The sequence below is a fragment of the Vibrio sp. 10N.247.311.51 genome (assembly GCF_041467855.1).
Classification (GTDB): Bacteria; Pseudomonadota; Gammaproteobacteria; order Enterobacterales; family Vibrionaceae; genus Vibrio; species Vibrio coralliirubri.
Map to the genome: position 1 here is coordinate 287,448 of NZ_JBFSVK010000001.1, position 115,343 is coordinate 402,790.

At 45.5% G+C, this 115,343-nt stretch carries 108 protein-coding genes and 1 pseudogene (2 of these 109 cut by a window edge); 30 read left to right on the forward strand and 79 right to left on the reverse strand.

Translation table 11 applies throughout. The features are described from left to right. Together AB6E85_RS01255 and AB6E85_RS01260 are read left to right on the forward strand one after the other, a co-directional pair. A protein-coding gene (locus tag AB6E85_RS01255) for a sugar kinase (protein WP_372141100.1) crosses the window boundary here: on the forward strand, positions 1 to 326 show its 3' portion. Its footprint begins 643 nt before the window's first position; 326 of the gene's 969 nt are visible here — the last part of the coding sequence; the start codon falls outside the window, past its left edge; its stop codon occupies positions 324 to 326. A gap of 15 nt (positions 327 to 341) precedes the next feature. Beyond that, positions 342 to 971 (forward strand): bifunctional 4-hydroxy-2-oxoglutarate aldolase/2-dehydro-3-deoxy-phosphogluconate aldolase, encoded by a 630-nt coding sequence (locus AB6E85_RS01260; RefSeq protein WP_372141101.1) that lies wholly within the window; start codon positions 342 to 344, stop codon positions 969 to 971. A gap of 98 nt (positions 972 to 1,069) precedes the next feature. Here AB6E85_RS01260 and melR read toward each other — a convergent pair whose 3' ends face one another. Beyond that, complete coding sequence (gene melR, locus AB6E85_RS01265; RefSeq protein WP_372141102.1) at positions 1,070 to 2,074, reverse strand: transcriptional regulator MelR; 1,005 nt, start codon at positions 2,072 to 2,074, stop codon at positions 1,070 to 1,072. Positions 2,075 to 2,401: 327 nt separating this feature from the next. On the opposite strand from melR, the gene AB6E85_RS01270 reads away from it, so the two are divergent. Together AB6E85_RS01270 and melB are read left to right on the forward strand one after the other, a co-directional pair. Then, positions 2,402 to 3,754, forward strand: a complete 1,353-nt coding sequence (locus tag AB6E85_RS01270; protein WP_372141103.1) for an alpha-glucosidase/alpha-galactosidase — start codon at positions 2,402 to 2,404, stop codon at positions 3,752 to 3,754. 70 nt (positions 3,755 to 3,824) lie between these two features. Beyond that, complete coding sequence (gene melB / locus AB6E85_RS01275; protein WP_248382784.1) at positions 3,825 to 5,252, forward strand: melibiose:sodium transporter MelB; 1,428 nt, start codon at positions 3,825 to 3,827, stop codon at positions 5,250 to 5,252. Between the two features lie 200 nt (positions 5,253 to 5,452). Here melB and AB6E85_RS01280 read toward each other — a convergent pair whose 3' ends face one another. The 9 genes from AB6E85_RS01280 to AB6E85_RS01320 all read right to left on the reverse strand — a co-directional run bounded on the left by AB6E85_RS01280 (position 5,453) and on the right by AB6E85_RS01320 (position 12,927). Beyond that, on the reverse strand, positions 5,453 to 5,713 hold the full coding sequence (locus tag AB6E85_RS01280; protein ID WP_017061084.1) for a DUF5062 family protein: 261 nt from the start codon (positions 5,711 to 5,713) through the stop codon (positions 5,453 to 5,455). Positions 5,714 to 5,893: 180 nt separating this feature from the next. Beyond that, entirely contained in the window at positions 5,894 to 6,640 is a 747-nt protein-coding gene (locus tag AB6E85_RS01285) for a phosphatase (RefSeq protein WP_372141105.1), read from the reverse strand. Positions 6,641 to 6,658: 18 nt separating this feature from the next. Then, complete coding sequence (locus AB6E85_RS01290; RefSeq protein WP_372141107.1) at positions 6,659 to 7,393, reverse strand: nucleoside/nucleotide kinase family protein; 735 nt, start codon at positions 7,391 to 7,393, stop codon at positions 6,659 to 6,661. Between the two features lie 8 nt (positions 7,394 to 7,401). Beyond that, the gene (locus AB6E85_RS01295; protein WP_372141239.1) at positions 7,402 to 7,920 is read right to left on the reverse strand and encodes an MltR family transcriptional regulator; all 519 of its coding nucleotides are present in this window, start codon (positions 7,918 to 7,920) and stop codon (positions 7,402 to 7,404) included. A gap of 56 nt (positions 7,921 to 7,976) precedes the next feature. Next, positions 7,977 to 9,248, reverse strand: a complete 1,272-nt coding sequence (locus tag AB6E85_RS01300) for a zinc-binding dehydrogenase (RefSeq protein WP_372141109.1) — start codon at positions 9,246 to 9,248, stop codon at positions 7,977 to 7,979. A 47-nt stretch (positions 9,249 to 9,295) separates the two neighbouring features. Continuing rightward, complete coding sequence (locus tag AB6E85_RS01305; protein ID WP_372141110.1) at positions 9,296 to 10,708, reverse strand: PTS mannitol transporter subunit IICB; 1,413 nt, start codon at positions 10,706 to 10,708, stop codon at positions 9,296 to 9,298. A 29-nt stretch (positions 10,709 to 10,737) separates the two neighbouring features. Next, positions 10,738 to 11,181, reverse strand: coding sequence for a PTS sugar transporter subunit IIA (locus AB6E85_RS01310; RefSeq protein WP_372141111.1), 444 nt, complete (start codon positions 11,179 to 11,181; stop codon positions 10,738 to 10,740). 539 nt (positions 11,182 to 11,720) lie between these two features. Further along, complete coding sequence (locus AB6E85_RS01315; protein ID WP_048610000.1) at positions 11,721 to 12,152, reverse strand: GNAT family N-acetyltransferase; 432 nt, start codon at positions 12,150 to 12,152, stop codon at positions 11,721 to 11,723. Positions 12,153 to 12,270: 118 nt separating this feature from the next. Then, positions 12,271 to 12,927, reverse strand: coding sequence for a QnrS family quinolone resistance pentapeptide repeat protein (locus AB6E85_RS01320; RefSeq protein WP_017061081.1), 657 nt, complete (start codon positions 12,925 to 12,927; stop codon positions 12,271 to 12,273). A gap of 319 nt (positions 12,928 to 13,246) precedes the next feature. Here AB6E85_RS01320 and AB6E85_RS01325 point away from each other — a divergent pair, with 319 nt between their 5' ends. Then, on the forward strand, positions 13,247 to 13,837 hold the full coding sequence (locus AB6E85_RS01325) for a TetR/AcrR family transcriptional regulator (RefSeq protein ID WP_372126350.1): 591 nt from the start codon (positions 13,247 to 13,249) through the stop codon (positions 13,835 to 13,837). Here AB6E85_RS01325 and AB6E85_RS01330 read toward each other — a convergent pair. The 22 genes from AB6E85_RS01330 to AB6E85_RS01435 form a co-directional block, all read right to left on the reverse strand. Further along, positions 13,834 to 13,968, reverse strand: a complete 135-nt coding sequence (locus AB6E85_RS01330; protein WP_372141113.1) for a hypothetical protein — start codon at positions 13,966 to 13,968, stop codon at positions 13,834 to 13,836. The genes AB6E85_RS01325 and AB6E85_RS01330 overlap by 4 nt on opposite strands. 10 nt (positions 13,969 to 13,978) lie before the next feature. Continuing rightward, positions 13,979 to 15,226, reverse strand: a complete 1,248-nt coding sequence (locus tag AB6E85_RS01335) for an anaerobic sulfatase maturase (protein WP_372141115.1) — start codon at positions 15,224 to 15,226, stop codon at positions 13,979 to 13,981. Between the two features lie 117 nt (positions 15,227 to 15,343). Further along, positions 15,344 to 17,089: an arylsulfatase gene (locus AB6E85_RS01340; protein ID WP_372141116.1), complete on the reverse strand. Its 1,746-nt coding sequence runs from the start codon at positions 17,087 to 17,089 to the stop codon at positions 15,344 to 15,346. A gap of 76 nt (positions 17,090 to 17,165) precedes the next feature. Beyond that, on the reverse strand, positions 17,166 to 17,597 hold the full coding sequence (locus tag AB6E85_RS01345) for a tetratricopeptide repeat protein (RefSeq protein ID WP_372141118.1): 432 nt from the start codon (positions 17,595 to 17,597) through the stop codon (positions 17,166 to 17,168). Positions 17,598 to 17,791: 194 nt separating this feature from the next. Beyond that, entirely contained in the window at positions 17,792 to 18,997 is a 1,206-nt protein-coding gene (locus AB6E85_RS01350; protein WP_372141120.1) for an iron-containing alcohol dehydrogenase, read from the reverse strand. 215 nt (positions 18,998 to 19,212) lie between these two features. Beyond that, the gene (locus AB6E85_RS01355; RefSeq protein ID WP_017070129.1) at positions 19,213 to 19,656 is read right to left on the reverse strand and encodes a hypothetical protein; all 444 of its coding nucleotides are present in this window, start codon (positions 19,654 to 19,656) and stop codon (positions 19,213 to 19,215) included. A gap of 72 nt (positions 19,657 to 19,728) precedes the next feature. Then, the gene (locus tag AB6E85_RS01360) at positions 19,729 to 21,144 is read right to left on the reverse strand and encodes a coniferyl aldehyde dehydrogenase (RefSeq protein ID WP_372141121.1); all 1,416 of its coding nucleotides are present in this window, start codon (positions 21,142 to 21,144) and stop codon (positions 19,729 to 19,731) included. A 273-nt stretch (positions 21,145 to 21,417) separates the two neighbouring features. Then, complete coding sequence (locus tag AB6E85_RS01365) at positions 21,418 to 21,900, reverse strand: MarR family winged helix-turn-helix transcriptional regulator (protein ID WP_017061075.1); 483 nt, start codon at positions 21,898 to 21,900, stop codon at positions 21,418 to 21,420. Between the two features lie 361 nt (positions 21,901 to 22,261). Then, on the reverse strand, positions 22,262 to 23,473 hold the full coding sequence (gene choV / locus AB6E85_RS01370; RefSeq protein WP_372141122.1) for a choline ABC transporter ATP-binding protein: 1,212 nt from the start codon (positions 23,471 to 23,473) through the stop codon (positions 22,262 to 22,264). Positions 23,474 to 23,475: 2 nt separating this feature from the next. Next, positions 23,476 to 24,318 (reverse strand): choline ABC transporter permease subunit, encoded by an 843-nt coding sequence (choW, locus tag AB6E85_RS01375; RefSeq protein ID WP_019824535.1) that lies wholly within the window; start codon positions 24,316 to 24,318, stop codon positions 23,476 to 23,478. A 95-nt stretch (positions 24,319 to 24,413) separates the two neighbouring features. Continuing rightward, positions 24,414 to 25,385 (reverse strand): choline ABC transporter substrate-binding protein, encoded by a 972-nt coding sequence (locus AB6E85_RS01380; protein WP_017070132.1) that lies wholly within the window; start codon positions 25,383 to 25,385, stop codon positions 24,414 to 24,416. A gap of 119 nt (positions 25,386 to 25,504) precedes the next feature. Next, positions 25,505 to 27,217: a choline dehydrogenase gene (gene betA / locus AB6E85_RS01385; protein WP_372141124.1), complete on the reverse strand. Its 1,713-nt coding sequence runs from the start codon at positions 27,215 to 27,217 to the stop codon at positions 25,505 to 25,507. Positions 27,218 to 27,289: 72 nt separating this feature from the next. Beyond that, positions 27,290 to 28,750: a betaine-aldehyde dehydrogenase gene (gene betB / locus AB6E85_RS01390; protein WP_372141125.1), complete on the reverse strand. Its 1,461-nt coding sequence runs from the start codon at positions 28,748 to 28,750 to the stop codon at positions 27,290 to 27,292. 112 nt (positions 28,751 to 28,862) lie between these two features. Further along, the gene (gene betI, locus AB6E85_RS01395; protein WP_004732441.1) at positions 28,863 to 29,465 is read right to left on the reverse strand and encodes a transcriptional regulator BetI; all 603 of its coding nucleotides are present in this window, start codon (positions 29,463 to 29,465) and stop codon (positions 28,863 to 28,865) included. 429 nt (positions 29,466 to 29,894) lie between these two features. Continuing rightward, complete coding sequence (locus AB6E85_RS01400) at positions 29,895 to 30,401, reverse strand: hypothetical protein (RefSeq protein ID WP_048614283.1); 507 nt, start codon at positions 30,399 to 30,401, stop codon at positions 29,895 to 29,897. Between the two features lie 9 nt (positions 30,402 to 30,410). Next, positions 30,411 to 32,093 (reverse strand): LruC domain-containing protein, encoded by a 1,683-nt coding sequence (locus tag AB6E85_RS01405; protein ID WP_050647627.1) that lies wholly within the window; start codon positions 32,091 to 32,093, stop codon positions 30,411 to 30,413. 208 nt (positions 32,094 to 32,301) lie between these two features. After that, positions 32,302 to 33,486: a M24 family metallopeptidase gene (locus AB6E85_RS01410; RefSeq protein WP_372141127.1), complete on the reverse strand. Its 1,185-nt coding sequence runs from the start codon at positions 33,484 to 33,486 to the stop codon at positions 32,302 to 32,304. 37 nt (positions 33,487 to 33,523) lie between these two features. Further along, positions 33,524 to 34,867 carry a TRAP transporter large permease gene (locus AB6E85_RS01415; protein ID WP_048610030.1) on the reverse strand — a complete coding sequence of 448 codons (1,344 nt, stop codon included), beginning with the start codon at positions 34,865 to 34,867 and terminating at the stop codon, positions 33,524 to 33,526. After that, positions 34,864 to 35,406, reverse strand: coding sequence for a TRAP transporter small permease (locus AB6E85_RS01420; RefSeq protein ID WP_048610032.1), 543 nt, complete (start codon positions 35,404 to 35,406; stop codon positions 34,864 to 34,866). The genes AB6E85_RS01415 and AB6E85_RS01420 overlap by 4 nt, the downstream gene beginning before the upstream one ends. Before the next feature lie 121 nt (positions 35,407 to 35,527). Beyond that, on the reverse strand, positions 35,528 to 36,571 hold the full coding sequence (dctP, locus tag AB6E85_RS01425) for a TRAP transporter substrate-binding protein DctP (RefSeq protein ID WP_050643501.1): 1,044 nt from the start codon (positions 36,569 to 36,571) through the stop codon (positions 35,528 to 35,530). Positions 36,572 to 36,741: 170 nt separating this feature from the next. Continuing rightward, positions 36,742 to 37,938 carry a M20 aminoacylase family protein gene (locus AB6E85_RS01430; protein ID WP_048610035.1) on the reverse strand — a complete coding sequence of 399 codons (1,197 nt, stop codon included), beginning with the start codon at positions 37,936 to 37,938 and terminating at the stop codon, positions 36,742 to 36,744. A 101-nt stretch (positions 37,939 to 38,039) separates the two neighbouring features. After that, a complete protein-coding gene (locus AB6E85_RS01435; protein ID WP_372141130.1) occupies positions 38,040 to 38,834 on the reverse strand; it encodes an Asp/Glu racemase in 795 nt (264 codons plus the stop codon). 311 nt (positions 38,835 to 39,145) lie between these two features. Between AB6E85_RS01435 and AB6E85_RS01440 the strand changes: the two genes are divergently transcribed. Beyond that, on the forward strand, positions 39,146 to 39,637 hold the full coding sequence (locus tag AB6E85_RS01440; protein WP_372141132.1) for an Lrp/AsnC family transcriptional regulator: 492 nt from the start codon (positions 39,146 to 39,148) through the stop codon (positions 39,635 to 39,637). Positions 39,638 to 39,797: 160 nt separating this feature from the next. On the opposite strand, the gene AB6E85_RS01445 is transcribed toward AB6E85_RS01440, so the two are convergent. Together AB6E85_RS01445 and AB6E85_RS01450 are read right to left on the reverse strand one after the other, a co-directional pair. Continuing rightward, the gene (locus AB6E85_RS01445) at positions 39,798 to 40,997 is read right to left on the reverse strand and encodes a diaminopropionate ammonia-lyase (protein ID WP_372141133.1); all 1,200 of its coding nucleotides are present in this window, start codon (positions 40,995 to 40,997) and stop codon (positions 39,798 to 39,800) included. Between the two features lie 315 nt (positions 40,998 to 41,312). After that, entirely contained in the window at positions 41,313 to 42,410 is a 1,098-nt protein-coding gene (locus tag AB6E85_RS01450; RefSeq protein WP_372141135.1) for an alpha/beta hydrolase, read from the reverse strand. A gap of 278 nt (positions 42,411 to 42,688) precedes the next feature. On the opposite strand from AB6E85_RS01450, the gene AB6E85_RS01455 reads away from it, so the two are divergent. From AB6E85_RS01455 to AB6E85_RS01475, 5 genes are all read left to right on the forward strand, one after another. After that, entirely contained in the window at positions 42,689 to 43,393 is a 705-nt protein-coding gene (locus AB6E85_RS01455) for a response regulator (protein WP_048610257.1), read from the forward strand. A 36-nt stretch (positions 43,394 to 43,429) separates the two neighbouring features. After that, positions 43,430 to 44,749: a sensor histidine kinase gene (locus tag AB6E85_RS01460; protein ID WP_372141136.1), complete on the forward strand. Its 1,320-nt coding sequence runs from the start codon at positions 43,430 to 43,432 to the stop codon at positions 44,747 to 44,749. Positions 44,750 to 44,849: 100 nt separating this feature from the next. Next, positions 44,850 to 45,125 carry a hypothetical protein gene (locus tag AB6E85_RS01465; protein WP_017065177.1) on the forward strand — a complete coding sequence of 92 codons (276 nt, stop codon included), beginning with the start codon at positions 44,850 to 44,852 and terminating at the stop codon, positions 45,123 to 45,125. 573 nt (positions 45,126 to 45,698) lie between these two features. Next, on the forward strand, positions 45,699 to 48,068 hold the full coding sequence (locus AB6E85_RS01470; protein ID WP_372141137.1) for a M4 family metallopeptidase: 2,370 nt from the start codon (positions 45,699 to 45,701) through the stop codon (positions 48,066 to 48,068). A gap of 184 nt (positions 48,069 to 48,252) precedes the next feature. Further along, positions 48,253 to 49,809: a M28 family metallopeptidase gene (locus AB6E85_RS01475; RefSeq protein ID WP_372141138.1), complete on the forward strand. Its 1,557-nt coding sequence runs from the start codon at positions 48,253 to 48,255 to the stop codon at positions 49,807 to 49,809. Between the two features lie 154 nt (positions 49,810 to 49,963). On the opposite strand, the gene lhgO is transcribed toward AB6E85_RS01475, so the two are convergent. The 4 genes and pseudogenes from lhgO to AB6E85_RS01495 form a co-directional block, all read right to left on the reverse strand. Next, a complete protein-coding gene (gene lhgO / locus AB6E85_RS01480; protein WP_372141139.1) occupies positions 49,964 to 51,178 on the reverse strand; it encodes an L-2-hydroxyglutarate oxidase in 1,215 nt (404 codons plus the stop codon). A 26-nt stretch (positions 51,179 to 51,204) separates the two neighbouring features. After that, positions 51,205 to 53,382, reverse strand: a complete 2,178-nt coding sequence (locus tag AB6E85_RS01485) for a TRAP transporter permease (RefSeq protein ID WP_372141140.1) — start codon at positions 53,380 to 53,382, stop codon at positions 51,205 to 51,207. Positions 53,383 to 53,533: 151 nt separating this feature from the next. After that, on the reverse strand, positions 53,534 to 54,547 hold the full coding sequence (locus tag AB6E85_RS01490; protein WP_372141141.1) for a TAXI family TRAP transporter solute-binding subunit: 1,014 nt from the start codon (positions 54,545 to 54,547) through the stop codon (positions 53,534 to 53,536). 321 nt (positions 54,548 to 54,868) lie between these two features. Next, positions 54,869 to 56,209, reverse strand: a pseudogene (locus tag AB6E85_RS01495) (sigma-54-dependent transcriptional regulator). A 228-nt stretch (positions 56,210 to 56,437) separates the two neighbouring features. Between AB6E85_RS01495 and AB6E85_RS01500 the strand changes: the two are divergent. Next, a complete protein-coding gene (locus tag AB6E85_RS01500) occupies positions 56,438 to 58,501 on the forward strand; it encodes an ATP-binding protein (RefSeq protein WP_372141143.1) in 2,064 nt (687 codons plus the stop codon). Positions 58,502 to 58,621: 120 nt separating this feature from the next. On the opposite strand, the gene AB6E85_RS01505 is transcribed toward AB6E85_RS01500, so the two are convergent. The 6 genes from AB6E85_RS01505 to AB6E85_RS01530 all read right to left on the reverse strand — a co-directional run bounded on the left by AB6E85_RS01505 (position 58,622) and on the right by AB6E85_RS01530 (position 66,539). Continuing rightward, on the reverse strand, positions 58,622 to 61,072 hold the full coding sequence (locus AB6E85_RS01505; RefSeq protein ID WP_372141144.1) for a family 20 glycosylhydrolase: 2,451 nt from the start codon (positions 61,070 to 61,072) through the stop codon (positions 58,622 to 58,624). Positions 61,073 to 61,180: 108 nt separating this feature from the next. Beyond that, positions 61,181 to 61,810 carry a bifunctional 4-hydroxy-2-oxoglutarate aldolase/2-dehydro-3-deoxy-phosphogluconate aldolase gene (locus AB6E85_RS01510; protein WP_372141146.1) on the reverse strand — a complete coding sequence of 210 codons (630 nt, stop codon included), beginning with the start codon at positions 61,808 to 61,810 and terminating at the stop codon, positions 61,181 to 61,183. A gap of 20 nt (positions 61,811 to 61,830) precedes the next feature. Continuing rightward, a complete protein-coding gene (locus tag AB6E85_RS01515) occupies positions 61,831 to 62,778 on the reverse strand; it encodes a sugar kinase (RefSeq protein WP_372141147.1) in 948 nt (315 codons plus the stop codon). A gap of 91 nt (positions 62,779 to 62,869) precedes the next feature. Continuing rightward, entirely contained in the window at positions 62,870 to 64,384 is a 1,515-nt protein-coding gene (locus AB6E85_RS01520) for a sodium:solute symporter family protein (protein WP_048610233.1), read from the reverse strand. 207 nt (positions 64,385 to 64,591) lie between these two features. After that, the gene (locus tag AB6E85_RS01525) at positions 64,592 to 64,984 is read right to left on the reverse strand and encodes a RidA family protein (RefSeq protein ID WP_017065166.1); all 393 of its coding nucleotides are present in this window, start codon (positions 64,982 to 64,984) and stop codon (positions 64,592 to 64,594) included. Between the two features lie 121 nt (positions 64,985 to 65,105). Then, entirely contained in the window at positions 65,106 to 66,539 is a 1,434-nt protein-coding gene (locus tag AB6E85_RS01530; protein WP_372141149.1) for an amidohydrolase family protein, read from the reverse strand. A 176-nt stretch (positions 66,540 to 66,715) separates the two neighbouring features. Between AB6E85_RS01530 and AB6E85_RS01535 the strand changes: the two genes are divergently transcribed. Together AB6E85_RS01535 and AB6E85_RS01540 are read left to right on the forward strand one after the other, a co-directional pair. Beyond that, the gene (locus AB6E85_RS01535) at positions 66,716 to 67,990 is read left to right on the forward strand and encodes an amino acid deaminase (RefSeq protein WP_372141150.1); all 1,275 of its coding nucleotides are present in this window, start codon (positions 66,716 to 66,718) and stop codon (positions 67,988 to 67,990) included. Between the two features lie 186 nt (positions 67,991 to 68,176). After that, entirely contained in the window at positions 68,177 to 69,040 is an 864-nt protein-coding gene (locus tag AB6E85_RS01540; protein ID WP_017062019.1) for a MurR/RpiR family transcriptional regulator, read from the forward strand. 109 nt (positions 69,041 to 69,149) lie between these two features. Here AB6E85_RS01540 and AB6E85_RS01545 read toward each other — a convergent pair whose 3' ends face one another. Together AB6E85_RS01545 and AB6E85_RS01550 are read right to left on the reverse strand one after the other, a co-directional pair. Further along, entirely contained in the window at positions 69,150 to 69,692 is a 543-nt protein-coding gene (locus AB6E85_RS01545) for an AAA family ATPase (protein WP_061037810.1), read from the reverse strand. Positions 69,693 to 69,745: 53 nt separating this feature from the next. Next, a complete protein-coding gene (locus AB6E85_RS01550) occupies positions 69,746 to 70,285 on the reverse strand; it encodes a hydrolase (protein WP_372141151.1) in 540 nt (179 codons plus the stop codon). Between the two features lie 363 nt (positions 70,286 to 70,648). Between AB6E85_RS01550 and AB6E85_RS01555 the strand changes: the two genes are divergently transcribed. From AB6E85_RS01555 to AB6E85_RS01565, 3 genes are all read left to right on the forward strand, one after another. Further along, positions 70,649 to 71,212 (forward strand): porin family protein, encoded by a 564-nt coding sequence (locus AB6E85_RS01555; RefSeq protein WP_372141153.1) that lies wholly within the window; start codon positions 70,649 to 70,651, stop codon positions 71,210 to 71,212. A gap of 248 nt (positions 71,213 to 71,460) precedes the next feature. Continuing rightward, positions 71,461 to 72,042, forward strand: a complete 582-nt coding sequence (locus tag AB6E85_RS01560; RefSeq protein WP_372141154.1) for a porin family protein — start codon at positions 71,461 to 71,463, stop codon at positions 72,040 to 72,042. Positions 72,043 to 72,267: 225 nt separating this feature from the next. Continuing rightward, complete coding sequence (locus AB6E85_RS01565) at positions 72,268 to 73,890, forward strand: phosphoethanolamine transferase (protein ID WP_372141155.1); 1,623 nt, start codon at positions 72,268 to 72,270, stop codon at positions 73,888 to 73,890. 66 nt (positions 73,891 to 73,956) lie between these two features. Here the strand turns inward: AB6E85_RS01565 and AB6E85_RS01570 are convergent, their stop codons facing one another. The 10 genes from AB6E85_RS01570 to AB6E85_RS01615 all read right to left on the reverse strand — a co-directional run bounded on the left by AB6E85_RS01570 (position 73,957) and on the right by AB6E85_RS01615 (position 82,581). Further along, positions 73,957 to 74,613 carry a transglycosylase SLT domain-containing protein gene (locus AB6E85_RS01570; protein WP_050643769.1) on the reverse strand — a complete coding sequence of 219 codons (657 nt, stop codon included), beginning with the start codon at positions 74,611 to 74,613 and terminating at the stop codon, positions 73,957 to 73,959. Between the two features lie 444 nt (positions 74,614 to 75,057). Beyond that, positions 75,058 to 76,026, reverse strand: a complete 969-nt coding sequence (locus tag AB6E85_RS01575) for an OmpA family protein (protein ID WP_081090177.1) — start codon at positions 76,024 to 76,026, stop codon at positions 75,058 to 75,060. A gap of 10 nt (positions 76,027 to 76,036) precedes the next feature. Beyond that, positions 76,037 to 76,909, reverse strand: coding sequence for a flagellar motor stator protein MotA (gene motA, locus AB6E85_RS01580; protein ID WP_048610084.1), 873 nt, complete (start codon positions 76,907 to 76,909; stop codon positions 76,037 to 76,039). Then, positions 76,897 to 77,604 (reverse strand): sigma-70 family RNA polymerase sigma factor, encoded by a 708-nt coding sequence (locus AB6E85_RS01585; protein ID WP_172378521.1) that lies wholly within the window; start codon positions 77,602 to 77,604, stop codon positions 76,897 to 76,899. The genes motA and AB6E85_RS01585 overlap by 13 nt, the downstream gene beginning before the upstream one ends. 9 nt (positions 77,605 to 77,613) lie before the next feature. Further along, complete coding sequence (locus tag AB6E85_RS01590) at positions 77,614 to 78,048, reverse strand: flagellar biosynthesis sigma factor (protein ID WP_059017860.1); 435 nt, start codon at positions 78,046 to 78,048, stop codon at positions 77,614 to 77,616. A gap of 2 nt (positions 78,049 to 78,050) precedes the next feature. After that, positions 78,051 to 79,349 (reverse strand): flagellar hook-length control protein FliK, encoded by a 1,299-nt coding sequence (locus tag AB6E85_RS01595; protein WP_372141158.1) that lies wholly within the window; start codon positions 79,347 to 79,349, stop codon positions 78,051 to 78,053. A gap of 2 nt (positions 79,350 to 79,351) precedes the next feature. Beyond that, the gene (locus AB6E85_RS01600; RefSeq protein ID WP_372141160.1) at positions 79,352 to 79,651 is read right to left on the reverse strand and encodes a hypothetical protein; all 300 of its coding nucleotides are present in this window, start codon (positions 79,649 to 79,651) and stop codon (positions 79,352 to 79,354) included. Further along, positions 79,635 to 80,039 carry a flagellar export chaperone FliS gene (fliS, locus tag AB6E85_RS01605; RefSeq protein ID WP_372141162.1) on the reverse strand — a complete coding sequence of 135 codons (405 nt, stop codon included), beginning with the start codon at positions 80,037 to 80,039 and terminating at the stop codon, positions 79,635 to 79,637. Before fliS ends, AB6E85_RS01600 begins: the two co-directional genes overlap by 17 nt. Before the next feature lie 10 nt (positions 80,040 to 80,049). Next, a complete protein-coding gene (fliD, locus tag AB6E85_RS01610; protein ID WP_372141164.1) occupies positions 80,050 to 81,372 on the reverse strand; it encodes a flagellar filament capping protein FliD in 1,323 nt (440 codons plus the stop codon). A gap of 96 nt (positions 81,373 to 81,468) precedes the next feature. After that, positions 81,469 to 82,581, reverse strand: a complete 1,113-nt coding sequence (locus tag AB6E85_RS01615) for a flagellin (protein ID WP_372141166.1) — start codon at positions 82,579 to 82,581, stop codon at positions 81,469 to 81,471. A gap of 166 nt (positions 82,582 to 82,747) precedes the next feature. Between AB6E85_RS01615 and AB6E85_RS01620 the strand changes: the two genes are divergently transcribed. Further along, entirely contained in the window at positions 82,748 to 84,835 is a 2,088-nt protein-coding gene (locus tag AB6E85_RS01620) for a flagellar biosynthesis protein FlhA (protein WP_048610099.1), read from the forward strand. A 27-nt stretch (positions 84,836 to 84,862) separates the two neighbouring features. On the opposite strand, the gene flgA is transcribed toward AB6E85_RS01620, so the two are convergent. The 19 genes from flgA to AB6E85_RS01715 all read right to left on the reverse strand — a co-directional run bounded on the left by flgA (position 84,863) and on the right by AB6E85_RS01715 (position 100,497). Beyond that, on the reverse strand, positions 84,863 to 85,570 hold the full coding sequence (gene flgA / locus AB6E85_RS01625; protein WP_372141168.1) for a flagellar basal body P-ring formation chaperone FlgA: 708 nt from the start codon (positions 85,568 to 85,570) through the stop codon (positions 84,863 to 84,865). Positions 85,571 to 85,583: 13 nt separating this feature from the next. Then, positions 85,584 to 86,003 (reverse strand): hypothetical protein, encoded by a 420-nt coding sequence (locus AB6E85_RS01630; protein WP_050651142.1) that lies wholly within the window; start codon positions 86,001 to 86,003, stop codon positions 85,584 to 85,586. Continuing rightward, complete coding sequence (locus AB6E85_RS01635) at positions 85,993 to 86,280, reverse strand: flagellar biosynthesis anti-sigma factor FlgM (protein ID WP_061031954.1); 288 nt, start codon at positions 86,278 to 86,280, stop codon at positions 85,993 to 85,995. The genes AB6E85_RS01630 and AB6E85_RS01635 overlap by 11 nt, the downstream gene beginning before the upstream one ends. Positions 86,281 to 86,341: 61 nt before the next feature. Further along, complete coding sequence (locus AB6E85_RS01640) at positions 86,342 to 87,349, reverse strand: hypothetical protein (RefSeq protein WP_372141170.1); 1,008 nt, start codon at positions 87,347 to 87,349, stop codon at positions 86,342 to 86,344. 13 nt (positions 87,350 to 87,362) lie between these two features. Then, positions 87,363 to 88,367 carry a FliG C-terminal domain-containing protein gene (locus AB6E85_RS01645; RefSeq protein WP_048610108.1) on the reverse strand — a complete coding sequence of 335 codons (1,005 nt, stop codon included), beginning with the start codon at positions 88,365 to 88,367 and terminating at the stop codon, positions 87,363 to 87,365. A 33-nt stretch (positions 88,368 to 88,400) separates the two neighbouring features. Beyond that, positions 88,401 to 90,074, reverse strand: coding sequence for a flagellar basal-body MS-ring/collar protein FliF (gene fliF, locus AB6E85_RS01650; protein WP_050651144.1), 1,674 nt, complete (start codon positions 90,072 to 90,074; stop codon positions 88,401 to 88,403). Between the two features lie 14 nt (positions 90,075 to 90,088). Then, a complete protein-coding gene (locus AB6E85_RS01655; RefSeq protein WP_050643537.1) occupies positions 90,089 to 90,472 on the reverse strand; it encodes a flagellar hook-basal body complex protein FliE in 384 nt (127 codons plus the stop codon). A gap of 20 nt (positions 90,473 to 90,492) precedes the next feature. Continuing rightward, a complete protein-coding gene (locus AB6E85_RS01660; RefSeq protein ID WP_372141173.1) occupies positions 90,493 to 91,395 on the reverse strand; it encodes an OmpA family protein in 903 nt (300 codons plus the stop codon). Continuing rightward, a complete protein-coding gene (gene flgL / locus AB6E85_RS01665) occupies positions 91,392 to 92,276 on the reverse strand; it encodes a flagellar hook-associated protein FlgL (RefSeq protein WP_372141175.1) in 885 nt (294 codons plus the stop codon). The genes AB6E85_RS01660 and flgL overlap by 4 nt, the downstream gene beginning before the upstream one ends. A gap of 10 nt (positions 92,277 to 92,286) precedes the next feature. Continuing rightward, positions 92,287 to 93,666, reverse strand: coding sequence for a flagellar hook-associated protein FlgK (gene flgK / locus AB6E85_RS01670; RefSeq protein ID WP_372141177.1), 1,380 nt, complete (start codon positions 93,664 to 93,666; stop codon positions 92,287 to 92,289). Next, positions 93,666 to 94,184, reverse strand: coding sequence for a rod-binding protein (locus tag AB6E85_RS01675; RefSeq protein WP_372141179.1), 519 nt, complete (start codon positions 94,182 to 94,184; stop codon positions 93,666 to 93,668). Before AB6E85_RS01675 ends, flgK begins: the two co-directional genes overlap by 1 nt. Then, entirely contained in the window at positions 94,184 to 95,311 is a 1,128-nt protein-coding gene (locus tag AB6E85_RS01680; RefSeq protein ID WP_372141181.1) for a flagellar basal body P-ring protein FlgI, read from the reverse strand. Before AB6E85_RS01680 ends, AB6E85_RS01675 begins: the two co-directional genes overlap by 1 nt. Continuing rightward, the gene (gene flgH / locus AB6E85_RS01685; protein WP_048610372.1) at positions 95,311 to 95,946 is read right to left on the reverse strand and encodes a flagellar basal body L-ring protein FlgH; all 636 of its coding nucleotides are present in this window, start codon (positions 95,944 to 95,946) and stop codon (positions 95,311 to 95,313) included. Before flgH ends, AB6E85_RS01680 begins: the two co-directional genes overlap by 1 nt. A 134-nt stretch (positions 95,947 to 96,080) precedes the next feature. After that, complete coding sequence (flgG, locus tag AB6E85_RS01690) at positions 96,081 to 96,866, reverse strand: flagellar basal-body rod protein FlgG (RefSeq protein WP_048610117.1); 786 nt, start codon at positions 96,864 to 96,866, stop codon at positions 96,081 to 96,083. An 11-nt stretch (positions 96,867 to 96,877) separates the two neighbouring features. Next, positions 96,878 to 97,612, reverse strand: a complete 735-nt coding sequence (locus AB6E85_RS01695; protein ID WP_048610119.1) for a flagellar hook-basal body complex protein — start codon at positions 97,610 to 97,612, stop codon at positions 96,878 to 96,880. Positions 97,613 to 97,616: 4 nt separating this feature from the next. Continuing rightward, on the reverse strand, positions 97,617 to 98,843 hold the full coding sequence (gene flgE / locus AB6E85_RS01700; RefSeq protein WP_048610121.1) for a flagellar hook protein FlgE: 1,227 nt from the start codon (positions 98,841 to 98,843) through the stop codon (positions 97,617 to 97,619). A 152-nt stretch (positions 98,844 to 98,995) separates the two neighbouring features. Further along, the gene (locus AB6E85_RS01705) at positions 98,996 to 99,664 is read right to left on the reverse strand and encodes a flagellar hook capping FlgD N-terminal domain-containing protein (protein ID WP_050643541.1); all 669 of its coding nucleotides are present in this window, start codon (positions 99,662 to 99,664) and stop codon (positions 98,996 to 98,998) included. A 36-nt stretch (positions 99,665 to 99,700) separates the two neighbouring features. Then, positions 99,701 to 100,129, reverse strand: coding sequence for a flagellar basal body rod protein FlgC (gene flgC, locus AB6E85_RS01710; protein ID WP_048610123.1), 429 nt, complete (start codon positions 100,127 to 100,129; stop codon positions 99,701 to 99,703). 20 nt (positions 100,130 to 100,149) lie between these two features. Continuing rightward, positions 100,150 to 100,497 carry a flagellar basal body protein gene (locus tag AB6E85_RS01715; protein ID WP_048610376.1) on the reverse strand — a complete coding sequence of 116 codons (348 nt, stop codon included), beginning with the start codon at positions 100,495 to 100,497 and terminating at the stop codon, positions 100,150 to 100,152. Between the two features lie 171 nt (positions 100,498 to 100,668). On the opposite strand from AB6E85_RS01715, the gene AB6E85_RS01720 reads away from it, so the two are divergent. From AB6E85_RS01720 to AB6E85_RS01760, 9 genes are all read left to right on the forward strand, one after another. Then, complete coding sequence (locus AB6E85_RS01720) at positions 100,669 to 101,436, forward strand: FliM/FliN family flagellar motor switch protein (RefSeq protein ID WP_048610125.1); 768 nt, start codon at positions 100,669 to 100,671, stop codon at positions 101,434 to 101,436. Further along, complete coding sequence (locus AB6E85_RS01725) at positions 101,429 to 101,812, forward strand: FliM/FliN family flagellar motor switch protein (RefSeq protein ID WP_372141183.1); 384 nt, start codon at positions 101,429 to 101,431, stop codon at positions 101,810 to 101,812. The genes AB6E85_RS01720 and AB6E85_RS01725 overlap by 8 nt, the downstream gene beginning before the upstream one ends. Before the next feature lie 26 nt (positions 101,813 to 101,838). Next, on the forward strand, positions 101,839 to 102,579 hold the full coding sequence (gene fliP / locus AB6E85_RS01730) for a flagellar type III secretion system pore protein FliP (RefSeq protein ID WP_372141185.1): 741 nt from the start codon (positions 101,839 to 101,841) through the stop codon (positions 102,577 to 102,579). Beyond that, positions 102,576 to 102,845, forward strand: a complete 270-nt coding sequence (fliQ, locus tag AB6E85_RS01735; RefSeq protein ID WP_048610132.1) for a flagellar biosynthesis protein FliQ — start codon at positions 102,576 to 102,578, stop codon at positions 102,843 to 102,845. Before fliP ends, fliQ begins: the two co-directional genes overlap by 4 nt. A 5-nt stretch (positions 102,846 to 102,850) precedes the next feature. After that, positions 102,851 to 103,630, forward strand: a complete 780-nt coding sequence (gene fliR, locus AB6E85_RS01740; protein WP_170930180.1) for a flagellar biosynthetic protein FliR — start codon at positions 102,851 to 102,853, stop codon at positions 103,628 to 103,630. Continuing rightward, a complete protein-coding gene (gene flhB / locus AB6E85_RS01745) occupies positions 103,623 to 104,762 on the forward strand; it encodes a flagellar biosynthesis protein FlhB (protein WP_086969003.1) in 1,140 nt (379 codons plus the stop codon). The genes fliR and flhB overlap by 8 nt, the downstream gene beginning before the upstream one ends. A 105-nt stretch (positions 104,763 to 104,867) precedes the next feature. Continuing rightward, positions 104,868 to 105,683: a GNAT family N-acetyltransferase gene (locus AB6E85_RS01750; RefSeq protein WP_248336298.1), complete on the forward strand. Its 816-nt coding sequence runs from the start codon at positions 104,868 to 104,870 to the stop codon at positions 105,681 to 105,683. A 114-nt stretch (positions 105,684 to 105,797) separates the two neighbouring features. Further along, positions 105,798 to 106,637, forward strand: coding sequence for an AraC family transcriptional regulator (locus AB6E85_RS01755; RefSeq protein ID WP_086969007.1), 840 nt, complete (start codon positions 105,798 to 105,800; stop codon positions 106,635 to 106,637). Positions 106,638 to 106,771: 134 nt separating this feature from the next. Next, a complete protein-coding gene (locus AB6E85_RS01760; RefSeq protein ID WP_048610139.1) occupies positions 106,772 to 107,404 on the forward strand; it encodes a triacylglycerol lipase in 633 nt (210 codons plus the stop codon). A 133-nt stretch (positions 107,405 to 107,537) separates the two neighbouring features. Here AB6E85_RS01760 and AB6E85_RS01765 read toward each other — a convergent pair whose 3' ends face one another. After that, positions 107,538 to 108,512 carry an arginine deiminase-related protein gene (locus AB6E85_RS01765; RefSeq protein WP_017061193.1) on the reverse strand — a complete coding sequence of 325 codons (975 nt, stop codon included), beginning with the start codon at positions 108,510 to 108,512 and terminating at the stop codon, positions 107,538 to 107,540. Positions 108,513 to 109,098: 586 nt separating this feature from the next. On the opposite strand from AB6E85_RS01765, the gene AB6E85_RS01770 reads away from it, so the two are divergent. After that, positions 109,099 to 110,949 (forward strand): ABC transporter ATP-binding protein, encoded by a 1,851-nt coding sequence (locus AB6E85_RS01770; protein ID WP_048610210.1) that lies wholly within the window; start codon positions 109,099 to 109,101, stop codon positions 110,947 to 110,949. Between the two features lie 286 nt (positions 110,950 to 111,235). After that, positions 111,236 to 111,940 (forward strand): DUF445 domain-containing protein, encoded by a 705-nt coding sequence (locus tag AB6E85_RS01775; protein WP_086969012.1) that lies wholly within the window; start codon positions 111,236 to 111,238, stop codon positions 111,938 to 111,940. A gap of 110 nt (positions 111,941 to 112,050) precedes the next feature. On the opposite strand, the gene AB6E85_RS01780 is transcribed toward AB6E85_RS01775, so the two are convergent. Then, positions 112,051 to 112,539, reverse strand: a complete 489-nt coding sequence (locus tag AB6E85_RS01780) for an Lrp/AsnC family transcriptional regulator (RefSeq protein WP_004732526.1) — start codon at positions 112,537 to 112,539, stop codon at positions 112,051 to 112,053. Between the two features lie 278 nt (positions 112,540 to 112,817). Between AB6E85_RS01780 and AB6E85_RS01785 the strand changes: the two genes are divergently transcribed. Beyond that, on the forward strand, positions 112,818 to 112,988 hold the full coding sequence (locus AB6E85_RS01785) for a hypothetical protein (RefSeq protein WP_019823299.1): 171 nt from the start codon (positions 112,818 to 112,820) through the stop codon (positions 112,986 to 112,988). Between the two features lie 615 nt (positions 112,989 to 113,603). Here AB6E85_RS01785 and AB6E85_RS01790 read toward each other — a convergent pair. Both AB6E85_RS01790 and AB6E85_RS01795 read right to left on the reverse strand, forming a co-directional pair. Further along, positions 113,604 to 114,512 carry a hypothetical protein gene (locus AB6E85_RS01790; protein ID WP_372141188.1) on the reverse strand — a complete coding sequence of 303 codons (909 nt, stop codon included), beginning with the start codon at positions 114,510 to 114,512 and terminating at the stop codon, positions 113,604 to 113,606. Between the two features lie 121 nt (positions 114,513 to 114,633). Next, positions 114,634 to 115,343: the 3' portion of a helix-turn-helix domain-containing protein gene (locus AB6E85_RS01795; RefSeq protein ID WP_372141189.1), read on the reverse strand. 181 nt of this gene lie beyond the right edge of the window; the window shows 710 of its 891 coding nt (coding positions 182-891); its start codon lies off the right edge, out of view — the gene reads right to left on this strand; the stop codon is at positions 114,634 to 114,636.

Genomic DNA, 115,343 nt, shown 5'->3' on the forward strand with positions numbered 1-115,343 from the left:
TGTGGAGCGATCAAACACCACAAGACACCATAACAAGACTGCATTCACTCGGCGTCAAAACCGTTGTTGTCAAGCTGGGTGCTGAAGGCTGCTTGATCAGCGAAAGCCCCGTAAATGAGCCCGTAAAAATCACAACGACACCTGTCGAGACTGTGGTGGATAGCACCTCTGCTGGCGACTCTTTTAACGGTGGTTTCTTATCTTGCTATCTCGCTGGAGGTTCTATTGAAGAAGCCTGCCATCAAGGTAATGCATTAGCCAGATTGGTGATTCAACATCATGGCGCAATCATCCCAAAATCCATCACCGACACTCTTTCAAACTGATATTAAGAAGTACACATGTCTACAATTAACGAACAGCTAAAAGCACTTAAAGTTATCCCTGTTATCGCCATTGATAACGCAGAGGATATTATCCCTCTAGGCAAAGTATTGGCTGAGAATGGACTTCCAGCGGCTGAGATTACGTTCCGTTCAGACGCCGCTGTTGAAGCTATCCGACTACTTCGAGAAGCTCAGCCTGATATGCTGATCGGCGCGGGCACCATCTTGAACCGTGAGCAAGCACTGGCCGCGAAAGAAGCAGGCGCAACGTTTGTGGTATCACCAGGCTTTAACCCGAACACGGTTAAAGCATGCCAAGAGATCGGCATCGACATCATCCCAGGTGTGAATAATCCAAGCACCGTTGAAGCGGCATTAGAAATGGGCTTAACAACCTTGAAGTTCTTCCCAGCAGAAGCATCTGGTGGGATCAGCATGGTTAAATCGCTCGTTGGCCCATACGGCGATATTCGACTCATGCCAACTGGCGGTATCACGCCATCAAACATCGATAACTACTTAGCAGTGCCTCAAGTATTAGCTTGCGGTGGTACATGGATGGTGGACAAGAAGCTGGTTATAAACGGGGAGTGGGACGAGATCGCACGCCTAACACGCGAGATTGTTGAGCAGGTGAATCGTTAAGCGATAACGTTCTAGAAAGAACAAGTTCGCTTGATTCTATAGCAACAAAGCCACAGCACATGCTGTGGCTTTTGTTTTATCGAGTTGTATCAATACCGCTAACTGTCCGTCGTCGTTAACGGCCTTTTCCCATCACACGCTCCTTTCTCAAGGTCATATAGCGGGCTGGCCCCATGACTGCTCCATCGGTGATCTTCCCTAGCCAGTTTTCTATATTGAGTCGGCGTAACCCCAATGTACGTTTGGAAGGTTTCATAGAATCGGCTGCTCGAATTGAAGCCCACCGTGAGTGATATATCGAGAATGGTTCTATCCGTATCACTCAGCAAAGCACGAGCGTGGTTGATGCGCATCGCGGTAATGTACTGCTTAATGGTCATCTGCATCGTTCGCTGAAATACGTTCATCGCATAGTTGCTATGTAATCCGATATGTTCAGCGATACCTTTAACGGTTAATGGCTGATTATGGTGAGTCGCAATGTATTCCAACATCTGGCTGACATAGAATTGGGAGTGTTTCGATACCCCTTTTTTGGGCGACTTATCCTGTCGATTTACCAGCAGTTGTTGCCAACCATCAAGGCAGATTCGTTTAAGCATTAAGCCAATTTCATCCATAGCCAACTGTTGACGACTTTCGGACGAATGTTTTATCTCTTGTGCCCAACGGGAGATTTCAAACTCACTGATCAACGAACAGGAATTCGATTGCAATACACTGCCGTGAGTTATCTGATGAACAAAATCCCGACTAAGAGCCCACGACATAAAATGGTGAATCGGTATGTTAATGATCCCCATATTATGGCATTGACCTGGATTGGTAAGTCGATGGGGTACCGATGCCCAAAACAAGCCAATCGATCCGCTTTTAACCACAACCGGGCTGCCGTTAATGATGTACTCCACATCATCCCCAAAGGGAATATTCACCTCAACTTGACCATGCCAGTGATAGCCTGGCATGGAGTGAGGCGCTCTGAGTTCGATATCGATTTTCTCATAAGAAGAATAGAGAGAAAGCGGACTTACCGACACAGTCTCGGATGAGTACTTATCTAAAGTGATAATTCTCACCGTATCTGAGGCTGATTGCGGCATATCTCGCTCCTTAGGAAATCGTATAGCTGAGTTTTAGCAGTTCCTCGATAATAAAACTCTGAAGGCGATCATAGAGCCGCAGTACCCCAATTCATAAGATCATCACGATGTGATTAGAGTCAGTATCTTAAGTGCAAAACTCGCTTCATTGCATAAGCTCTCTCCTTAAAAGCCAGCAAGTTGTCCCATTTCCTAAGATTTTCATTGGGTGATTTAAAAATATTAGAAAACGGGAGAGCTATTAGATTATCTGAGACGAATCGACATGGGTTCTAGGTGTAATTTATCTGCATCAACAAAGAACTCAGAGAGATAAAGGATTCCACTATGCAAAGCCCTAAGATCACATTCATCGGTGCTGGCTCAACCATTTTTGTTAAGAACATTCTTGGTGACGTTTTCCACCGTTCGGCATTACAGAACGCTCATGTCGCCTTGATGGATATTGATGAGACCCGTTTAGAAGAGTCTCACCTTGTCGTCAGTAAGTTGATGGAATCATCAGGCGCTACTGGCTCTATTTCATGTCACTTAAATCAGAAAGAAGCGCTACAAGACGCAGATTTTGTCGTCATCGCTTTCCAAATCGGCGGTTATGAACCTTGTACCGTTACCGATTTCGACGTGTGTAAGCGCCATGGTCTGGAACAAACCATCGCAGACACACTTGGCCCGGGCGGTATTATGCGTTCGCTACGCACAGTCCCGCATCTTTGGAGTGTCTGTGACGATATGACTGAGGTTTGCCCGAACGCGACCATGCTCAACTACGTCAACCCAATGGCAATGAACACATGGGCAATGTACGAGAAGTATCCACACATTAAACAAGTCGGTTTATGTCACTCTGTACAAGGTACTGCTGAAGAACTAGCACGAGACCTAGACTTAGATTACGTAGACCTTCGCTACACCTGCGCTGGCATCAACCACATGGCTTACTACCTTACCCTCGAAAAGAAAACAGCAAGTGGCAAGTACGTCGACATTTATCCTGACCTACTGGAAGCCTTTGAGAGTGGCCAAGTACCGAAACCGGGTATTTATCACAATGGTCGCTGCACCAACTTAGTCCGCTATGAGATGTTTAAGAAGCTTGGCTACTTCGTGACAGAGTCTTCTGAACATTTTTCTGAATACACCCCCTACTTTATCAAGCCAAATCGTCCAGATTTAATCGAACGTTATAAAGTGCCACTGGATGAATACCCTAAGCGTTGTGTCGAACAAATTGCAGATTGGAAGAAAGACCTTCAAGAGTTCAAAACGGCCGATAAGATCACCGTTGAAGAATCTCATGAGTACGCTAGCACCATCATGAACTCCATCTGGACAGGTATACCGAGCGTCATCTATGGCAACGTTAAAAACGAAGCCTTAATCGATAACTTACCGCAAGGTTGCTGTGTTGAGGTCGCTTGTTTAGTTGATGCGAATGGTGTGCAACCGATCAAAGTTGGTCACCTACCAAATCACTTAGCGGCATTGATGCAAACCAACATCAACGTTCAAACTCTATTAACCGAAGCCATTCTCACTGAAAACCGCGACCGTATTTATCATGCTGCGATGCTTGATCCTCATACCGCCGCAGTACTTGGAATAGAAGAGGTATACGCGCTGGTTGATGACTTAATTGAGGCTCATCAAGGTTGGTTGCCAGAGTGGGTTAACAAGTAATTTCATACTAATAAAAATACAATAACGTGAATATTAACGCCTTCTCTGTGAGGAGGCGTAAGGAGTGGCAATGAGTATCTCAATGAATACCAAGCTCAGTTATGGCTTTGGCGCATTTGGTAAAGACTTCGCAATCACCATCGTCTATATGTACCTAATGTTTTACTACACGGATGTGGTCGGTATTTCTGCCGCTGCAGTCGGCACTATTTTCCTCGTCGCGCGTATCTGGGATGCGGTCAATGACCCAATTATGGGATGGCTGGTCAATAACACCCGCACTCGTTGGGGTAAATTCAAGCCTTGGATTTTAATCGGCACACTCGCCAATTCAGTCGTTCTATTGATGGTGTTTAGTGCTCACTATATCGAAGGCCCTTGGCTAATCGCTTACGCTGCTGTCACCTATATTCTTTGGGGCATGACCTACACATTAATGGATATTCCTTTTTGGTCATTGGTTCCAACACTCACCTTGGATAAGCGTGAACGTGAAGAGCTCGTCCCATACCCTCGCTTCTTTGCTAGCCTAGCTTGGATTGTAACTGCAGCTATCGCGATGCCTTTCGTGAATTACGTAGGTGGTGACGACAAAGGGTTCGGCTTCCAGATTTTTACACTCTTGTTGATCGCTTGTTTCTTGGTATCAACTTTCATTACATTGCGTAATGTGAAGGAACGTTATTCAACCGCCAACCTAGACACGACTCAACCTGAAGAAAAGGTTTCACTGAAAAAGCTACTGTCACTTATCTACAAAAACGACCAACTGACCAGTGTTCTGTGTATGGCGTTGTCTTACAACCTTGCGACCAACATTATTACCGCCTTCGCGGTTTACTACTTCACTTATGTGGTCGGAAATGAAGAGCTATTCCCGTACTACATGGCGTATGCAGGTATCGCGAACCTTATCACTCTAGTGTTGTTCCCTAAACTTGCGAAAATGTTCTCACGCCGAGTTTTATGGGCCTGTGCCTCCACTTTCCCTATCTTAGGCAGCGCGGTACTCATCTACGTCGGCATGTATGACAAACAAAGTATTCTGCTGATATCAACGGCAGGCGTCTTCCTACAAATCGGTACCGCTCTGTTCTGGGTACTGAACGTGATTATGGTGGCAGACACGGTCGATTATGGTGAGTTTAAACTGGGTTCTCGTTGTGAAAGTATCGCTTACTCGGTTCAAACTCTGGTTGTAAAAGCAGGCTCAGCATTTGCCGCTTTCTTTATCGGTATCGCCCTCACTGCAGTTGACTATGTGCCCAACGTAACGCAAAGCCCTGAAACCGTATTCGGCATGCAATGCATCATGGTCGGCCTACCGGCTTTCTTCTTTGCCATTGCGTTAATCATCTACTTCCGCTTCTACAAACTGAACGGCGCATACCACCAAAAGATTCAAGATCACTTAACCGAGAAATACGACCACATTACAAACGATGACTCAAGCACAGGAGAAGCTTCGAAGCCAACCAAACCAGTACAAGCAATTTAGATCCAAGTAATAAGTCAAAGAAACTGGGGACAGAAAAGTCAAAACAATCAGCACATCATCGATGCAAAAAATCCCGGAAACTAAAAAGCCTAGCGAGTAATCGCTAGGCTTTCGTACATTAAAACAATAAGTGAGATTAGGGGAAAGGTTGCCAATCATCAGTTCAAATCAGGTGAACTGCACCAGTCTTCAGAACTTCTTTATTTTAGCGGGTCATTATCCGGCAGTGCCTTATGAAGCCAGAGTGCTAAACGCTTCTTAATGTTCGCGCCATCAAGCTTATCGTCCGGTAACGGTGTGATCTGATTGACTTCAACCAGGAACAAGTACACCGCTTTAACCTTTATCGGTTGGGATGAATTTGGCAAATCAAAACCTTGTAGCTTTGCCATCTTAAAACCGACTTCAACTGCTTTTTTTACCAGCTTATCTTCATTAATGATCTTCGCGGTTTTCGACATATCATCTCCATCATCTTTATCGAATGAATACTGAGTATATCAAACCGAAAAACTCACAAGATTACTTCGTTCTCAATTTGAGGAATAGCTTTGATAAATAACAAACTCCAAATACGGAAAAGCCCAAAGTTATTAGCTTTGGGCTTTTTGATACCAGTAATCATTAACTCAACAACACACTTAATATAAGTGTGCAAATTCTTCGATTCGACTCTTACCGCGCAATAATAAAAAGTTCAAAAAGAGGGATGTTGAGGTCGTGATTATTTTGTCTTCTTCCACACCGTGCTTTTCAAGTAATGCTTTTACAAGACCCAAATGAGCAATCTCTTCACAGAAATGCGCATCAGAACCTGTAGTAAAGTAAACGCCAACTCGCTTGCCGATCTCGACAATTTTTGAGCATCGCACATCGCTTCCTTTTCGGCTCTTGCCTGTCAATGACGTATTGTTCACTTCAATCGCAACATTGTGCTCCTTTGCGCACAGCAGGACCGCTTCCATATCGAACTCGTAGTTTGGGTTCCCTAAGTGCCCTAGCACATCAACTTTGCCACTCTTAATGACGTTGATTAACGCCTGTGTATGTTCTTGTTCCGTCGATGGCTTGAAAACTGGCTCATGTAAGCTCGCAATCACCCAGTCTAAGTGTTGGTAAGAAGAGGGAGGAAGATCCAACTCTCCAGCAGTGTTCAGTGTGTTGGCTTCCACACCACGCAAGATACCTACATCGTGCAGAAAGCGGGGCAAAATCCTTTGGTTATTGAAAAACCAGTAGTGGGGGGCTCCCGGCATTTCAGGAGCATGATCCGTTGTGCAAAGGAGTTTTAGCCCCTTATTTTTCGATGCCAGTGCATTTTCGATAATGGTGCTATAGGCATGGCCACTTGCCAATGTATGAGTATGGCTGTCGACAACAATCTCCATTATGACCTCCTAAATTGTTTAATTGATTTGAAACGAGCCGTCTTGATTCATGAAGAGTGTTAGGTCAGCAGGGATAGAATGGTCTAACACTTTATCGACGTTCTTTGAGTCTGAATTTTTATAGAACTCGACCGCCTCTTCTAATGTGGTACCTCCTCGCACCTTGCGGTTTACTAAGCGCTCTTCGAGGAACTTAGCGTCGGTGTCTATGAAGATGGTGAAATCAGCCAACTCATGCAATCCATTCCAAACAGGCTCGTTCAGTAACAACCAGTTGCCTTCAATCACGACAATTTCCTTGTCTACCGAGATTGCGTCATCCACAGGATCATGAAGATTTCTATCGTAATACGGCCACGTAGGATTTTTTACTTTCAGCTGTTTCAACTTATCGATCAACGAGGTTAGATTGAACGTTTCGTGAGAACCTTTAATGGTACGGAGTTTAATTTTCTCTTCATCACGAACGATGTAGTTTGAGTCCAATATCTCATTGGGGTAATGAAAACCGTCAAATGGCAATACCTGAAGTGGCTCAACGTTGGTTTGTTGATGGGACAAATGCTCCCAAAACGCGGCTAACGTCGATTTACCACTGCCAGGAGGGGCACACAAAAAGATAATCGTACGCTCTTTTTTCTGCTCAAAAAGTCGCGTAAATTTTTCAACCAGTGGTTTATGAATCTGTTCAATATCTTTATCAGGGAATGTCGCTTCGGTTTCAAAGCCACTCACATTTAAGGAAACTTTCATGTTCAACCTTATCCTAATATCTCTTTCTCAATACTTTCCAACAAGTTCTCGCAACAGAGTTTCAACACTGTTTTAATCAGCGACTCGTAACGTGTTTGAGTGAATGAATCGAATGACGAGAATTTTAATTGGTTAATTGAATCTAAGTAGAAGCTATCTTTGCCTTTAGAGAGGTTTGATTGATTACTGATGAAGTCGTAAACCATGTCATCGCCAAATGTCAGCACTTGCGATTGCTTACTAGTGTATTCATACATTTGATCGAATAAGCCAATATCTGCGTAGGTTTCCAAAGAGATCTTACCCATCGCAAACATCAATTTAGAGGCGACGTCGGTTGTCACAAGAGGCCCATCTTCTTTTAAAAGAGGTACGACGGCGTACTCCATCACCAAAGCATCTTGAACAAACACGTTCGGTAATAGCTTTTTCAGTTTTTGGTTTATTAACTTATTAGACGCTTCGAGCAAACTCGTCGCGGAATCACACTGTTCCAATGCATCCAATAATTCATCTTGCAACAAAATATCAATTACCTCATGAAGCTGTGGTGGCTGGCTCGCCACCACAATAATGAACCATATTAAACGGTTAAGCTCACATCATAAAATTCAAGTAGCGCTTTTTCTGCCAATTCATTCCAAACGTAATTATTGGCTTTCAAGATTTCATCAAGCTCCAGGAAGAATGGAGACTGCTCTGCCAGTGTATGGAATTGGTCCATCGCTGTCAGCGGCAAGTCGATATGTGGGTAAATCAATTTCTTGCCACCCGGAATATCTAACTGATTGAGAATTGTATGCGGTGCTGCTTCTAGACCACCAACGTGTGTCAGCATAAATGAAGGGTTGATTTTATTCGCTTCTGAAAGCTCAATAGACTCGACCATATCACCCGTAGAGCCACCAGAAGTGCCAACAATGTGAGTCGCTTCGTAGTGAACGTTATAGAAGTTGAATGGTACTTTGAACTGCTTGTCCGTTGGGCCAGCAAAGAAATTTAAGCAACCATCATTGCCTAGCAACTCATCCGCTTGCTCAAGCACTTGTGCAACCGCGGCATACACCATGACATCATCATACCCCTTACCATCATTCAACTGCTTAAGGTGTGAGACAGGATCTTCTAACTTAGCGGTATTCACATAGAACAGTTCGATACCGTTCTCTGCTGCTTTTGATACAGGAATTAGGCTCGCAGCTCGCTCTAGGCGCGCTTCGTCAATATCGGTGACAACGATTCGACTTGGTTTGACTGGACCATTAATCGCGTAGTCAATTGCACCAATACCCATAGGGCCTGCACATGCTAACAATGCAAGAGCACCGCCCTCTTTGATGCCCATTTGATGTTCATATACGTAAGGCGTTGTATGGTAGCTTGCGTGGAACGCACCAATGATGCATGACATTGGCTCTGCAAGCGATGCGTTTGCATAGTAAGAGCTCTTGTATGGCAGAACACAGTCTAAATCAATCGCTACCTTAGGGATGATTGAGTACGTCGCGTTACCACCAAATGTCTCATAGCTGTAGCCTGCTGAGTAGCCTGTTGGCAAGCCCATAGCAGGTTGCAGTACAAAAGGTTCACCTGCCGTAAAACGACCTTTCAGGTTTGCACCCACTTCCACAATCACACCTGCGTATTCGTGGCCTGTCATTACGGGAACTTCAGCAATATTTCCCGGTACACGTTTATGGTTGCTGCCTAACAGTGCTGCTTTGTAAGTAGAAAGACAGATGCTGTTTGAGATATTTTTAACTAAAAGTTCATCATCAGAAATTTTTGGAAGATCGAACGTTCTAAGTTGAACATCTTTTTCACCACGGATAACAGCAGCAGTTGTTTGAGTCATGATTTTCTCTCCGAAAGTGGGACCACTGAGTGGCCCCAAAATTTAAATTAAGCTTGTTGACCAATGGTGTTCATTAGGTTGTCTAATGCAGGGTCATGTAAGAAGTTCTTGATAGTCACTACTGGTAAACCCGTTGCTTTAATCGCTCTATTCTCTAGACTCTCGTGAGTCACCACCACATCGGCATCAGTTGGGACTTTTTCGATGGCAAAGTTTTTAACTTGAACATCGTAGCCAGCTTTTTCTAGTTTGCGTTTGAAAGTCGATGCTCCCATGGCGCTTGAGCCCATTCCCGCATCACATGCAAAGGCAATAAATTTGATGTTCTTTGCTTCTTTTGGCTGTTCTGTTGAAACCTGAGCTGATGCTTTTGCTACCACACCTTCTGCTTTCATATCTTTCATGTCGGTTATCGACTGTTCAAACTCGTCTTCTGATTGTTCTTTCTTGCTCACTTTCAGGATTGCACTTGCGACAAGGAAAGACACAACCGTTGCTGAAGCCACACCTGCGATGGTTGCGAAGAAGCTGCCTTTTGGTGTGAGAGCTAAGTAAGAGAAAATCGAGCCAGGACTAGGGCCAGCAACCAGACCACCATCAAGTAGGTTGAACGTGGCAATACCTGTCGCCGCACCAGCAATCATCGCAACAATCATGATTGGCTTCATTAGCACGTATGGGAAGTACAGCTCATGGATACCACCGAAGAAGTGAATGATGATTGCACTTGGTGCTGATTTCTTACTTAGACCTTGACCAAATTTCGCGTAAGCCAAAAGCATACCTAGGCCAGGACCTGGGTTTGACGCCACCATAAAGAAGATCGATTTGCCCGTTTCCGCCGCCGCTTGCAGACCTAATGGGTAGTAAATACCTTGATCGATAGCGTTGTTTAGGAACAGTACTTTTGCAGGTTCATTAATAACGGCAAGTAACGGTAGAAAACCAGTTGCTACAAGCGCTTCGATACCCGATTTAACGAATAGGTTCGCAGCAGTCACAGCGGGACCAACAATCGCGTAAGCAAATAGACACATCAACATACCGAAGATACCTAGCGAGAAGTTGTTTACCACCATCTCAAAACCTGAAGGGATCTTGTCTTGTAAGCGTTTATCGATTTGAACGATCACCCAGCCACTCAATGGACCCATGATCATTGCGCCAACAAACATTGGAATCTCAGCGCCAGCGATAACACCCATGGTACCTATCGCACCAGCAACTGCACCACGCTTATCCCCGACAATTTGTCCACCGGTATAACCAATAAGCAGAGGAAGTAAATAAGTGATCATCGGACCCACTAATTCACCAAAATATTCGTTAGGCATCCAACCTGTTGGAATAAATAATGCAGTAATAAAGCCCCATGCAATGAAGGCTCCAATATTTGGCAATACCATCGCGGTCAGATGACCACCAAAAGATTGCACTTTTGCTCTTATATTTGTAGACACGGTATATTCCTTATTTTCAAAGGTTATTCTTAGTAGCTTTTAATAATTTCAAGTACGTCAGCTTTTGAAGATGAAGCCGCCAGCTTGGCAATGTTTTCTTCATCAACTAACATTTCACTAAGTGCTTGAATAACCTCGATGTGTGTATCTGAATCCTTTGCAGCTAATGTTAATAAGACATTCGCTGGTCCCATTTCTGACCCAAAATCCACCGGGTTAGAAAAGACATGAATACCAAGTCCAGTCTTTAGTACACCTGCTTCTGGGCGTGCATGAGGCATAGCAATACCTGGACAAAGAACGTAATAAGGTCCATTATCATGCGTTGACTGAATGATCGCGTCTGCGTAGTTATCGGTAACGTAGCCCTTATCTTGTAGGTAACGAGTCGTTTCCTTAACTGCATCTTCCCACTTGTATTCAGAGTGGTTAATAACATCAATTAGGTCGTGGTCAATAAGGTCATAAAGCATAATATATCCCAGTTATTCTTTGTTCGTTGTTGTTGGGATTATTATCAATGGAAGTAGAAGAATAGAGAAATGGCAATAAAGTAAGATCCAGATCACTTAAATATCAGAGTCAAACGATTAGTTATTCTCTACCTCTCATATTTGTCATGAAATTTAATTACAATTTTATTATTAACAACAAGTCAATAGTTTAAATTTGATAGTAATCCCAGTTATAGGGTTTAAATAAGATTACACAAACGTGATAAAGATCCATTTGTACGTATTGACCAAGTATTAATTGTGATGATGGTTACATTTAATTTGGGCGTTTGGGTAATGTTAAGCGCTAAGATCAGTGACCAAGATCCCGTATGAAATACAAACACCACCGCTTTGTAAGTGAGTAACACCTCGTTCACGCACCTATTCAGATCTGCCTCATATTGGATAATTTGGTTATCATTGGTTCAGATACGGAAAAGCCCAAAGTTATTAGCTTTGGGCTTTTCTTCTAGCGACTGTGGTTGATTACAACCGAGTGATACGACAACCGAGTCTTACAGCGTCATATGCAGAATTGGAAATGGTTTTCCCATATCATCAAGTGGTGAGCGTGATTCTACTTTAAACCCCATGTGCTGATAGAAGCCTACCGCTTGTGGGTTTTGCTCATTGACGTCAACTTTGGTGGCTGCTAGCTGCTCAATCGCATGTTGCAACAACACCGAGCCCACCCCTTGTCCTCGAACTTCATTCAAAACAAAAAGCATTTCAATCTTTGCTTCATGGACGCCCACGAAACCAACAATCGAACCATTTTCATTTTTCACGCATTTCAAAGAAACCGCAGGGAACGCATGTTCCATGATGATGGGTTTAAAAAACTCAATATCCTCTTCTGTAATAAAGTCATGAGTTGCTCGGACCGAATTTTCCCAAACATTAAGCATTTCGGCGTAATCTTCAGGAAGCACACTTTCTATAGTCATAATTTTCTCTAGATTGAACTGAATATAAACATGTGCAGCCGCGAGCCCGTAGTTTGCAGTGGTTAGAAAAACAAAACAACCGTCTTCCCTATTCGATTTACTGATTTCACAAGCTCTATCAATCAGGCATTACCACAATACCCATGGTTTCAAGCAGTTGCTCTTGCTGCCAAGCAACGATTTTAATACCCGATGTGTCTACCTTGCGAGGATCTAACCCTTCTAATTCAGCATGGCATAAATTAGCACCTTGCATACTGAATTGCCCCCATACATCTTCCGAGAACACACCTCGGCTGAGATCAGACTCTTTCAGTGACGCGCCGCCAAGGTAAGTGCCTATCCAACGGTTCTCAAACAGCTCACACTTCTCTAAACAAGCTTGTTCAAAATTGGCGTATGACAGATTACAGCCCGTAATATACGCAGAGCAAAAGTACATTCTATTGCTTACCTGATTGGCAAAGTTAGCGCGAGTAAAGTTCGCCCCTTTCAGGTCGCATTCACGTAGCTCAATCCCATAGCAATTCGCATTACTAAAATTCGCCATCGCCAACTGGCAATTCTGGAAGCTTGCATCTCGTAAGTCGGCAACATCAAAGTGGCATCCCTCAATATCGCCTTGTTCAATAAACTTACAGTTAATAAACGTTGCGTCACGTAAGTTCGAACGTCTGAAATCACAACGGATAAACGTACAGGCTGTAAATGTAAGCTCTGATAGATCTTGCTGAGCAAAACTGTGGTGATGGTAAGTGCTGTTATTAGTGTCCATTTAGCCCCCTAAAGAAATTAAGCTAAGACTATCATTGCGATCTCAAGAAAACACTAAATTAAAAACCAACAAAAACAGCAACTTAAAACACCCCAATTTAGCCATTTTAAGGCACCAAACAAGCCCTATAAGGTTGTTATTTTCGTTTTATAGCATCCGCTTATCTTAAAAAAAATTTTATCGCTTAGAAGTGTAAGCAAGAGAAAAATCAATTTGACGAAACGAGTCAATTATTGACCGCGTCCTAACGCGCTAGACTGGACGGTTGGTATGTTGCTGGTTACACTATTCCTCATTCTCAGCATAAAGAGTAAGAACAATGAAAGACATGCGACAAGCTATGCTCGATGCAGGGTTTAGCCTTATAAATGAACACGGGTTTGCTGGTGTTGGCCTGATGAAAATCATCAACCAAGCGGAAGGCACGAAGGGTTCTTTTTACCACTACTTTAAATCCAAAGAACACTTTGGTGAGATCCTGCTTACTAACTACTTTGATGAGCATCTCGCTAAGCTGGACGACTTTTTAAGTGATGAGTCGCTTTCTCGCCGTGATCGCGTTAAAGCCTATTTCGAGTTTTGGTGTGCATCGAAACTGACTGAAGACTTCAATATCCAATGTCTTGTCGTAAAACTGGCGGGAGAAGTATCTGGGTCTGCTAACCCGTTGCAATCGACCATGGCTGAAGGTGCAGAAAAGATCATCCTGCGTATGGCAAAGCTGTTTGAAGAAGGTAATGCCGATGGTGATTTCACTATCGCAGAGCCAGAATCGCTATCTCGAACGCTTTATGGCTTATGGCTAGGCTCAACGCTTATGGCCGCTATGCAGCGCAACCGTTCGATTCTAAACAATGCCATGGATGAGACCATTCTTGCCATGATCTCGGCACAAGAATCGGCTGACTAGATACCCGTGACCACATACCACATACCACATACCACATACCACATACCACATACCACATACCACATACCAAAAGGCTCGCACAATTTACCGAGCCTTTTGTCTAACTTTAAATCTTGATTGAATCCATTCACACCTACTCCATTACCCCAGACGAGACGCAATATTATTGGCTTTGAGTAAGCCCTTAATAACCGGGTCGACATGCTTGAAGAAGCTCAGCCAACCTTCACAGAGATAATTTAACCCCGCCTCACCATCTCGGCTTGTGATGATACGGTTTTTGGGGCACTCGCCATGACATGCAAATTTAAACTCACAGGTTTGGCATTGTTTCGGCAGAGACTTTTGTTTGGCGAACCCAAAACGCTGCTGCTTTGGCGAAAAGGCTAAAGTTGAAAGTGCTTGTTCCTGAATATTACCCAGCTGAAATTCAGGAAATACATAATGGTCACATGAGTACACATCGCCATTGGGCTCAACCGCTAACCCTTTGCCGCAGATCTCACTCAAGGTGCACATGGTGCTTTCTCTGCCCATCCATACGCCGACAAAATTTTCAAAGTACGGCACTAATACTCGACCAAAATCATGTTCGAACCATTCGTCAAAAACGGTAGTGAGGAACTCACCCCATTGCATAGAATCAACACTCCAAACTTCAACCTCGCCTGATACGGGAATGATCGCTTGTTGGTTGCTCAACCATTTATTGTTGGTATGAGCCTCACGCTTATCGACCACAGGAATAAACTGCAATTGCTTCGAACCCACTTCATCGCGTAGAAAGCGATAGACCTCTAATGGATACTTACCTGTCACATCATTCACGCAGCTTAGAGTCGCGAACTCGACGTTATGCTGCTTCAAGTAGCGAATACCACGCATTGTTTGAGAAAAAGTGCCTTTGCCTGCACGGTTGGTTCGGTAGTGATTATGTAGGTGCTCTGGGCCGTCAATGCTCACACCAATGATAAAGTCATTCTTTTTGAAGAACTCGCACCACGCATCATTCAACAAGGTGCCATTGGTTTGAAGGTCATTGCTGATCTTACTGTAGCTAGGACAATATTTTTTCTGCAGCTCGACGACCTTTTGAAAGTACTCAATCCCCAACAAGGTCGGCTCTCCACCATGCCAAGAAAAGATGATTTCAGGCGTATTCTGCCCTTCTATATATTGCTTGATATAACGCTCTAACATAACTTCATCCATCGTATATTGAGAGCCTTTTGGGTATTCAAGCAGCTGTTGTTTTTCTAGGTAATAACAGTAGGTGCAACTGATATTACACACCGCCCCAATCGGTTTTGCTAACGCCTGAAGTTTGCTGTGTGCTTTGCCATTAAACTGCGGAACTGAACTCAAATTTGATAGCGATAATGTCGTCATGAAGAGTGCCTCGATGTAAAAGTTATTGTATTAGCCAAAACAATTCGTAATTCCTTTACACGGTGTTCATCGGCCAACCAAGCTTGGTGGCATTAGGTTGGCCGAGTGGTTTTTCCTCTATTTCACGTTTTCAAACGGGTTCCACGCTTCGTCAACTGGGACGATGTTTTGCGCTTTTTCGTACTCTTGATATTCAGCGACCATTTCAAGGAACAGATCTGGCATTTGATTTCTCAAGTCATGTTGCTCGGCTGGATCTTTCTTGGTGTTGTATAAGTGCCATTCACTGTCACCGCCCATACCGGTAGAGATTCGAATGATTTTGTAATCACCTTTTAGCAAAATCCCGCTACCAAACAATTCAAATGGAATCGCATTATCGGCACTGTGCACCTCTGCCGTTTCACCTTTGAAGTAAGGCAACAAGCTCACACCACTCATCGGCGCCACTTCTCGACCTTGATATTCCGTTCCTGGATGCTCTACCTCTGCAATCTCGAGAATCGTGGCAGCGATGTCTTTCACTTGTGATAAGTCGTCTGTTTGAGTTCCCGGTTGCAACGCATCTTCACCTTCTAGAAGCGCTTTGGCAGGCTTAACGATAAACGGCACACGAATACCACCCTCTGCTGTATAAGCTTTGTACCAAGATAGGCCGCCGGTTGAAGCGCTTGCCCACTCAGGACCAAGTGACACACTGGAGTTCGCCTTACCTAAGTTTTCGGTCGAATTATCGAAGTGATGAGCGGTCCATGTTCGGATCAGGTCACTGATATTTTCACCAGTAATATCCGCCGCTTCTGGGCCGTTATCCGCTAGATACATGATGTAGGTATTGTCGTATTCGCCGATTTCTTTCAGGTAATCGACTATCTGACCGACTTGTTGGTCCTGCATTTCCATCATGCCCATCGCGACAGCCATTTTCTTGCCATACCACTTTTGTTCTTTTTCAGAGAGCGAGTCCCAAGGGCGGCTTAATGAATTACGTCCTGAAATATCAGCCTCTTTAGGAATCACGCCCATCTCTTTCATGCGTTCGAAACGATCTTCTCGAACCGAGTCCCAACCATGTTCAACGTAGTAATCGACTTTATCTTGATAGGCAGACTCAGGCGCTTGCAGTGGCAGGTGAATACCGGTGAATGGGACGTAAGCGAAGAAAGGCTTACCGTCGTCTTTTTTGCTGTCGATCATCTTGATGATCTCGTTGGTGTAAACTTGGTCTGAGTATTCGCCTTTGTATTTATCCTCAACCACTTCACCGTTGCGGTAAGTTGGCTCAACTTCAACACCTGGAATATCGCCTTTTTGCAGCGCATCCGCTGTCGCAGCGTTTTTGGCCGGGAACATCATATCTCGGTTAAAGTGATTCGAACCGCCCGCTAAGATACCGTAACTCTCACCAAAACCTCGATCATCCGGTAAAAATCCATCTTCATGTCCCAAATGCCATTTACCAGAGAGGTAAGTGTTATAGCCGCTCTCTTCAAGCAGCGTGGCGACCGTGACGCCTTTCTTGGTGAGATAACCTTCATAACCCGACTTACCAATCGCGCCCGGATAGACGGCATAGTCGAAGGTACCAAGCCCAACCTCGTGGCTGTTTGCTCCAGTTAGCATCATAGAGCGCGTTACCGATGACGTTGGGGACGCGTGAAAGTTAGTAAACTTAACCCCCTCTTCAGCCAGCGCCATTAGGTTTGGGGTATCCGCTTCTGAGCCATAAGGCTGTGTATCTGCAAAGCCCACATCATCGCCAACAATGACAACAATATTCGGTTTTTCTGATTCAACCGCAAGAGCAGCACTGCTTGCCGCCGCCATTGCCGTGAACACTAAAGATTTCTTGAATGTCTGCATAAGACGTTCTCCAATTTCTGTGATTAACTTTTTCTGTGGTTAACCTTTCTGTGATTAACCTGAGTTAGGATTTGAATTAGTGCGCGGCTTGCGACATCCAATGTAATAAGTCGAGCGCAGGGTCATACTCTTGAGCTGCTGCCATGCCTATCCAGGTGACAGCTTCCGCTTGGCTGGCTTGAACGCCACTTCCAGAGATATACATCAACCCAAGCTGTGTTTGAGCTTCAGGGCTACCGTTATTGGCTGCGGTGACGAACCACTCCGCGGCTTTTTCATCATTCTGTTCTACGCCCTCTCCGCTCAGATATAAGTAAGCGACAGAGAGCTGGGCATTCAATTGCCCTTGGTAAGCCTCATCCAACAATTGCACGACGTCTTGATGCTGCTGCGATTGATCCATGGTGGCTGCGTTCTTAGAGCTTTCGCTTCCAACGCTTGCTTTGGCAAAAAACAGAGCAGCCAAAACACCAGTCAGAATCACGGTAGTTAAACGTTTATTGATCATTTATTTCCTCCTCGGGAATAAAGGTCACAACGTCCCTGTTGGATAAGTTAGGTGAAAAGTAGGAATGGCGCGATGATGCACAAGCTTGATAGCAATACGTTTTCAATTTTCATAATTGGCTCTCGAGTAATAGTTGTGAGTGAATCAGGGACTGAACTAAATGGTCATAAAATTCAGTCGATTAAGACAGAGACTTAAATCGCTTTCTCAATGATGGTTTCAATCGTCTGTTTCGAGATAGGGTAGAACTGAAAGCAGATGTCTTTTTCAATCGCTTCCGCAATGTTGCTCTTCTCTTGCTCATCAAACTCCCAGCTGCTGAAACGCTTCATCGCACCGACACTGGTTTGGAAGTTGTTTAAGAAATCCAACACTCTCTGATAAACCATCTCATCGGTTCCCGTCGTGTCGACAGAGAACGCTTGAGCTAACTTCGCCGCATTCGGCATATAGAATTCCGGCAGCGCTTCAATCACAACCGGCATCAGTACCGTGTTGGCATCGCCATGTGGAATGTGGCTAATCGCACCAAAAGCGTGAGCACAGTTGTGAATCGGAATGCCGCCCAAAGACGAATAGAAAGCAGAGATCGCCATGGTGCTCGCTTGAAGAAGATTGCCGCGCGCTGTTAGGTTTTCTGGCTCTTTAAGTGCCAAGGGTAAGTTTTCAACAATCAGTTTTGCCGCCTGAATTCCGTAAGCGTCGGTGAATGCATTACTCATTGGCGAGACAATCGCTTCAACAGCGTGTGTTAGTGCATCCATCGCGGTAGAACGAGTCAGGTGAGCTGGCAGCTTAGTGGTCACTGTTGGATCAAGAATTGCGATATCGGCTTCCAATCCCGATGCGACTAGGCTTGCCTTAATGTTTTCATGTTCGTTGTAAAAAACAGCAATAGGAGAAGCTTCTGCACCCGTACCAGCCGTTGTCGGAACAGCAATGTGGGGCACTCGAATATCTTCATTGTTTGGCCACACATCCATATGACCACCACCTGCAATTACGGTGCGAATGTCATCTATCTTCTTATGAAATGCGTATTTCACACCTTTAGAAGCATCAATTACGCTGCCGCCGCCAACAGACAAGATCGCATCAGCATTGACGCTGTTTGCAAACTCAATGGCTGCGTTGATGTTGTCGCAAGTCGCGTCTGGCGCGATATCTGTGTACACGCCAACAAGCTGAACCGCTTGTTGGTTCGCTTCCTGATTCGCATTCTGGTTTACAAACAACGCCGAGAACTGCTCAACAAAGCCAAGAGACTCCAAACCTTTATCAGAAAAGAGCACGACTCTTTGTGCACCTAAGCGACCAAACAAAGAAGGGATATTTTCAATACCGTTCTCTTGAGCATGAACAATGGTTTTAAGTTGAAAGTTAAAGTTATTGGTTGTCATGGTGTTTACCTCATTTCTAGTTGATGGCTAAACAATAACCAAAACAAACCGGTCGGTCTAGGGTGTAAATGTCAAAGATATGTCAATTAAGATCTTTATGGATCATTGCCCCAAAACGAAAAAAGCCCGCAAATGCGGGCTGTAATCATAAGTAAGCTATTGATCATTAAAGAAGTGTATTGACTCACCCTGAGCAACTCACAAACGGTTAACGATTAACGAAGGTGAGCTGGGACCTTACTCTTATCTCTAGTGAGGTAGTAGTACAGATAAACCAAAGAATAAACGGTCACAAAACCATCGAGCGCAAACACGCCGCTCCAGCCATAGAACCACTCATAATCGTTGATACACACGTTGTATAAGAAGATGCCAACAAACATCGACTTCTCAAATGCGCTGTAAATCATCGTCGAGGTACGCAGCGATTTGTACTTCGCCGAGAACATCAACAACACACCAATACAGCCAACCATCACACCCCAGTGTTGATAGGTCCCGAGCAAATACTCTTTGTTTTCCATCATGGTATCGTTGTACGAGAACAGCGTCTGCATACTCCAATCTGGCGCTAGGAAAGTGGAAAAAGCCGTAGCGGTTAAGAAACCGGTGATCATCAAATACGATTTGATCGTACGTTCAAAAAAACGTTCCAACATAAAAGTAACCTCTTAAAATAATTTCGTGAAAATAACTTTTTGAAAAATAAACAATGCCATACCAACAATGATTTACTGGCCAAGCATGCCCATCACTGCGGTTTTTAATTCGTTGTCTTCTTTTGAAAACAGATGCTTAACGCGGTGATCTAAACCCGTTTCCAAGACTGTTTTGGCGTGGGAGAAAGTCAGGAAACCTTCTTTACCGTGATAGTTGCCCTGACCTGATTCACCAATGCCACCAAACGGCGCGTCATCAACTGCTAAATGGAACACACAGTCATTGATGCACATGCCACCGGAGTGAACTTGGTGCTTAACCTGAGCCTGTAAGCTCAAATCAAAGCTCATCAGGTAGAGTGCTAACGGCCTTGGTTTGCTATTGATGACTTGGAACGCCTCTTCGACATTGCGATACGTAATCAAGGGCAATAATGGGCCGAAAATCTCTTCGTTCATCACCTTGGATGACAGGCTTGGTTCAACGATCAAATGTGTCACCAAGCGCTGAGTATCTAGGTCCATCGCTTCATCATGGCAAGCAACGATTCGTGTCCCAGCTTGTCGTTCTTCATTCAACAAACCAACTATGCGGTCGCATTGACGAGGATTGATTAGGGACGTCAAACTCTCGGAATACACCCCTTCATCGAACAGCAATTGGTACTGTTTTTTATACTCTTGAATGAAAGATTCAACTTTCCCTTCAGGTAGCAATACATAGTCAGGAGCCACACACACCTGCCCGTTATTGAGGCTCTTACCATAAATGATTCGCTCTACCGCAATATCAATCGGCATGTCTTCTGCCACGATAACCGGCGACTTTCCACCCAGCTCTAGCGTGACTGGGGTTAGCGCATCAGCCGCTGACTTCATCACTTGGCGACCCACTTGGGTTGACCCTGTAAACAGAAGATGATCAAACGGCAACGCCGAAAATGCGGCTGCGATTTCTACCTCACCTTCAACCAAGCACACCTCATCGGCATGGAAAACTTCCGCCAATAGCGCTGTTAATACTTGGTTCGTCGCTGGGGTAAATTCGCTCATCTTGATCATGGCGCGATTTCCCGCAGCCAGCGCCGAAATAAGTGGGCCGACGGATAACATGATCGGGAAATTCCACGGAGCAATAATCCCGACGACGCCTTTGGGTTGATAAACCACTTCAACACGAGAGGTTGAAAGCAATGGGCCGGAATGACGAATTGAAGATGTCGACCAATGAGGCAAACACTCAATGCTGTGATCAATATTTCCGATACAAGGCAATATGTCAGCCATCAAAGTGTCTTGTCGGCTGCGGTGACCATAGTCCTCACTCAAGGCTGCACACAAACGATCTGTGTAATCGATTAGCGCAGATTTAAGTGCGAGCAGCTGCTCAATTCTCTCCGATATCGCTGGCATCGGTTTCTGTGCAAAAGCTCCCTGCATGCTGTTCAACGTCATGGTCATTTGTGTTGGCGTCAATTCGTGTTTCATACATCACCTCGTGGTTAAGATGAGCACACAATAATACACAACAGACCGGTCGGTCTAGTGTTTTATTGTCAGAGAATCGTCAATGGAGTTTTGATTACAATCCAATAAGGCGGCTACAAACGGGGCAAAAAGTCAGGGAAATTTAAAATAAGAAGGCGTAACTAACACGCAAGGCAAATAGAGATTTTAAATGGCAGGATCAAAAATGGCCGCTTAATGCGACCATTTGATAATTATCTAAGTTGTTGTTCTAAAAACAATTTAAAACTGACGTTAGCTCTTGGCTACGTTTGCAATGCCTTCAAGTTGAAGTACTGGAGCGGCGTCGATGTCTTCTGCGTTCATCATTGATGATACTCGCTGCATTGAAGAAAGCAGTAAGCTTTGCTCCCACGGCTCTAGGTTTTGGAATTTTTTAACGAAGTTATCTTGCAGCGGTGGTGGCGCATTGTTTAGCAACTCTTGACCTTTTTCAGTCAGGTTTGCGTGTACTTTGCGGCGATCTGACGAGCTGCGAACACGTTGTACATATCCATTCAGTTCCAAGCGATCGATGATCGTGGTTGTGGTGGCTTGGCTTACATTGGTGTGATTAGACAATTCTTTGATCGTCACATTACCCATTTCTTGGATTGCTCTCATTAAGATTAATTGAGGGCCAGTCAAACCATACTCTTTACTCAGCTTTTTCGAGTGTAAATCGATAGCGCGAATAATTTGGCGAATAGCGACCAGGATTTCGTCATGTTTGTCCAAGATGCAGACCTTTGTACTAATATACTGTGAATGGTTTTACAGCGTCGGAGCGATGATATGTCCTGATTATTTACGTCAGGCGAGCTCGAATTACACTGTAAATTGATAAATTACTTCATTGATTTTTCCGCATTGTACTGATGTTCATACTATTCTCAATCTTTTCTATACCACTAAACTTGCGTGGTACGGCACTTTTACTTAATGAAGGGGAAATGAAAGCTTCAATGAAGGCAAAAACAGTGAGTCAGAGAATACAAGTTCAAACAATAATATATTTTAATAATCATAGAGGTAGAGAGACTTAACCCTCTCCACCTTATAAAAACCAGCCCTAATCACCAAGCTGGAAAACGAAATTTTACGCGGCTGTATTCATCTGAAAATTACCCGTTAGTGCGTTGTAAAACTCGCTGTTATCCAAAATACCCACCAATTGATTGTCTTCCACCAGCAAAATCGGGTGATTACTTAGCTGTTTCAGTTTAATCGCATCACGCATGCCAATTTCCGGACTTGCCACGACCACACTCGACGCGCTGATCGCGGTTAGGTCGTCAGACTCACTCCACTCGACAAGCGCCAAAGTAGATTCACCTTTTACTGATAAAGCACCTTCGCTCTGTTCAATCCAGAGATCTTTAGAATCGCAGATCTTCCAGCTTTCGTTCTCTTGCGTCAGTGAATCAAGAGGCTGCATCAAAGAACGACCTTTAAGCACATTCAATGGATTGGTGTGAGCCACAAAGTCTTTTACGTATTCTGTTTTTGGCGTCAATACGATCTCTTCAGGCTTACCGTGTTGAATCAGCTTGCCGGACTCCATGATCGCGATGTTATTGCCAATCTTCAGTGCTTCATCTAGATCGTGACTCACGAACAGAATCGTTTTGTTGAGTTTGTTTTGCAGCGTGATCAGTTCATCTTGCAGTTGAGCACGAATCAGTGGGTCAAGCGCCGAAAACGGTTCATCCATCAATAGAATGTCAGTATCCATTGCAAACGCACGTGCCAAACCAACACGTTGCTGCATGCCGCCAGAAAGCTCATGCGGGAATTTGGTTTCCCATTCGGCTAGGCCGACCATTTCCAATTGCTCACGCGCTTTTGCACGACGAACATCTTTTGCTACACCCTGCATTTCAAGACCAAACGCCACGTTGTCTAATACGTTAAGCCATGGCATCAAAGCAAACTTTTGGAAAACCATGGATACACGGTGAGTACGAAGATGACGCAGAGTCGCTTCATCACACTGTGCTAAATCGACTTGTTGGTCACCGTCTTTGATCGTCAGTGAACCACGGCTGATCTCGTTCAAGCCGTTAACTGCGCGAAGCAAAGATGATTTACCAGAACCAGACAAACCCATCAATACACAGATCTCGCCTTCTTCCACCGTCAGCGACACATTGTCTACGCCGACAACTTGACCTGTTTCATCGATGATCTCTTGGCGAGTTTTACCCTGGTCGAGTAGTTCCAGCGCTTGATTGGCTTTGTTACCAAACACAACATCAAGGTTTTTAATGGTAATCGCGTCCATTGCCTTTTGTTCCTGAGAGATAGACATGATTAGGCTTCCTTCTGGTTTGGTGTTTTGCACAAGCGGTCAAGGATGATTGCGACTAAAACAATCGCTAATCCGGCTTCAAAACCTTGTGAGATGTTCACTGTGTTCAATGCACGAACAACCGGTTTACCAAGTCCGTCAGCACCAACAAGAGCGGCGATAACCACCATCGAAAGCGACAACATAATACATTGGGTGACACCCGCCATGATGCTTGGCAGAGCGGCAGGTAATTCAACTTTGAGCAGTAACTTCATCCGACTTGCACCAAAGGCTTTACCCGCTTCAATCAGCTCTTCAGGGACTTTCGTTACCCCTAAATAAGTCAAACGAATCGGCGCAGCTATCGCGAAAATAATGGTCGAGATTAAGCCAGGAACGATGCCCAAGCCGAATAGAACCAGAGTTGGAATCAGATAAACGAAAGTTGGAACGGTCTGCATTAAATCGAGAATTGGGCGCAACATCGTATAGAGCCAAGGACGATGCGCTGCCATGATGCCAACCGGTACGCCAATTAATACGGAAATCGTTGTCGCCGCAAAGACGAGAACAAAGGTTTCCAGCATTTCTTGCCAGTAGCCGAGGTTAAGAATAGTCAGCAGTGCCGCGACCACAAAGATCACTAGCGAAGGTTTACGGTGTAAGTACCATGCAATCGCAGCAGTAATCACGATTGGCAGTGCAGGCGGCATCCACTTAAATACGTCGACTAAAAACATAATGACGGTTTCTAGAAAAATCGAAATAGCGTCAAAGAATCCTGCTGCATTGATTGTTAGCCAATCAACACCCGCTTCCATCCATTGTCCGACAGGGATTTTGTTTTCCGTAATAAAATTCACAATATTGCCTTTTATTATGGGTGGGCTACTTCAAACCAATCGATAAATTGGCAAGCCCACCTTTATTATTTATGTAGCTGTTGAGATAGGTAGAACTAAGCTTTAACTTGCTTTAGGTATTCAGTAACGGCTTGAGTCGCTGATTCACCTTTATGCGTTTTTACGTTGTCTAACCAAGCTTCAACTTGTTGAGGGTTGTTGTTCAACCATTGTTGAGCCGCTTTTTCTGGCTTCACTTTTTGGTTAAGAATCTCTTCCATCAACTGGTTTTCCATCTCTAGAGTGAATTCTAGGTTTTGTAGAAGTTGACCGACGTTTGCACACTCAGACAGGTAGTTTGAACGAACGTTGGTGTAAACATTCGCGCCACCGTAGTTAGGGCCGAAGAAGTCGTCACCGCCTGAAAGGTATTCCATCTCAACATTGCTGTTCATTGGGTGCGGTGCCCAACCAAGGTAAACAATCCATTGGCTACGACGTGCTGCGCGTGACACTTGAGACACCATGCCCGCTTCGCTTGATTCCACTAGGCTGAAATCTTTCAAGCCAAACGCGTCAGAATCAATCATTGATTGGATTAGGCGGTTACCGTCGTTACCCGGCTCGATGCCGTAGATGCGGTCTTTAAATTTGTCGGCATGTTTTGCTAGGTCTGCGAAACTTTTTACACCAGAGTCGTACACGTATTTTGGTACAGCTAGTGTGTATTTTGCGCCTTCAAGGTTGGCACGAACGGTTTCAACCGTGCCCTCTTCACGGTACTTAGCAATATCGCCTTCCATGGTTGGCATCCAGTTGCCTAGGAATACGTCAATATCGCCGTTCGCCATTGAAGAGTAAGTCACCGGTACTGAAAGTAGGTCGGTTTTGGTTTTGTAACCAAGGCCTTTTAATAGTTCAGAAGTAACGGCGGTTGTTGCGGTAATGTCAGTCCAGCCTACATCAGCGAAGCGGACGTTTTCACATTGCTGTGGTTCAATAGAAGCGTTAGCACCAAATGCAAATGAACTGATGGCTAATGTTGCTAATACCTTTTTTGTAGCGGTTTGTTTATGTTGAGTCGTCATAATGATTCCTTTTTATCTTTCCTTTTTCTGCCCTAACTCATACTAATCAGGGCAGTTTTGCTGACTTTTGACTAATTTTGGTTGTTACTTTTTATTATTTTTATCTCAATAACAGAGGCTTACGCTTCTCTTACTGGTTTATTGATTCTTTGCTTCTCTTGCCATTCAGGTGCAATCCACACTGGAACGTCCTGCTCTTTGAGCATTGGCTTACCCAAAATCAAATCGGAAGCACGCTCAGCCACCATAATGGTCGGGGCGTTCAAGTTGCCGTTTGGAATAACTGGGAAAACAGACGAATCGACAACGCGCAGATTATCAATACCGCGAACACGACACTCTTCATCAAGCACTGCCATTGGATCATCATCAGCGCCCATTTTGCAGCCACATGAAGGGTGATACGCACTTTCCACGTTCTGCTTAACCCATTCGTCGATGGCTTCATCAGAAGTCACACTTAGACCAGGCTGAATCTCTTCGCCTCGGTACACATCCATCGCAGGTTGCGACAAAATTTCACGCGTCAGACGAATACAATCGCGCCAATCTTGGCGGTCTTGCTCAGTCGAAATGTAGTTGAAAATGATCTCTGGCTTGGCATGCGGATCAGCAGAGGTGATCGCAACCGTACCGCGACTTTCTGGCTTATTAGGCCCAACGTGTACTTGGAAGCCATGGCCATCAAAAGCCGCTTGGCCGTCGTAACGCATTGCGGCTGGTAGGAAGTGGTATTGAATGTTTGGCCACTTCAATCCTTTGCGAGAACGAATGAACGCGCACGATTCAAAGTGGTTAGTCGCACCAAGGCCTTTACGAGTCAGAATCCATTCCGCGCCAATCATGCCCTTGCTGACCAAGCCAAGCTTGCTGTTGAGCGTGATGGGTTCGTTGCAGTGATATTGGAAGTACACTTCTAAGTGATCTTGAAGGTTTTCACCGACACCGCTCAGTTCGTGTTTAACTTCAACACCGGCCTTTTCAAGCACGGCTTTCGGGCCAATACCAGAAAGCTGCAGCAGTTGAACAGAACCGATAGAACCCGCAGAAGAGATCACTTCTTTGTTCGCCACAGCCACCTGGGTATTGCCTGACTTTTCAAACTCGACACCGACCGCTTTCAAGTCCGATTGACCTTCTGAGTCTTGTGCTTCAAGTAAGAAACGACGCGCCACGATGCCTTTCTTTAAGGTCAGGTTTGAACGCTTCAATGCACGGCGTAGATAAGCGTTAGAGGTTGAGGCTCTAACACCCTTGTCTACCGTCATATGCATAGTGCCGAAGCCTTCTTGCTGGTAGCCGTTGTAATCGTTGGTTTCTGGATAACCTGCGTCTTTACCTGCATCGATAAACGCTTGGTAAAGCGGGTTGAGCTCCATATCGTTACCGTTACAAGTGCCGACAGGGCCATTGTCGCCACGGTATTCATCACCGCCTTTGTTCCATGATTCAGCGCGGCGGAAGTAAGGCAGGCAAGCTTGATAGTTCCAACCCGCTGCGCCCTCTTCTTCCCATTGGTCAAAATCACACGCGTGGCCACGAACATAAACCATGCCGTTGATCGATGAGCTACCGCCTAACACTTTGCCACGTGGGCAGTGCAGTTCGCGTCCATCAAGACCCGGTTCTTGCTCTGTTTCAAATTGCCAAGCGTACTTTTCAGTATTCATTGGGTAAGAAAGTGCGGTTGGCATCTGGATAAAAATGCTCTTATCCGTACCACCAGCTTCCAGTAATAAAACGCTATGTTCACCGCTTTCCGTTAGCCTATCCGCTAACACACAGCCGGCCGAACCCGCGCCGACGATAATATAATCGTAGCGTTGTTCCATGTTTTGATTTCCCTGAGATGAGTCAGTAGGGCTAGCTCTTTTAAGCTAACCCATAAAATTGAGTGTTACGCGTTAGGCATAAGGGCTGGCGTAGTCGCCAAGTTCAATAAGAATGCTCTTAGTCTGCGTATAATGAAGTAGGGTTTCGGGTCCATTTTCACGGCCAATACCCGAAAGCTTGTAACCACCAACAGGCATTTCTGCTGGTGAGTCGCCCCACGTGTTCACCCAACAAATACCTGCCTGCATTTGATGAATAACACGGTGCGCACGAGAAAGGTTTTGCGTGAACACACCAGCCGCAAGGCCATATTTGGTGTCGTTAGCGCGGCGAATCACATCGTCTTCGTCCGTAAACTTCAACACTGACATTACAGGGCCGAAGATCTCTTGTTGAACGTGAGGCATGTTGTCTTCGCAATCTACAAACACGGTTGGGATAACAAAGTTGCCATTTTCGAGGCCGTTGTCCGTCACTCGATAGCCGCCCGTCAGCAAGGTTGCACCCGACTGCTTAGCTAGCTCAATTGCTTCAAGGACTTTTGAAAGGTGTTCTTTAGAAATCAACGCGCCGATCTGAGTCTCCATATCCATTGGGTTACCAATGATCAGCTTCTCAGTGCGTGTTTTAAGTTGGTCGATGAATGCGTTGTAGATGTTTTCGTGTACATAAACACGGGTACCGTTAGTACACACTTCGCCTTGGGTGTAGAAGTTAGCCACCATCGAAGCGGAAACTGCATCATCCAATTTCGCATCATCAAACACGATCATTGGTGACTTGCCGCCAAGTTCCATGGTGACTGATTTCAGCGTCTTAGCGCTATCTGACATTACCGCTTTACCGGTACCGGTTTCGCCCGTGAAGGACACTTTCGCGATGTCTGGGTGCGCCGTTAGCATTTGACCTACACGGTAATCGCCCTGAACCACGTTGAACACGCCATCAGGAAGACCAGCTTCGGTAAATATCTCAGCAAGCTTGAGCGCTGTGAGCGGCGTTTCTTCTGAAGGTTTGAAAATCATCGCGTTACCCGCGGCCAATGCCGGAGCCGATTTCCACATCGCGATTTGGATAGGGTAGTTCCACGCGCCAATGCCCGCACAGATGCCTAGCGGTTCGCGGCGAGTGTAGAAAAATTGAGATTCACTCAGCGGCTGTTGGTCGCCTTGTAGCGTTGGAGCCAAGCCAGCAAAGTATTCAATAACATCAGCGCCAGACGCCACATCCACTTCAATTGCTTCTTGCAGCGGCTTGCCCGTATCAACAACCTCAAGGTTTGCAAGGTCATTATTTCGAGCTCTAAGTATTTCCACTGCCTTCAACAGAATACGGCTGCGTTCCACAGCGGTCATTGCAGACCATACCGAAAATCCGCGCTTCGCAGATTCAATAGCACTGTCGACATCCGCTGAAGATGCTTGCCCTAACGTCGCGATAGGTTCACCGTTGGCAGGGTTAATGCTATCGAAGGTTTCACCAGAGGTTGCTTTAACCGCTGCGCCATCGATGTATAACGAGTTCATTTCCATTTGAGATTCTGACTTAATTATTGTTATTAGACTCTACTGGTCTATATGTGAGTATTGGGTGTAATAGCGGTCGTTCTTGCTCTAGGTCTAGACCTAGCGCTGCCACTACGATCTATTTGCTGTGACACGAGTAGAATGTAAGTTGCTTATCTAGATAATCATTGATGATGGCACGCGCCTTTTGAGCATCGATACCATCTGGGTTTAGTGTGCCTCTCAGCCACAAACCATCAATCAGAGACGCAATCCCGTGAGCAACGAGATCCGCTTGTTCATGATTCAAAATACCTTTCAACTCAAGACGTAAGTGTGAAATCAAACGTTTTTCATTCACACGCTGCAGTCTTTTCAGCTGCTCGTCATGCATTGAATATGACCAAAATGCCAACCACGCCTTCGCGACCTTATTTTCTGCTTGGTAACCTTCGAAGTTACCATCGATGATCGCGTTGATTCTCTGTTGGTGAGCATCAACAGGAAGCGCTTTTAGTGACGTGGTGATGGTATTAGAAAGTTGGCGAAGGATTTCACGCATGGTCTCTTCGAGCAGCCCATGCTTTCCACCAAAATAATGATTAATAATGCCAGTGGAGACTCCCGCTTCTTTGCTGATCAACGCAATACTCGCGGCATGCAAACCCACTCGATCAATCACCGTCATGGTGGCTTGAACAAGCTGTGGTTTACGTATATCAGGCATCCCAACCTTCGGCATTTCTCAGTCCTTTTATTTTATATTGAACGTTCAGTTAAATATAAAATGACAGAAATTTAGTTAGGGTTCAAATGATTATTTAAAACAAATCCGTAACAATACAGCATTCAAAACAACAAAAATCATTATAAAACAATAAATTAAATATCATTTAGAGCACTAACGAAAACAATTAAAGATTTGAGGTGTGATAGTTATTGGTCAAATGTTTTTGCTTATTCTGAACAAACTTCAACCACTTGTCTTCTGTGCCGAAATAGGGCGAGACACAGCGAATAGGCATCGTTATTTGTGCATTGGGAGGGAAAGTCGATGATGCGATTGATGAAGAGTAAAAATGAAAATCAGTTATAACGAGAGCACCATAAACGAGTTCGGTGCTCTCATTTTTATCGCCAATATTGAGATAATAAAGCGTGGTTGGTTCAACTAAAAAGCCAAGTGGTAACTATTGCTCGATTGATCCAGTGAAATTACCCAACTTTGCTCTTGTTCACTGCTGCTCATCGGCACCCAACGAGCGTAGATTTGATCCCAGTTCCCATTCACTTCTAATTCCACAACATCGATTTGAGTTGGGTATACCGTTGTGATTCTAGACAATGGGTCAGCGACAACATCACCGTTACTCATCACAAATGCCGACTCGGAATACAAGTGCAGCGCTCCCGGAGTGGTTCCCGTGTAATCCATCGACAAACTGATCTTCTCACCGACATCAAACGAAAACCCAGCTTGCGCAACAATCTCCGAAGTGTCGGTTATCGCTGCAACGGCTGGCTGAGCAGGAGAAGCGGGCGTCTGAACCGGTGTTGGCGTGGCCGATGGTGTCTGAGCTGGCGCAGCACTTGAGCTTCCCCCACCACCTCCGCCGCCACAGGCAGCGACTAACAAAGGCAGAGAACTGATGGTGAATAGTTTGATTGTATAATTCATGGTGCTCTCCTACTCGTCCGTCGCTGAAATAACTTTATTGGTGGTCGATGCCTTGTACCACTCGCCATCTGTCTCACCACTACTGGTTACCCATGTAGGGAACGACGTATAAGCTTCACTGATGTCAATGTACTCAACAGGGTGGTCCCATTCGTCACGGATGTTAATCACCCAAGGCATGTTGTTGCTGGTCTTAAACGATTCAGAGCCCGAAGAACGGTCATCGTGACTATTGAACAAGGCATTATTCATGTCACTGGTGCCAGAAAACGCTTTGAGATGAGTTTGCCATGTCATACCTGGAGGAGTGCCAACAAAATCACCGTGGTACATATCTTCAGCCGCGAAAATGAATGAGTCATAAGGTGGATAGCCGATATCATCACGCGATACTGGAGACGTAAACTCGACGTACAATTGATAGTTGAGAGCATCAGCATTTTGCTGTTCAGAGCATGCGCTTTGTGTTCGGTAGAAGACGCAGCTTTCGGTGAGTTCACCTAGGTTTTCTAGCTCCACTCTCAGATCTTCAGACACCATCAGAATCGTTTCGCTGCTCCCCTCTTTGAGAATGGTATGGCCAACGGCAACACCATTTCGAGTCAATGTTGTGGATGCCACGTTAGCAGGCAGAACGTTCGGCAGTTTCAAGGCATAGCCATTGGAGTAGCCAGCCCCCATCGCCTGAAGTGTGTAATCTATGGTTAAGTTTTTAAGTTCTCGTTGTCCGTTGAGTTGCTCTGTCACTCGGTAACGCCACACCACATCATTGAAATCATAATCCCCTTTTAAGGGCCAATTATCCTCAAATGCGATCGTTGCGTAGCTGTTCGAGCTTGGGTAGACCGACGTGACTGTCACATCCTCATTGTTCTCTTGCACAAGCACTTCGTATTTAGAATCTGTCGTACCATCTTCATTGACCCCATCAACAGCCGCAAATGGCGTCACTTCAACAGTGAAGATCAAATCATTAAAGTCGTTGTCTCCGGTAGGGCGATAAATATCCTCAAAGCCAAGTACTAAGAACTCATTTTCTGTATCGAGGAAGGCAACATTGTGTCTTCGATATTCAGCGGTCGCCTCTGGGTTGAGCGATGGATAGCTGTAAAAAGGTGTTCCCCAACCGCCAAGCCACGGGATGTTGTTATAAGAACCCTCCCACCCCCAACCATTAGAGATAATGAAGAAAGCCAATGTTTGGCCAGCGGTAAGTTGGACACTTAAATCAATCGTGTCGCCCTCCTGCATCTCACCAACACTCGCAACAGACGTGTTCGGAAACACGATTACATGTGCATTGATGTCGTCTTTGGTCGCCGGTGGGTTGTTAGTGTCAAACACAAAGTAACCGAGGGAATTTCGATAACCCGCCCCTTCATTCAAGAACGTGATTTTCGCCGTTGCGTACTCTGCACCGTTCAACTCATCATCAATATCAATGCTCGAATAACGTTCGGGCGCAATAAACGCACTGTTCACCGTACTGCCTTCAGGGAGCATCGAATAAACGTTGGTTAGTACATCTTGTGGGAGTGAATCGGCTATTGAATAAGTATTGTTGGGCTTACCTTTTGCCGAATAGTTTGACGCATCAGCTCCAGATTCAAAGGTAAGATCCGCAGTTGTTAGCGCCATCGCAAAACACGGCATTAAACAACTGGGCAGTATGACTGAATTCCAATTTCTCATTATGTTCCCTCTTTCAACTAGCCATAAACGTGTAAAGAGGAATCGAGCAAGTATAGTGCCGAAAAATAAAACTATACTTAACAGAAGGTTATGGTTATCTAGTCGAAAATTCTCATTTTGAGAATGAAGTTGAATGTAAAAACCGCTATTCAAATAGCGGTCTTAATTTGGGATGAATAGAAGGGTTAACAAAGTAACTAACTGTGGTTTATTCGCCTATAATCGGCATCGACTGCCAAGCTCTTTGATGCAGCATTTCGCAGCCAGATTCTGTGATGACGATATTTTCCTCATGTACCATCATGCGATTTTTCGCAAATGCCATACCCGGCTCAAGCGTTAACACCATACCCGGTTTTAAGGTCACATCACCGTTAGGCACATGTGATGGCCACTCTGTTAGCTGCATACCTAAACCATGCCCCATACGACCCACATCGTTGCCAAGCGCACCACTCTTCTCCAGTACCGACCACATGGCTTGCCACACGTCTCCAGTGGTGCGTCCCGGCTCAGCAATCGCGAGCCCCGCTTCAGTCGACTGATAAACGGCATCGTAAGCAGCGATGGTATCAGGTGCTGCATGACCAAAGGCATAATTACGATCAAAGTCGCTGAAGTAACCATCAAAGTTAGCCCCCGTATCGATGATCAACACGTCACCTTTACCGAGTACACGGTCGGTTGGTCCCATAATGATATTGTCATATCCACCTTGGCCGGACGCGGAAATAAGATAGGGACACGCATCGGCACCCAAACGTAACATCTCTAAGTGCATGGCTTTACACGCCTGTCGTTCTGTCATGCCTATTGCTAAATTTTGGCGAAGATACTCAAAACCCGCCGCCGTGACTTGGCACGCAAAGCGTACTTTATCGATTTCGGCTTGAGACTTAACACTGCGCATATCGCGAATCATCAGCGATACATCAACCACACTATGTTGGCTTAGCTTCTGCTGTAACAATGCATAGTTAGTGGCCGGCATACGCAGATGTGTTTCTGGGCCGACCATCGAACCGATTCGACGAGAACCTCTCGATACTTCAGACAACGTTGCCGCTAACAAAGAGATACCGTCATCTTCTGGCCTTGGTGATGGCCAACTGCGTATATCTTCAATCCATGTTTCTTCAAAGCCAGCGACACCGATCTCTGGTACTACCGCTATGGGCTTACCAACCGCTGGCACCACCAAAAACCAAGGTCGAGTTGGGCTTTCCCAAAACTGCGATTTAAAACCACTAAAATAGCGGAATTCAGGCTCGGTCGTGAAAAACGCAGCATCGATGTTTTGAGCACGTAGACGTTGTTGTAACTCGACAGTACGTTGCTCTAGTTCTGCTGATTCAAACCCTCTCTTCGGAGGTGTTAACGGCAATATACTCATATTTCTATCCTTGATTGAATAAGGGTAACTCGACGAATTAATTGAATAAAATATCTCTTGGTAACAGTGCAATACTTGGGAAGAAAATCAGCAAAGCAGACATCAATATCAAAATAAGGAAAAACGGTAATGTCCCACGGATCACTTCCATGTAAGGCCGCTCGAAAATCGCGATAGCTGTAAAGATGTCACAACCAAATGGAGGTGTTGCCGACCCAATGGCCATTTGCAGCGTTACCATCACACCGACCAAGATTGGATCGATCCCTGCGGCATTAACAATCGGCATAAAAATCGGCGTCAAGATCAGTAGAACCACCAATGAGTCCACGAACATGCAGCCAACAAAAAAAGTCAGTGCGATAACAAACAGAATGTATTCAGGTGAGGCGTCTTCTAGATTAAGAGGAGCGAGTAACTCCTGAGGAATTTGCTCAAATGAGATGTACCAAGAAAACGCCTGTCCAACACCCACCAGCACAAAGACAACGGCAGTAATCAAACCGGTATTCAGCGCCGCATCGCAGATGTCTTTTACGCCAAGTTTGCGATAGAAAATGCACTCAACGATGATTGCATACAACACGGCAAATGAAGCCGCTTCCGTAGGCGTGACCACGCCAGAATAGATACCACCGATAATCAAAGCAGGGAAGCCGAGAGGAAGAATCGCTTTCTTGATCGCTTCAATACGCTCAGCAGTGTTGGCCTTTTCAACCAAAGAGATGGTGTCGCTGTGTTTTACGCTGTAGGCATAGCTGTATAACGAGAACAGGCTAGCGAGCACTAAGCCCGGACCAATACCAGCAATAAACAACTCCCCTACACTGGCGTTGGCTAAGGTGCCGTAAAGAATCAAGCCGATGCTCGGTGGAATAAGAAACGCGATGTCACTGGCATTGATGATCAACGCCATCACAAAGCTGTCTTTGTACCCTGCTTGCAGTAACTTAGGACGCATGATTTGCCCGACCGACACCACGGTCGCTTGGGTCGAACCGGAAACAGAACCAAACAAGGTACAGCTGATACACGTAGTAATCGGTAACCCGCCACGCAGGTGTCCAACAAACGCTTGAATAAGGCCAAGTAAGTTATAAGCCGTGTGTCCACGCGTCATAATATCCGCAGCCAAGATGAACATCGGAACCGCAATCAATGCGTTCGGCGAGATACCCGTAACCATCTGCTGAATCAATACACCGGGCTCAACCTGAGAGAAATGAATCAAGCCAATTAAAGCCCCAACCGCTAACGGCACAATCATAGGGAAGCTCAAAAACAGCAAAATCACCATCACAGAGACAAGAGTAAATGTGATGACATAAATATCTAATTCGCCGGCAATAATGTCCGAGAAAAACTGTGCAACATCGCTCATTCAAACTCACCTACTTTTGTGTTTCTATTTTCAATCACGTCAAATGACACGTAGATTTCTTTGTGCAGTAAGTTCATTAAAAAACTCATGCTGTATTGCAATCCGGCGATGAAAAAACCAATTGGAATGATCGCGTATACCCAATACACAGGGAACTGCAGGGCTGGACTTAACCGATTGATGTCTTTCAGCTCTTTAACGTAAAAGAACGCGTGGTAGGTGAGATAAAACATCAGCATTGCGGTTAATAACGCAATGATGGTTGTGAGAACTTTCTGAGCTTTAGTACTCAATGAATCGTAGACCGCGGTCATACGAATATTTCGACCTTGGCGCACCGCATAAGCGAAGCCGACGAAGGTAACAGAGACAATCAGAAACTGATTCAGCTCTTCCGAGAAAAATAGGCTTTTATTGAAAGCGTAACGACCAATCGCATTGGCAGTAGAGTTGATCATCATCGCGAGAATGGCAGTCATGATCAGAAAGCGCTCTAGCTTTTCTGTCGCGACACTTATTTTATGTAGCAGTTCTTTCATAGCAGGCAGTGCTCCATACTTCGTTCAGTGACACGAGTCCATTGCCACTATTTGGAGAAGGTTGGGATAAGCTATCCGTTGACACATATCAACGGATAACTATCATCCTTACTAACGCTTTTTATTGCGTTGCTGAAGCAGTCTTCACTTCACTTAGGATTTCTTCGAGAATGTTTTTCGCCCCCTCACGAGCTTCACTCTGCTGACCCGCTGGGTAGGCATTTGCCACTACGTCATAGTAGGTGGTGTGCAGTTTTTGGCTGAGTGTTTTAAAGCGCTCACGCTCTTCATCCGTCAACACAACCACTTGCATGTTTGGACGCTCTTTCAGGATCTTGTCCATGTTCTCTTTGTTGATGCGAATCTGGTAGTCATAAGCAGCTTGATCTGCGGCTTTGATCGCTTTGTCGACCATCGCTTGCTTCTCCTCTGACAAACCGTTGTACCACTTGCTGTTGGTCGAAACGGTGCTCACATAAGGTTGCTGACCTGGGAACATCAAGTAGTCTTGAACTTCATGCCACTTCGCGTTGTAGATGAAGTAGATAGGGTTAACCATGCTATCGATAGTCTTAAGTTGCAGTGAGCCGTACACTTCACCCCAAGAAAGAGGGGTAGGTGTTGCACCAAACGCTTTGTAGGTTTCAACAGGAATGGTTGAAGTGAAAGTACGGATTTTCTGGTTCGCAAAATCTTCAGGAGTACGAATAGGTTTATTACCGCCCCAAACCATTTCGCCTTCCGACATCATCGACAACAGCTTTAGGTTTACGCTCTCAAACTTGGGTGCCAACTTGTTGTAGATGGTTGGGCTTTCCGTTAAGACCTTATGCGTAATCGCTTCGTTAGTACCCAGCACATAAGGTAAGCTCACTGCCTGAACCTCGGGAACATAAGACCCTAAGTGACCCGCGCCTACAGACACGAATTGAATAGTGCCTTTAGCAGCCAATTCTACAATGTCGTTCTCTGTGCCCAATTGTCCGTAGTAATAGATGCGAACACGGATATCGCCATCAGATTCCTTCTTAATCACTTCCGCAAATTTTTGCGCATAGATGTCTTGAACGTCTGTTTTGTCCTCTTCTGAAGCAAACTTCCATGTTTCGGCATGAACGCCAAAAACCATGCTCAAACTTAGCAGTGCTACGCCTAATCGTTTCATCCTGTCTTTCCTTTTATTATCCTAATTTCACGCTGATGACTTTGGTCAATTCACGCGCTTCAGTTTGGCTGTATCGACAATAAACTCCGTTTAAAGTCAGCCATCTTGCAGTGCCAAATCCGTCACTGCTGAATCTGTTTCTCTACTTGTTGCTTCTAATTGAGCCGTTTCTAAATTGATCTTGCTAAACGGTCGTTCACCAACTGAATCCAGTAGCTCGCACCGAGCTTTAAGATGCCGTCGTTAAAGTCGTATTTTGGGTTATGCAATGCGCAGCCACCGACCGATTCCGTGCCATTACCCAACAGCACATAACAGCCCGGTTTAACGCGTAACATGCTTGAGAAATCTTCCGAAATTGTCAGTGGATCGCAGGCGTCATTAACCTTCTCGACACCGAGCACCTTCTGCGCGGCGGCAACCGAATATTGGGTTTGTTGCTCACTGTTGATGGTTGGGTAGAAGGTATTGATAAACTCAAATTCGTAGGTCGCACCTGCCGCCTGACAAATGCCCGCTACGATTCGCTCCATACTTTGCTTGATTCGATCGAGAGAAGACTCAGTGAAGCAGCGGCAGTCACCTTTGATGGTTACTTGGGTCGGGATAACGTTGACCGTGCCATCAGTAATAAACTCGGTCGCAGAGACTACAGCCGTATCGTGGATCGCACTAAGGTTGCGAGATACTATGGTTTGCAGACCAAGAATGACTTGCGAACCAACGACTAAAGGATCGACGCCTTGGTGCGGCAGAGCAGCATGTCCACCCACGCCATTGATGGTAATCTCAAAGCTACTTTCACTAGCCATTAATGATCCGGGACGAACCATCAATTCACCTTCCGCTAAGCCGGGGAAATTATGCACGCCATACACTTCATCAATAGAGAATCGCTCAAACAAGCCATCATCAATCATCGCTTGTGCGCCACAACCGTGCTCTTCATCGGGTTGAAAAATGAAATACACAGTGCCATCAAAGGTTGGGGCCTCGGCTAGATAGCTTGCAGCGCCAAGCAGCATTGCGGAGTGTCCATCGTGACCACAAGCGTGCATCTTTCCATCGTGTTGTGAGCAGTGTGCGAAGTTGTTTTGCTCGTGAATGTGCAGAGCATCCATATCAGCTCTCAGACCAATGCTCGCTTCACTCGATCCTGAACGAAGTATCCCAACTAATCCTGTTTTACCAATGTTACGCACTACCTCGATACCAAAACTGTGTAACTTGTCAGCGATAAAATCGGAGGTCAGATTCACATCAAAACCACACTCAGGGAAACGGTGTAAATGTTGACGCCACTCCGTCATGCTTTGAATAAGCTGCGAAGACAATTGGTCTGGTTTTATCGAGAAAGTAGAAGGCATAGTAGTAGTCCCAAAGTGTCATTCTTTGTATTAACGTAAAATGTGGAGTTAGCTTGGCTGCTGAATGTCAACACGAAGCAAGCAGCTTTAATCAAAGGTCGTTACAACGACTGCGACCTTCGGTAACTATCTGAGGTTGGCTCAAGATGGTGCTCTAGCAGTGCACCGAAACCTTTTATGGGTATGGGGTAGTTCATCAACTGAAGCGAATGCCAAGCCAATACCTGATTGCTGCTAACAACGGGCTTATCTAATTCCACTTCAATGGATTCAATCACCGATGCTGCACGCAGTGCCGTGCAAGAGATAAACAGAAGATCCGCTTCAGGGGCGCAAACTTGTAGTGCGGCATGTTTAATGTCCATTGGGTCAATGAACGTCATCGCGGTGTCATCTTCAAAATCAAAGCCAGCGATGCTCAATACCTCAATGCCTAGCGATTCAAAAAGTGCCGCGACGTCTTGATTCACGGCTTCGGTATAAGGGGTCAATATTGAGATGCGCTTAGCTTTAAAGCTGTCGAAAGCCGCTAAGGCAGCGGTCACAGGGTTCGTTACGGCCGCATTTGGGCAAGATTGATGAATAAGCTGGGTAATTCGTTCGCTGCCAATCGCTACGGTGCCGGAAGTACAGGCGTAAATCACCACATCCAATTTAGTACCCGGAAGGATGGTATCAGCGCAAGCAGCGATTCCTGGTTCCATCTTTCGCAGGTTCTCTATCGTCAATGGATTATAGTTTCGAACTCGGCTGGTGAACGACTGTACATCGTCTGGAAACAAGGTGTTTAAATCACGCTCAATATTGAAATCTGTCGCTAACGCAATCACACCGACGCGTCCTGCTGGTGCCAATTTTTCTAATTCAAACTGTAAAGTAGCGGTTGCAGATTTCATACTTTCCAACTCCTTGAGCTGCCAATATCAACACTCAACAAATGTTAACAACATGTATCACGTAAACTTCAAAACTCTGTCGATTTGAACTTTACATTTCGTTCACAAGGTTAATAATGCACCGATAACTTTAAGGATTATCATTAAACGAATACCTTATTGTGCGGAAATTCCGCATTTTTATTGCGTTATAGTGATTTTTTGTTCTCAAACCTCTGTGATTAATTATTGGAGCCAAATACCTTTAACTCGATCACACACTGGTAGAAAAGAAACAATTAATTTACAAATTGATACTGGGAAGTATGGGTATGACACAACAGCCTGCATTGGTGGTCGACAGTTTCGACAAGAAGATCCTCAACATCGTACAAGACTCAAATAGAGCGACATCAGACAAGATTGCAGAAAAGGTCGGTCTCTCTCCCGCTGCCGTTCAGCGCCGTTTAAAACGCATGAGAACGCAAGGTGTGATTCAGGCTGATGTCTCGGTGATTAACCCAAAAGCGGTCGGTCACGGAATGACGTTTATCGTTCAGGTAACACTTGAACGTGAGCGTGTGGATTTGATGCACAACTTCAAAAAAGAGATGAGTTCAAACCGTTCTGTGCAGCAATGTTATTACGTCACAGGAAGCTCTGATTTTATCTTGATCGTCACGGCTGCAGATATGGAGGGATACGACAACTTTACTCGTGAAGCCTTCTTCGATAACGCCAATATCAAAAGCTTTCAAACCAATGTGGTGATGGATAACGTCAAGGTGGGGCTGACTATTCCGATTGATGAGCAGCGTGATTGATGACCAGATCGATTAGCAAACAAGGCGTGTCATGAGATGAAGTCAAAAAGAGAGTAAAAAAGACGGTATGAAGAAACCTTACATACCGCCAACTTTGGGGCTTACTTTATTATTCGTTGTTCGCGATTAGCTATTAACTGCTAATTATGTACTTTCGTTATTAGATTTTGTTGTCGATGATTTGTTGGTAGAGATCCGGGTCAGTTGCCCCTTCAGTACCAATTACTAGCACTCGGCTGTCTTGAGTTAAATTCAGTTTTTCAGCGAAATTCGGCTCTTGTTTAGCGATGATCGCTGCGGCAAATCCTGGAACTGCAGATTCGCCTCCTTCTATTGCCACTTCCGTTTTCTCGCCACTCGCCAACATGCGCATCGCTTGCGGGATCGCCTCTTCACTCAGCGTCATAAAATCATCAGCGCCATTTTGGAGAATCGTCCACGCCAAGCTTGAAACCTCACCACAGGCAAGGCCAGCCATCAGTGTCTCTAGATCGCCGGTAACTACGACGGGCTTGCCCGCTTGAGCGCTCTTCTGCAAACAGTTGGCCTGCTCAGGTTCTACGATTACAAAACGTGGACGCTCAGCGCCCCACAAATCCCAGAAGTAACCACAGACGGCTGATGCTAAACCACCTACACCGCCTTGTACGAAGACATGTGTTGGGATTTCGCCATCCAATTGCTCGACAATTTCAGCCAACATCACTGTGTAGCCAAGTGCCACATCCTTCGGGATTTCCATGTAACCTTCATAAGAGGTATCCGACACAATCACACGGTTTTTCGCTTTGGCTTCAGAATCAGCCAAACGAACCGATTCATCGTAATTACCTGTAATGCGAACCACTTCTGCACCGAACGCTTCCATCGCTTGTTTGCGCCCTTCAGACACATCGCGGTGAATATAAATCACACAACCACAACCAAACATCTGAGCGCCCCATGCCACTGAACGGCCATGGTTTCCGTCAGTTGCACAACTAACAACGATCTCAGCAACTTCTGATTTCCATTCACCGTTGAGCAGTTCACTGATTGTCGGATTCTTCCCATAGCGATTAGCGATCTCAATCTGAAGCTGACGAGCCACCGCATAAGCGCCGCCCAGAGCTTTAAAACTCTTTAGGCCAAAACGCTGCGACTCATCTTTATACCAAAACTTGTTCACGCCGATCTCAGCAGAGATAGCATTCAGTTCATGTAAAGGGGTCACAGAGTAACCTGGCCATTGAGAAATATCTTTAATTGCCTGTTGAGAGTTCGCGACACTTAAAATGTCACGTTGCTCACTTGAGTATTCCAATTCACGGCGTGCTTGGGGATTAGCGTAGTGTGTCAGAGTGCCTGCCAGTAACTGCATAAATGATCGTCCTTATTAGTCATTCACATGCTCCTTACATCGTTAGATTATAGAAACCTATTGGCCAGTAAGGTTGCGGATAATAAATACTATCGACAAAAAAGTGCCGCGATCGCGCTTTCTAAAAACAAAATCTGCGGAAATTGATTATTATATCGAGTTTAAATGCAGTATTTATTCACCAATAGACATCGGAATTCGACTAATAGAGGCAGCAATAGCCCAACGAGCCAAATAGCAGACACAAAAAAATTGGTGACCACAGCGTCATCACCAACCTTATCAAGTCGTTTCTTATGTTATTGCAAGCCTAAGCTACTCAATGCGAGTGATGAAGTCGTATTTATCTGAGTCGGCCTTTGTCACCCAGTGTTCGCCAGAAGCCGGAGCAGAATCTAAAGTGAATATATAGAAGTCGATTCCTGTATCTCCCATGACCTTTTTAAAGTAGGTCGCTTGCTTGCGATGGCTTTCATTTGTGTATGGGAAGTCTTTGGCTGTTTTATCATCCTCAGCCCAACTGTGCACACCAACCTGTTTATTAAGCTCAATAGCTTTGGAGGTATCGGCTCGTTGCAAAACTCGTGGGTTACCCGCCGCGAACAGATCCGTGCCGCCAGAGAACACCGACCCCGTAGGTGTTACGATCGTCGTCATGTTGTTACTGTGGATCATGCGCCCGGTGTACATATTGATATCGTCATCAGCGCTGCCACCAATATGGTTAGCAAACTTCAATGTCATCTCGCTGCCTCGATACAATTTCACGATATCAAAAAGCTGAGAATAAGTTGATGCACCCAGAGTCGACCGAATTCGATCAACAGCGCCAGTCTCGTTGAGCACATCGCGGTAAAAAGCGTCGAAAGCAAACGATGTGGTGATGGTTACCTTGTTGCCACTTTTAGATTTACTCAAAATGGTAGACCCAAGGCTAGTCACGTATTGAACCAGTTCATTGTGATACTCAAGCTCGACGGGTTTATGAGTATTCGTTGTCGTGTTAATTAACGTGGTGTCATTGCCGATTGAGCGTTGAGCAACACCACAATCAAATGAATCAAAAAAATGACCCTCGTGGTAAATCGCACAATCGTCAGCCCCTGCATCAGGGAGGTACAGATCCACACTTTGACCTAAACTATCCGCAAGCCTAACCACTTTTTGCTTATCACTAATATCTTCCGCAAACAGAACGGTTTCATACTGCACACCGTTGTAATCAAGCTTTATGGATTCTTGGACCTCTTGTCGCTCTTTATACAACTCACCCAGTTTCGCTGATGAAAATACGTAATCCGCTTGAGGTTTTACTTGCGCTTTGGTGGCAGCTTTACCTGAGTTAGAGCTTGAGTTACAGCCCGCTAACAGAATCAAAGGTAACGCCAGTAATGTATTTCTATAGTCGTTCATACAGTTATTCCCAAAATGTTTGATGGGAAAATTCTATTATTTAAAGATCAAAACATCTGTCGTGCGAATGTATGAGAATGTATATCGTTTTGAACATTGTTTTTTATTTTCACACAAATCCAAAAACATCATTGAACTAGCGTGCAAAGTGTTTAATCATTCATGTCAGGTATTTTACGTAAGGCCTGTAAATTGGGTATGCCACAATAACTAGATACTCAAAAAGGCTCCCTCACGTAATCTCAATAAATGAAACACACGATAAGGCTGAGAATGGAATGACAAAACCTAAAATGATCATCGTAGAAGACGATTTGAAACTTCAGCGAATGCTAAAGGATTACTTTGTTACGCAGGACTTTGATGTTTCCACACTCGATGATGGCAGTGATGCCGCGCAGACCATCCTTGCCGAACAGCCTGATATCGTGTTGTTGGATTTAATGCTCCCTGTAACCGATGGACTGACAATATGCCGACAGACGCGCACTCTCTTTAAAGGTAAGATTTTAATGCTCACCGCCAGCGATGATGATTTCGACCACGTTGCAGGCTTAGAGACAGGCGCTGATGACTATGTCACCAAGCCAATCAAACCAAGAGTTCTGCTGGCCAGAGTTCGTTCGCTATTACGCCGCCAAGAGGCCAATACGGCTTCAGTCGATGACTCAGACAACCTTCAGTTTGATCAACTGGTTCTGAAAAACACCTATAAGAAGTGTGAACTTTCAGGTGCCGTTTTATCACTAACTGACAGCGAGTTCGACCTACTTTGGTTATTAGCGAGCAACCCTGATACTCCGCTATCACGTGACTACTTGACACAAACGCTGCGTGGTATTGAGTACGACGGAATCGATCGAACGATTGATAATAAAATAGTGCGCCTAAGAAAGATTCTTGGCGACGACCACACTCCAGCAGAGAAAATTCAGACCATTCGCGGGAAAGGTTACTTATTTGTTTCGACCGCCTGGCGTTAACCTCGCTCAATACGAGCGTAATAAAAGAGAGCGATTATGCGACGTATCTTTTTGGAGTCCTTAATAGGGCTGTTAGTTTGCTTTATGGCCGGTCTTGTCGCCTACGAGATTAGCGTCTATCAGCTCAATACCGACTACGAATATGTACTGGAAGATTACGAAGCCGCTGCCCACCAGCAATTGATCGAGAATATCGCTAAGAACCAAGGCCTTGAAGCTGCTCATCAAGCGATAAACCAGTTTGTAGAAACCACACGAAATAAATTGGTTACATTCAGCCCTGGCGATGAAATACCTAGCCCCGTTTCAGAGTTCTTCAGCACTAACCCGAATACCTTTGTTTTTCACGATGATGAACGTGACCTATGGTTTCGCTTAGCAAGCAGTGACAATACCTACCACTACCTCCCCAACAGTGAAGCGTTCGTTAGGCAAAAAATCGAGTTGGAGGATGACCTCATTTGGTTATTCTTTTTAGCGAGCTTTATCTTATATGGCTTATGTCATCTATTTATTATCTTCCGCCGAGTTAAAAAGCTTGAGGCTGCCACTCTGCGTTTTGCGGAAGGGGATCTCTCGACACGAGCCGAGACTTCAAGTGGTATTGCGATTGGTTCACTGAACAAATCCTTCAACCTAATGGCCGATCGAATTCATCGCTTAGTAGAAAGTAATCGCTCACTCACTAATGCTGTCGCTCATGAACTGCGCACGCCAATATTCCGTATTCAGTGGCAAGCTGAAATGTTGAAAGACACCCAGCTAAACGCAGAGCAAGAGAGCACGATTGAGAGTATTGTCGAAGACACGGAAGAGATGGAAAAGATGGTCGATGAGCTATTGTATTACGCCAAACTCGATAGCACTGACCTAGAAAACTTACAACAACCATTAGAGATACGAGACTTTCTCGCCCACGCAATGACGCGTTGGAATAAAGACACTCAGCTCAGTATCGACCTATCACTGCCAGAGCAACCGAGCTCGATAATGGCGGATGAAACGCTACTCAACCGAGCACTAGATAACCTAGTGCGTAACGCAATGAAATTCGCACGATCGCAAGTGTCGATTGAAGCAAGCGTGCATCAAGATAAGCTACAGATCGCGGTACATGATGATGGTGATGGCGTGGCACCAGAGCATCAAGCTCGCCTGTTCGAACCCTTTTACGTTGGCGACAAAGCGCGTAATAAAGCCAAGAGTGGCCATGGATTAGGGCTTTCTATCGTCGAGAAGATCTGTGCTCAACATAGCGCGACCGTAGAGGTTGGTCAGAGCCAGACCTTAAAGGGGGCGGTATTCACCATAACCATTCAGCTATGTAATGATTCCGCTGACAAACCCATACAGTAACTACAAAACACCTCTGGAATAATGTTCAACATCGGTCGGGAGATGCTGTCTCCCAATGAACCTATTGAATCTAAATTCCAATCTTTCTTAAGGTGTTTGTATGAAAAAGTTATTAGTTGTTTTAGGCATTGTTTCTCTAGCGGGTTGTTCTGGTATTAGCCACAACGAAGAAGTTTACACAGCGCACGCGGAAAGCTTCAACATTGTCGGTTTCCAAGTTCCAGGTAACACTCAAGACCGTGCAATGGAATTAGTACCTGAAGGTGCAACGGTTGATACGATTCGCTCAACAAACTCTGATACGAGCTCTGTTCTGGGTATCATCAACCGTATTATCGGTATCGACTACGTTCAAGTTGGCGGTAAAAAGCAGTAATTCGCTATAGTGACGTTAGCCGCGTACCATAATTAAGTGTCGCAGTTACCTACCTATATTCAGTAGCCTGCACAAACTAAGTTAATCTAAGCCAGTGACCCGTCGCTGGCTTTTTTCATCCAGCCGGTTTTGTGCTCTGTGCCAAACAAGTGCCCGATTTCCCTTCCCTCTTTTAACTAACAATTCGAAAAATAAGCCGAAAATTCTTCGGTTTCTTATCAAAATTGCACCTAAATTCGCTAAATGCCCTTCTGCTTAAAGTGACACTTTCAAATCGTTGATCCTTCTATCAACCCAGAATCCGTTAATTGAGGCACAGATCAATTTCCTCGAAAATCTTAATTTCCAATAGAAATTAACACTTAATAAAAGTGTCACAATTTTATAAATAAAACATATGGGTGCGTTCAAAAATAAACAGAAACGATAACTATCTGTAAATACGAGAAATATAAGTTTCATGAATAAAAGAGAGCATTGCCATGCTACTAATTAATCAGATCGAATGATGTAAATTCACTGTGATTAATTTGTTACGTTTTCTAGGATTTTACATGGAAAGAGAAAACAACAATGAAAATAAGAAAGCGTTTAGTTGCCGTTGCTATAGCCAGTGCTATGTCTTTGTCAGTGCATGCAAGTGAATCCGTTCAAATCGATCAGCCGATCAACTTTACTAACTTCTCTGGGTTAAACGCTCAGTTAGGTGTAAGTAATGCTTCTAGCTTCAAGATGGTCAAAGAAGTAAACCTCAAAAAGCGTGGTATCTATAAAGTTAAGATCCAACAGAACATCTGGGGTACCCCTGTATGGGGGCACTACCTAAATGCCACCCAAAGTGTCCAAGGTGGCGCACTTAAGTCCGTTCAAGGTCGCTACCTTAAAACAACGACCTTAGAACGATCTTTTGTTAAGCCATCAATCAACAGCGCTCAAGCGGTTGAACTCGCAAGTAAAGATCTAAAGACTCAAGGCTTAACCAGCAAATCTCTAGACAACGTTCAACATCAGCTATTTATCTATCAAGGCTCTGTAAAGCAAGACATCGGACAACAAAGCGTAGATAAAACACGACTAGTGTACGTTGTCTCTTACCTAGTAGAAGGCAGTGAACAGCCGACTCGACCGTTCACCATGCTAGACGCGCACACAGGCGAAGTCATCGACCGCTGGGAAGGTATTGCCCATGCTCAAATCGGCACTGGCCCTGGCGGCAACGAAAAAACAGGCATGTACGAATACGGCACCGACTACCACTACCTTGATGTTCAAGAAGTGGGCACAGAGTGTGTGATGGAGTCTGAAAATGTCGTTACCGTTAACCTGAATGGTTCGACCGACGGCGACACCACTTACAGCTATGAATGTCCTCGTAACGAATATAAAGCCGTGAACGGTGCATTCTCACCACTCAACGATGCTCATTACTTCGGTAACATCGTGTTCGACATGTATAAAAACTGGTTCGACACAGCACCACTCTCCTTCAAGCTCATGATGCGTGTTCACTACGGTGAAAACTACGAGAATGCATTTTGGGACGGCAAGGCCATGACCTTTGGTGATGGTGAAAGCTTCTTTTACCCGCTTGTTAGCCTAGATGTATCAGCCCATGAAGTGAGCCACGGTTTCACTGAGCAAAACTCAGGTTTGGTCTACGCAAACCAATCCGGCGGTATGAACGAAGCATTCTCGGACATGGCGGGTGAAGCGGCTGAATACTACATGAAAGGCACCAACGACTGGATGGTCGGACGCAATATCTTCAAAGGCGAAGGCGCTCTACGTTACATGGACGATCCATCACGCGATGGCTCTTCAATCAACAATGCATCCGAGTACTACGATGGCTTAAACGTGCACTACAGCTCTGGCGTATTCAACAAGGCGTTCTACCATCTTGCAACCACACAAGGTTGGGACACCAAAAAAGCATTCGAACTGTTCGTGCTGGCCAACCAGATCTACTGGTCTGAAAACAGTGACTTTTGGCAGGGTGCTTGTGGTGTGAAAAACTCTGCAACCGACCTTGGCTACAGTGCCGATGATGTTGTTTCTGCGTTCAACTTAGTGGGCGTGTCACCGTGTGGCGAGCCGCCACTTCCACCAGAACCGGAATACCAACGCCTTGAAAACGGTGTTGAAGCCGCAGTTGCTGGTGAAACAGGTTCGAAAACTTACTTTGATATCGAAGTACCAGCTGGCCAAGAGAAGCTGACGATTGATCTTGCTGTGTCTACGGGTGACCCAGATATTTATGTCGGCCTAGATTATGCGCCAAGCTCTCAAGAGAATATCTGTAAGAGCGAAACCGTGACCGATGAAGTGTGTGTAATTGAAAACCCAACCGCAGGTCGTTACACCGTTAACGTTTTAGGTTACTCAGATTACGCAGGTGCAAACCTAACAGCATCGTACGAATCTGGCAGCGCTAACGTGCCACCCGTCTCTTCTTTCGAACACACCATTGACGGCAAAGAAGTCGAGCTACGCAGCACGAGTTCAGACAGCGATGGTCAAATCGTCTCTTACCAATGGAACCTAGGCGATGGCAACACGCAAACAGGTGAAGTGACTCGTTATACCTACGCTGAAGCTGGCGACTACGTGGTAACGCTAACCGTGACTGACGATGCAGGCGTTACAACATCAACCAGCAAGTCGATCACGATTGAAGGTGACTCAGCGGAAGGCTTCCCACTAAAACTGAAATTTGGTAACAAAAACCCGAACGGCAAGGCGCGCGTTAAGCTGGCATGGGATTACGATACCAACGACTACTTCGTGATTAAGCGCAATGGCAAGAATGTTGGTGCAACAGACTTCAATTCATACGTCGACAAGTTCCGTCATAACGGCACAGTAGATGTGGAGTACCAAGTGTGTACCTCAAGCGATATCTGTTCAGAAACCAAGCATTATCGTTTCATTAAAACTCAATAATCGAAAGTAGATTCAGGGCTCCTTATGGGAGCCCTTTTCGCTATTGAGCTATTTGGCTTATGAGCTAATGAGCTAATGAGCTAATGAGCTAATGAGCGAATGAAACGCCTACATGAAAAACCCACGCATTACACAAAAATCAAACCCATCAACACAACAATATTCACCATAAAAAGGACGACAAATGGCTATTCAAAAAAGCATGCTAGCTTTGGCTGTACTCGGGGGATCTTTAACCCTAATCAATAGCACTTCGGCTTACGCATCCCTAGGCATCACACCACCAGCGAACCAAGAGGTTTGGATCACCACCGATGCGGACGCGCAGCATATAATGACTCAGCATGGCGCAACGGTTTACCCAAGCGTGACTGGAAACAAGCATTCCATCGTCGCGAAAATCAACCAGAAAGAGCTCGCTAAACTATCCAGCCACATGCACGAAGAAACCCACCGTTGTGGTGGCTACATGGTGCACGAAGACAAAGCAAGCGCACTCAAAGCCGCAGCGATGCCACTGACTATGAGCAGCTTCGAAAAGCCGGTGATCAGCCATCAAGACACAGTGAACGACCTACTCGCTCAGGTCGAGCCGAACAACATGGTCACAACCATCGAAAACCTAACCAACTTCACCAACCGTTTTTATACGACTTCTACTGGTGTCGCTGCTTCAGATTGGCTTTTAGAACGTTGGGAAACAGAAATTAAAGATGTGCCGTATGCGTCTGCACGCCAAATCACACATGCTGAATATCCACAAAAATCTGTTGAAGTGACACTGCTTGGCGCTAAATATCCTGAAGAAATCGTGGTGGTTGGCGGCCATCTTGATTCAACCGTTGGATCTTGGACCAGTGAAGGCACCATCTCACCGGGCGCCGATGATGATGCTTCGGGCATTGCGACAGTAACAGAGTCGCTTCGCCTGATGATAGCCAGCGGTATTCAGCCAGACAAGACCATTAAGTTCTATGGCTATGCGGCAGAAGAAGTGGGGCTGCGTGGCTCACAAGAGGTCGCCAACGCTTTAAGAGATGAGCAAGCCAACGTTGTGTCGGTATTGCAATTAGACATGACCAACTACAACGGTTCAGCGCACGATATCACCTTCATCACAGACTATACCGACAGTAACTTAACCGCCTACTTGAGTGAGCTGATCGACACTTACGCGAGCGACATCAGTTACGGTTTCGATGATTGTGGCTATGCCTGTTCTGACCACGCCTCTTGGCACAATGTTGGTTACCCAGCCGCCATGCCATTCGAGAGCATGTTCAACGACTACAACCCACACATTCATACCCAGCACGATACTTTGGAAAACTCCGACCCAACCGCAACACACGCGACTAAATTCGCCAAACTAGCCATTGCTTACCTTGTCGAAACCAGCCTTGATTCACCCGTTGCAGGTCCTAAAGAGTTACAAAATGACGTACCTGTTGAAGGGTTATCTGCAGGATATGGTGAAGAGCAATTCTTTACCGTAACGACTGAATATTCAGGTGAGTTAACGGTAACCATGACTGGACCTCGCAGTGGCGATGCTGACTTATACGTCAAATATAACGGTGTGGTATCAAAAGCAAACTTTGACTGCCGCCCATACCAGAACAGCAGCAACGAACAATGTGTATTGAACAAACCTGCGGGTGAATTTAGCATCATGGTGCGCGGCTATCGCAACTTCAGCGATGTCTCTATCGTCGCTAACTTTGTTCCTGATTTTCTCTAGGGCTGACTAGCTAAATTAATCCGATCGAGCTAGAACCAAAAATCCGCGAGACCTCATTCCTAATTGGATTAAAAACGAGATCTCGCGGATTTTATTATCTACTGTGTCTTAATAACCACTAGCACAATCAGCTAGTAGTCCATTCGCATGGCTATTAAGACGTTTTCTTCATCACCTTAGTACAGATATACTCACCAATCGGCATCGCAGAAGTTGCCGCCGGTGATGGCGCATTACACACGTGCAGGCTTCTTGGGCTTTCCGCAAACAGGAAGTCATGAACCAGGGTGCCATCTTTGAGTACCGCTTGGGCACGAATGCCTGCTGGATATGGTTTGAAATCTGACACCGTAATACTTGGGCAGTACTTATTAACCAACTTTAGATAGCCCGGCTTCCACCACGAGTTCTTAAACTCGACCAAACCGGTTGTCAGGTGATTCGCAGTCACCTTCCAAAAACCCGCAAAACTGAGCATCTGCAGCGTGTCCTTGAAACTAAAATTAAGCTTGCCATACCCTTCTCGCTTCCAGCCTTGAACCGCATTTGGCCCTACTGTTACGGAGCCATCAATCATACGTGTTAAATGCACGCCCAAGAATGGCAGTTCAGGGTCAGGGATCGGATAGATAAGATGATTCACTACTTGGTTATGTTTGGCGTCCAACTGATAATATTCACCGCGATAAGGGACGATTTGGAAGTCGGTTTCGATGCCAAGCATGCTAGTCATTCTATCGGCCATCAAACCAGAACAAGTGATCAAGAATCGGCTGTTCAGTTGTAGAGTTTGACCATCCACTTTGCAGGTCAGTTGCACCTCATCATCTTGCTCATCTGCCATGATTACTTCTGTGCCTAAGCTCAACTCGCCACCTGCCTCAACAAACTGCTGAGCCATCACTTCGGTGACTTTTTTGTAGTCGACGATACTCGTGGTTTTGACATAAATCGCCCCTAAACCTGTGATGTTAGGCTCTGCAAGTTTGAGCTGCGCTTGATCTAAGAGGTCGACATCAATGTCATTATCATGACAACGTTGATAGAGCGCGTTCATGCGCTCCACTTCCTGCTCATTGGTCGCGACCAACAGCTTACCGCAGTTTTCGACGGGGATATCGTGTTGGCTGCAAAAGGCGATGGTGCGCTCGACGCCACGCTTACAAAAATCCGCCTTTAAACTGCCCGGAGCGTAATAAACGCCAGCGTGAATCACACCACTGTTGTGACCGGTTTGGTGCTGCGCAAAGCCACGTTCCTTCTCGACTAAAAGGATACTTTTATCTGGATGAGCTTGTTGAAGTTGCCATGCCGTCGACACTCCAACAATGCCACCACCAACGATAATATAGTCGTATATTGAATTCATAATGTTCCTACATTCAGTCCTTTAAATTATAGGGAAGACGCGACAGTGTCAGGCTCGGTTTGAGGTAACGATTCTTGCTCATCGTCCGATTCCTTTTTCACTTGATTGATATCGTACTTACGGCCGCTGTAGATGAAGATAGCGACAAACAGAGCCACACACAGCAAGCGAATCACGATTGACACATCAGGCCAAACCAAAGCCACACCCAGTGCAATCAACACGGCACGAAGCGCGAGATTAATTTCACTCTCTAGGTAACCCTCAATCGCGGCAACAAACGCGTAAGTACCAATGATAGCAAAGCCACCCGTGACCAAAACCGAGGTCACATCCCAACTTACCAAGTTAGTGTAGGCAATCAACAATGGTACTAAATACAAGCCTTTGGCGATCTTCCATGCCATTAAGCCTGTTCTCATCGGGGGTGTTTTAGCAATGGTTGCAGCCGCAAATGCAGTTAAACAAACAGGCGGAGTCACGTTGCTGTCTTGCGATAACCAGAAAATAATTAAGTGAGCCGAAAGCAGTGCGAGACTGATCGCTTCTAAGCCAAGGCTCTGTTCAAGCAGAGTTTCCACAAAATCAGCAGGAACCAACGCAATCATCTCTTTCGCCGTTTCCAACGCCATCGGTGCGTTCAATAGCTCAAGCTTATCTGGCGCAGCCAACATAAATATGGCTTTAGCTTGCTCAGGAAGCTGCCCTGACACCAACAAGTCGAGCAGTTGACTTTCAGCAATCAATTTATACAAGGCAGGAGCAGACAATGTTCCCAACACAATATAAGCCGCCGTTACTGGTAACCCCATACCCAGAATCAAAGACGCCAGTGCGATCAACGCAATCATCACCAGTAACTCGCCATTCGCCCAGCTGTTGATCATCAAAGAGAAGGTGTTACCAATTCCCGTAGTGCTAATGACATTAACAACTAGACCAATACCAACTAGTAACACAGCCGTTGTCGCCATGTTTTTTGCGCCTTGAGACAAAGCTTCAATGATCGCTTTCGGTCCCATTTTGTGATTTTTAGAAAACCATGAAGCCACTACGACAGACAGAATCGAAATACCCGCTGCGTAAGTCGGTGTGAAGCCCTTCACCAACAGAGTCACCAACACCGCTAGTGGGATCAGGTTGTGCCAGCCCGACAGCAATACCTTCAATAGAGGTTCACAGCCAGAAGTGACTTTTTGCACGCCACTACGTTTTGCTTCAATACGTACGAAAAATGCCACAGACAAAAAGTAGATAAGCGCAGGTAAGAAAGAAACCGCAATGATGTCGACATAAGGGATCTGCGTGTAAGACGCCATGATAAACGCACCCGCACCCATCACTGGTGGCATCAACTGCCCGCCCGTCGATGCAGCAGCTTCTACACCTGCCGCGAAACGCGAAGGGAAACCGGCTTTTTGCATAAGAGGAATACTGATCACACCCGTCGATACCGTGTTAGCTACGCTCGAACCAGACACCGAACCCATCAAGCCAGAACCAATCACCGCGATGAAGCCCGGGCCTCCAATCACTTTGCCCGCCGCCGCGCGAGACACATCAATGATGTAATCACCAACACCCGAACGCACTAAGAAGGCGCCAAATAGGATAAACATGAATACGAAGGTCCAACTGATTCTAGAAATAGAACCGAACATCCCTTCCGATGAGTAAAAGCTTCGGTAAAGCAGTGTCTCAAGGCTCAAGCCTGGGAAGTGAAAGATGCCGCTGGTCCATTGTCCCCAAAGCACCACGTAGCTCAAGCACACCAAGATAAGCACAGGAATAAACCAGCCCATAGTGCGGCGAATCAGCTCAATAACGATGGCGATTGCCAAGATAGAGAAGAACCAATCACTGGCGATAAACTTCACGCCTCGCTCGTAAAGGGCATCTTCTGCAAAGGGAATGTAGATAAGACAAGCCAGAGCTGCCAAGGCAATTCCGATATCGACCGCTAGCGCTATCTTGCTTCTTTTCAATGAGATATGAGCCGGATACCAAAGCGCACAAATGATCGCAAAGCCCGCGAAGTGAGTCGCAGAGATCCAAAGCTCTGGCAAGGTCGATAAGGTATTAAACCAAATGTGTAATAGAGAGAGTATCACTCCCATTGTCGTTATCGCTTTGCCTACCCACGGAAAATCCGTTCGGGTCGGCAGTTCAAATTTTTTCAGTTCCTGCTGCAGCGAATCGCTCATAGAAAACTCCTGCTCTCCACAGCGAAATGCGCAGAGAAAATCCATAAAGTAAGCAGGTGCACGAACACATTCACAATATGAACGCGCACCTAGCAATTTAGTTAAGAAGGGTGTTTTTTGAATTGACGAAGACGGTTAGTTGTCGAAACCGTTAGTTGACGATCAACTCAGAAGGGACATCGATACCCACTTCTTGGTAGTAACGTGCAGCGCCCGGGTGAAGTGGAACAGGCAGACCTGCGATCCCTTTCTCGAGAGCCATTGCTTTGGTTGCTTTGTGGATACCTTGTAGGAAAGGTAGGTTTTCATAGATAGCTTTAGTCAGCTGATAAACATCTTCTTCAGAGATGTCTTCACGAACCGCTAGGAAGTTAGGTTGAGCGATAGTGGTGATCGGCTTATCAACACCTGGGTAAGTGTTTGCCGGGATCTCGTACTTGGTCCAGATGTTGTAATCGCCATTCGCTTGTTTGATTTGCGCATCGGTAAATGACAGGATTTGAATGTCTTCACCCAAGGCTGCAAAGGCTTGAGTTACCGCACCAACAGGCACACCAGCAGGCGTATTCATACCATCAATGGTGCCATTTTGTAGTGCACTTGCACTGCCGCCGTAACCCATAAAGGCGAGTTTAAATTGTTCTGGGTTAACCGACAGGCCTTGCATGATCTGACGTCCTGAATTCTCTGTACCTGAGTTCTTCCTACCGATAGAGAATTTTTTGCCATTTAGATTTTCTAAATCACTCATGGTGCCCGTTTCTGTCAGATCAGAGCGCACAATAAAGTGTTCAACGTTTTGCCATAGCATAGAGACTGAACGCAGTTGTTTTTGACTGCCAGACTTCTCATATGGACCAAGCCCTTGCCACGCCCACGCGCCATACAAACCTTGCAGAATGGCAAACTGCGCTTCGTTCTCATTGAGAAGTTTCACGTTCTCGCCCGATCCCGCAGAGCTGATCGCCGCTAAAGAAAAGTGCTGCTTTGGTGCAAGCTTAACTTTACTCAATGTCGCTAAAGCCACCCCCACTGGATAGTAAGTACCACCCGTTGAGGCCGTCGCTAAAATGTAGCTGCGATCTTCTTGAGCAGAGGCGTTGCTGATAAGGCCAATAGAGGCCATTGCGATTGCTAAAGTTTTAACTAGCTTGTTGTATTTCATTGTTACTCTCCATGTAGAGTTATTCACGTTATATTTTTGTTAACAACAATCGTTAGATAGCAAGCGCAATGCCAGTTTTTAAGTTACTGTTTTAATTGAATTTTATTCCAAAACTGATTTAGAGTGAGCTATTTCTTGCTTATTTGACCACGAATCAATGAGCTATTTTTTGCTTATTCAAAGTAAGCTTTAACATCTATTTAAAGATAGCTAAGTCACACTGCGTCGTATTTATGTGATCAATGTTTATAAAGTAACAAATATGAGGTGAGCCATTTTTTGCTCACTGATTTATGACAGCACCTCTCATCTCCTCATCACTTACGAATCAACATAATCGCTTCGGTTTAACGCATAGCGCACCATTTTTTGATTCAATGTTCGGCGGGGTAAATCCAAGTCTTGCATCACATCATTGATGCGCCCTTGATAACGCACTAGCGCATCATGAATCACTTTTCGCTCAAAGCTCTGAACCTGAACCGCCAATGGGATGCCTGCCGTGGTTGATTCTGTTACTGAGTTAGGTCGACACGCCAAAATATCGCCAACAGTGAGGCTTTCATCCAGTGCAAAACGAATCGCCACATTACGCAGCTCACGTACATTGCCCGGCCATGCATACGACAACAAGGCATAACGATCGGCCTCACTGGCGATTCGAGTTTCACTGTTCGCTTCTTGGGTGAAGTGTTCAAACAAAAGCAAGGCATCTTCTTCGCGATCACTGAGTGGAGGTAAATGCAGTTGTGCAACATTCAAACGATAGAAAAGATCTTGGCGAAAATCAGGGTGATTTAGCAGATCGCTTTTCGAAGCAGAGACCACTCGTAGATTAACATGTTGTTGCTGATTACCACCGACGCGTTCTACAACATTATCTTGCAAGGTTCGCAGCACTTTTACCTGCATCGACAGCGGCATACTCTCTATTTCATCAAGAAACACGGTGCCTTTGTCGGCAAATTCAAGCTTACCAATACGTCGCTTGGCGGCACCAGTAAACGCACCAGCTTCATGCCCAAACAACTCGCTTTCAAAGAGGTTTTCTGGGATCGCGCCACAATTGAGCGGTACAAAAGGGTGTCTTTTTCGCTCGCTAAACTCATGCAAACAAGAAGCAACCAGCTCTTTACCACAGCCGGTCTCACCATAAATGATCACGTTGGTGTCTATGGAAGCGACTTTCTGAATTTGCTCTCGCAGTTCACACATCACCTTGCTGCGACCAATCAGCACCTGTTCAATGCCCTTGAGGTTATCCAGATAGTTCTGACGACTGTTTCTATCTTGGCCACTTTGATGTTTTTCAACCGCTTCCGATACCGTTTGAGACAGACGCTCCGGATCGAATGGCTTTTCAATAAAATCATACGCGCCCTATTGTAACGCCTTTACCGCCATATCGACATCGCCGTGACCTGTAATCAAGATAACGGGCACATCTGGCACAAGGCTTTTAAAGCGCCCTAGCAGTTCAACACCATCAATATCAGGTAAGCGAACATCGGTGATAATGGTCTGAAAATCACCCAACTCGACAGCATCTAACGCATCTTGCCCCACTTCAAAAGCGGTGACATCAAAGCCAGCCAACTGTAACCATTGGCTGGTTGCTTGACGCACAATCGCGTCATCTTCAATTAAAGCAATACGCTGCATAATTTGGTTCCGCCGCTTACATCTGAGTAATGTCGCCCACGGTATGTAAAAAAGGCGCAGACGAAAAGGAGCTAGCTCCCACTTTGAATAACACTCCTTTAACAGTTTAATAATGTTTGTTAGCTTCGATTTGTCCCACTCTCCACTTTCCAAACAATAAACAGTGAAGCTTCGCATCTCATTAATTTGGATAGGCAACTCACTAATTTTAAAAGGATTTAATCAAGAATGGTTAGTAACAATCGATATTGGTTATTCCTGTGTGCTTGTTTATTGATTGGTTTAGTGCAGGTAACCACCAAGAGTGGAATCAGCCAATGGAAGCTTGAACAAGCGCAACGTTATGCGGAACAACGCTTTCTTGGATACATTGCCGAAGCAAGGCGCACGCTTAAACGTTTCTATTATTTGCCCTATCTGGTGACCAACGATGAGATCAGTGTCCGTTTCATTGATGGTGAACAACTACTCGAAAAACGTATCAAGAAGCAGCTGATTCAATTGGACAAAGCTGCCAACACTAAGGGCTGGTATCTGCTTTCTGGTAACGGTGAACTGTTGGTTTCTAGCGTAGAAAGAAGCAAGCTGAGCAAAAAGAACGCCAGCACGATCGTGTCTAAGATCCACCAGCAAGGTGGGGCGATTTCGGTGGTGACAAAAAACAAAGGCGTAACGCCCGATTACTTTATTGCCGCGCCCGTTTATCGAGCCTCTGAGGTGGTGGGTATTGTTGCGGTACAAATCGATTTATCGCTGCTGACCGATCAATGGTTTGCCGATGGTGAAGCGATACTGTTCCAAAACCCTCGCGATCAGTTCTTTCTATCCAGCGATCACCGATTGAGTGCCGATTGGTTCAATGACACCTTCAATTCACAACCAGGCACCACGAAGCGCGAACTGTATGATCAAACCCATATTCGAGTATGGCGACTGCAAGGCAAAGATTACCTGATTCAGTCCATCAAGTTGGACGATCTGAATTGGCGTTTAACCTATCTAACACCATTAACCAACCTTAATCAGACCACCAATTGGATCAGTTGGAGCGTTGCTGTTGGCTGTCTTTTCATTCTGTTACTGTTGGTGATTCTTTACCAAAGACGCCAGAAAAAGCTCAGCAATCTGAGAATCCAAAAGCTTATCGAGGAGTCTGAGAAACGACTGTCTGGGATGATCAATAAAACCCATGTTGGGTTAATACTGATCGATAAACACGGACGCATTCACGATATCAACCTGATGGCGAAGAACTACTTTTCCCTATCCAATTCGATGATCAATAACATCAAGGCGTGGCAGCTTTTTGAGGCCGGCAACCCGAATTCAACCACCTTGCAATTGCTCAAGAACTTAGAACAGCATCAAGAACTGGCCGAGATCACCAGCGTCGAAACCATGGCTAGGCGCAGCGATGGCAGCTACTTCCCTGTTTTATTCTCTATTAGCGCCTTTCCTTGGCATGCCACGACCTATTACCTGTGTACCGTGATTGATATCAGTAAACGTAAGAAAGCAGAGATCGCAGTTCAGGAAGCCAATAAAACACTTCAACTGCGGGTAGAAGAGCGAACGCAAGACCTCAAAGATGCGCAGCAAGAGTTGGTCGAATCAAGCAAACTTGCCGCCTTAGGTCGAATGTCGAGTGCGATTACTCATGAGCTCAATCAGCCGCTTACTGGCCTAAAAACTCTACTTTCAAGTAACCAGCTATTGATGGAAAGAGGCGAGACTAAGATGTTGAAAGCGAATATAGACTTAGTCATGAGCCTAATCGACAGAATGGCGAACATGACCAGCCAGCTGAAGTCATTCGCCTTTCAAAGACTTGAAAAGCCTTACCCAGTTTCACTGACAGACGCACTGCAAGAAACCCTGCGCATTCACCAAGCCGATCTCGAAAACGTCGATATTCGAGTACGAATCGCCTCCAATATTTCTATGGTGATGGGTGAAGAAGCCAGGCTAAGCCAAGTTCTTGGAAACCTGATTCGAAACGCAATAGACGCCACTCAAAATCAAACACCCGCGACCATTGTGATCAGTGCTCGTACCGAGCAACAACGCGTGGTCATCAAGGTTCAAGATAACGGTTGTGGTGTGTCTGAAGATCAACTCGAAACTATTTTCGAACCGTTTCATACCAACAAAAAGATGGGCGAAGGCTTGGGGCTCGGGTTGGCTATCACAGCGAACAACGTGCGCGATATGCAAGGCACATTAATAGCAAAGAACAACTCAGACCAAGGCATGACATTTACGTTAACACTAAACAATAGTGATAGTAAGTAGTTACTTACACAAACCTTGAACGCCACATTCTATTGAAGCGCTAGAACTAAAAAACCGCCCACAGAGGGCGGTTTTGATTCACTTATTGGCGTGTGACTTATCAGCTAATCTGTTCGCGACTTACTCAGCCAACTGCTTCAACAGTAGCTCTGTTGGGCGAACAATCGCGATGATCGATTCGTCGTAGATTTTCGCAGAATCAGACAGTATCGCTTGGTAGGCATTCACGTCGGCTGCTCGGACTTTTTCGCCTGCTTGTGCTTTAGCAATCAAGGTTAACGCTAAATCTGCAACTTCGACGGTTTTCTCTGCAACCACCACGGTATCGACCGAAGACACGTTACCAGCGAAGACAGTCTCTGCGGCAAGTGCTGCCGATTTAGCTTGCTGATAATGCCCTGCAAGTTGCTCTAGTGCTTGTTGATTGCCTGTCGCCACGTCATTGACCAAGTCTTGCATCTCATACACGGCGTAGCTTTCCACAGGCAGCGCATCAACGAAGCGGTTTAAGCGCTCGTATTGGCTGTATAAAGTGCCCTTAGGTTCAGTTGAGCTCCACTTCTCCCAGTTACGCGCGTAGTACTGTGCTGGCTCGGTGTATTTCGCTAACACGCGTAGATCGTGGATATCCTGCCCTTTCGTAATACGTTTTAACAACATGTCGGCATCCGCATGGTGACGCAGGCCAACCGACACTTCAGACCATGTGTCCATTGCCTTCATGCGCTTGTACATGCTGCGCTCGTCAGTCAGTTCTTCATCAGACCAGAAACGCTCTGCAATGGCGTAACTACGCGGCCATAGGTAGTTTTCTACTGTGAGGCTATCTTTGTTCTCTAGCCACATAGTGATTTCGCCACCTAGGATAAGTTCTTTTTCTTTATCTGTTAATTCCGCAGGGTAACCGCCATTTGGCTCTGGAATCACGCTGCCTTCAACATCACTGCTCGCAATCACTTCACCTGTGGTTGGCCAGCGCACGTTACCAATCAACTGATAACTGCCTTCAGCAAACCCATTTGGATTCAGATTCAAGTTGAATTCTGTGTACGACATGAAGTTATCGAAGTGGCCGACAAAGGTTTTACCCGGCACATAATCAAGGATGTAGATCTCTTCGCGAGACTTACCGTTGTAATCACTAAACGCACGGAAAGTACCGTCTTTCGCTTCAATGATAGTCAGCGTTCCCTTACGTGGGCCGCCTTTTGAACGAGGCTTCTGCCATTGATACATCACGAACTTTTCGCCACTGTGCAGCTTATCGTCAACCGTGATGCCACTTGGCATTGGGTCATTGCGATAGTGATAGCTAGTCGGCTGAGGTTGGTCTAGGTAGTAACCGGTAGACAGAATGCCTGGGTAGCCCTCTTTTGCCGCACGACCGATACTATCGTGCCCTTGCCAGCTTTGAATCACGATCGAAGTCGGCAGATCTTTATGCCAAATCTCATCCCAACCCGTCATCTTCTTACCGCGCTCTTCGAGCATCTTCTCAACTTTTACATTGAGGTAAGACTGCAGACCACGCTCGCCATCGATATTGTTCTCTTCGATAAATTGCTGATGCTTCTCGCTGTTTTTCCACTGCGCATAGTTCGGCTCATCGCCACCAATGTGAAAGTATTCATCTGGGAACAGCTCGGTCACTTCATCAAATACGTCGCCCAGCATTTCATAAAGCTCTGGATTCAATGGGTCCATTAATGGTTCAAACACGCCCCAACCACGCTCTTGCTCATAGCTTTGACCTTCACCTCCCGACATCAGGCGCGGGTAAGCATGAGCAACCGCAGAAGAGTGCCCCGGCAGAGACACCTCTGGAATCACACGAATACCGAGGTTACGCGCGTATTCCACTAAGTAGCGAACTTGGTCTTTGGTGTAGTAGTTACCATCAGCGGTTTCAGACCACAAACGCGGCCATGATTCAGTTTGAATACGAATGCCTTGGTCGTCCCAGAAGTGCCAATGGAACACGTTCATCTTCGCCGAAGCCATCGCATCTAACTGGCGAATCAGCACATCGAATTCAATGAAGTGACGCGAGGTATCGTAAGAAACACCACGCCAGCGGAAGCGAGGCTCATCGACAATCGTGACAGCAGGAATGTGGTAGCCAGTCGCTGTCGTTTCAACGAGCTGCAAAAGGGTTTCGATGCCGTGAATAGTGCCGTATGGGCTTGGTGAGCTCAGAGTGATTTGGTCACCCTGAGTGGTAATTTTGTAGGACTCTACTGAGTCGATATTTTGTACTTCAGATTTTGGCGCGGCGTCGATATCAATGATCAGGTTCGCTTGGTCGGCGCTATCAACCTGCCAGTTTAGAATAGGAACACCTGTCTGGCGCTCAAGGCGGTCAATAAAGCGTTTCGCCGTGTATTCAACACGGTCAGAGTTAAAGCCTTTGATGTAAACCTTGAAGTTACCGTCGACCTTAATCTGCCCAGCTTGAAGCTCGACTGTTTGCGGGTACGGCATTAAATTTAGATCGGTATTTGGAGCCATTGCTAACGCCATTGGGGACACTACTGAACCTGAAATCAATAGGGATAATATAGTTTTTTTCATTATTAGTTTTCCTATATAACGGGCGTTCTGTTTTGTTTATCGGAGGCAATTCACAAAACAGAACCATCAACCACTGCTGTTGTTTATCTTTATTCCAAACGCTTGTCGTTAGTTCACAAGAGCGACCGCTTCTCGAACCAATACTGCGATCTCGTCCCATTGCTCGTTCTCGATCATTTTTGGCGAGACCATCCAAGTACCACCACAGCACACCACGCGATCCACGGCTAGGTAGTCATTAACGTTGTGTTTGCCGATGCCGCCCGTTGGCATTAATGACACATCAACGTATGGTGCTAACAGAGATTTCACCATGTTGATTCCGCCAGACGCTTCTGCAGGGAAGAACTTCAAGAAGTTAAGACCAAGCTCTAGCGCTTGCTCTACTTGGCTTGGGTTGTTTACGCCCGGAACGATAGGCATCCCGATCTCTTGGCAGCGTTTTACGGTGTTTGGGTTCAGACCCGGAGCCACGATGAATTCGCTGCCCGACTCTTTTGCAAGGTCGATCTGCGCTGGCGTTAATACTGTGCCGGCACCGATACACATCTCTGGGTACGCATCGCGCATTGCACGAATCGCATCTGCCGCCGCTTCAGTGCGGAATGTCACTTCAGCAACGGGCAGGCCGTTTTCTACTAGAACTTTTGCCAGTGGAATCGCGTGTTCTACCTTGTTGATTTGGATAACAGGGATAACTTTGAATTGCTTAAGTTTGTTGATCATTTCTTGAGACATAATAATTCCGCTTTTTAATTTTATTTTTTAATCAGTTTGCTCATAGCGCTCACGGGGATGATTGCGCCAGAGTATTGAATAACGATTGAAGCCAGTTGGTGGCCAAGTTCGCCTGCGTCAGTGGCGCTCTCGCCAGTAAGACGCGCAGCTAAATAGCCCGCAGCGAATGAGTCGCCCGCAGCACAGGTATCAACCACGTTAGAAACACGAGTCGCTGACACATAGTTCTCAACAACATCGCCTTGTTCAACTTGAACAATCTTGCATGGCTCACAACCACGTTTGATGACGATCTCTTGGCACCCCATACGAAGGCAACGTTGTTGAACGCTCTCAGAGTTACCCCAAACCAGCAGGTCGTCGTCTTCGGTAATCAGTGCGATGTCTACCAATGGCAGTAACTTGGCGTACCAGTGTTGAGCTTGCTCGGTACTCCAAAGCTGTGGGCGATAGTTGTTATCGAAAATCACCTTACCGCCTTGGTTTGAGAACACACTAATAGCTTTGAATAGGCGCTCACGAGAGGCATCATCCAAGATCGCGATGCTGATACCGCTGATGTAAACTGCGTCGACTTGTTTCTCTGTCAGAGCGATTTCAAGCTTGTTTAAGTTATCGATTTGAAAGTAAGATTTTACTGCCGCGTCGTTGCGCCAGTAGTGGAAATGTCGCTCACCCGTTTCGTCGGTTTCTACCATGTATAAACCGGGCAACTTGTTTGGGATACGTTCAACGAAATTGGTTTGAATACCTTCTAGCTGCCAACTATCAATCATATTCTGAGACAGTTCATCGCTACCTAAACCCGTCGCGTAATGAACGGACAAGTTTTGATGTTGGGTTAAGCGAGAAAGGTAAAGCGCGGTATTGAGCGTGTCACCACCAAATTTTTTGGTTAATGGAGAGCCGCTTATTTCGACCATACATTCGCCGAAGAAAGCAATATTGAACAGAGAAGATGCCGACATAGCCGCTCCTAAAATAGAGATAATTGACTTTAGAAAAGGCCCTACCGTTAAGCAGGGCCTGAATTAAGCAAACCAGTTGTGGAGACTAGATTTAGCTTGTTTGATTAGCAGGGCGTTGAGGTGCCGCGTCTTCTTCAATTACACCTGAATCAGACATTTCCATCTCCATCAGAGCGCGTTCATCATCAAGAATCGCTTTCGCCATTTCTGGTGTTACTTGGTTCGCCGGAGTACACAGGCTCACTGCCACACCTGCTGCTAGAGCAAACAGACATGAAGGAATCACAGGGTTGCCCCAGAATGCTGTGTAGTCAGCGTTTAGCATTACTACGAATGAAGCCACAGAAGCACCCGCTAGCGTTGCAAGCGCACCTTGCCAGTTGTAGCGTTTCCAGAATTTACCCAACATACCGCACACGAACATGCCCGACATTACCGTTGAAATCATCTTAGTGATGTAGCCAATGATGTCGTTCGACGTCAGTGCGAACAGCAATGCAAAACCAATCACCACAATCAGTGCCAAGCGAGAGTAGTTCAGCATCGACTCTTTGTTTGGTACGCGGCCTGTGAACATCACGTAAACGTCACGCAGTAGGATAGACACGCCCGCAATCGCATCTGAGCTTGCGCTCGACATGGTTGCAGAAAGGCCTGCGATAAGAACAATCATGCCAACACCAACAGGAAGAACCGTTGCAGCTACGTAAGGGAACGAGTAGTTCGGGTTATCCAATGATGGGTCGATTGCGTGTGCAGCCATACCAATGATTGCAGGGATGATTGAGAAGAAAAGGTACAACACACCCGATGCAACAAATGAGCGACGAATGGTTTTAACGTCTTTGCCTGAGTAGATACGTTGACGGAATGAAGGCGTCGCCAGTACACCCACACCGATAACCACAGCCAGAGACACAGCAGGCAGAATGCCCAGTTTATCGATTGCTAAAAAGCTCGTAGCAGCAGGGTCCATCGCAGCGTAAAGGTTATCCATGCCACCGATGTGATCCACAGACATAACCGCCATCAAGATGAAGCCAGCAAAAAGGATGATAGCTTGGATAGTATCGGTCCATACAACCGCTGTGTAACCACCGATCACCACGTAGATAGTAAATGCCGCAGCAATAATAATCTTCGCAAGGTTAAGGTCGATGTCAGCAATCCACGCTAGGTACATGCCGCCACCTAGAATGTGCGCGCCCAACCAACCGATTGACGCGATAAAGATAAGCAGACCAACCACGTTTTTCACGATTCGGTTAGCGCCAACATAGTAAGCCAGCTCTTCACTCATGGTCATGAAGTTCAATTTACGAACCGGAGCAAACCAAAGGGCTAGCAATAGGATGCCGATAGCACCGCCAATTCCGTACAGAGCACCTGCCCAACCATTCGCGTAGCCGAAGCCAACCGCACCCATACTTGAGCCCGTGCCGACCATAGTCGCGACGGTTGTACCCAGTACTAAGAATAATGGCAGGCCACGGCCGCCTAATAAGAAGTCTTCGCCAGATTTTTGATTACGCGAGACAAACCAGCCTAACCAAATTAAAAATAATACGTACACGCCGAAGCCTGTAAGAAAAAGTGTGCTGTTCATTTGACACCTCTCAGTGAAATATTAAGTTCATTCCTGAACTTTATTTATGATTCATTCATTTTATATTTCATATAATTACTTTATTGGTTTTGTGTATTTTTTAATTAAAGTAATTTTTATAAATGTAGGGTGAGAGTATTAAAGGATAATAACAGGGATGCTTACCCCCTAATACTCTCTAAGTAGGTTATTGTGATTAGGTTATAACTAAACGCGATCAGCGCGGTAGCAAGTCACATCTACTTCAACTTTCACGTCTACCACTAGGTCACAGACCATGCAGATACGTGCCGGTGGATTAGCACCGAAGAACTCTTTGAATACCTTATTAAAAGATTGGAAGTAACGAGAATCCGTTAGCACAACCTTTACGTGCATTACGTCTTCTAGGCCGTAGCCCGCTTCAGTCATGATATCGACACAGTTTTGGATCGCTAGGCGAGATTGGTCAACAATGCCCCCCTCTACCACTTCACCATCTGTCATCGGTGTCTGGCCAGAAACGTACAGGAAACCACCCGCTTCAGTTGCGCGTGCAAATGGTAAATGTTGTCCGCCTGTACCTGTACCGCCTTCAACACCGTAACGTTTAATAGTCATTTTTAACTCCACTTATTTATAGATAATATTGGCTTTATAGATAAAACAGTTTCTGTTCCAATATATTTAAATTAATTCGTCGTTTTTATATTTACCGTAAATTTAATTTGATAATTAAAATCTAGTTTCGGTAAATAAAAACGCCTGAACGATTATTTTTCACTTTTCCTTGCTGGTAAGTTAACTCACCATTTACAAATACGCTTTCTATTCCCTCAGCAACTGAAATAGGATTTTCAAATGTTGCTGTGTCTTTAATATTCTTTGGATCAAATAAAACTAAATCGGCAAATGCACCGCAGCGAACTTCGCCTCGGCCCGCTAAGTTGTAACGCTTCGCAGACATTCCGGTCATCTTGTGAATCGCTTCTGGCAACGAGAACAGTTTTTCATCTCGGCAGTAGTGACCCAATACTTTCGGGAAGGTGCCCCACAGTCTTGGGTGTGGATGCGGGTCATTTGGCAAACCGTCAGAACCGACCATGGTTAACTTGTATTTCAAAACGCGCTTTACGTCGTTCTCATCCATGCAGTGATACACCGCGCCCGCTGGTTGAAGTGCTTTCGCCGCATCCATCAGAGGTAGATTCATTTGATCAGCAATCTGCTTAAGCGTTTTTCCTGCATGTTCTGGCTTTGCTTCAGACCAAGTGATGAAGATGTCGAAATCATCCGTCACCTGTTTCAAATCCAGTGTTGAAGAGCTCGCTGAATATGGGTAGCAGTCACAAGACACATCTTGGTGCTCAGAAACCTTTTCCATCAAATCAAGCACTTCAACGGTTCTGCCCCAGTTGCCCGCACCTGCACATTTAAGGTGGGAGATAACAACTGGCACTTTCGCGTATTGTCCTGTCTCAAACGCTTCTTCCATCGCGCTTAAGATCTCTTCGAATTCGGTACGCATGTGCGTGGTATAGATGCCGCCGTGGCTAGACAGTACCTTTGCTAACTGCATCACTTCGTTGGCATTCGCTTGATTCGCACTTGCGTAAGCCAGACCTGAACTCAAACCTAATGCACCTTGCGCCATCGCTAAATCAAGGTTGCTTTGCATCGCTGCAATTTCATCTTCGTTTGCGGTGCGTTGCAGGTCGTCCATCACTTGGTTACGCAGTGTGGTGTGGCCAACCAACGCTGCTACGTTTACTGCGGGTTGAGCTTGCTCTACCGCTTGTGCATACGCCGCAAAAGTCGGGTATTTAAAATCAGCCTGCTCACCTAAAAGATTCATTGGGTCAGGTGGATCGCCAGCCAAAACCGTTGGCGATGCGCTGATGCCACAGTTGCCAACAATCACGGTTGTCACACCTTGGCTGATCTTAGGTAGGCAGTCTGGGTAACGAATTACGTTGGTATCGTCATGTGTATGTACATCGATAAATCCAGGAGCCAATGCTAAGCCTGCTCCCTCAACCAACTGGCCACAATCTTCGTGATCGATTTGACCAATTTCGGCGACTTTTCCATCAAGGATTGCTACATCGGCACAAAACGATTGTTCGCCGGTGCCGTCAAACACCTCTACATTTTTGATTATCGTATCGAACAACATTTTTCACTCTCTCAATCCACTGTGTTGATGGAGCTATATTAAGAATCCAGCCGATTATTTTCAGTGACAAAACACACATAATATTTTAATTTGTGTGATAGTTTCTACCACGAATTAGATTACAGATATATTTAAGCGTTAAATAACAACAATTTAGATCATGTTAGGAATCAGCAATGAAACATAACCCTGCACAAAAAGATGTTATAAAGTATCAAGAAGATAGTTTCGCCTTGACTGAAAAAGGCCAAAAAGGGAGAGCAGTATCACAATCTGAGAACGGTATTTACCGACTGGTTGATGAAGATATTTCGCTTCCGGTAGCAATTATCAAACAATCCGCCTTAACCAATAACCTAAATTGGATGCAATCATTCGCCGACCACCATCAGGTTAAATTGTCGCCACATGGCAAAACATCAATGACCCCTGCTTTTTTCCGCCAACAGCTAAAAAACGGTGCTTGGGGTATTACAGTAGCAACGCCTGCACAGGCAGAAATTGCCGCTATGGCTGGCGCGAAGAAAATCATCATGGCCAACCAATTGGTGGGTAAAACCAACATGGCGATCGTTGAACAGCTGATCAGTGAATTTGATGTCGACTTTTACTGTTGTGTGGATTCATCGGTAAACGTGCAGCAACTTAACCAGTATTTCGCCAACACCAAACAGACGCTAAAAGTACTGATCGAATTTGGTGTGCCGGGCGGTCGTTGTGGTTGTCGTTCGCCACAAGAAGTTCTAGAACTGGCTCAAACTGTTCAAGACACACCTGCCCTTTCGCTCGCGGGTATTGAGGTGTATGAGGGTGTGATTCACGGTGACAACGCAGAACAAGACATTCGCACCTTCTTGAAACAGGCGCTCACTTCGGTTGAAAGCCTCGCATCAGATGGCCTAATTGCAGGGCAACCTATCATCACGGGTGCCGGCTCTGCTTGGTATGACGTGGTTGCAGAATGTTTAGCGAACCTAACCGATTACTTGGCGATCATCCGCCCGGGCTGTTATGCCATTCACGACACAGGTATCTACCTAGACGCTCAAAGCAAAGTGCTACAACGTGCCCAAGCAAACCAAGGTTACGCATGTGAATTGGGTGGTGATTTAGAATCGGCACTTGAGGTGTGGGCATATGTAATCTCTCGTCCGGAGCCTACCAAATTAGTGGTTGGGTTAGGCAAGCGTGATGTGGCCTTTGATGCGGGTTTACCTATTGCCGAACGCGGCTATCGCAATGGCGAAGCTATCTCAGTGAAAGGGCTGACTGCGACCGCCGTGATGGATCAGCATACCTTTGTTGAAACGGACGGCTCTTGTGAGATTGAAGTGGGCGACATGATTGCCTTCTCAACCTCACACCCGTGTTTAACTTTCGATAAGTGGCGCTACATTGCCATCAGCGATGACGACCATCAGGTAACAAACTGGGTGGAAACCTGCTTCTAGTTCGATTTTTCGATAAGCTAGAATCAGCGAAACAATAAGATATACTAACGGGGCTAAGGCTTAGTTTTTAATAGATTAGTGCTCAATAGCTAAATGACTAAAAAGCTAAAGAGCTTGCTTCTTACGAGCTAGATTCTTAATAACTAGGTAATAACGATTAGCCCCATCAACAAAGGATCAGGATTCTTGAGTTTAGAAGTAGATATCATTTCACAGATAACGGAGCGTTTTCCCGCTCTTCGTGATGCAGAGAAAAAAGTCGCTAAGCTGATCATGGACGACATTGATTTTGCAGCCAATGCCAGCATCACAGAGCTTGCTGAAAGCGCTCAAGTGAGTGAAGCCACCATTACACGTTTTGCTAAGGCTATTGGCTGCAGCAACGTACGTGATATGAAGATCAAGCTTGCTCAAACACTGACAGTCGGCCAACGCTTTATTCTCGAACCCGTTGACCAAACGGGTTATCAAGGTATCTACGAATCGATCAAGCAGAGCCTAGACATCAACCGTACCTTGTTCAAAGAGCAAGACGTTGAAACCGCAGTCAGCTGGCTGCATAACGCCAGACAAATCATTGCTATCGGCATGGGTGGTGGCTCGACCATCGCTTCTCAAGAACTGCAACACCGACTGTTCCGTTTGGGCTATCCCGTGGTGTCGTACAACGATGGTTTGATGTCACGCATGGTTGCTGCGACAGCAGATGCCAATGATGTGATGGTGATGATCTCCGCGACCGGTTTCACGCCGGTGATCACTGAAACCGCAGAGCTGGCTAAGCAGTATGGACTTAAGATCATCGCGATTACGCCACAAGATACACCGCTGGCAAAGATTGCCGATATATTGCTACCCATCAAGCATATGGAAACTGACTTCATCTACAAACCGTCGGCTTCTCGCTACGCCATGTTGGCGCTAGTGGATGTGCTTTCTATGGGGATCGCAGTCAATCATAAGAACCGTTCGCGCGACAAACTGCGTCGTTTGAAGGTTGCGTTAGATTCCTACCGAGGTGGGGGCGACAGACAACCTCTCGGTGATTAATGTTTAAGACGACTAAGTCATCAACTAGTCGATTTCAATAAAAAGCCCCGCAGTATTTACTCAATCGAGTCGATACTGCGGGGCTTTTTAGTTGTGGTTTTTCTGGAAATCACTCGCCTGAGTCAATCGAAGCTAAGATAAACTCGACTCGGTCCTCAATAGATAGCTTGGGCACTTCCACCAGCTGATAACCAAACTGGATATAAGCTGTCACCATCTTTTCGTAAGTGGCGATCGCTTCATCGAAATCTTGTTTACGTTCTTCGTCATTGATGAAAATCGAATCCCATGGTGGGAAGATAAATACCTTGTTGTTGTATTCAAGCTCATTGCATTGATTCAACAGAGATTCAGAAATCGGCAAAGCTTCCAACAAGCTGTAACCGTATGAATCTACAATGCTTCTATCAAAGAAAACGCGCTGTTCACTCGATTCAAACGCTTGATAGTTGGTTAGCTCTTCTCGTACCATTTCGTCACGAAAAGCCGCTTTATCTAACCATGGTAAAGCACTCCCTTTTCGCTCGACTTGGTGTTGAATCACTTTACGCCCAACCTCTGGTGCGCAGCGATAGCCGCGACTTTTCAACGCCTCGATAACCGAGGTTTTTCCTGAGCCCGGACCACCGGTAAATACGATTAGATTATTCAAACAAACCTCTTCAAAAGGGAAAATTAACGAATCGGGCCGTAACGAAACCCAAGTTAACGAATTAAGCCTAAGATCGACTTGAATTCTGGTGCGCGACAATCTTTCACTAGCTCGTACAAGCTCATTTCCAACCCAGTTATTTGGACACCAGCATCGGTTAATCGGCGGATTGCCAGATCCTTGTTGAGTGCCGTTCGCGAACTAACACAGTTACCAACTACCTGAACCTTGTACCCAAGATCTAACAACCCCATTGCGGTTTGATAGACACAAATATGAGCCTCAATACCACACACCAACCAAGTCTCTACATCCTTGGTTTGAACCGCCTCAACAAACTTGGGCTCATCACACGCGTTAAACGTGAATTTAGGTATTGGTTTAGCATCACTCAAAAGGTCATTAAGTTCATCGACCGTCGCACCTAGCTTGTCTGGATTCTGCTCCAAACGAATAATTGGCAGACCCAAAGCCTGCGCTCCTTGAACCAACTTTCCGCAATTAGCAATCAGCGCATCACTGTCATCAACAAGGCGTGCGAGCTTACCTTGCACGTCCACAACCACCAAACCTGTGCTTGCTCTGTTTAACATCCAACTCTCCTTGTCATCATTAGAATCAGCGTACTGCTTTGTTCTCAACAACACCGAAATAAATACTACAATAGAACAAATGTGATATTTATTATGTTTTATTTTTCAATCAGTTAGACAAACCCTAACTCACTCAAACCTTAAAAAACATCGTTTTATTTAGCAAATTTAACCATTTGTCAATATATGAATTTTATTTATAAACAATATAACCAAAAAATTCTCTGTTACCCCTTGATAAATCAAGGACCGAAGACAATCACGATATCAATGAAAAAATAGGTTTCATTTGTGAGGGTTTTATAAATCAATTATCAGCGATACCGTGATTTGCATCACAGGATGAGTAAACAAGGTATTATCATGAAAAAATCAGCATTAGCACTCGGCTTAATCGGTTTAGTTTCACTTCCAACTTTTGCAGCAGGTATCGATGGTGGCGCATACGTAGGTGGCGGACTGAGCGTCTATCAAGGCTCAGACACTGATAGTGCTCCAAGCTTAGATTCTAGCGGTATGGGCTACAACCTATACGGCGGTTACCAATTTAACCGTATCGTTGGCGTAGAACTTGGCTACAACGATTACGCAAACTACAAAAATAGCTACGAAGACCTATCACCGACGTCTATCTCTGTATCAGCAAACCTCGGTTATACATTCAACAATACCATTCGACCATTCGTATTAGCAGGTTTGAGTTCCGTAGACCTAAACGCAAGTAGTGGTTCTAGTTTTGACGATGACAGCGGCACTGGCTTCCACTTTGGCGTCGGCGTTGAATACTCACCTATCGAACACTTAACACTTCGAGCTATTTCTCAGGCTGATGCGGTAAGTGTGGATAATACGGTTGGTGGCAAGACATACAGTAGCGATACTTTAGCATTCAACAGTGTGAGCTTCGGTGGTTCATACGACTTCTAATATTCTCCCCAAACGACTACGTCGTAAGTAGCTCAAATTCACTTTGCTACTCTGCCCTGTGATAAGGCAGCACAGTAAAGTGAATTTTTGTATCTATGTAACGATTCAGCTTACAAAGCCATACAGTAATGAGCAAAAGACTCAGGGATAATTGTCAACAACGGTCGAGAGGCCAAAAACCAACAACGATTAAAAATCGACAGTGACCGACAATCACATTTGAAGACATGACAGAGTGAGTAACAAAGATGAACAAGATAACAAAATCAGCATTAGCACTGGGCTTAATCAGCGCAGTTTCTCTTCCAGCTTTAGCTGCAGGTACTGATGGCGGTGCATACATTGGTGGCGGACTTAGTGTCTACCAAGATTCTGATACAGACGGCCACGGTAGCTTAGATTCAGATGGCATGGGCTACAACCTATACGGCGGCTACCAATTCAACCGCATCGTTGGTGTTGAACTTGGCTACAACGATTACGCAGACTACAAGCAGGGTACTACCAAACTATCGCCGACCTCTGTATCTGTATCTGCAAACCTAGGTTATACGTTCGACAACACAATCCGTCCATTCGTATTGGCTGGTTTAAGTTCTGTTGATCTACATGCAAATAGCGCAGCTTTGTATGATGACGATAGCGGTACCGGTTTCCATTTTGGTGTTGGTGTTGAATACACGCCAATCGAACACCTAACGCTACGCTTGATCTCGCAAGCGGATGCAGTAAGTGTCGATGACTATTCTTATGGCAATGGGTCACTCAAAAACGATGACCACACGCTTGCCTTCAACAGCATTAGCTTCGGTGGTTCATACAACTTCTAATGTGATTGAACCACATAGAATAAGCTGAACATACTAATTCACTTTGCTGTTCCACCTTGTCATGAAGGTCACTCAGTAAAGTGAATTTTTGTATTTACACACCTATCGCGTCATTTCACTTTAGTCGGTTTATCGCCGCCTATCTGAGCTTTATGCGTTGATATTAGAGCTTTCTTGGTAGCCAGACTAAAATAAAGGGATAAAAGACGCAGGAAAATAAGACCTATGAATCTACCAAGCTTAAACATGTCGATAAACAAGCTGCCTTTTGTGTTGGCCGTGTATTATCTGCTTGTCGTCAACCTACCTCTCTCCCAAGAACTGTTTAGTATTGTTCAGGCATCGAAATCTGAAAGCGTTGCGTTTCTTATCTCCATTCCTATCTTCTTCCTTGCTGCCTTTAACTTCATCTTCCAAGTCTTCAACTGGCCTATCTTCTCTAAGCCGTTTTTCATCTTATTGCTGATCACCTCAACCTTAGTCAGCTACAGCATGTTCAATTACGGCATATTCGTTGACTACGGCATGATAGAGAATGTGTTTGAGACCAATAGCGGTGAAGCAGCCAGTTATATCAGTGGTCACTCGATCTTATGGCTACTGGCTATGGGCGGTATTCCATCGTTCATCCTGTTGTTTACCAAACTTAAAAAAGAATCTTGGAAAGATTTCTTTGTCTGGAAATCGATTGGGCTGCTCTCTTCCTTGATCGTCATTGCGATTATTGCCGGGCTGTTTTACAAAGATTATGTCTCGATTGGTCGTAATAATTCGCACATCAAAAAGATGATCATTCCGACCGAGTATGTGGCGTCAACGGTCAAATACATCAATAACACCTACATCAAAGAGCCTATCCCCTACCAAGAGCTAGGATTAGATGCGAAGCAAAAACCGCAAGCCAAAGCAGCAACCAAACCGACGTTACTAGTGTTTGTACTTGGCGAAACCGCTCGCGTGTATAACTACCAATATTATGGCTATGAGAGAGAAACCAACGCTCATACCAAGCCTTACAACCCAATATTTTTCTCTGATGTTCAGTCGTGCGGTACAGCCACCGCAGTTTCTGTACCGTGTATGTTCTCGAACATGAATCGCAGCAACTACGATCGCGACAAAGCCTACAACCAAGATAACGTGGTCGACATTATGAACCGCGCGGGCATTCACTCTATTTGGAGGGAGCATGATGGTGGAGACAAAGCCGTCGCACACCGAATCAAAGAGATGACGCTCGTCGCCAAAGACAGCGACCCATTGTGTAATAACGACGTATGCTACGACACAGCGATGCTAGAGAACTTCGAACAAGATACGCAAGATCTCAAGCAAGATAGCATCATCTTCTACCATATTGCAGGTTCTCACGGCCCAACGTACTTTGAACGTTACCCAGAAGAACATAAGAAATTTACGCCTGATTGCCCTCGTGCAGATATTGAAAACTGCACCAAAGAGGAAGTGGTTAACACCTACGACAACACCATCTTGTACACGGATTTCTTTCTCTCACAGGCGATGAAAAAGCTAGAGAAACTCACCGATAAGTACAATGTGGCGCTGATGTACATTTCCGATCATGGTGAATCTTTAGGGGAAAACGGCGTCTACCTACATGGCATGCCTTATTCATTGGCACCGAAAGAGCAAACCCATGTGCCTATGATCATGTGGATGTCTGATGGTTTCGCAGAGCAGAAAGGGATAAACCAAACCTGCTTGAGAAAGGCAGGCAAAGAACAGAGCTTCTCCCAAGACAACCTGTTCGACTCTTTGCTTGGCCTAATGGATGTACAAACCAAAGAATACCGAGAGAACCAAGATATCTTCGCTGCGTGTCGCTAGTTTTATAGGTGACTTATGTAAATTAATTTCCAAAGGTTAGTTTACATAAGCACCATTCGGTCGCCATTACAGCGAAATCAATGGCGGCAAAGGAGTCAAGTTAACCAAAGGAGTACTTTGCCAGTGACTTTCACTGGCAAATAACCACATTGGAGCAACAGTATTCTGTTTGAGTGAAGTAACATCCACTAACACCAACAGGGCGTAAAAACGATGTACATAGTCAACCGTCTCTTTGGGTAACCTTAAATCGGAAAACTGCCGACTACCCGCCTTTTTTACTGCTCGTTGTACCCGTCCTTCTCCAGCGTTATATGCCGCAAGAGTCAGGTTAATATCACCATCAAACTTACGATATAAAAAATCGAGATACTGCATCGCCGCATGAGTGCTAGGCTCAATCTCAAACCTTTGATCTTGCCTGTCATTAACCGTTAAACCAAACCTTTCAGCAGTGGCTGGCATCAGCTGCCATAAGCCTGCCGCCTTAGCAGGGGATATAGCATTGGAGTTGTACGAAGATTCCAGCATAGGCACCAACACAAAGCTATCAGGTAAAGACCGCTCGGTAAGCTGTCTAAAGATTTCGTTAACCAGTGGGTCGAACTCTTCTAGCTTTTTCAGTATTTGGTTTTGGTATGGTTTAAGCGTGTTTATGTGGGGTTGGATGACATTTTGGGATGGACGGTTTTGCGCATAACTGGAGCTACTTTGAAAGCACATAATTAATAACACCAGTCCTAAAAACCAGTGCACCAGAAGTTGAAAGCCAAAGCCTTTAGCCAAAACATCGCTCCATCATCGTATTGTCCTTTATCCTTGTTTAAACCCCAACCCTACCTTCAGTATTAGAAGCACACCTAAAAATCTGTTCACTCAAAGGCTCACCAAAAAAAGGTTAATACCACGATGGTACAACCCAAAAATACCGCGAAACAAATGGGAATAACTAAATGCTTATCCTTCTCGAGAGAGATAAAACCTTGTGGCTGTTGAACGATAAACATGACTAGCAAAATATTGTAGATAGCAATCAGCAAACCTACGATAAAAACATCGAAATACAGCAAACTCGTCGCTAAATAGACGTAATAGCCTATTAAAATGTAATCAATGAGCACTAACCAAGCCAGGCACTTCCGTGAATTAAACATGACGTTGATTGATTCAGTCATAACGACTTAGCACTTCAAAAGAAGTGACAGGTTGGTTCAACTCCGCTTGTCTAACCGCCCTTCTCTTACTGTCGGGCAACACCTTATCCAACTCGTGCTGACCAAGTGGAGAAGCTCTTGTGGCACTGCCTATCGAAAACGACTTATAGACTTTATTCAGCTGCTCTAGGGTATTTGCGGTCAATATATACAACTCTATACGACGGTTGACTCCAGATTTCGTATTCTCATAGTCAACAGGGGCGGTATCACTCATACCCGTGACCTGAAAGATATGGTGCTCTTGAAGCCCCCCTTTATTGAGATAGTAACGTGCGCTGTTTGCCCTATTGCTTGATAGTTCCCAGTTCGTCATGCGGCTACCCTTATAACGACTGGCATCTGTGTGACCAGTAATGATCATCTTGTTCTCGATTTTTTCGAGTAACCTTGCGAGGTTCAATAACAGATCTTGATAAAATGGCGTCACTTTAGCTCCGCCTCGGAAAAACATCGGCCCTTTGTCTGAATCAGCAATCACCAATTTGGCTCCCTGCGGCGTAACGAAAACACTGACACTGCCTAGTGCATCAATACCTGAAAGCTCTTGAGTAATACGCTGTGCCAGCAATTCTAGTTCCTGCTGGCTGTTAAACTCCCCTTCTAGTACTGAGGTATCATTAATTCGATGAAGATCGGCATCATAGTGAGAGGTCGCGACATGAGGCAGTGGCAATGGGTTTATGGAATTACCACCACTTTCACTGGTACCTAGGTGCATGATTGGATCATTTCCGTAAGCAAAGTAGTTAAGCAGTTTCTTCTGATCATCCACATCCACCACCTGCAAAATCCACAGCACCAAAAAGAGACACATCAACGAAATCATCAGATCCGCCATTGCGACCTTCCAACCACCATGTTGCAGTTCATTGCGCTTACGGCGACCTTTTTTCTGAATAATAACTTGAGGTTGTTGCATCATCGTCTCCTTAACTTGATGACGGCTGCTGTCTTAATACTTCAACCGCCTTTTCAAGTTCAACAAATGATGGTTTGTAGCGAGTCTCGATATTTTTTCGACCTGCATTAGCACACATGTGAGCCGACTGGCCTTGAGCATAAGCTGACAATATCGACTTAACACAAAACAGTGGCGCGAGCTGATTCTCAGACACATCTTTAATGCTGCTCGACATCGGACCTAAAACACAGTAACACCCAAAAACGCCAGTGAAGGTACCCACCAATGCGCCAGCAATGTTCTTACCAATTTCGGTTATCTCACCATCCAGCCCCTGCATAGTGAGGATTATTCCCATCACAGCCGCTAAGATCCCTAACCCTGGCATCGCCTCAGCAGTGGCATGTAGCTTCTCCGACGGCTTAGTATATTCGTCTTCCAAATGTTCGATTTCTTCTTCAAGAAAAGCCTCGAGCAAATGCTGAGATTGCTTGCCCGTAATCACCTGACGAAATGAATCGATAATGAATTGTGTGGTTAACGCGTCTTTGGTAATTCGAGGGTACTTCGCAAAAATCTTGCTCGATTCCGGGTTCTCAACATGAATATCCAACGCTTTGATGTTCTTCACTCTCGCGGTATTAATCAGCTCAAACATCAAAGACAGTAACTGCTGATAATAGTCCTTGTTGTAAGGAGTAGAGCGAAACGCAATACCAATCTGTTGCACCATCAATTTAAGGGTTGAAGAGGTCGTAGACATCAGCAAGCTAGCGAAGGCTGCACCAAAAATAATGATGATCTCTGACAGCTTAAAGATGAACTCAAACTTACCACCAAGGAAAATGAAGCCACCAAAAATCACACTTAATACGACAACAATGCCGATTAACTTTTGCATACATCACTCTCCTTAATTCTGCTTTTGAGAATGTCTAAGCCTCGATGTTTGAGCCTGTGAACCTTAATCTCATTGATATCGAGGACTAACGCCGTCTCTTTGGTGCTCAAGCTCTTCACGTAAATCAGATACAAAATCCGCTGTTCCATTGCTGGGAGTGAGTTCAGTACCAGCTTCACCTCGTTAAACAATACTTCTTTATCGGTTTCGGGCACTGCAGTAACTACAGATTCCAACTCGATATCATCAAAGACATCCACGAGGGTCATGGCTTGCTGGTAATCATCCGCTTCTACCCCTAAATGTCGACAGACTTCATTACTGGTTGGCTCCCTGCCGAGTAGCTGGAGTAACTGCCGCTCGGCATGTTTGATGCGGTTGACGAGCTGGCGTTTATCACGCTCCATGTAGTCACGTCGACGCAATTCATCGATCAGTTCACCACGAATGCGTACCGCAACGGCACGGCGAAAGTCATCATTTGCCACATGGTCAAACTTTCTCAGTTCAATCACTAAGGTCATCATGGCTGTTTGTTTAAGGTCCTCAAACGTCCCCTCATCAACCGCATAGCGATATTGATACAGCAGCCCATTAATCAACTTAATGTTTTGCTGCAATACCAACTTCTCGAGCTCCTGTAGAGCCGCTTGGTCACCGGTTTGGGTATGTTGATACTTAGGCTGCATTAACATGATGGCGACCTATTGAAATACCGCTTTCGTCACAAGCACATCACCCACTTGTAAGCTGGGTAACTCGTCCAAATCGTCTTTTAAGTCGTCTTGAATGACATAAATAAACTGCTTGTTATAGAAGTAAGACGCCTCCTTCACACTGAATTTTTTGATGATTCGATTTTTGATTCGGCTGAGCTGCTCGTGCACGTAACCACTGTTCCGCTCTGGCGTAAACATAGAGACATCCAGCAACAGTAGGCTTTGTCGGTTACCTAGGTTAATCGGTACGAGTACATTTTCTAACTGAACCTCGATCTGTTGCGTTGGAGCAGGTTCTGGCTCACTTGGGGTTAACCATGAACTCAACAGTGCCATATTTAGTTGATTGGTTTGATAAAACCAAAATCCGGTCACACATAATGCGAGAGTTAAAGCAAAGGTGATGAAAACTTTAATCATGTTCAAACCCTCGCAATATATGCTTGATATTCCAGTACATACTCGGGTTGATCTTGCGTATGAGCATCACTAGAGGATAGCCGTTCTTGTTCGAACGGCTGATTTTGTTGCTTCGACTCTGGTTGATGGTGGCTAGGTTGGTCAAGACTAATGTTCACCTCAGACAACTCTGAATTTTGCGAAGTCAATTCGTGTCGCAAACGCTCCGATGTGGCTAAGATCGCCTCTCTGGTTAGCGCAGATGACGCACTCATTTGGATGTTTACTTTGTCACCTTCCATGCGAATGTACATCTCGACCTTGCCTAGCTCAGGTGGATCAAAACGTATTCGAGCCGCCTGATTTAACGTGTCGAACTGAAGCTGGATTTTATCCCTCAATACTTGATGTATCTGCCTTTGACTTTCTAAGCTGAGCTCTTTGGTCGTATCTACCATCGGAGCCGAAGCCCTAACATAGCTGCCATCATTGGTAGCATTAACCGCTTCAACGATGGGCAGCCCCATTAACAATGGAGTGGTGGAAGTAGCCCCTAACTTGAGGCTTGCTGGAGTGGCATTGAACATTGAACTGGCTAGCTGATGATTAAACGACAAGGCCAACTCTGAGCTGGTATACCTATTGGGGGGGTGACCAACAAATGAAGGCGTGCTCGCTTGCCAATCAGCCCCTGAATGATCCACTCCTTTAGAAGATAATAGCGAGCTGCTCTTTAAACTGAATTCAAAACTCGCTCCCCGTCTTTGATTCATCAATTCCAACTGCTGGGTAACAAGACGAGCAATCGTGCTTAACTGCGGCAGTTGAACCTGTGGCTGCTGCACGAGATCTTGTGGCGAGTCGAGTGACTGCACCACAGCTCTATCACCCAAATTCAACCCTTCCAGTGATGCCTCCAATCGAGTTAGAGGTGAGTGAGAGTGAGTAGTATCAAACCCAGGACTCAATAGTTCAGGATTAGATAGTTGTGAGTAAGAAAGTACCGAATGAGAAAAACTACCCATGCCTTCAGAGGTAATAGTGTTAGTCAGAGAAACAGGGGCTGGAGAGCTTGCAGACATAGACGAACTCACCTGATCAAGCACCGAAAATAGCGACTGAAAAGACTGAGCGAGCGGCGTCATACGTATCTCGCCTAGTTCTGTAGCCAATGGTTCAAAAGCTAAAGGTTCAGAGGCTAAGGTTTCAGAAGCTATAGGCGTCGCTAACGTATTCGCGGTGTTACTTTTCACCGAAGAACTTGCCGTCGACAGTAAATCCAAACTGCTCCTATAAGACGACGTTTGTGCTTGTAATTCCATAATTACTCTCCCGCTCTGACCTGTGTCTGAGCATAGGCTTTGTCACGTTCACGCAGACTGATATTGTTACTAAGCTGCTGTTTTAATAAGGCTTGTTCATGGTTCACTAAGATTCGACATTGTTCATGAGCCGACTTAAGTCGCCTAACGATAGCAACATAATCAGGGTGCGACTGTTCAACCTCTAGCAGCACCTTTTTTACCAACAGATTAAGCTTCACGATATCAGCAAATTTTTTGCGATTTGCTGCGTCCTCTAACTTACTGACAAGACGTTCTACCTGTTTAGGATTGGGCTTCATCAAGCCACTCCATTGCGCCTTCCCATCCCTCTTTCAGATCGGTCACGACACCAATCAGCTTAACGATCAGCTCGGTATTCATCTCTTTCGACGCCTCAAATACAGTCGCAATGGCGTGCTCATACAAGGCGTGTATGTTTTGGATAAGCTCTTCCCCAGTCGATAAATCCAGAGATGCATCGAGCCCAACTAGGATATCAATCGATTTTTGCGTTGCGTTAGACTTGAGCTCCAAGTCTTTGGTTTCAATTGAAAATCTGACACTTTCTAACTCTTGGATCAGTCGCTCGTGTAACATACAAATCAATTCAAAGCTCGACGACACTGAAGCATTAGCCGTCACTTGAACATTGGCATAGTTGGCTTGCTGCTGTTTCCCTAAAAGCATGTGTTGCTCCTTAGATAGTGAAAAGTCCAGATACCGAATCCAATTGACTACTGAGTGAGTTCAGTTGAGTAAACTGAGACAGGTAGCGGTTGTAGTAAGTCTCATAGCGAGTGTCGAGCGCCGCTAAGGCGTCATTAATGCGGCTCTTTTCATTATCGAGCGTATCTATTCGTCGACTCAGGGAGCCGTTAGAGAAGTCGATATAGGTTTCAAGTTTGCTTTCAAAAGCTTCAAAGACTCCACCGCTTCCAGTGAATAGTGTTTCAAAATCGACCGTCGTTGCCGCACTTTCAAATTTGCTGGAGTCGAGGCTAAGTTTGCCATCGCGGTCGATTTCGACCCCTAACTCAAACAAGCGAGTACCGTTGTAGTCATCACGTATAACGCTAGCCAGTTGGTTTTTGATGCTGCGCACTGCGCTATCCGAAGCCAATACGCCCCTTGTATCATCTTCATTACCAGAAGCGGTTAGGTTAGTGATCTCAGTAACAGCGCTGTTATAGGCATCAACAAATTCTTGTAAGGAAGCGACCGTGGCGGAAAGGTCATCGCCAATTTCAATCTTTGTTGCTGAATCTCCGCTGTTGTTCGATTTAGTCACTGTAAGGTCAACACCATCAATAAGCGATTCAAAGGTATTACTTGAATTAGTAAGTTGAGTGCCAAACTCGCCACCGAGTGCGATCACCGCATCTTGGGCTGTTTGCATTGGTGCGGCGCTTGCTGCTGCCACCACCGTATCCCAACCACTGGCTGCATCTGCAGACAAAGTAAAAGCAGCGTCAGCGCCTTCATTTTCAGAACCAAACAGCACTTTCATCGCCCCTTGCGACTTAACGAGAGTGGCTTGAATAGAACCGTCAAATTGATCATTGAAGTAACTTACAAACTCGCTGTACGTAACATCACCACTTACGTCAGTGTCTGCATCCATAATGTTGATGTCTGTAGTAACGCCGCCTTGAGTGACAGAAAATACGCCTCCCGACGCCATAACATCATTTGAATCGACCGAGTTGGCATCAAAAACCACTTGATGATTGGAAGCCATCTGTTGCACAAAAACATCTAAGTTGATGTCATTCACACCAGAGTCGACGGAGAGAGAGAAGTAGTCATCACTCGATGTCGAGGTTGACGTTTGAGTTAGGCTTGAGCCCGATTGAGTAAACTCGTAAATTTTATCTTCAAGCGACTGAAGGGCCGCTTTAACTTTACCAATCGCAGAGGTCTTTGAGGTAATCGTTGACAACTTTTGGGTATAGCGCAACTCAAAAGGCTGCACATCTAGACTGGCAAAATTGCTAGCTAACTGAACCGCATCAACGTTCATAACCCTTCCCCTTAACTCGCATAGGAGGTACAGCTCTACCCTCCTGCTATTCGGCTATATGTATAGCCGCTACTGAGTAAATAATTGCTACTCAAACTAGCCCAATAGGCTCATCGCTAATTGAGGCACCATCTTCGATGCACTCAGCATAGAAGCCCCCGATTGCATGAGCATTTGCTGCTTGCTCATCATTCCAGACTCAGAGGCGAAATCGGTATCCATGATTCGACCTTTAGATGCATCCAAGTTTTCAGTCATATTGCCTAAATTGGTAATGGTGTGATCCAATCGATTAATGTTCGCACCAAACTGTGCACGAGTACTGCCTAACTCACTAATAAAACCGGCTTGACTCGTTATTTGCCCACCAGCACTCGACTGCGTGGCGATTGAAGAAGCGGCATAAACACTAGATAGAGTTGTACCCGCAGTAGGTGCTGTTCCGCCATAGTTGGATGCAGTGAAACCACCAAAAGCCGCACCATTTGTCGTCGTAGTTTCATCCCAGGCATCCGCGAGCGCTAAATCAGCAACTGCACTACCCGTTCCAGCTTCAGCTTGACTAAGTAAATCTGAATAGCTGCTATATGTTCCTGCGAGATCACCACCACCACTTTCAGCAACAACGTTGGCATCAAGTTGCGCTAATGCCTCATTTCCCCAGCCAAATGCATCAAGGGCTTGACCGATAGCATCTGCATTTGAAGAAAGATTCACACTCAACGTTTCGGTCGCTGTTGAACCAATTTGAAAAGAAACCGCCCCTGAAGAGAATGAACTTGGATCGGTCCCTGCAAACAAGGAACGACCACCAAAATTGGTGTTTTCAAAAATGTTTCCAAGTTCTCCAGCAAGTTGTTCAAACTCCGACTGCATCGCGCTCCGATCTGCAAAAGTGTTAGTGCCATTGGCAGCTTGAGTTGCTAGGTCATTCATTCTGTATGCAATATTGGTCATTTCATCCAGAGCACCTTCTGCCGTTTGCATCATGGAAATTGCATCTTGTGAATTTCGCATTGCTACATTCAAGCCTCTGCTTTGAAGGTTTAATCTGTTAGCAATTTGCAAACCCGCCGCATCATCCGCAGCTGAGTTAATTCGAAAGCCGGTAGACAGTTTTTCCATGGATTTAGTTAACGCATTATTGGTCGACTGCAATGTATTTTGAGTCACTAAGCTTGCGTAATTTGTATGTACTGATATAGCCATCTGATGTTCCCCATCTGTGTTTGCTGTTCACTAACTGTTAACGACAGAGGAAAAATTTCATTTCATATTTTTCGGAAAAAAGATCACTAAATTTAAAAATAGCAAGACTCAAAAATGAGAAGTGCGTAAAAGTATCCTAGTATATTAATCAACAATATTCATAATAATGGTTGTTATGAGACACGTATTAAATGCAATAGCTGCACGGCTAACAATTCCAATAGTGTTACTCATGATCTTGGCGATGGTGATTCTGCCGCTGCCACCAATTTTATTGGATACGTTTTTTACCTTTAATATCATGCTTGCCATCGTCGTCTTGCTGGTCAGCAGTACCGTTTCACGAGTGCTTGATTTCTCTATATTTCCCTCGCTATTACTTGTCGCTACCCTGCTTCGATTAACCCTCAATGTAGCCTCTACCCGTATCGTTCTACTCGAAGGTCACAATGGCGGAGACGCCGCTGGTAAGGTGATTCAGTCTTTTGGTGAAGTAGTTATCGGCGGGAGCTACGTTGTCGGTATCGTGGTGTTCGTGATCTTGATGATCATTAATTTTGTGGTCATCACCAAAGGGGGCGAACGGATTTCAGAAGTATCAGCGCGCTTTACTCTGGACGCCCTACCAGGGAAACAGATGGCCATTGATGCAGACTTAAATGCAGGCGCTATCGATCAGAAAGAAGCCAAAACTCGACGTTTAGAAGTAGGAGAAGAAGCGGAGTTCTACGGCGCAATGGACGGTGCCAGTAAGTTCGTTCGTGGTGATGCGATTGCTGGGCTATTAATCCTGTTCATCAACTTAATCGGTGGGGTTCTAATAGGAATATTTGAGCACAACCTAACCGCAGAAGCAGCTTTCCAAACCTATGCCCTACTGACCATTGGTGATGGTCTGGTTGCACAAATTCCATCGCTGTTACTGGCCACATCCGCCGCTATCATCGTGACGCGAATTAGTGATAACGATAACGACATGGCACAAACGGTGAAAAGGCAGTTACTTGCGTCACCGAACAATTTATACATGGCTGCGGGAGTCATGTTTGTTATTGGTAGCGTACCAAACATGCCGCACTTAGCCTTTTATACCTTTACCGTATTGTTAGCGTTTGTCGGTTGGAGACAATCTAAATTTCAGCATGTTACGCCCGATACAAGCCCCGATTTAGATACGCTTCCTCAGCCTCATCAAGAAAATACGATTGATTGGAGCATTATTCCCAACGTGGATGTGATTGCCCTGTCGTTAGGCTTCAAGTTAGTTCCTTTAGCAAGCTCTCAAAAGGGCGGTAACCTGATTAAGAGTATTCGTGGCAGCCGAAAAACACTCAGTGAACAAATAGGCTTTGTGATGCCAGAGGTGGTGATAACCGACAACCTCTCACTCAAGCCTTCCGAATACGCCATTAGCATTGATGGCGATGAGATTGAGCGTGGCGAGGTTTATGCCGATAAAGCGATGGCAGTAGGCAACCATATTGAGCATCCAGATCTCGATGGCATTGTTGGCATCGACCCAGCCTATCAACTTCCAGCGCTATGGATTAAAAAAGGGGATAAAACCAAGGCGATAAACCATGGATTTCAGGTAATTGAGGTGCATGATGTCATCGCGACTCACGTCAGCAAAGTGTGCAGCGAACACCTAGACAACATCTTCAATTATGATGACGTGAAAGCCCTCAACCAACGACTTGCTATGCAGCATCCTGAGCTTGCAGAGAACCTAGCAAGCGTCATTAGCCCTAACCTACAGATGCAGGTCGTCCGCCAATTGCTGGCTCAACAAGTGCCTATCATTAACGTGAGGACCATCGCCAACACCATTATTGAAAGCGTCGACACCATAAAAGACCCAATCTTGCTGTCTTCTAATATCCGGGTCGCGTTAAAACGAACCATCGTCAATTTGATCTCGCCAAACAGCAAGACCATCCATGCTTTCATTATCGGGGCAACCTTAGAAGGAGAGTTAAAGGGCGCGATCTCTTTGAGTCAGCAAAGCGACCCCAATATTCCTCTGGACTCGATTCCCGTTGAACCGACGATCTTGCAGAAATTCCAAAATCGCATGCCGACCATAGTACAAACCATGCAGAGCCAAAACCTACCACCGGTCATCGTAGTGCCTCCCACCACTCGCCCTATGATAGCCAAGTTAGCCAAGGCCTTTGCCAAAGAGCTGATTGTGCTGAGTTACAATGAGATCCCAAATGAGTATGGATTAAATGTGTTAGGGGATGTGGAGTAAATAATAATTCGCTCATTGAATCTGATTTTAGAACACACGAACTCTGTTTTTTTCAATGACGACGCCGCGTAGTAACTTTCCAGACTGTCGATTCTTAACAGAGACCGTGTCGCCTATCAGCCCACTTTCTAACGCCATTCCTAACGTTTCTAAACGTATACGATTCGATTGAAAAACCACATCCACAGAGTGCCCCTTTTCAACGTCATAATCCAAATACATAGAGGAAGTGGTCAACAAACCTCCCTTGTTCACTGAGCGCTTAATTTTGCTACCAACGATTTCGCTGGCCTTGAAGAACACTTTTTGGTCTTTGTAGAGTTTGACCGGTTCAATCGTAATATCGTCATGCGTTAGCCGTTGGCCTTTCTTAAGTGCTTTATTAGCTGTCGCAGTCCAGACGGTTATTGTCGACGTTGAGGTCGCAGAAAGGGTCCATCTCTCAGGCGCACAGCGCACATTCCACTTTTGTTTGCCAAGCTTGATCTTGCTTCTATGGGTCACTTCAACAGACTCAGTACAGGGCGGTAACTGATGAATAGCCCGAGAAAAACGCAGCTGAACATCGAGTTGGTACTGTTGGGGATAGCGGTAGCGAATGGTTTGCTCAATGAGCGAATGGATTTGAGTGGAGAGTTGTTGTTCAAGTGCAATGCTATCTGATTCTGCATTCACCTTGGTCACACAACCATAGACGAGCAGCAATGTACCAGCTAGCTTTAATAATCTAACCATACACCGCCTCAGCCTAAACATTGACTCTTAATTGATGCTTACCAAGCGCCTCTTCCATTGCTTGATGCTGCATCACCATGACACTGCCTTGGCGTGCCAACTTGGTTTTACACTGGTTTATCGACTGCTCAATTTCCGCATCCAACGTTTGAACGCGTTGCAGTGCCTTTCCTTTAAGCCGAGCCTGCATGTTTTTTGCGTACTGTCGCTCCTTACAACCGAGTCTTTTGGCCAGAGTAAATCGCTTGGCGTCAGCGTCAGCTAGCCGTTGAGTCAGTGATGTGACCGCTTGATTGAGGGATTCCAGCTTCTGATACTCACGACTCAATATCGCAGCACGAATATCATCTAAACGTACAGATAACTCGCCCGACAAAGCCAGCACATGCTGACCATAGGTAATATAACCAATCAGGTCACTTCTACGTTCCATGATCCAGTCTCGTAATGACTTTCGCTAACTCATCCATATCAAACACTAACTCTCCCGCGGAAATTTGCGCTTTTATCTGCTCGACTTTAGCCGTATCGATATCGTCTACACCGTCAAAAAGACTCTTGGTATTATCGAGTAACTCCACTTCATGCTGAGAGAGGTTAATCGGCTTCACCTTCGCTTTTTGATCGGGCTCGGTTTTTTTGTTTTGAACCACATCTACCTGAGTATGAGGCACAACGTGTTTCACATTGTCGACCTTAATTTGACTCATCTCTGCCTACCCATTTTGCTGCACTACTAATTAACTATAACGGCAGTATTTCGTCTCTGTTTCACCTTTTTCTCAATAGTTTGATTACATTGTCTCTGGTTGGCCCACTAAAGCCGCGATGAATTGACCTAAGCGACAGCTCTGGGTTACTCACTAACTGATGCTTAAAACTGCCTAATTTTTGCAACTCGGGGTGTGAACAAAACGCGATAAGCTGGTCAGCTTTTTGCCTTTTCATTTTCAACATTTTCGATAATGCCAAATACAGTTTATTAACCCGTTCAAGCAAGGCGTCGATTTGTTGATTTGAGCGCGGCTCATTGACCAACAAGCGACTGATGTCGTCCAACACGGGATAGCGAGCTTGAGCCGGCACCGCAATCGGAGGCCCTTCAGCATACCGACCACCTTGGCCTGAAACGAAAACCTGCCCATCCCACAAACGCCATTGTTGGTCTCGAATACCGATCACAAACTCTTGTTGTTCATTGATTCTGAGCTGCAAATGCGCATAAGCAAACATCATCTTGAATTGTTCTAGCAATACCTCTCTGTCTTCTGAACGTTCAAACGCCAACGGTATCAAGCGATTATTGATGTACAGAGAAACAACCTCATCGCGAAACCGCTCTCGCTGTAAGTCGAGCCCCGGAATCGTAAATTCGATAAAAGGATTATCGCCTTGAATCGGTGCAAAACTTGAGTCCACGACATAGTCACCAAACAATCTTTTCTGACTCCAAAACACCAATTTTTTCTTAATCACATCAATGTGATTGGCTTGTTCTGGGCTGTACTGGTTCAGTTCTGCTAACTGGCGCAGCTTAATCAATTCGCTCGCCACAGTTCGTAGCACTTCCCCCGCCATCATAAGCCTGCTGTACATTTTGTGAGAATCGGCAACCTCAGCAATCAGCTTAGGCCTTTCTTGCAAGTTCATTTGCACCATTTTCTGCCTAACGAGTGCATTGTTCGGCTTGTTACTGGTTAGCTTTTCCGGCTTTTTAATTTTTCCCGTCGTTGTCGGATTCACCTGATTTTTGCGCTGCGTAATACCCGTGAGTTTCATACCACATCTCCGATTAGGTCAACCTTGGCTCGTTAGCAAAGTTCAGCTTGATGATCTCTTCCGATTGCATTTGTTTGACGATATCAATGATATCTTTACGTGCTTGCTCAACCTGACTGACCGGCACAGCACCAATGCGTACCAGATTTTCTTTGAGCTCTGTCGATACCCGTTGTGGCATAGAGTTGATGATGTAAAGGCGACAATCTTTATTGGTACCTTTGAGTGCATATGCCCATTGCTCCAGGCTGACTCTTTCGTTAATCAGGTTGATGGTTTCTAGGTCTTGATTAAATAGGGTGAAGAAATCAAACATCGCCTCTTCCACCAGCTCTGCGGCTTCAGCGTCTTGATCATGAAGGAATTGGAATAAATTGCTTTTGTCACCGGAATAACGGTTGATAAGGTTCGCGACCACTTTCGAACCCTGCAGGCTGGCAGACCCGCCGCTGTGATAATTGACTTTGCAGCGATCGATAAGGTCTTTTAGTGTCTCCATCAGACCAGAGGTTAACACCTGTGTCTTAGAGATTTGCAGGATTAACGCATGGCACTCTTGTTCCTCATACTCCTCCATAACACGACCGCTGTATTCCAAAGGGAGGTGGGCAATCAATAGCGCTTGCAGGTTGATGTGCTCTTTCTTGAGATCATTGACCAAAAGCTCCGGAGGAATCCATGCCAGCTTTTCAGCATGTGAGCGGATCTCATCGCCATAAATCTCCGACACAAGATCTCTCGCCAAATTGCCGTTTAACGTCTTTTCCAACACATTGGTGATGTATTGTCGTGTCCCGCCGAGAATCCCGGAGTGCTTACGAAAATCATCAAAAAAGCCCGACAAAGAGACCAGCGCATCTTTGGCTTTGATGTCCTTCATTTTACTCATGGCATGCGTGATCTGTTTGATCTCTTCATGAGTGAAGCCTTTGAGTACTTCAGAACCGATGTCCTCTCCCATCGTCAACACCAACATCGCGACGCCGTCCACTGATTGATAGGTTTGTTTGCCATCCATGCACCTTCTCCCTACTGACTTTTATTTGATTCGTTATGCTTGTATCCAAGTACGTAAAATCTCAGCCACCCTATTCGGGTCTTCTTTTGCGATTAATTTGAGATGTTTAATTTGAACTTCGAGTGGGCTATCCGCAGATGGCAAGTTGTCATCAAGCGCCTTAATACCGGTTGCATCAATACCTAACGATTCCAGTTTGGATTGTAAGGCTGCATCAGCGGCACGCTCTTCTTTGGTAATGACGTCATCGTATTCCATGCTTTCCGCTTCCAGCTCTTCTTGCTCCGCTGACTTAGTAAGGTATTGTGCTAGAGGTCGCAGCACCACCATGATCATCAAGCCACTGAGCATCACTCCAAGTAGATATTTAAGAGGCTGCATAATATGCGTGTTCTCAAACCAAGCAATCGGGGCTTGCTCTGGAATACTGGCAATCACAAAAGGGAAGTGAGTGATGTGAATGCTGTCGCCGCGCTCTGTATTGAACCCTATTGCCGACCGAACCACATTCTCAACATTAGTAAGCTCTTCAGGTGTCCAAGTTTGATTGGGGTTCGCTAAATCGTTCACCACAATAGAGACAGAGAGGTTTTGCAATACACCTTGCTGGTGCTGAGTATGGCGAACCTTGCCACTCACCGCATAATCACGCGATGTTTCACTTCGATTGACCTTGGCGTTAGGCTCTGGTTGAGGCTCTCCATCGGTCACTGGTGGTGTGTTGCTCAATGCCCCCGGAATCCCGAGCGCCATCGACGACTCGTTCATGTCACTCAATAAGGTCTCTTTTCGAACCACAGGATCAGCGTAGATTTCTTCTGTTTCTTCAACCTTAGAAAAATTAATATCACTGGCAATTTGAACTCGAAAGTTGGCTGCACCGAGAATTGGGGTCAGCATGTCAGTCGCTTGAGCGACCAAGTTTTTTTCAAGGTTACGCTTGTAATCGGATTGCTTGCCAGTCGTCACGGTAATGTCCCCAACCGTCGCATCATTTGATAACAAACGACCATGTTGATCGACCACTCGCACATGTTCCGATTTAAGTCCAATAACCGCACCAGACACTAAGTTAATGATGGACTCAACCTGAGTCGGCTTAAGATCCATTCCATTGATAATATGTACAATCACCGAGGCTCTCGGCTGCTCAGCGTCATCACGCATAAACAAACTTTCCTTCGGTATGGCCAAATGAACACGAGCCAAGCTCACTGCACTCATGGTGGTGATACTGCGCGCTAACTCGCCCTCTAGAGCATGGCGATAGCGAGCATTTTCCATAAACTGACTCTCGCCGAGGCTCTTTGAGCTATCTAGCGAATCAAAGCCACTCGGCAATTGTTCTTTTAAGCCTTTAGACGCCAATATCATGCGGATTTTGGCGACGTCACCTTCGGGAACCAGTATTTGCCCATCGTCCTGACTCAACTGGTAACGTATTGATTCCTCATCCAACATTTGCAGCACTTGGCTAGAATCGAAGTTCGCTGATTTGCTATAGAGAGGTCTAAACCGTTCTGATGACGTCCACAACATAATCACGATGATCGCCGCAGTAATCGTCGCAAAAATAGTGATGATAATGACGTTGCGTTGTGAACTTTGCCAAAACCTCGTGAGCCAACTAGAGGCCTCAGTGAGCTTCTCTTTGGCTACTCCCATATTATTGGTCAACGCGGGTTGAGTTTCTGCTTCTGCTGCCATCGCTAATCCCTAGCCTAAATTGGCATTTTTATGATGTCTTGAAAGTTGGACACCATCTTGTTGCGCACTTGCATCAATGCATTAAATGAGAGCTGAGCTTTCTGTGATGCGACCGTCGCTCCCAATAAATCATCGCTTTTACCTAACTCAACGGCGGTGATTTTTTCCGAAGCATGAGATTGGTATCTATCTACGGTATCGAGCACACTTTTCAAGGTGTTGCTGAACGCCAGTGAATTATCGGATACCGGGTTAACCGTGTGATTGTCATGCGTGATGCCTCTCACCATCGCTCCCGTGACAGCCTGGTTAGAGAACGGATTACTGGCAACCTCTTGCTGCTGCTCTATCTTCCCTAACATTGCTTGTTGCATTTGGACTGCAGTCATCTTTTCCATTGTTTACCCTCGCGGTTGCATCATTTGCGCACTAACCGAATCTCTACGCGACGATTCTTATCCCGACCTTGCTGAGTCGTGTTGTCATACTTAGGATAACGATCACCGTGGCCACGTATCTCAATCATTTTCTTTGACACGCCATTGCCCATAAACCACTGCGCAACGTCGGATCCTCTCTGCTTTGAAAGTTGTAAATTAGCGACGGAATCACCGGAATTATCGGTGTAACCATCAATCAAGATTCTAATGATTCTCGAGTCTCGTTTGACCAAAGTGCTGATGTCATTAATGGTGCGTTTCTGCCCTTCGGTGAGTGACACCGCCCCTTGCTGAAAGCGCAATTCGACTCGACGCGCATGCTGGAAGTTAACCGGCGGCAAGCCATAACGGCACTCATTAAATTGATCTAAAGCTGGCTTAAAGTTGGTGGTTGGGAAATAGACATCAAAGTCCATCGCATTAACGTTAAACCAAGCGCCACTTGCCATATCATCCAACATCAAGGTTGCGCCATCGTCTGTCACGAGAGCGGCCCCTTGCTTGTTTACTCTTTCGATGGTGGTTGTTGTGTAAGACTGGGACGTTCCCCAAACAGGCTCTGTAGTATTGAATGACGTTGATGTCGGAAGTGAACGCACACCACGCTTTTCCACTCTGACCTCCATCGGGCTTGCCGCCAACAAAATGAATTGCACAGAAAAGCCGGTGTGGGGATCGAAAGAGTTCAATTCACACTGATCGACAGACTCTGTGAATCGCCACTCGACACTATCGAACGGAACAATGTAGCGCTGCGCCAAAACCTGAGTCGACAGCATCACTCCCCAGCCTATTAGCAAAACGCCTAGCATCTTGCCAAGGGCACGGCGAAAGACAGAGGAAGTGCCCAAGCTAGCGGTTGCCCAAAAGTACTTATTCATAACAAATCAAACAGTGAAATTCCGGCAACACGCGCAAAGGTTTTTTGCGTAGCTTCTAGCGCGATCATACCTTGGTTAAGTTCAACGGATGCCTCTGCATAATCGAGTTCCTCTAGCTCAGAGCGAACGGTTTCTGCAAAGAACACCATATCGATACTGGTATCTTTCAACCTGTCTAAGGCGTTGTATTGACTCCCAATATCAGTTAATGAAACCAACAAGCTTTGATGAAGCGCTTGGTTGGTATTGAGCGCGTTATCTAAAGCAGCAGTAAATCCCCCAGTTGGAAGCTCCAATTCTGCTATCGCATTGTCTAAATCAGTAAAAATTGCACTGCTACCTATGGTGTCGGTGATGGTTAAGTTACTCGGTACGTATTGATTATCACCGACCTTAGTCTCGCGATAATCTGAATTGGGGTTTAAGGCATAAGGCGGTGTTGTAGCGATCGCAGGGGTGCTGATATCCGTTCCTGAAAAGAGATAACTTCCATCATTGGCTTGGTTCAATGTGTTCAACATTTCCGTTTTGAGGGACTTAAGTTCTAGCACTATCCCCGCTCTACTCTGTGAATCAAGCGTACCGTTTTTCCCTTGTAGGAGCAGTTCGTTCACTTGTTGAGAGAGCTCCTCAAGCGTGTTGACGTTAGTTTCGTAGCGCGTCAGCTGTGACTGCACGTTTTCAATATTGCGTTGGTACTGCTGATTGTCAGAGACGGTCTTTTTGAGCCCTTCAAGGCGCACAGCGGCAATCGGGTCATCGGATAAATGATTGATCTTCAGCCCGGTCGACATTTGCTCAAAAACTTTGTTCAAGCGGATATTGTTGTCCATTAATGAACGCTGCATCACCGCGTTAAATTGGGAGTCCGTTACACGCATCACTTTTCTCCTAGAATGCTCTTAGCAAGGTCTGAAACATCTGATTCGCCGTACTAATAATTTTCATGTTGGCCTCATAAGCGTTGAGGTACAGCAGCATGTTGGCGGCCTCTTCATCGGAATTAACCGCACTGACACTGTCTCTCGCCACTTGCGCGTCTTCCATGCTGACTTGAGCTGCCGTTGCCTCGCTCTGCGCCTGTCGAGTGAAAATACCGATATCACCGAGTAACCCTGAATAGGCGCTGTAGGGTGTTTCTCCCACCACAGAGCCATTGGTTAGTGGTGTTTGTGACAACATCGATAGGTCTTTCAACACATCGCCGTTTCCGGCAAGGGTCGCACTCGATGAAAAGGCTAAGTCTTGTGCAGTGAGGTTAGGATCAATCGCCAAAGATAAGGCTTCACTGCCTGGGGTGTAGGTAAACAAGTTCTGACCAGCTACACCATTAAGATCAAACCCTGAACTCAATGCCGTATTCACTCCATCAGCCAAGCCTTTGGCAAGATCTGCTAACAGCGTTTGGATGGGATCGTATTGGTTCGTTTTTAGCGCTTCGAGCGCCCCTAACTCTCCACCTAACGAAGCATCAACAGGCGTCGTCATCGACTGAAAGGTAATGTTCAGATCTGTGCTGTAAGGATCGCCACTGGATAGGTCTCGCTCAAGCGATGCGGCATAACCACCAATTACTAAAGGCTGACCGTTTGGTGTCGAGAGTTCGACGCCGCCATTGGTGTAGATCACCTTAACATCGAGAGACTTAGCGAGTTCATTGAGGTGTTTATCCATCGCATCTTGTAAGCCACCAATGCTCTTGCCGAGCAGCGCATCTTCTTGCAGTTTTTGGTTTAGGGAAGCGATGCTTTCTAATTGACTATTCACGTGGGTAACCAGTGCGCCATAACGCTCACTTTGCGCGGCTTCTTGCTGACTCAACTGCGCAGATACGGCGTTAAACTGCTGCGCTAAAGCATCAGCATTTGTCAGTACTTGCTGGCGAAAAGCGACGCTTTCAGGTGTCACACTGGCCTCATCAATGGCAGCAAAAAATCCGTTCATTCCCTGTGTGAGGCTAAGCCCATCAGCTCCTAACAAGTTCTCCAAATTGGACAAACCATTAAAATAGCTTTGGCTATATTGGGCAGATTCCGTCGCTTCTCTTAGTCGATTAATAGACGATTGATCGGCAATCCGCAGGATATCGCTAACCTCAACGCCAGAGCCTAAGTTAATACCATTCACGGCATTGCCAGATAAACTGGCTTCCATCGTCACGATTTGACGGCTATACCCAGGGGTATTCACATTAGCGGTATTTTGCGCCGTTGTATTGAGAGCTACACGGTTGACGAGTGCGCCACTTAATCCAATGTTGGTCATTCCCATTACTGATTCTCCTTATCAAAAGGTCGGCCGATAACTTGTGATGACAACTGTTTAAAAATCATCTCGGCTAATCCAAACGACGATTGACGACTGATTCGTTGTGCAAGCTGAGTATCTAGCATGCCCTGAAACATATCGTCTGATTTCATCGACAACGGATTATCTTTGTCACTAAGCCCCTGGCTGGCAGAGCGCATTCGGGTCAGCATTTGTTGTAAAAACAACGCCTCAAACTGCTGTGAAGCCGCTAATAATCCTGAGGCAGAATTGTCATGCTTCAATTTAGCAAGCGCGTTGTTGTCTAAGTAAAAGTTGGTAATTGCTTGGCTCGAACCTGCACTGCCTTTCGCCATATGCACCGTTTCAGGCGCTCTGTTCATCATTAATTTTGCAAATGGCAGCGGATGATCAGCATGTTTAATCGACGCTGCCATTTTTGGGTTGTCCAGTATTGGCGCCGCTTGGTTACTCGATATCGGTTCAAGCGCCACGTGAGTCAAAGCCGTTAGATGCGTCATTAGATCACCACCAAATCACCGTTAATGGCACCTATCTCATCGAGTGCCTGCAAAATTTGCATAAGCGCTTCTGGTGTCGCACCAATGTTGTTAATCGCATCAACGATCTCTTGCAGATTGGTCCCTTTCGGCCAAACCATAGTGGTCCCATCCTCCTCATCAACACTCACTTGAGAGTTCTGAATAATCGCGGTTTCTCCAGCAGTATTGAAAGCACCACCAGGCTGAGAAACAGATTGAGATTCCAATATCGTCACGGTAATCCCGCCTTGGCTGACCGCCGCTTCAGACACCGTCACGTTCTGGCTGATCACCACAGTTCCGGTGCGAGAGTTGAACACGACCTTAGGCAGTCGTCGCCCCTCATCAACCTCAAGCTCTTGAATCATGGCAACAAACATCACTCGGTCTTCGCTATCAATCGGGGCAGAGACTTGGATCTGACCTTTATTGAGCGCTTTGGCTACCTGCCCGCCGAACATCTTATTAATGGCTTTGGAAACATTGAGCGCGGTTTCGTAATTCGGTTGTTTGAGTTGCAAGCGTATCGTTGGCTCTAAATCAGTACCGGTCGAGACCTCACGCTCCAAGGTCGCACCATTGGGAATACGCCCGACGGTCGGTGTGTTTCTTGTAATGCTGGTTCCGTTTTCACCGGTAGCATTGAAGCCACCAACAACTAGGCTGCCTTGTGCTATTGCGTAAACTTCGCCATCGATACCTCGTAATGGAGTCAGCAATAAGGTGCCGCCGCGCAAGCTTTTTGCGTCCCCCAATGAAGACACCGTCACCGTAAGGGTTTGACCTGCTCCTTGGTGAGGCTCCACCATGGCTGTGACACTAACGGCGGCGACATTTTTCAGTTTAGGGTTGGTGGAATCATCCAGTTGCACCCCAAATTGTTTGATCATGTTAACCACTGATTGTTGCGTGAACTTCACTTGCGATTTATCACCAGACCCGTCCAAGCCGACAACTAATCCATAGCCAATAAGTTGGTTTTGTCTGTCTCCATACACCTCTGCGACTTCAGCAATCGGCCGCGCTGCATCGACCACCGAAGTAAAACAGAGCAAGCACCAAGGCAACGCCAACGAGGTTAAGTAGAAGCGAATTAGGGATTTCATTAGAATGGCATCCATGGCGAATTGAAGAACTGGGTCAACCAACCTGCAGTATTGGTATCAGCAAACGAGCCGCGGCCAGCATAAGTGATTCTTGCATCAGCGATTCGCTGGGAGGAGAGGGTATTGTCTGCCTGAATATCATCAACCCTGACATTGCCGGTCAGACGAATATATTCGTCCCCTTGGTTCAGCTTGAGCCACTTTTCACCTCTTACCCTAAGCACACCATTGGGCAAGACGTTGTAAACGGTGACAGTAATAGAGCCTGACAAGCTGTTGCCTTGCTTTGAGGCAGCAGCACCATCAAAATCACGGGTGGCATCAACGGAAGCGCTCACGTCATCAAACGTCTTGTTGCCCAATGTGGGAGCGGTAATGTTGGCACTGGAATCTTTGCCATATTGAGTTGAGGCACTCTTATCTGACTCTGTCTTTTCATCCAACAACACCGTTAAAATATCGCCCACACGGTACGCTCTTCGATCTTGAAACAGGGTCATCGAGGTGGTGCCCGTATAAAGGCTGCCTTTGCTGACTCTTGTCACTTGATAGTCCAGCTCTGGCGGTGCATACGCTTCATCATTCGGCGATGGTGGAATAAAATCGTCTTGGCGACCAGCACAGCCGGCAACCATCACCACCAGCAAGGTAACTACGGTAAGGTAATAAATCACACAGATTGCATGCGCCTTACCCAACCCTGGCTTAATTGACTTTTCCATGTCAGAACTCCCTAACGACCATCGCTATTCGCTCGTTAAAACGAAAGCTATGATTGTTGCGCGATGTACTGCAGCATCTCATCGGCTGCGCTGACCATCTTGGCGCTCATCTCATAAGCGCGTTGGGTGGCGATCATATCGACCATCTCTTCCACCACCTGTACGTTCGACCCTTCAAGTGCTCCTTGTTTTAATTGGCCTGAACCTTCTGTTCCGGCGACGAGCTCGACCGCTTCACCTGAACCTTCAGTTTCAATAAATAGGTTTCCCCCTTGAGCAGAAAGCCCCGCAGGATTCATGAATTTAACGATGGTGATTTGCCCTAGGTCTTCAGGGTTAACTTGGCCCGGTATCGTGGCGCTGACCACACCATCAGCAGTAATGCTGACTAGGGTCGCTTCTGGAGGAATGACAACTTCAGGAATCAAAGGATAGCCTTGCGTGTTGACTAGCTGCCCATCAGAGTTAGTTTGAAATTGCCCATTTCGGGTATAAAGCAGTTCTCCTTCTGAGTTCTCTATCTGGAAAAAACCATCACCCAAAATAGCTAAATCAAACTGTTGATTCGTATTCTGAATATTCCCTTGGGTAAACACTTTCTCGGTGCCGACTACTCGAACACCATTACCAAGCTGAATACCTGTAGGATGTTCATTGAGCTCTGTGGTTTCGGTACCCGCTTGTTTGTCGACGCTATAAAAAAGATCTTCGAACACCACGCGGTCACGCTTGAAACCTACCGTATTGATATTGGCAAGGTTGTTCGAAATAGCCGTCATTTTTGCATCTTGTGCGGCCATCCCGGTTTTGGATATCCATAAGGCACTGTGCATAATTCCCTTCCTTAAGCTTTGAGAAGCTTATTGCCTATCTGAGCGATTTCATCTGCAGATGCCATCACTTCAATTTGCATTTCGTATTGTCGAGTCAGCGACATAATGCTAACCAGCTCTTCTAAACTGGAGACATTACTCGCTTCTAAATAACCAGAACGAACCTGAACGGTAAAATCTTCAGCCAATGCTTGCCCGCCTTTCGGAACAAAATGACCACTGGCATGCATGGTCATTTGCTCATTCTCAGGCTTAACCAGCTTAAGGGCGCCAACCTCTAGCGACGCCTCACCACCAATTGGGGTAATAGACACCAACCCGTTCGAGCTAACCGACACAAACTCAAAATCTGGTAACACCATTGGACCTTCTGTCGACATCACCCGACGCTCACCAAGATAGAGTTGCCCATTACCATCCAATCGAAAATTACCCGCCCGGGTAAAGAGCTGAGCAGGTTCATCTTCTAGCCCTTCGAGCGTAATAAAGCCATCACCATTGATCGCAATATCCAATGGTCGCTCTGTACGTATATCTTCACCCTGAGCAAAGTTATTAATCGATGAGTTGGTTCTGGAAGTAACGGAAGTCAGAAAGCCTGAGCCCTCAAGGCGCATCGGTGTTGAGTGCTCCATTAAGGCTTTAAAACCTACGGTGTCCGCATGTGACAGATTATTTGCGCGAACGTGCTGAGCGAGCATGGTTCGCTCTGCACCTTTCGCTGCACTGAATAGAATAGGATTCATAGCGCTACACCACGTTGAACAAGGCTTGCGTCAATTGATCCGATGTCGATATCGACTTGGTATTGGCTTGATAGTTACGCTGAGCCGTCATTAAGGCCACCAATTCAGACGTCAGATCGACGTTAGAACCTTCGAGCGCACCAGAAGTCAAATCACCGAATACCCCACTGCCCGCGGTGCCAAGAACTGGCGTACCGGAGCTGAAGCTTTGCAACCAAGCTGTATCACTGGTTTTGATCATGTTTTGAGGAGAAGCAAAGTCGGCAAGCACCACCTGACCTTGCAATTGAGATTGGCCGTTGGTGTAGGTCGCAAATATACGGCCATCGTTTTCCATACGAACACTGGCATAGTCACCAGAGGTATAACCATTCGGGCTATTTTTGGAGACAACGAAGTCACTACCAAATTGAGTGACCGCAGCAAGGTCAATATTAACCGTAACACTGTTCGCCCCATTCGCAGGGTCAAAACTGACTGAATAATTTCCCCCAGACGAAATGGTGCCATCGGCATTAAAAGTAAAGTTTGCTGTGTCTGTTGCAGTTGGTGACGCGGCAGGTATCAAGGCATCAGCGCCATCAATCGCTTTACCATCGACCAAAACATGGACATCCCAATCATTGGATGCACCTTTTACAAAGTACTGACTCACCGTATGTGGGTTACCCAGAGAGTCATAGACTGGAGTGGTATAGGAATGGTTGTAGGTGGATGAATCACTGTAATCAAATGCGGTGGCGGGAACTTGCTCTCTGGCATCTAAATTGGCAACAAACTCAATGGCATCTGTTTCCCTAGCCTGCAAGGATGCAGTACTGATCTGCACGGTGCCTACCGACCCCAACAGCAGGTTATTATTGCCATCAACCGAGTAACCTTGCAGTGCCGCACCACTATTTGCTGTGATCACGCCATCGGCATTCATGTTGAAAATACCAGAACGGGTATAGAGGGTTTGCCCTTTACTGTCTTCAAGCACAAAGAAGCCATTACCACTCAATGCCATATCCAGAGATCGCCCTGTACCTGTAACCGTTCCACTTTTTTCAAAGTTTTGCGAAACCCCAACCACTTCAACGCCACCAGCTTCACTGCCGCTATAAACGGAAGCAAACTCGGTTCTCGACTCTTTAAAACCTGTCGTAGAAACATTAGCAATATTATTCGAAATGGTGTTCAGCTCTGAGTTCGAGGCATTAAGCCCGCTCAGTGCAATACTAAAACTCATAATGTCTTCCTCTTCACGCTAAAGAGGCTATCTCCGCAGGTTTACTTAGCTAGCGAAGAACGACAGCCGCCATCTTACTTACTTTAAAAAAACAAACTAAAACCGGCAAAAGCCGAAAAATATAGCGAAAATCTTTTAACCTATTTCAAACTTTACTCATTTGAGAAGGCAGCAACGTCATAAAACGCCACCATGCCAACTCCCTTTACCTGCAAGTGACTGGTACCACCGATTAGAGGTGTCGTCACATGTTCCACTTGGCCATGCTGATAAATCGATGGCTGATAATCTTGTCCACTGTCCAATTTGATACGCATTTGGTACTCACCCGTCAGCCCCATGGCTTGCGCATCCAATGTGTAATCCACTCGCCCTGCACTGTTCGGGCCAAGGTTCATCGACTTAACGTTGCCAAGTGAGTCAACTAACTCCAGTATCACGGTATTCGATGGCGCCTGTAACTCAACGTATCCCGCATGCTGATCAACACCCGATGCAGACAAGCGATCACTTTTTACCGTCACTGTTTTATCAATCAGCGCGGCGGTGCTAAGCACTTGTAAATTATCGAGCATTGTCGAGTTGTTTTGCGTCAGTTGAACAAGGTTTTCTGTACTTTCAACCTGAGAGAACTGCGCCAACTGTGCGACATATTCCGTGCCGTCAGTTGGGTTGAGTGGATCTTGATTTTCAATCTGAGCCACCATTAAAGTAATGAACTCATTCTTTAATGCACTCGCACTATTCGGATTATCTTGAGGGGTGATCGTTGACGCAGACTCAATATTATTGACCTGCGCCGCACCGGATATCGTCGTCATGATGTAATTCCTCTGGCGTCATTGGCAGCAGTTACATTAACTACGCCAAAGCCCCATCAGTGATTGTTGCATCGACTTTACGTTGCCGAGCACTTCTACGCTGGCTTCAAAACTACGAGTAGCCGATATCATGTCAGCCATTTCGTTAACGACATTAATGCCAGAGTAATAAACATACCCTTCGTCATTGGAGAGAGGATTGTTGGGCTCATAACGGCCTTCCATCATTGAAGAGACTTCAACAACATCGGCAATGCGAATCGGCACCACACCTTGCTGTTGAGTTTGCTGTGCATTGAAGTGGTTATAGACTGCTGAGAAAATCGGTTTCAGCGGTTTATAGACTTTTGATGGGTCACCAGATACTGAATCGGCATTCGCCAAATTACTGGAGATAGTATTAAGCCTGACGGTCTGTGCACTCATCGCTGAGCCTGCCGTCTCGTAGATACCTAAGAAAGCCATGATGTCCCTACCTAATTCACTTATTGTCCCTTGATGGCAGACTTTATCCCGTTGATCTTAGACTGCAAAAACGCAAGGCTCTGATGATAATCCATCACATTTTTTGCGAACCTAGCTTGCTCATTTTCTAGCTCAACAGTGTTGCCATCTCGTGTTCTTTGCACAGGAATCCGATATTGAGCCGTCGTACCTATGTACCAGTCTTTTGAGTGACCAATACCACTGAGTACCGCCTCGAATCTTAGATCCATCGCTTTGTAATTAGGCGTGTCCACGTTAGCAATATTGGAGCTCAATACTGCCGCTCTGTCCAAACGAAACTGCACCATTTTTGGGTGTACCCCAAGTGCATCGTCTAAGTGAATCATTGCCCTAGCCTCGTCGTTGTTTGGCCTTAATCCTTTTAAGAAGTAGGCCTTTAACTTTTTATATTTTCTCTCACAACCGAAGTTGAAATGAGATTGCTTTAACCTATAGTTAGGATTAATTAGCGTGTCAAATTTGAGAATGACCGCAAAAACCAACAATTGGTACTTGACATGAAGAAATTATCATTGACTGAATTCGGAAATCCGAGCATAAAAATGCGTAAGTTTCTGTTAAGACACTCAAGCCATTTCTCTACAGAAATTATTGATATTTTTAAGTTTAACTTTGCGGGCCGTCACGTAAAAGCGACGTTTTCAGAAGCTCGTCGACCTCCAGCAAATAGCATCAAAACCGTTCTTCATATTGAGGAATTTGGGCATGTTTTTTTCTTTATTGCGCCACAAGCTGCCGATATTCTGCTACACAAGCACCTCAACAACCCGTTACCACTCAAGAAATCAAAGCGTAGCAATAACGACATTGCGCTAACCCAAACCCACCTAAGGCTTTTTCAAAAATTCGCCATGGCGATAACCAACGCGCTGACTGCCGATGCCAATCACTACGCCATTGAGCACACCGACCATCAGCCCTCTGACATTGGTGTCACCATTACGTTTGAGTTCGACGACCAACAGCTCGATCTGACCTTCATGATCGACAACAAATACGTGAAAAAGCTGCGCGACATGATGGAAAGTAACGAAACCTTTGATCGGGAAGAGATACTCGACAACTTACGCTATCAGCCCGTTGAACTAGGGTGCGTCATGCTTCACCGGCAATGCACGCTCCATGAGCTTTCACAGCTGAAACCCGGGGACTTTATGCCCATGACCTTGTGCAAAAACCTCACGGTCAAGGTCAACGGACACCCTACTTTTTTTGGCAAACTTCAATCCATAAACTCTGAACTGGGAGTCGAAATCGATGGCTAACGACAAAGAGACACACAACATTGACAGCTCAATGAGCGACTTAAACCTTCATGGTGAATTACCAGATCTTGATGACTTAGATTTGGATGATCTTACCGACGACTTGGACTTGGGAGACGACAAAGAGCATATGAGTAACATCTCTCTGCTAAAAAGTATCCCTGTCGACATAACCGTTGAGGTTGCACGTAAGACATTGATATTAGATGAACTACTGAATTTAAAAGCAGGCAGTGTCGTGATGCTGGAAAAACATGAAGGCGACCCCGTCGATATCAAGATCAACGGCACCGCGTTTGGCACGGGGGAGATAGTATCCAAGAATGGTCAGTATGGCGTTAGATTACTGAGCATCATCAAGAAACCAAGTAAGTAGCTCCTTTGAATAACGCAAAGAGTACGATGCCAAAACGAATATTCTTCACGCTAGCTTTTGCGTTATTCGCGAGTACATCGCACGCAGAAGGGCTGACGATTCTCAGTGAAACAACCACATCTGACGGCACTGAATACAGCATTAAATTGCAGATTCTAATCCTGATGACATTACTGAGCTTCGTTCCAGCTTTCGTGATCATGTGCACCAGCTTCACGCGAATCGTCATTGTCTTGGCCATTTTAAGGCAAGCGCTCGGCCTACAACAAACGCCGCCAAATCAGGCACTTGTGGGGATTGCACTCATTTTTACTTTGCTGATCATGAGGCCAGTCTGGACCAAGATTTACGATACCGCTTACATTCCATACTCGAACGATGAAGTGTCCTTGATGGAAGCGTTAGCCACAGCAGAAAAGCCGCTGCGTCGATACATGCTGGACCAAACGCAACGTAAGGCACTCGAACAAGTCTCCAAAATAGCAGGCGAAAGCTCCATAGAGTCCGATCAGGATATTCCCTTCTTAGTATTACTGCCGGCTTATCTACTGAGCGAGCTAAAGGCTGCCTTTCAAATTGGCTTTATGTTGTTTTTGCCCTTTCTGGTCATCGATTTAGTGGTGGCTTCTGTTCTGATGTCGATGGGGATGATGATGCTGTCGCCCTTGATTGTCTCTCTGCCTTTTAAACTGCTGGTATTTGTCATCGTCGATGGCTGGGGCTTACTCATGGGGAGTTTAGCCAACAGTTTTTGGATAAGTGGATGAGTCCGGAAGAAGCCGTCACTCTGGTAAGCCAAGCAATCTGGCTGATCATTCTTATGGTGTCGGTTCTTATCGTGCCTAGCCTTGTCGTGGGTTTGGTCGTAGCAATTTTCCAAGCGGTAACTCAAGTCAATGAACAAACCCTTAGCTTCCTTCCTAGGCTATTAGTAACTCTGTTATGCATAATTCTTTCTGGCCATTGGTTATTACAAGAGATCAACGACCTATTCTTGTTTATCTTCAATACAATACCAAGCAAGGTTGGCTAGCCCTGATGCAAATAACCTTTACTGATATCACCCAATGGCTAGGGGTACTCTGGTGGCCATTTGTCCGATTTACTGGGCTTTTTCTTATCGCACCATTTTTTGGTGATAACGCGATACCGGTAAGAGTTAAGTTGCTGTTTGCTTTTATTTTTTCTTTGCTTCTCGCTCCCTTAGTGAAGGAGGTTCCTCCATTTAACCCTTTCAGCATCGACACTCTACTGTTCTCTTTTTACCAGCTCATATTTGGGTTTTTAATTGGCTTTGCGGTGATGATATTTTTCACTATTTTTTCAATTGCGGGGCAGGCGATTTCCATGCAAATGGGGTTAGCCATGGCAATAATGAATGACCCTGCCAACGGCGTCAGTATCGCCATCATTGGCAGAATCATGTTCATCACCTCAATGCTGCTTTTCCTATCTTTAGATGGACACCTAGTGATGCTGCTTGTGTTTAAAGAAAGCTTTGAATATTGGCCTCTCAATTCAGCCTTCCCTTTCAACAGCATTGAATACGTATTGAAAATGGTCTCTTGGATGTTTGCGACCGGCTTACTGGTAGCGGTGCCTGCTATTGTCGTGATGCTATTGAGCAACATCACGTTTGGTCTAATGAACAAAGCGGCACCGTCTCTTAATGTCTTTGCACTTGGTTTTCCAATGACCATGCTACTTGGCTTATTCGCATTAATGGCCTCCCTAACCGGTATCGGCGATCACTATTTTGATCTGGTATTAGAGTTGAACCAGCATCTGCACTATATGTTGAGGCTGCCTAATGTCTGATCATCAAGACTCCGGAGATAAGAGTGAACAACCCAGTCAGCATAAGCTCGCCAAAGCTAGGCGAGAAGGGCAAGTACCGCGCGCTAAAGAGTTCGTTTCTTCAATAACCCTTGTCAGCGTCGTTGCTTACTACGTGTTGAATGTAGACATGATTAAACAGACCTTCATTGAACTGTTTCTTGTGAGCTTTCAGTTTGATAGCCAAACGGTCAGCCAGCCAATGGCTATCGTTGAGTTAGTAGGCACCGCGCTTTTTTCGATGATCACGCTATTTTTCCCGCTACTGATTTATCAAATGATTGCCGCGATCGTCGGCTCAACGCTACTTGGTGGGTGGATATTCAGCCCATCTTTATTGATCCCCAAGTGGGAAAAGATAAGCCCACTCAAAGGACTGAAACGCATATTTTCCTCTCAATCGATCGTCGAACTGTTTAAGAACGTCATTAAGGTCTCTCTGTTCTTTACCCTACTGTATTGGGTAATATCGAGCTACATCTCGGTGATCACCAACCTAGTCAGTGCCCACTTTGATACCGTCGTACTTTCCGTAGCAACCATTACCATTGAGTACTTGGGTTACCTTCTTTTAATCGTCTTACTGTTTGGCTTATTTGATTTCCCTTATCAGCGGCATGAATTTACAAAACAGATGAAAATGACCAAGCAAGAGGTCAAAGATGAGCACAAAGACCAAGAAGGTAGGCCAGAGGTTAAAGCTCGAATCCGTCAGATACAAACTCAAAATGCCAAGAGAAGTGCCAATGAGCGCGTACCTAAAGCGAGCGTTGTGTTAACCAACCCAACCCGTTACGCCATTGCCCTAATTTATGATTTAAGCCAAGCAGAGGCACCGTTTGTTGTCGCGAAAGGGCAAGATGATGTGGCGCTTTACATTAGAGAACTTGCGACTAAAAATGAGGTTGAAGTCGTCGAGAGCCCTGCACTCGCTAGGGCGATTTACAACACCACTCAAATCGATCAAATGGTTCCAAACCAACTCTTTGTCGCGATAGCGCATATTCTAACTTATGTGAATCAGCTAAAAGCATGGCGCAAAGGCGAAAGAAACAAACCCACCAGCTTGCCCCAATTCAACATCCCTAAATCATGGTCCGATCCAAACGATTAGGCCGCCACTCCACTAGTGAAACGCATAAAACTGTCGTTTTTGTTCAATACCTTCTTAAAGCAGTCGCCTAAACTTGCAGCTATTGAAACGACAGGAATTAACGCGATGTTAGACATCAAAAAAATCTCAGCACTTAGAGACTTGAGCGAACTTAAAACGGCTTACTTTGCTGAGTCAACAGCACCTCTTGATGGCATGTGGCACTTCGGCTTTGTACCTATGTCGGACCATTACGGCTTTTACGAAGGCGACAAACTTGTCGGTTATTGCGTATTGAATGGTGGAGGCTACTTACTTCAATTCTATCTAGCACCAACCGCCAACACCACTATTACAGACTTGTTCACCTTAATCGTAGAAAACAACAGCTCTGTGGTTGGTGAGGTGAAAGGCGCATTCGTGAGCACGGCTGAACCACAATATCTGTCACTATGCTTGGACAATACTGAGTCCTTCAAAGTCAACGCACTGATGTTTCGCCAGCGCCCAACAGCCGTCGAAAACAGCATTGAAAACATCGAGATGACTCTCGCGACGGAAGAGCAACTCGATCAACTAGTTGAATTTGCTTCATCAGCAATTGGCGCACCAAAAGAGTGGCTGACCGGTTACTACAGCAACTTAATTGCTCGACAAGAGCTATGGGGCTACTGGGAAAATAACAATGTTCTCGCAACAGGAGAATGTCGGAAATTTGATGAACACCAAACGCAGTTTGCCGACCTAGGCATGATTGTCGCTGAGCAAGAACGCGGTAAAGGCTTAGCAACGCGTGTTCTTTACTTTCTAAAGCAGCTCGCTAACAGCCAAGGGTTAGAAGCTATGTGTTCTACGGAAAGCAGCAACATTGGAGCACAAAAGGCCATCACTCGCTCTGGATTGTCTTCAAAACATCGTATCTTGCAGTTTGATTTTGACTAAATTTCAGAACTAAGCTGAAAGTTCAGTTCTGATAATAGATACTGATAAAAACTGTCACCGATAACGATATCCACATATAGTTGGAGGTGACAGTCATCTGAAATAGAAGGTCTAATGATCAATTGGTTACAGTCTCCAAAATCCCCTCAAATCGCTAAGTTCATTGATTGCTACTGGCTGATTGAAAAGACGCCCGACGCTCAAACTCATCAATTTCCGATACTCAATCCCGATCCATCGGCACACCTGATCTTATCGCCAAGCGAGCAGGTATATCACTACACGATTGAGCAAAAAATCGATCAAGGCGTTGGCTGCCATCTGCTGTTACCACACCATAAAGCCATCGAATTGGATCACTCAAAGCCCTTTGTTCACTTAGGTATTAAATTCCATGTCGGAGCCTTGTACACGTTAGATATTCCAGACTGTCCGCACCCCAGCCTAGACAGTGTTAACCCTATCGATCTCGCGAGTTTGTTAGATAATCCTAATGCCGAAGCAATGTCGCTGATCAAGCTCGCTCAAACCGATGCTGAGGCCTGCTGTCAGCAGTTAGATGATTTGCTGCTTCCTTGGTTATCGACAGCTAAAACGGATAGGCACAGCGAACTCACACGTAAGGTGTTGGGTGTGCTTGGTTCGACACCGATTGCAGAGCTTGGCGACAAGCTGTTTTGCTCGCAAAGAACATTGGAAAGAAGCTTCAACAAGGTAACAGGGCTGACATTAAAACAATGCCAATCGATGAACAAACTCGAAGCGATGTTGGAATACTTGTATAAGCGAAATTTGGATGACATCGACTGGATGGACGTCGCCTTTCAATTTGGGTTTAGCGACCAACCGCACCTGATTCGTTACCTAAGGAAAACCATCGGTCTAACACCTAATACTTACGCTAAACAAGGCGGATTAACCATAGATGTTTATGGTGGAGTGAGATCGGACTAACCCACCCTTTCTCTATAACAAAGGCTCTGTTTATAACGTACACCTCTGCCTTTTGTGTCCCATTAGTAGCAAGTTTTATTGAGTTTAGATTTGCGACTAAATATACTGGGGACATCATCAGACGGAGGACAAAAATGAATAATAAAAACAAACATATAGTTTTAATTCATGGTCTATATATGCCTGCGTTGATCATGCAATATCTGGATAGAAACTTCAAAAAACGCGGCTTTACAACGCACAAGTTTGCCTACAACTCGCTGCGTTTCCCTTCTGCAGCCAAACGCCTCAATCGCTTCGTGAATGCTCGCTTTAATGAGTACGATGAGGTCTATTTCTTTGGTCACTCACTCGGTGGCTTGCTGATTCGCCACTACTTTAAGTTCTACCAACCCGACTTTGCAGACACCTGCATTATTACAGCAGGCACGCCGCACAATGGGGCAACCATAGCCAAAACACTGTCGAATCATGGGCTTGGGTTTATATTTGGTTCGAGCAAAATGATCTTAAGCGATGGCTTGGGTGACTACGATATTGATGTGCCGATTGGCGTGATTACAGGTACCTACGACGCCGGAGTCGGACGTATTGTTCTGGGAAGAAATCCTGGCGATGGCACAGTCACACTCGAAGACGCCAACCTAAGAGGAGCAACGGATACTTACGCCCTCAAACTCAACCACACGGCGCTTGTCTACTCCAAGGAAGTCGTGACACTGTCGGCTCAGTTCATCGAACACAGAGCTTTTAAGGACGCTTCATAGCTTATTTCCGTTAGCTTTTGCGCGTTGACTCCTGTATCGAGCTCTTGTTCTCTTATTTGTGATAGATAAAAACAAAAATACCACTCTGCGATAAGAGTGGTATTCAAAGATTCATTACTGAAGTGAGCGCTTGTTACAGACGATTTACTCGCGTTGGTAAAAACACCTCACCCAACATGCATCGCACCGAACCACCACCAATGTCTTCAATCGTTTTCACGTTAAATGGTAGCAGCTTGCCATGTGTCGATAGCTGAGCTAACTGAGCTGGAGAAAACGCATCGTAAGCCGATTGAGACATGGCGATCACCTTGTCGCCATTCACGGTTTCAAGCTGCAGGATGTTGCCACAGAAACGGTTCATCTGATCAATTGAGATAGAGATAACCTGCTTATCTTTAGCAAGCGACTTCACCACAAAGCGGCGTTCAAACTCAGGAATCACTTCATCACAGATCACGCAGAAGTTATCGCCAATCGCCATCATGACATTGGTATGGTAAATCGGCTGGCCAGACGGTAATGCCGTTTGGAACGAGACCACGCGAGAATAGCCAATGCGCTTTGCGTAATCTTCTAATACTTCGCGGTCACAACGTTGAGAAAGCGCAGCATAGATAGTCTTGTTGATATGGTCGATAACCATCACGCCCGTGCTCTCTAGATAAGAACCCTGCGCGATGTAAGACTCTAGAGACTCGCTGTGGTTAACAATGCGACCCGACGCTTCTAACGCTTCAATAAGAGCATTTGGCTTAACTTCATTTTGACGGTTTTCACACGCCATAGGGAAAGTAAATAAGCTTCCATCACTGCAGGTACTGAACCAGTTGTTAGGGAAAACAGCATCCGGAGTTTCAACGCCCAATTCTGGGTAATCAAACTCTACAACTTGCACACCTTCTTTACGCAACGAAGCGACCATAGCCTTAAATTCGGCCATCGTTTCTACCTTCACCTCAGCTTCGGTCAGATTCACTCTGTGCTGAAATTCGTTATCACGTGCTGTTTCTTCGTTAAATTTAAACTCTTTTGGCGGCACCATAACAACGCAATTGGCGTTTTGAACATTAGTAATATGAAGTGATTTTTTGTGTAGGTTTAACATTTCAACCGTCCCTATCTTTTATTTACCTCAGAATTGTAAACAACTTGTTACGACAAGATTCACTGAAAAGAATATTGATTTGAATATTTATCCCAAACAATTACTGCAGATCTTAGATTAATCGGTAATTTTTACTGCAAGATAACAGCACATCAGAAAGAACCAACTGTGTGCATATTCGTTAAGTCACTTTATGGATAAATATTCTGATTCCATTTTCTCGCCTATCACGAGTTTTGATTACAATTTAATCCATTTAACGTTAGGATTATCACCGTTGCATAACAATCAATTACGTTTGAAATAAGCTTAACTTTTCCTGTCTAATTCAATCTAAAATAAGCGTCATGAAAGACATTCTTTGGACCTTTCCTGCATCGCTTAAACAAAGTTTTAGTGTTTTAAAGCCAAGTGCCTAAATAAGCGCTAGAACAAAATCCATCGAATGACTTAATACTGATAAGAGCCCATGGGCGTTTATATAATTTCAAACTAAGACAGTTAAATTTCAAATCAAGACCATAAAAACAAAGCTGCACCAACGATGCAGTCGCTTATAGATGCACTAGTTTATAAAGGGAAATCTATGTACAAGAAATTTGAAGGCTTTACTGAAGCCTTTCCAAAGGGAGAGCCGATACAACCTCCTACTGGCATACTGGCATTCTGTCGCCATTACACTCGAGGTTTCGAAAAACCGTTGATCTTGCTCGGGTTGATGAGCATGACCATCGCGATAATCGAAGTCGCGCTGTTCGGTTACATGGGGCAATTGGTTGACTGGCTATCAACAAGCAACCCAGACACTTTCTTAGCAGACAACGAGTCGACATTGATGGGGCTCGGTATTCTGCTGTTGGTTGTGATGCCAATCTTGATCAGTGTTTACTCGCTATTGCTTCACCAAACTTTGCTGGGCAACTACCCAATGTCGATTCGTTGGTTAGCGCACCGCTACCTTTTGAAGCAAAGCCTGTCCTTTTATCAAGATGACTTCGCCGGACGTGTCGCGACTAAAGTGATGCAAACCTCGCTCGCGGTGCGCGAAACCGTGACCAAAATGGTCGATGTGTTTGTCTACGTAACGGTTTACTTCACGGCGATGCTGTTCATGCTTGCTGAATCAGATTGGCGCTTGATGGCTCCGATGCTGATTTGGCTATTCGTTTACATCGGTATTCAACTGCACTTCGTGCCAAAGCTAAAAGACGTTTCTTCCGAACAAGCGGATGCTCGTTCATTGATGACGGGTCGTATTGTTGATAGCTACACCAACATCGCCACCGTGAAACTGTTCTCACACAGTAAAAGAGAAACCGAATACGCCGAAGAAGGCATGGAAGGCTTTTTAGATACGGTTCATCGCCAAATGCGCTTGGTTACTGGCTTCAACATCTGCGTTGAGTTCGCTAACTATTTATTGGTGTTCAGCATTGCGGGTATCTCTATCTACCTATGGTTAGACAATGCGATCACCGTGGGTGCGATTGCGATTGCGGTCAGCTTGGCTCTGCGTATTAACGGCATGTCGAAATGGATCATGTGGGAAATTGGTGGCCTGTTTGAAAACCTAGGTACCGTGATTGATGGCATTAAAACCCTGTCTAAACCTATCGCTATCGAAGACAAGAAAGACGCGAAGCCTCTGGACGTTCCACAAGGCGGTATCAACTTCGACAACGTGAGCTTTAACTACGGTGAGAATAAGGGGGTGATCAACAACCTCAACCTCAACATCAAACCGGGTGAAAAAGTGGGCTTGGTTGGCCGTTCAGGTGCAGGTAAATCGACCCTAGTTAACTTACTACTGCGTTTCCACGATGTAGAAAGTGGCCGCATCCTGATTGATGACCAAGAGATCTCGAGCGTTACTCAAGATTCTCTGCGCAGCAACATTGGTATGGTGACTCAAGATACCTCACTGCTACACCGTTCGATCAAAGACAACATTCTTTACGGTCGACCAGAGGCATCAGACGAAGAGGTATACGCAGCCACTAAACAAGCGCACGCGCATGAGTTTATCGAAACGCTAACCGACCCGTTTGGCAACGTTGGTTACGATGCTCAAGTGGGTGAACGTGGCGTTAAGCTTTCTGGTGGTCAGCGTCAACGTGTCGCTATCTCACGTGTTCTTCTGAAAAATGCTCCATTACTTGTTCTCGATGAAGCAACGTCTGCACTCGATTCTGAGGTAGAGGCAGCGATTCAAGAGAGCTTGATTGAGCTAATGGAAGGCAAAACGGTTATTGCGATTGCACACCGCCTGTCGACCATTGCAGCGATGGATCGCCTGATCGTGCTTGATGCCGGCAATATCGTAGAAGAAGGCACGCACCAAGAGCTGATTAACCAGAATGGTATTTATGCGCAGCTATGGAATCACCAAACCGGTGGCTTCATTGCCGATGATCTTGAGCAAGCCACGAGCGCTTAATTTTTGTGCTATTTTAAAAGTGCGGCGTGATTCACACCAATTTGTTTATTAGCGGTAAATTACACGTGGCAGAATGTTATGTCGTAATTATATAATGACATTAACACCAAAGACGCCTCGCTTGCGCGTTCTGGAATAAGGCTAGACTTCGGGGGGAGGCTAGCCTTTTTTATGCCTGCTATTTAGCGCTCTTTGCTACCTGTCCAATAAACTTCATCGATCCTTTTGTTTTTTTCTTGGCGTTTTTTTCTTAAAATGCGCGCAATATTCTTTCTAGAGATCAACCATGAACAAAAGTGTCTTAACTAACGTTATTGCGTTAGCACTGCTTGCTGGCGGCTATACGACAGCAAACCAATACTTGCTTTACGCAGGCCTATTCGCCTTTTCTGGTGCCATCACCAACTGGCTTGCGATTCACATGTTGTTCGAGAAAGTACCCGGCCTATACGGTTCTGGCGTTATTCCAGCGCGCTTTGAAGAGTTCAAGGCAGCCATCAAGCAACTGATGATGGAGCAATTCTTTACAGAAAGTAACATCGATCGCTTCCTAAGCAGCGAGATGACAGGAAAGTCGCTCAATCTAGAGCCTGTGATTCAGAAGATCGACTTTAACCCTGCATTCGACTCACTGGTGCATGTTATCGAGAACTCACAGTTTGGCGGTATGTTGGCAATGTTTGGTGGCACAGAAGCACTAGAGCCAATGAAAGCGCCGTTTGTTGAGAAGATGCAAGAATCAGTGATTGAAATCAGCAAGAGTGACTCTGTAAAAAATGCCATCAAAGACGAGCTAGAATCACCTGCGATGATGGATGAAATCAAAGAGAACATTGAGGCGATCATCGATCAGCGCTTGAATGAACTAACACCTAAGCTGGTTAAAGAGATGGTTCAGACCATGATCAAGAAACACCTTGGCTGGCTTGTGGTTTGGGGCGGTGTCTTCGGTGGTGTGATTGGCTTAATCTCTGCGGCCATTACGCTGTAAGCCGAACACGTTTATCGGATTGCTCTTTATCTGACGCTCAACAAAAAATGGAAGCTTATTAGCTTCCATTTTTTATATCTAAATCACCTTGGTAAGGCGAAATCAGGCCACTATTTTAGAGTTGCCAACAACTCAGGGTTCACACCAAAGCCCTTTTTATGCTCTTCAATCACGACTTCACTGCGTGTCTGAATCACACCAGGTAAGGTGCCCAACTTAGTTGCCATAAACGCTTGATACGCCTTCATGTCTTTCACTCGAACCTTGATCATGGTGTCAAAGTCACCCGACAGTGAGTAGCACTCTTCCACCTCAGGCATCATTTCTACCGCTTGGGCAAATTTGTCGAAGATCGAAAAGCTAGTCTGATCGAGACGAATATGGATAAAGACTTGAACATCGAGTCCCAGCTTTTCTGAACAAAGCTCAGCATGATAGCCCGTGATGTAGCCCTCTTTCTCCAATCGCTTGAGTCTATCAGAGCAAGGTGACGTCGTAAGGTTGACCTGTTTTGCCAGTTCAACCACAGGTAAACGCCCTTTCATATGCAGAATTCTTAGTATCTCTTTATCGATACGATCGAGCTGATGCTGAGACATAACATTCCTTAAACATTCTAAATTCCGCTCAGTATATTCCATACCAAGAGCAATCGAAGAAAACCTCGCTCACACATTTAAAAACTAAATGTGCAGATGATATTCACACCAAATATAAATACATACAAATAGATAACAACCCTTATAAATCAAACTCTGGTTATTAACAAATTATTATAGAAATGACCCGATTAACAAATAAGTTGAGCCGGAAACGAAAGAAAGCATATAGGCCAAAGTGAATAATAGAATTATCAAAGAGAAAGGATGACTCTATTATGAAAACGCAAGAACTCGCATATAAACCTTACGGTATTGGTTCATGGACACACGTAACGGTATCAAAAGATGTTGCTCAGGCACTAGCAAATGAGTACTCAAACTACGGTTGGGATGTGAAGATTGATGGCGACGCCATTGATGCTGAGCTAGCACTCAAAGCCGCATAGAAACGCAAAAACCTCCTAAAACGGAGGTTTTTTGATCTAAGTTAGTGAGCGCTTACTGTAAGTTAAGCTAAACCAACTTGGGGCACAGTACTTCCTGTTTCGCAACGGCAGTTACACGTGCGGCAGAAGTGCTGAGTTTCCATATCGTAATACAGATTTCCACTAAATAGCTTTGATGTCCATTGCATCATACGGCCAGAAGTTGTCTCGGGCTCTGACTCACAACGTTTCATTATAGACTTATGTAGTGTTGTTTTTTTACATCCTTTACAATAGAGATCAGGCATACCTTTGTCCTATAGGTCTTTAGTGGTTACTGACAATTGACACATCATGTCCAATTCAGTTCAACAATTCACCGAGCTAATCACAAAAGTGAGCGCCAAGTTCAAAAAATAGCCATTTTTCTGTTTCATTTTTTGACATCAAACGCCATAAAGGTCCAACCTCTTCCATGCAATTTCTCTCGTTCACTCGGTTTCAATTTACATTGTAAAATCCTATAACGACAGTACCTCCCCCATGTTAACCACCAAATTGAGCAATAAAAAAGCAGCACTTCCTCGATGAAAGTACCGCTTAAATAAGTCATATTTGCTTCAATTTCACTTAGGTTTAAAAGCCAAATTTACCATTGTCATTTTTCCATTCTGAACGCGCAGGAATGGTTTCGATGGTATCCCAGTGCTCAACGATCTTGCCGTTATCAACACGGAACAGATCATAAAAAGCGACGTGGTTATTCATGAACTGGCCTTCACTGATCGACAACACAAAGTTACCTTGGCCCAAAACCTTGTGGTTAGCGGTATAAACCATTGGCATGCCCGCTTCCGCTAACGCCCCCAAAGCTTCACCCAAACCGCTTAGGCCATCGGCTACGCCTGGGTTGTGCTGTAAGTAAGCACTGTCTTCGTTGTCGATATATTGATTAATTTTAGACATATCGCCGCTAATCAAAATGTCTTTGACGAAACCACTGACTAGCTGTTTGTTTTGATCCGTTTTCTCGAGGTCTACGACTTTAGTCGTGCCATCTAATTGAGTGCGTCCACTTGCGTTTGGCTTGGCAATTTCTTGCAGGTTATCCCAATGTTCAACTATCTGCCCCTCTTCAAAACGGAACACGTCAAAGCCGACTTTAGGGCCGAAGAAGTTGTATTCAGTGTGTGTTACTACGAAATCACCGTCTTGAAATGAGCGCTTCACTTGTGCTTTCGCTGAACCTTCTGGAAGCATTTGTAATACTTCACCAAAGCCCGCTAAGCCATCACCTACCGCTAGGTTATGTTGAATGTACTTTTTAGGGTTAATGTAGCTCACCGCTTTTGCGTCGCCCGTTTCAATGCTCGAAATGACCGCTACCGCTTTTTCTTGAATAGACAGCTCTTGTGCTGCAACCGTGCCGGTAATCATAGAGGCTGCGAGTACGCTTGCCGTGAGTAGTGTTGATTTGAGTTTCGTCGCTTTAGATTCAGCTGCTTTGAATGTTGCTGTTGGGAATGCGTTGGTTATTGTTTTCATTATTGAGTCCTCTCGTTGGCTTGGAAACTATATTAGTCAACGAAAGAGGCTCACGGCAGAGTGGATTTAGGCAGAAAAATGGTAGATATCGAACCTTAGATGATTCGTGTCGACCTGCTAGCTATTCAGAGAGTGAAGGCTTGGAATACTTCTTTTGAAACTCACCCGGCGTCATTTGAGTATGATTTTTAAAGTACTTAACGAAATTACTGGCGTCTTCAAACCCAAAATCCAACGCCATTTTCTGAGACGTAATATTGGTTACCACCAGCTGACGCTTCATTTCTAAAACGGTAAAAGAGTCGATGATCTGCTTAGCAGTTAACCCCGTTGCGACTTTGCACACTTGGTTCAACGTCTTGTAGGTGGTGTTAATTTGATTGGCGTACCAGTTTGCATCACGCACGCGCAGGTAGTTGTTTTGAAGAAGCTCAAAGTAGCGGGCAAACTTAATGTTCTGCTGCAAGCTCAAGGCGTCTTGCTTCACTTCTGGTCGTAGGCGATGAAGAATCAGGGCTAGTGCTGAGAACAGGTACATCACAATCAAGGGATCGGGTTCTGGCTGATTCAGCTCCGTCATAATTTGCTGAATAATACTTTGCGTCCGATCTTGGTGGGACTCGTCTAGTGACAACAGTGCCGAGTGCGCCTTGTTCAAATGAGTAGGTGTGTAGTTCGGCAACTTCATATTAGCGTGAACACTGTCTAAGAACGCTTGAGTAAACAAAACCGCAGTGCCTTGTGGCTTGTTACTAAAATCAAAGGCGTGCACCTGCTCTCTTTGAATGAACAACACGCTCCCTTGGCTAAAAGAGTAGTCCTCAAAGTCGA

What these genes read in the sequence shown, in the direction of transcription:
- AB6E85_RS01615 (WP_372141166.1), bottom strand. Translation starts at nt 82,581, where the DNA reads ATGGCTATATCAGTACATACAAATTACGCAAGCTTAGTGACTCAAAAT.
- AB6E85_RS01300 (WP_372141109.1), bottom strand. Translation starts at nt 9,248, where the DNA reads ATGACTCAAACAACTGCTGCTGTTATCCGTGGTGAAAAAGATGTTCAA.
- choV (WP_372141122.1), bottom strand. Translation starts at nt 23,473, where the DNA reads ATGTCTATCTCTCAGGAACAAAAGGCAATGGACGCGATTACCATTAAA.
- AB6E85_RS01500 (WP_372141143.1), top strand. Translation starts at nt 56,438, where the DNA reads ATGGTTAGTAACAATCGATATTGGTTATTCCTGTGTGCTTGTTTATTG.
- AB6E85_RS01550 (WP_372141151.1), bottom strand. Translation starts at nt 70,285, where the DNA reads ATGTTAAACAGAGCAAGCACAGGTTTGGTGGTTGTGGACGTGCAAGGT.
- AB6E85_RS01640 (WP_372141170.1), bottom strand. Translation starts at nt 87,349, where the DNA reads ATGAAACTCACGGGTATTACGCAGCGCAAAAATCAGGTGAATCCGACA.
- AB6E85_RS01475 (WP_372141138.1), top strand. Translation starts at nt 48,253, where the DNA reads ATGGCTATTCAAAAAAGCATGCTAGCTTTGGCTGTACTCGGGGGATCT.
- AB6E85_RS01560 (WP_372141154.1), top strand. Translation starts at nt 71,461, where the DNA reads ATGAACAAGATAACAAAATCAGCATTAGCACTGGGCTTAATCAGCGCA.
- fliS (WP_372141162.1), bottom strand. Translation starts at nt 80,039, where the DNA reads ATGCTTTTAGGGAAACAGCAGCAAGCCAACTATGCCAATGTTCAAGTG.
- AB6E85_RS01405 (WP_050647627.1), bottom strand. Translation starts at nt 32,093, where the DNA reads ATGAGAAATTGGAATTCAGTCATACTGCCCAGTTGTTTAATGCCGTGT.
- fliP (WP_372141185.1), top strand. Translation starts at nt 101,839, where the DNA reads ATGCCAAAACGAATATTCTTCACGCTAGCTTTTGCGTTATTCGCGAGT.
- lhgO (WP_372141139.1), bottom strand. Translation starts at nt 51,178, where the DNA reads ATGAATTCAATATACGACTATATTATCGTTGGTGGTGGCATTGTTGGA.
- AB6E85_RS01645 (WP_048610108.1), bottom strand. Translation starts at nt 88,367, where the DNA reads ATGGATGGCAAACAAACCTATCAATCAGTGGACGGCGTCGCGATGTTG.
- AB6E85_RS01575 (WP_081090177.1), bottom strand. Translation starts at nt 76,026, where the DNA reads ATGCAACAACCTCAAGTTATTATTCAGAAAAAAGGTCGCCGTAAGCGC.
- AB6E85_RS01720 (WP_048610125.1), top strand. Translation starts at nt 100,669, where the DNA reads ATGAAGAAATTATCATTGACTGAATTCGGAAATCCGAGCATAAAAATG.
- AB6E85_RS01590 (WP_059017860.1), bottom strand. Translation starts at nt 78,048, where the DNA reads ATGATTAAAGTTTTCATCACCTTTGCTTTAACTCTCGCATTATGTGTG.
- AB6E85_RS01420 (WP_048610032.1), bottom strand. Translation starts at nt 35,406, where the DNA reads ATGAAAGAACTGCTACATAAAATAAGTGTCGCGACAGAAAAGCTAGAG.
- AB6E85_RS01335 (WP_372141115.1), bottom strand. Translation starts at nt 15,226, where the DNA reads ATGACGACATTATCGCTATCAAATTTGAGTTCAGTTCCGCAGTTTAAT.
- AB6E85_RS01675 (WP_372141179.1), bottom strand. Translation starts at nt 94,184, where the DNA reads ATGACGCATCTAACGGCTTTGACTCACGTGGCGCTTGAACCGATATCG.
- AB6E85_RS01715 (WP_048610376.1), bottom strand. Translation starts at nt 100,497, where the DNA reads ATGATTCACTTAGACGATGCACTTGGGGTACACCCAAAAATGGTGCAG.
- melR (WP_372141102.1), bottom strand. Translation starts at nt 2,074, where the DNA reads ATGCCGCAATCAGCCTCAGATACGGTGAGAATTATCACTTTAGATAAG.
- AB6E85_RS01595 (WP_372141158.1), bottom strand. Translation starts at nt 79,349, where the DNA reads ATGGAATTACAAGCACAAACGTCGTCTTATAGGAGCAGTTTGGATTTA.
- AB6E85_RS01485 (WP_372141140.1), bottom strand. Translation starts at nt 53,382, where the DNA reads ATGAGCGATTCGCTGCAGCAGGAACTGAAAAAATTTGAACTGCCGACC.
- betI (WP_004732441.1), bottom strand. Translation starts at nt 29,465, where the DNA reads ATGCCGAAGGTTGGGATGCCTGATATACGTAAACCACAGCTTGTTCAA.
- AB6E85_RS01530 (WP_372141149.1), bottom strand. Translation starts at nt 66,539, where the DNA reads ATGTTGTTCGATACGATAATCAAAAATGTAGAGGTGTTTGACGGCACC.
- AB6E85_RS01280 (WP_017061084.1), bottom strand. Translation starts at nt 5,713, where the DNA reads ATGTCGAAAACCGCGAAGATCATTAATGAAGATAAGCTGGTAAAAAAA.
- AB6E85_RS01600 (WP_372141160.1), bottom strand. Translation starts at nt 79,651, where the DNA reads ATGAAGCCCAATCCTAAACAGGTAGAACGTCTTGTCAGTAAGTTAGAG.
- flgC (WP_048610123.1), bottom strand. Translation starts at nt 100,129, where the DNA reads ATGGCTTTCTTAGGTATCTACGAGACGGCAGGCTCAGCGATGAGTGCA.
- AB6E85_RS01775 (WP_086969012.1), top strand. Translation starts at nt 111,236, where the DNA reads ATGAACAAAAGTGTCTTAACTAACGTTATTGCGTTAGCACTGCTTGCT.
- AB6E85_RS01780 (WP_004732526.1), bottom strand. Translation starts at nt 112,539, where the DNA reads ATGTCTCAGCATCAGCTCGATCGTATCGATAAAGAGATACTAAGAATT.
- AB6E85_RS01310 (WP_372141111.1), bottom strand. Translation starts at nt 11,181, where the DNA reads ATGCTTTATGACCTTATTGACCACGACCTAATTGATGTTATTAACCAC.
- flgH (WP_048610372.1), bottom strand. Translation starts at nt 95,946, where the DNA reads ATGGTTGCCGGCTGTGCTGGTCGCCAAGACGATTTTATTCCACCATCG.
- AB6E85_RS01435 (WP_372141130.1), bottom strand. Translation starts at nt 38,834, where the DNA reads ATGAAATCTGCAACCGCTACTTTACAGTTTGAATTAGAAAAATTGGCA.
- AB6E85_RS01565 (WP_372141155.1), top strand. Translation starts at nt 72,268, where the DNA reads ATGAATCTACCAAGCTTAAACATGTCGATAAACAAGCTGCCTTTTGTG.
- AB6E85_RS01320 (WP_017061081.1), bottom strand. Translation starts at nt 12,927, where the DNA reads ATGGACACTAATAACAGCACTTACCATCACCACAGTTTTGCTCAGCAA.
- betB (WP_372141125.1), bottom strand. Translation starts at nt 28,750, where the DNA reads ATGGAAATGAACTCGTTATACATCGATGGCGCAGCGGTTAAAGCAACC.
- AB6E85_RS01535 (WP_372141150.1), top strand. Translation starts at nt 66,716, where the DNA reads ATGAAACATAACCCTGCACAAAAAGATGTTATAAAGTATCAAGAAGAT.
- AB6E85_RS01570 (WP_050643769.1), bottom strand. Translation starts at nt 74,613, where the DNA reads ATGTGCTTTCAAAGTAGCTCCAGTTATGCGCAAAACCGTCCATCCCAA.
- AB6E85_RS01525 (WP_017065166.1), bottom strand. Translation starts at nt 64,984, where the DNA reads ATGACTATTAAACGTTACGGTGTTGAAGGCGGTACAGGTACAGGCGGA.
- AB6E85_RS01725 (WP_372141183.1), top strand. Translation starts at nt 101,429, where the DNA reads ATGGCTAACGACAAAGAGACACACAACATTGACAGCTCAATGAGCGAC.
- AB6E85_RS01635 (WP_061031954.1), bottom strand. Translation starts at nt 86,280, where the DNA reads ATGAGTCAAATTAAGGTCGACAATGTGAAACACGTTGTGCCTCATACT.
- AB6E85_RS01290 (WP_372141107.1), bottom strand. Translation starts at nt 7,393, where the DNA reads ATGAAAGTTTCCTTAAATGTGAGTGGCTTTGAAACCGAAGCGACATTC.
- AB6E85_RS01345 (WP_372141118.1), bottom strand. Translation starts at nt 17,597, where the DNA reads ATGATCAATAAACGTTTAACTACCGTGATTCTGACTGGTGTTTTGGCT.
- AB6E85_RS01585 (WP_172378521.1), bottom strand. Translation starts at nt 77,604, where the DNA reads ATGTTAATGCAGCCTAAGTATCAACATACCCAAACCGGTGACCAAGCG.
- AB6E85_RS01620 (WP_048610099.1), top strand. Translation starts at nt 82,748, where the DNA reads ATGGTTGTTATGAGACACGTATTAAATGCAATAGCTGCACGGCTAACA.
- AB6E85_RS01515 (WP_372141147.1), bottom strand. Translation starts at nt 62,778, where the DNA reads ATGTCGGCATCTTCTCTGTTCAATATTGCTTTCTTCGGCGAATGTATG.
- AB6E85_RS01460 (WP_372141136.1), top strand. Translation starts at nt 43,430, where the DNA reads ATGCGACGTATCTTTTTGGAGTCCTTAATAGGGCTGTTAGTTTGCTTT.
- AB6E85_RS01380 (WP_017070132.1), bottom strand. Translation starts at nt 25,385, where the DNA reads ATGACGACTCAACATAAACAAACCGCTACAAAAAAGGTATTAGCAACA.
- AB6E85_RS01450 (WP_372141135.1), bottom strand. Translation starts at nt 42,410, where the DNA reads ATGAACGACTATAGAAATACATTACTGGCGTTACCTTTGATTCTGTTA.
- AB6E85_RS01415 (WP_048610030.1), bottom strand. Translation starts at nt 34,867, where the DNA reads ATGAGCGATGTTGCACAGTTTTTCTCGGACATTATTGCCGGCGAATTA.
- AB6E85_RS01790 (WP_372141188.1), bottom strand. Translation starts at nt 114,512, where the DNA reads ATGAAAACAATAACCAACGCATTCCCAACAGCAACATTCAAAGCAGCT.
- AB6E85_RS01410 (WP_372141127.1), bottom strand. Translation starts at nt 33,486, where the DNA reads ATGAGTATATTGCCGTTAACACCTCCGAAGAGAGGGTTTGAATCAGCA.
- flgE (WP_048610121.1), bottom strand. Translation starts at nt 98,843, where the DNA reads ATGAGTTTTAGTATTGCACTGAGCGGGCTTAATGCCTCGAACTCAGAG.
- melB (WP_248382784.1), top strand. Translation starts at nt 3,825, where the DNA reads ATGAGTATCTCAATGAATACCAAGCTCAGTTATGGCTTTGGCGCATTT.
- AB6E85_RS01765 (WP_017061193.1), bottom strand. Translation starts at nt 108,512, where the DNA reads ATGTTAAACCTACACAAAAAATCACTTCATATTACTAATGTTCAAAAC.
- fliD (WP_372141164.1), bottom strand. Translation starts at nt 81,372, where the DNA reads ATGAACGTTGATGCGGTTCAGTTAGCTAGCAATTTTGCCAGTCTAGAT.
- AB6E85_RS01360 (WP_372141121.1), bottom strand. Translation starts at nt 21,144, where the DNA reads ATGAAACACGAATTGACGCCAACACAAATGACCATGACGTTGAACAGC.
- AB6E85_RS01695 (WP_048610119.1), bottom strand. Translation starts at nt 97,612, where the DNA reads ATGAATCCTATTCTATTCAGTGCAGCGAAAGGTGCAGAGCGAACCATG.
- AB6E85_RS01660 (WP_372141173.1), bottom strand. Translation starts at nt 91,395, where the DNA reads ATGAATAAGTACTTTTGGGCAACCGCTAGCTTGGGCACTTCCTCTGTC.
- AB6E85_RS01490 (WP_372141141.1), bottom strand. Translation starts at nt 54,547, where the DNA reads ATGAAATACAACAAGCTAGTTAAAACTTTAGCAATCGCAATGGCCTCT.
- AB6E85_RS01455 (WP_048610257.1), top strand. Translation starts at nt 42,689, where the DNA reads ATGACAAAACCTAAAATGATCATCGTAGAAGACGATTTGAAACTTCAG.
- fliF (WP_050651144.1), bottom strand. Translation starts at nt 90,074, where the DNA reads ATGGCAGCAGAAGCAGAAACTCAACCCGCGTTGACCAATAATATGGGA.
- dctP (WP_050643501.1), bottom strand. Translation starts at nt 36,571, where the DNA reads ATGAAACGATTAGGCGTAGCACTGCTAAGTTTGAGCATGGTTTTTGGC.
- AB6E85_RS01470 (WP_372141137.1), top strand. Translation starts at nt 45,699, where the DNA reads ATGAAAATAAGAAAGCGTTTAGTTGCCGTTGCTATAGCCAGTGCTATG.
- AB6E85_RS01755 (WP_086969007.1), top strand. Translation starts at nt 105,798, where the DNA reads ATGATCAATTGGTTACAGTCTCCAAAATCCCCTCAAATCGCTAAGTTC.
- AB6E85_RS01285 (WP_372141105.1), bottom strand. Translation starts at nt 6,640, where the DNA reads ATGGAGATTGTTGTCGACAGCCATACTCATACATTGGCAAGTGGCCAT.
- AB6E85_RS01350 (WP_372141120.1), bottom strand. Translation starts at nt 18,997, where the DNA reads ATGACAACCAATAACTTTAACTTTCAACTTAAAACCATTGTTCATGCT.
- fliR (WP_170930180.1), top strand. Translation starts at nt 102,851, where the DNA reads ATGCAAATAACCTTTACTGATATCACCCAATGGCTAGGGGTACTCTGG.
- flgA (WP_372141168.1), bottom strand. Translation starts at nt 85,570, where the DNA reads ATGGTTAGATTATTAAAGCTAGCTGGTACATTGCTGCTCGTCTATGGT.
- AB6E85_RS01340 (WP_372141116.1), bottom strand. Translation starts at nt 17,089, where the DNA reads ATGCAGACATTCAAGAAATCTTTAGTGTTCACGGCAATGGCGGCGGCA.
- fliQ (WP_048610132.1), top strand. Translation starts at nt 102,576, where the DNA reads ATGAGTCCGGAAGAAGCCGTCACTCTGGTAAGCCAAGCAATCTGGCTG.
- AB6E85_RS01785 (WP_019823299.1), top strand. Translation starts at nt 112,818, where the DNA reads ATGAAAACGCAAGAACTCGCATATAAACCTTACGGTATTGGTTCATGG.
- AB6E85_RS01260 (WP_372141101.1), top strand. Translation starts at nt 342, where the DNA reads ATGTCTACAATTAACGAACAGCTAAAAGCACTTAAAGTTATCCCTGTT.
- AB6E85_RS01770 (WP_048610210.1), top strand. Translation starts at nt 109,099, where the DNA reads ATGTACAAGAAATTTGAAGGCTTTACTGAAGCCTTTCCAAAGGGAGAG.
- AB6E85_RS01430 (WP_048610035.1), bottom strand. Translation starts at nt 37,938, where the DNA reads ATGCCTTCTACTTTCTCGATAAAACCAGACCAATTGTCTTCGCAGCTT.
- AB6E85_RS01445 (WP_372141133.1), bottom strand. Translation starts at nt 40,997, where the DNA reads ATGCAGTTACTGGCAGGCACTCTGACACACTACGCTAATCCCCAAGCA.
- AB6E85_RS01680 (WP_372141181.1), bottom strand. Translation starts at nt 95,311, where the DNA reads ATGAAATCCCTAATTCGCTTCTACTTAACCTCGTTGGCGTTGCCTTGG.
- AB6E85_RS01510 (WP_372141146.1), bottom strand. Translation starts at nt 61,810, where the DNA reads ATGTCTCAAGAAATGATCAACAAACTTAAGCAATTCAAAGTTATCCCT.
- AB6E85_RS01630 (WP_050651142.1), bottom strand. Translation starts at nt 86,003, where the DNA reads ATGGAACGTAGAAGTGACCTGATTGGTTATATTACCTATGGTCAGCAT.
- AB6E85_RS01400 (WP_048614283.1), bottom strand. Translation starts at nt 30,401, where the DNA reads ATGAATTATACAATCAAACTATTCACCATCAGTTCTCTGCCTTTGTTA.
- AB6E85_RS01270 (WP_372141103.1), top strand. Translation starts at nt 2,402, where the DNA reads ATGCAAAGCCCTAAGATCACATTCATCGGTGCTGGCTCAACCATTTTT.
- flgG (WP_048610117.1), bottom strand. Translation starts at nt 96,866, where the DNA reads ATGCACAGTGCCTTATGGATATCCAAAACCGGGATGGCCGCACAAGAT.
- flhB (WP_086969003.1), top strand. Translation starts at nt 103,623, where the DNA reads ATGTCTGATCATCAAGACTCCGGAGATAAGAGTGAACAACCCAGTCAG.
- AB6E85_RS01655 (WP_050643537.1), bottom strand. Translation starts at nt 90,472, where the DNA reads ATGGAAAAGATGACTGCAGTCCAAATGCAACAAGCAATGTTAGGGAAG.
- AB6E85_RS01555 (WP_372141153.1), top strand. Translation starts at nt 70,649, where the DNA reads ATGAAAAAATCAGCATTAGCACTCGGCTTAATCGGTTTAGTTTCACTT.
- betA (WP_372141124.1), bottom strand. Translation starts at nt 27,217, where the DNA reads ATGGAACAACGCTACGATTATATTATCGTCGGCGCGGGTTCGGCCGGC.
- motA (WP_048610084.1), bottom strand. Translation starts at nt 76,909, where the DNA reads ATGCAAAAGTTAATCGGCATTGTTGTCGTATTAAGTGTGATTTTTGGT.
- AB6E85_RS01505 (WP_372141144.1), bottom strand. Translation starts at nt 61,072, where the DNA reads ATGAAAAAAACTATATTATCCCTATTGATTTCAGGTTCAGTAGTGTCC.
- AB6E85_RS01355 (WP_017070129.1), bottom strand. Translation starts at nt 19,656, where the DNA reads ATGTTGGAACGTTTTTTTGAACGTACGATCAAATCGTATTTGATGATC.
- flgK (WP_372141177.1), bottom strand. Translation starts at nt 93,666, where the DNA reads ATGGGAATGACCAACATTGGATTAAGTGGCGCACTCGTCAACCGTGTA.
- AB6E85_RS01440 (WP_372141132.1), top strand. Translation starts at nt 39,146, where the DNA reads ATGACACAACAGCCTGCATTGGTGGTCGACAGTTTCGACAAGAAGATC.
- AB6E85_RS01705 (WP_050643541.1), bottom strand. Translation starts at nt 99,664, where the DNA reads ATGACGACGATATCCGGTGCGGCGCAGGTCAATAATATTGAGTCTGCG.
- AB6E85_RS01315 (WP_048610000.1), bottom strand. Translation starts at nt 12,152, where the DNA reads ATGACTATAGAAAGTGTGCTTCCTGAAGATTACGCCGAAATGCTTAAT.
- AB6E85_RS01325 (WP_372126350.1), top strand. Translation starts at nt 13,247, where the DNA reads ATGAAAGACATGCGACAAGCTATGCTCGATGCAGGGTTTAGCCTTATA.
- AB6E85_RS01465 (WP_017065177.1), top strand. Translation starts at nt 44,850, where the DNA reads ATGAAAAAGTTATTAGTTGTTTTAGGCATTGTTTCTCTAGCGGGTTGT.
- AB6E85_RS01520 (WP_048610233.1), bottom strand. Translation starts at nt 64,384, where the DNA reads ATGAACAGCACACTTTTTCTTACAGGCTTCGGCGTGTACGTATTATTT.
- AB6E85_RS01760 (WP_048610139.1), top strand. Translation starts at nt 106,772, where the DNA reads ATGAATAATAAAAACAAACATATAGTTTTAATTCATGGTCTATATATG.
- AB6E85_RS01750 (WP_248336298.1), top strand. Translation starts at nt 104,868, where the DNA reads ATGTTAGACATCAAAAAAATCTCAGCACTTAGAGACTTGAGCGAACTT.
- flgL (WP_372141175.1), bottom strand. Translation starts at nt 92,276, where the DNA reads ATGCGTGTAACGGACTCCCAATTTAACGCGGTGATGCAGCGTTCATTA.